This window comes from Lutibacter citreus, assembly GCF_003260195.1.
Classification (GTDB): domain Bacteria; phylum Bacteroidota; class Bacteroidia; order Flavobacteriales; family Flavobacteriaceae; genus Lutibacter; species Lutibacter citreus.
Map to the genome: position 1 here is coordinate 57,672 of NZ_QEIH01000004.1, position 115,343 is coordinate 173,014.

The following is a 115,343-nucleotide window of genomic DNA, read 5'->3' on the forward strand; positions in this document are numbered from 1 at the left end:
CCCCTTTTTGTTTAAACTTTAATGTATTTTTTTGACTTATTAAATATTCAGATAACGGCCAAAAAATAGTTGAAGCTCCAATTTTCCCTGTAGATTGTAATTGAAAATGCAGATGGGGATATGGTGATCGTCCAGAATTTCCACATTTTCCAATAACATGACCTTCCTCAATAGTTTCTCCAACTTTAACCGCTACAGACCCATTTTTTAGATGACATAATTTTGAATATAGATAATCATAATGTTTAATTACAACCGTATTCCCCCAATTATTTACTGTATTTGCAACTCCTATTTCATTATCTTGAATAGAATTTTCAATGGCTACAATTGTTCCCGATGCTGGAGCAATTACAGGTTTATTAAAACAATAATAATCTTCTTTTAAAAACCCTTCATTTATAAACTCCTTATTAGTATTTGGATCTTTTATAATAAAATCCCAAGCATATTTAAAAAAGTCTTTATGAGTATAAACTCCATCATGAGCTTGATTAACTATCCATTTTCCAATAAAAGGCAATCTAATAGGTAATAAAAACACTGAATATTTCTTTGAAGACTGGCTATTATAAATATACGCATTTGTCTCTGGGTTTTTCTGTTGAATAAAAGTTAAAATAGGCTCACGCGTTTGATTATATCTAATTTTAAAAGCGTAGAGCATTCCAATAATTACAATATTAAATGGTAATGAAAAAACAGATAATTCAAAATAAGAAAAAAGTCTGTCCGAACCAACTGTAACAATTACCAAAACAGGAATTAATATAACACTCCATATAAGTGATTTTCGTGAAGGAATTAAATAATAGCCTCCAATTGCAATGGCAGAAAGAATAAAATTAAATCCATAATATGTATAATTTAACGAGCCTGTGTAAACCCCTAAAAATGAATAAAACCAATAGGCTACAAAAAAACCTATTAAAGAAAATAAAAAATGAACTCTAGAATGAATTAATAAACCGATAGCTATAAGAATTCCCGCTACTATATTAAATTGAAAAAATATAGCTCCTAAAGACAAAAAGTATGTATATAATCCTGTGCCATCAAAAAATTTGGTTAAAGAATCAATAACTACAATTAAGCTAGATCCTCCTATTTTAAAAAACATATTTGAGGGATAGAGCGCTTCAGAATTTAGTGAAATGTTAGAAAATATTGGAAAAGACAAAAGCATTAACCACATTCCCAATAAAAATGGAAAACTTAAAAAAGGCAATCCATATTTTTCTAAAATCCCCTTTATAAAAATGGTACAAAAAAACGCTACAATACTTCCAATAATTATCAATAAAAGCACTTCAATACCTGGAGAAAAATAAGTTCCTATACCCAAGCCTACCAACAGAGAATTAAAACTAAAAAGCCCTTTTTGAATTGTAACTGGAGCATATTCTAATAATTCAGCAAATACTAAAGCTGTAACAACAGCAATAAAACCGCTCAAACCAATCCACCAATTTGTAAAACTAACTACAAAAAGAATTAAAGCCAATACTTTATTTTCAGTAAAAAAAATCTGAGAATAACTTGTTAAAATACTTTCACTAATAAATATTGCTTTCTTTTTAAGTTTGTTTTTCATTAATTTTATTTAAACCTTAATTAATCATTTTTTAGATGATCTGGAATTAATTCTTGTCTTCTAAAAACTTCTTTATCTTCTTCCTTTCTAATTAAATGTACTTCTTCGTTTTCATCAATTAATACAATATTTGGCCTGTAGGTAATAAATTGCATCCACTGGGTCATTGTGTAAGCTCCTACTCGCTTAATAACAAACCTATCCCCTTTATTTAATAAAGGAAAGTCAATTTTTTTTCTGATAACATCAATATTCATACATAAAGGCCCATAAATAGTTGTTGGTTCAGATTGAAAACTAGTTTCTTTAACCGGGTAAATTTCATGATCGTACCAAAAAGCTGTAAACATTAAATTAACTCCCGTATCAATTACCATCGCTCTATTTCCATCAGCTAATCGTTTATTTGCCAATACTGTTCCTGCTAACCATCCAGCATCATCAATTAATGCTCGCCCTGTTTCTAAAATTAATGTTGGCGCAATATTATTTGGGAATTTTTCAGCAATCATTGCTGTAGTTATAGCATGGGCATAATCATCAAAACTTGGTGTAGTATCCGTTGCTGGTAAATAAGCACCTTGCAAGGTGTTTTGAGATGCAAATCCACCTCCAATATCTATATATTCAATACTTGTTTGAAACCTTTCATAGGTTTTGTTTGCTAATTCTGCTAACTTTCGAATGGCTATTTCATACGCTTTTGATGTAGAAATATAAGTTCCTATATGGGTATGTAAACCTATTAATTCTATTTTCCCTGTAGATAAAATTCTATTAACGGCATTCCAAGCTTCTCCATTTTCATAATTAAAACCAAACCGATCCCATTGCGGAATAATACCAGTATCCATATTAATTCGAATGGCTACCTGTGGCGTTTCTTCTAATTCTTTTGAAAGTTCAATTATTGTATATAACTCATCAAAATGATCAATATGAATTAATGAATTATTCTTTATTGCTCTTATTAAATCCTTCTTACTTTTATCGGGTCCATTAAAAATAATTTTATTTCCAGATATACCATTATCCAATGCTTTTTCATATTCAAACCCCGAAACTACTTCAGCCCAAGAACCTTCTTGGTGAAATATTCTACAAACGGCATCTAAATAATTTGTTTTATAAGACCACGCAAATTGAACTTTAGGATACCGTGTAGAAAACGCACGATAAGCGCTTCTATATGTTTCTCTAATAGTTTTTTCAGAAAGAACAAAAACAGGTGACCCATATTTATCAATTAGAGAATTAATGGAAACATTATCAATAAACTCTATTGGTCTTAACCTTTTTAAACTCCCAAATTTATTTGGTATTCCCTCTACTACTTTTCGTAATACCGGACGTTCATATATTTTTTTATTCATCATATCAAATTTTACAATTCACCAAAAACTATTATTTTTTCAAAATCAGATATATCTCCAATTAAATCCCAAGAATATCTAATAAACATTTTTCCGCATTCATATGTTTCTTTAGGTTCTACTTTTTCACCAAGCGCTAATCGACAAAGCATTTCAGGAATATTTTGACCTGCACCAACGGCTAAATAAACCCAAGCAGGAATTCTAGGATTAATTTCAATTAAATAATAATCTCCTTCTTCGGTTTTTATCATTTCCAATTCCATTGCTCCTTTCCATTTGGTTTCTTTAATTATATGATGGGTAATTTCAAGTAGTCGCTCATCATTTATTGTTATTCCTCCCCAAGCTTTTCCTTTATCTGTAATATATTGCTTACGCATTGCAACAGCCGCCATAGTATTCCCTTCACCATCTCCAAGAGCAATTACATTAACTTCCGTTCCTTTTATTGATTGCTGAACTATAACGGGTAATCCCCATTTAGCAGATAATTTGTTAAAGTAAAATACACCTTGATTATAATTATTCACTTTAAAAGCTTCATAAAATTTCCCTTTAATATAATATGGATATGTTATGGGTTTTGGTAAGTCTGCTAAATCTTTACTATTAACAACTGCTTTATTTGCCGGAACCGTAATGTTGTATTTTTTAGCATACTCAGATAAATTATCTTTATGTCTCTCTTCAAATTGATAAAGTGAGGGTAAAAAAGTATGGATTCCCATATTTAGAAGCTGCTCACTATATTTTATAAATAAATACAATTCAGAATCAAAATTGGGAATAATAATATCAATGTTCTCTTTTTCATGAATATAAGCCAACCGCTCTAAAAATGCTTCACTTCCTGTAGAAGGAAATGGCATTAAATAGGTTTTATCCACTAAACCAGGCATATAAATTCCTGGCTCCAAATTTTCATATGCCAACCCTATAATTCTTGCATTTAAATCTGAATCTTTAATTCCTCGTATTACAGGAACTCCAGGACCTGGACTATCAATATTGTTTAATCCTGTTATTGCTATGGTATATTTTTTATCATTCATACTTAATCAATAAGGTTTTCTTTCTTTAAAAAATCTAAAAACTCGTATAAATCTCTACCTGCATTAATTTCATCAACATCAAATTCTTCCATAATTGAGTTAATAATCTCTTCATGAGTTTTTCCTTCTTTCAATAAATTTAAAATTATTAGCCCTATCTCATTTGTAGTAAAAGACTCTCCAGTTGAAGGCTTAAATAAAAATCCATTATCACTAATTGCTATTGAATTTAACTTGCTCATTCTTTAATTTTTATAAATTTTAAAATATGCTCTAGTATTTAAGTAGCACTCTAATAAAATTACTAAACAAGATATAGAGTTATGTAGCATACATTACAATTGAAAAGCTTAAAAAAAAGCTTATAATAATAAATTACAAAAGTTTAAAAACAAACAACAAAAACACATTACCCCCTATTAAACAACACGTTAACTAAAACATGTTGATGATTTAAAAATTTAGATAAAATTGAATTACTACTATAAAAAAAGTTAATTCTAACTTTCTAATGACGAATATCATTTTTTAAAGAATTGAAAATTTGCTAGTAATTCTGAATTACTCTTTACTTTCTAGTTTTATTTAAAATTTGTTCGTTTTAAAAATTAGTAAATCCTTAACTATTTATATTTAGTAACTTTGCATTCTCAAATAAGTATCTGTGGAAAAATCAAATGAAAACTCAATTAATTTAAACAAGTTTATTAGTAGTACTGGAATTTGTTCTAGAAGAGAAGCTGAGAAATTTATTGTTAATGGTTCTGTAACTATTAATGGGAAAAGAGCACAACTCGGTAATAGAGTGTTTGATGGGGATCAAGTAAAATTAAACGGGCAACTTTTAAATTCAAAACCTAAAACTTTATACATTGCTTACAATAAACCTGTAGGAATTGTTTGTACAACAGATTCAAAAGAGCGAAATAATATTGTAAAAGCAATTGGGCATCCTGAACGTCTTTTTCCTATTGGACGGTTAGATAAACCATCACAAGGCCTTATCTTTCTTACCAATGATGGAGATATTGTTAACAAAATATTACGAGCAGGAAACAATCATGAAAAAGAATATATTGTCTCTGTAGATAAACCGATTACTCCAGAATTTATTAAAAAAATGAGTAATGGAATTCCAATTTTGGGAACGGTTACCAAAAAATGTTCAGTTGAACAGGTAAATAAAAACACCTTTAAAATAATTCTCACTCAAGGTTTAAACCGTCAAATTAGACGTATGTGTGAATTCTTAAATTTTGAAGTTACCAAACTTAAACGAACTAGAATTATGAATGTTCATTTAGGTAAATTAATTGAAGATGGTTGGCGTGAATTAAGTGTTGATGAAATGAATGAAATTAATAATATGATTTCATCTAGTTCTAAAACTGAAGAAGCTTCAAAAGACATAAAGAAAAAGAAACCAGACAACTCAAATAAAAGAGCTAATTACTCAAAGAACAAAACTCGGTTTAAACCTAAAAGAAAAAGACGAAACTAATCGTTTTAACTTTCCAAAATTAACTTTCAACTTTCAAAGTTATATAACTATCTTTGCCAACTATGCAATTTGAATTAAAATCTAAAGATGCTCAAAGTAAAGCAAGAGCAGGTGTTATAACAACAGATCACGGTAAAATTGAAACTCCAATTTTTATGCCTGTTGGAACGGTTGGAACAGTAAAAGGTGTTCACCAAACCGAATTAAAAGATGAAATTAATCCTGATATAATTTTAGGAAATACATACCATCTATATCTACGTCCTAAAACACAAATTTTGGAAAAAGCCGGTGGCTTACACAAATTTATGAATTGGGACAGAAACATTTTAACGGATAGTGGTGGTTATCAGGTTTATTCTCTTTCTGGAAGAAGAAAAATTAAAGAAGAAGGTGTAAAATTTAAAAGTCATATAGATGGTTCATACCATACTTTTACTCCCGAAAATGTAATGGAAATACAGAGAACTATTGGGGCTGATATTATAATGGCTTTTGATGAATGTACTCCTTACCCATGTGAATATAACTACGCCAAAAGATCAATGCATATGACGCACCGTTGGTTAAAAAGATGTATTACACATTTGGATAAAACACCTCTTAAATATGATTATAATCAAACATTTTTTCCTATTGTTCAAGGATCTACATATAAAGATTTAAGAAAACAATCTGCAGAATTTATAGCATCCGTTGGTGCCGAAGGAAATGCCATTGGAGGTCTTTCTGTTGGTGAACCAGCAGAAGAAATGTATGAAATGACTGATATTGTTACTGCAATTTTACCAGAAGATAAACCACGTTATTTAATGGGGGTTGGTACTCCAATAAATATTTTAGAAAATATTGCGTTAGGTATTGATATGTTTGATTGTGTAATGCCAACAAGAAATGCTCGTAATGGAATGCTTTTCACAGCGTATGGAAGCATAAATATTAAAAACAAAAAATGGGAAGATGATTTTTCTGCTATTGATGATATGGCAATCACATTTGTAGATACTCAATACTCAAAAGCATATTTAAGACATCTTTTTGCTTCAAATGAATTGTTAGGTAAGCAAATTGCATCTATTCATAATTTAGGCTTCTATTTATGGTTGGTTCGTGAAGCTAGAAAGCATATATTAGCCGGAGATTTTACCGAATGGAAAAATATAATGGTAAATCAAATGAATAACAGATTATAATAAAACCCTATATTTTTCAGAAATTGAGAATTCTAGACAAATACATCCTAAAAAAGTTTTTATCATCTTTTGCCTTAGTTTTAATTTTATTATTACCTATTGCAATTGCAATTGATGTATCTGAAAAAATTGATCGTTTCTTAAGAAATGTAGATTTAACAGTTGGCGATATTATAAAAGATTATTACGTACATTTTGTAGTTATTTTTGGAAATACATTTATGCCTTTGGCTTTATTTATTGCCGTAATTTTCTTCACATCAAAAATAGCCGGTAATACTGAAATAATTGCTATTCACTCTGCAAAAATATCATTTACAAGGTTTTTAAAACCTTACTTTATAGGAGCTACAATAGTTACCGCTGTTGCTTTAGGTATGAATCACTTTGTTGTTCCAAAAAGTAATAAAACCTACAACAAATTTGTTAAAACCTATTTAAAAAAGAAAAATTACAGCGCAAATGTTAACACTAATATTAACTTACAATTAGGCCCTAACGAATATATTTATCTGAAAAGTTTTAATTCAAACACCAATGCTGGTTATAAATTTTCTTATGAAAAATATGATGGAATCACTTTGAAATACAAATTGATGGCTGAAAACATAAGATGGGTGGAGAAAGATTCTTTATTTAGATTAAATACTTACAAAAAAAGATTCTTACTTGAAGAAAGAGATTCTATTGAAACAGGAATTAAGCTTGATACCATATTTAATTTTAAAACAAGAGATTTAATTAATGTAGATGATTTAGCAAAAGAAATGACTTCTATTGAATTAAAAAGATATATCGGACAAGCCGAAGATAGAGGGATAAATAACCTAAACACCTATTTAGTTGAACTTTATAAAAGAACAAGTTTACCAATTTCCTCCTATATATTAACTTTTATTGCTGTTTGTTTAGCCGCAAAAAAACGTAGAGGTGGTATGGGAGTAAATTTAGCAATAGGAATTACATTAATGTTTGTTTATGTCTTTTTCTTAAAAATTGCTGAAGTATTAGGAGCAGGTGCAGAAACTAATGCTTTATTTATGGTTTGGCTTCCAAACATAATTTTTGGTATGTTGGCTATTTATTTATATTTACGAAATGCCAAAAATTAAACTAAATAATTACCTTCATCTTCATTTATTAGTATTTATTTGGGGCTTTACAGCTATTCTTGGAGCACTTATTAATTTAGATGCAATTCCATTAGTTTGGTACAGAATGCTTTTTGCAGTTATAATGGTTTTAATTTATTTTTTAATTGTAAAAAAACCTTTAAAAATAACACCAAAGGCATTTGTTAAATTTCTTATTAGTGGGATAATAATTGCTCTGCATTGGATTGCCTTTTTCTCAGCAATTAAAGTTTCTAATGTATCAATTGCATTAGTTTCAATGAGTACAGGAGCCTTATTTACCTCTTTAATTGAACCATTATTTTTTAAAAGAAAACTTATTTTTTTAGAATTAATCTTCGGTTTAATCGTAATTTCAGGGTTATATTTAATATTTAATGTTGAAAGTGAATATTCATTAGGAATTATTTATGCTTTAATAGCATCATTTTTATCCGCACTATTTACAGTTTTAAACGGTTTATTTATTAAGCAATATAACGCCGATACTATTTCATTTTATCAATTATTATTTGGAGTTCTTTTTATATCAGTTTACATATTTTTCTCATATGGTTTTAGTATTGAAAAATTTAGTTTAACAAGCTCCGATATTATATATTTACTCATATTAAGTAGCTTTTGTACCGCCTATGCATTTATAGCTTCGGTAAAAATCATGAAATATTTAACACCATTTACTGTTATGTTAACAATTAATTTAGAGCCAATTTATGGTATCATTTTAGCAGTTATTATATTTGGTGAAAAAGAAAAAATGAGTCCTCAGTTTTATCTAGGAGCACTTATTATTTTAATAACAGTAATTATTAATGGAATAATTAAAAATAAAAAAAGAACCTAACTTAACCTTCAAAATATAGAAGTTGTTATATTTGTAGTTACATCCAAACTTAAAAAACATGGAATATTTAGATTTTGAATTACCAATTAAGGAATTAGAAGAACAATTAGACAAGTGTGAACTAATTGGTAAAGAAAGTGATGTTGACATGACTGATAGTTGTAAAAACATTGAAAAAAAATTACTAAAAACTAAAAAAGATATATATAAAAATTTAACTGCTTGGCAAAGAGTTCAACTCTCAAGACACCCAAACAGACCATATACTTTAGACCACATCAACTTTCTAACTGGTGAAACCTTTATGGAATTACACGGTGATAGAACCGTAAAAGATGATAAAGCAATGATTGGTGGTTTAGGTAAAATTGGAGACCAATCTTTTATGTTTATAGGTCAACAAAAAGGATATAATACGAAAACACGTCAATACAGAAATTTTGGTATGTCTAACCCAGAAGGATATAGAAAGGCTCTTAGATTAATGAAAATGGCAGAGAAATTTGGCATTCCAGTTGTTACTCTATTAGATACGCCTGGTGCATACCCTGGTTTGGAAGCTGAAGAACGTGGTCAAGGAGAAGCTATAGCTCGTAATATTTTTGAAATGACTAAGTTAAAAACTCCAATTATTACAATTGTAATTGGTGAAGGTGCTTCAGGAGGTGCTGTTGGTATTGGTGTTGGTGATAGAGTTTATATGATGGAAAACACATGGTATTCCGTTATTTCTCCAGAATCTTGTTCTTCTATTCTTTGGAGAAGTTGGGAACATAAAGAAAAAGCTGCTGAAGCTTTAAAACTAACAGCAGTAGACATGAAAAAACAAAAATTAATTGATGGTATTATTAGTGAGCCCCTTGGTGGTGCACATTATGATAGAGAAGAAGCTTTTAAAGAAGTTCAAAAAACAATTCTTAGTGCTTTTGATGAATTAAAAGATTTAAGTACTAAAGTACTTGTTAAACAACGAATGACCAAATACCTAAATATGGGTGTATTTAAAGGATAATAAAATAAATAAAAACCTCTCAAATTGAGAGGTTTTTTTTATTAAATTTATTCTATGAACATTCTTTCTTCAAAACAGATAGCAGAAGCTGATAAAGCTACAATTGCTCTAAACAAAATATCTTCAACCGACTTAATGGAACACGCTGCAACTATGTGTTTTCAATGGTTGCATACTCGATTACAAGGTGAAAATGTAAAAATTCATATTTTTTGTGGAACAGGAAATAACGGTGGAGACGGTTTAGTTATCGCTAGACATTTACATCAACATGGATATCATGTACACTGTTTTGTAGTTAATTTTAGTGAAAAAAGATCAAAAGATTTTTTAGTAAACTATAATAGACTAAAAGAATTAGGTGAATGGCCAACCATTATAAATAGTAAAAATGACTTTCCTGAAATTAAACAAGAAGATATAGTTATTGATGCAATTTTCGGAAACGGTTTAACAAGAGCTCCAAAAGATTTCACTAAAGAATTAATACAACATATTAATAACGTAAAAGCTTTTACTCTTGCAATTGATTTACCCTCAGGTTTGTATAGTGATAAAACAGTAACAGATTATGATTCAGTTTTAAAAGCTGAACACACTTTAACTTTTCAAACCCCTAAACTAGCCTTTCTTTTACCTGATAATAAAGATTTTATTAATAGTTGGGAAGTTATAGATATAGGACTTGATTTAAATTTTATTGAAAGTTTAAAGCCTAAAATCCATTTTACAACTGAAAATATAGCAAAACAACTTTATATTCATAGAAATAAATGGGGACATAAAGGCACATATGGACATTCATTAATAATTGGAGGTAGTTTTGGTAAAATTGGCGCGGTAACTTTAGCAACAAAAGCCGCTTTAAAAATGGGAAGCGGTTTGGTTACAGCTTATTTACCTAAGTGTGGTTATAACATACTTCAAATTTCAGTTCCAGAAGCAATGGTTGAAGTTGATAATAACAATTATCTAGAATACTTCAATTTTAAAACAAATGCTACTGTTATTGGAATAGGACCTGGAATGGGTACTTCTGAAAAAACAGCCATTGGATTTAGTGAATTTTTAAAGAAAAATAAACTTCCGCTAGTAATTGATGCTGATGCTATTAATTTATTAGCTAAAGATACATCTCTATTAGATTTTGTACCTGAAAATTCAATTTTAACGCCACATCCAAAGGAATTGCAAAGGTTAATTGGTCCTTGGAAAAATGATTTTGATAAACTCAAAAAAATCACTCAATTTTCCATTAAAAATAAAGTAATTATAATTTTAAAAGGAACTTACACCGTTATAGTTAATGGTGAATATAATTACTTTAATTCCTCTGGTAACGTATCTCTAGCAACTGCAGGAAGCGGAGATGTACTTACAGGTATTATTACAGGTTTAGTGGCTCAAGGATATTCTCCTATAAATGCTTCAATCTTTGGAGTATTCTTGCACGGTTCAACAGCTAATATTGGAGTTTCAGAAACTGCATATGAATCATTTACAGCAACATCAATTATAAAATATTTACCAAATGCTTTATTAGATTTATTTAAGGAAGAAATTGTAGAAAGTGGAGAAGATTAAAAATAACAAAATGAATAAATTTTCTAAAAAAAAAGTCGCCAATAAATTAGCGACTTTTTTTTAGAACTATATACCTAATTCTGTAAACAAATCTATTAGTTTAGGATTTGAAGGTCTGTCAGCATCAGCATCAACAATATTCCCCTCAGGATCCAATAAAATAAATCTAGGAATACTATTTATTCCGTATTCTCTAATAAAATCAGATCTAAAATCATTATCCGCAAATAATTGAATTCCACCTAATTGTTCATTTGCAACCATTTTTTTCCAACTCTCATGGCTACCTCTTTTACCGTCAATATTATCAACAGAAATACTTACAAATGCAATGTTTTTTCCATGATAATCTTTTTCTAAATTTTTTAATGATGGTATTTCTCTTTTACAAGGTCCGCACCATGTAGCCCAAATATCAATATAAACATACTTTCCTTTTAAATCCTTTAACGAAGTTTTTCCTCCTTTAAAATTTTCATAATTATTAAATTCTGGTGAAACTTTACCTTTAGAAAAACGCACCATTTTGTCATGAGATTCTTGATAACTACTTTCTAAATAATCAAAGAAACGTTTATCATTTTTAGAATCCATATTATAAACAACAGAATCTAAAGAAGGAGATTTATCAATATTTTCTTGTAAAATTCCTTTTGCTTCTGAAATTCGTTTTTCAAAATCTTCTTTAGATAAAACAAAATATGTTTTTGGATTTGCCAAATCACTCATAAAAAACAAACGTTTATTCTCTATATAATTATTTGTTTCAGCTCCTTCTCCATCAAATTTAGCTCCATCAGATAAAGTATTACCTTTAAAATTAACAGTTAAATCATAACCGTTTTTTAAAAATAAGGTAATTCTATCATTACCATTTGTTAACGCATGAATCCCCTCCTTAACTCTTAAGGTATCTAAAAAACTTCCATTACTATCTATTGTAACATCTTTTGTAAATCCTTGGTTTCCAATTATAGTCAACTTATCAATACCTGAAGCTGGAAATTTCCCTTTTATAGTAACATAATCTACATTGCTTTTAGAACAGCTTGTAATTATACTCAATAACACTAAATAAAATATTTTTTTCATTTTTCTTAATTCTTATATATTATTCTCATTAAACAATTCAATTAATTTTTCACTTGAAGGTCTTGGAGCATTTGAATTTATAATTTTACCAGCTGGGTCAATTAAAATAAACCTAGGTATACCTTTAACTAAATACTCGCTAATAAAGTCTGATTTCCAATCATTATCTGCCAATAATTGAATCCCTTTTAATTCTTTGTCTTCAATCATTGTTTTCCATTTATCATGATCTTTTGCTAAATCTATAGAAATACTAACAAACTCAATATTTTTTCCATGATATTTTTTCTCCACTTTTTTCAAAAAAGGAATTTCAGTTTTACAAGGTCCACACCAAGTTGCCCAAACATCAATGTAAACATACTTTCCTTTTAAATCATCAAGTGAAGTTGTCCCTCCTAAAAAATTTTCATAATTAACAAACCTAGGAGAAGGCTGTCCTTTTGATACTTTTATTAATTTATTATAACTTTCTGTGATTTTTGTTTTATACTTTTCATTAGTACATCCTTTCATAAACTCTTTATAAAAATCTTCTAACTTTTTAGTGTATGTGATACCATAAACAGAATTAGCATATAATAATTTGTTTTTAATTGTTTCATTTTCAATTCCATTTACCACTTTTAAAAAAGCTATATCTTCATCTACACCATCCTTGTCAACTATTTCAGCCGCCTTTTTGTGATAGTACACATTTACTAAATTTTCATAGTCTGAAGAAAATAAAAAGTCTTTTTCATTAGAATAAGAAACAGCTTCTAACTCATTTAAATAACCTTCTGAGACTTTAAAATCTTCCTTTTTGGCATAATGCGCATGATATCTTTCATATTTGTTTAAAGACAACAAATATGAATAATAAATATTTCTTTTTTCTTTTAAAATAAATTCTTCTGAAATCCCTTTAATCTCATCTAACTCAGAAATTAAAGTAGACTTTAATTCAGTTATTTTTTCTTTATATTCTGATTCTCCTAATAAGTAAATACTTGTATCAGTACCTAAAATTTCATTTTTTTTATTTTTTTTAGATGCTAAATAAATACTAATTTCAGAACCTGTCCCAGACAATGAAAGTGAGTTTTCAACATCATTTTCATCAAAATTAATAACAATATTGTTTTTCGCTTTAAGGTATAATTGAATAATATTTTTTTTTACTTTTAATGTATAAAAGCCTTCCATAATATCAATTGTATCCCTAAAAGTTCCATCTTCAGCAACTTTTATAAACTCTTTAATTGAATTATCTTTACTTGATAAAAATAACTCACTTACATCTTTATTTGTAATTTTCCCTGAAACAATTGCATAGTTAATATTAGACTCTTGTTTACAAGAAATTATTACCAAAACAACAATAATAAGTAATTTTTTTTTCATTTTATTCATATTTTCAAAACCAATTTGCAAAGATAAAACTATTAACTTCAATAAACTTTGCTCCTATATTTTTTAACAAAACATTTGCAATAGTCTACAAGTCATCTTCAAAAATTATAAAATTAAGAGTACCTATTTTTATATAAAAAAAGAGGATTCTCATCCTCTTTCCTTTTTCTGTAAAATTATTTATCTATTCTTTAATATTTTCCAAGTCGAAAAGAAAAGCATAAGTAAGCGCTGTTCTCTTATAACGTTCAAAACGACCAGATGCACCTCCATGACCTGTTTCCATATTACAATCCATTAAAAGCTTATTGTCATCCGTTTTTAATTCTCTTAATTTGGCTATCCATTTGGCAGGTTCCCAATATTGAACTTGACTATCCCAATAACCTGTAGTTATTAAAATATTTGGATAATTTTTTGCTTCAACATTATCATATGGAGAATATGATTTCATATAATCATAATATTCTTTATTCTTTGGGTTTCCCCATTCATCAAACTCAAAAGTTGTTAATGGAATTGTTTCATCAAGCATTGTTGAAACAACATCTACAAAAGGTACGGCTGCAACTACACCATTCCATAATTCAGGTTTCATATTTAGAACAGCCCCCATTAATAAGCCTCCAGCACTTCCACCATACGCATATAAATGATCAGAACTTGTGAAACCTTCGTCTATTAAAAAATCACCAACATTGATAAAATCAGTGAAAGTATTTTTCTTTTTTAATAATTTTCCATCTTCATACCATTGCCTTCCCATTTCTTGTCCTCCTCTTATGTGTGCAATAGCATAAACAAAACCTCTATCTAATAAACTTAAACGAGTTGAGCTAAAAGTTGGCTCTATACTATTTCCATATGAACCATAAGCATATAATAACAATGGAGTTTTTGAATTTTTAGCTATCCCCTTTTTATAAACTAAAGAAATCGGAATTTTTGTACCATCATCTGCTGTTGCAAATAATCTTTCCGAAATATAATTAGCTGGTTCAAAATTATTATCTATGACTTCCTGTTGTTTTAATAAAACTTGTTCTTCAGTCTCCATATTATACTCATAAATACTTGAAGGAGTTGTTAAGGAAGAATATCTATATCGCAATACATTGGTGTTAAAATCCAAATTTGAAGTAGAACTTGCTAAATATGCAGGATCATTAAATTCAATATAATGTTCACCTCCTACCCATTTTTTTACTCTAAGTGCTGACAATCCATTTATTCTTTCTGAAATAACTAAATAATTTTTAAAAAGATCAAAACTTTCAAGTAAAACATCTTTTCTATGAGGAATTACATCAACCCAATTTTTCTTTCCTGTTTTTGATATTGGAGTTTTTACCAAGCGGAAATTTTTCGCTTTATAATTTGTTCTAATAAAAAAACTATTTTCAAAATGATCTACAGAATATAATAAATCTTTTTCTCTTGGTTGAATTACTTTCCAATCACCTACAGGATTATTTGCATCTAAGTATCTTATTTCTGAGGAAAGTGTTTGACTACTATAAATCATCAAATACTTTTTTGATTTTGTTTTATAAACACCGCAACTAAAAGTATCATCTTTTTCTTCAAAAACTAATTCATCTTCAGATTGATTCGTTCCTAAAACATGTTTGTAAATTCTGTATGTTCTAAGTGTAACAGAGTCTTTTGTTGTATAAAAAACAGTTTTATTATCATTAGCCCAAGTTGCTCCTCCACTTGTATTCTTTAATACATCTGGTAATAATTTATCTGTTTCCAAGTTTTTAAAATAGATTGAATACTTTCTTCTTGAAACAGTATCAACGCCATAAGCTAACAATTTATTATTTGGACTCACAGTTCGATTTCCAATTCCGAAATAAGAAATTCCTTTAGCCAATTTAGGACCATTCAGTATCACTTGCTCTTTGCCTTCATCCATAATTGATTTTCTACAATAAAGAGCATAGTCTTCACCTTTTTCATAACGTAAATAATACAAATATCCATTATCCTTAACTGGAACAGATTGATCATCTTTTTTTATTCTTCCAACAATCTCATCATACAATTTTTTTTGAAGGTCTTCGGTGTGAGCCATTTCATTTTTGAGATACTCATTTTCCTGATTTAAATATTGAAGAACATCTTTTGTTTGTGAATCTGAATTTTCAGCTTTTTTCTGCTCATCACTTAAACGCATCCAATAATAATTATCAATTCTAGTATCGTTATGAATAGTCAATTTTTCCGGAATCTTTTTTGCTCTCGGAGAAATGTTATTTAAATCTTTCACACTATCTTTTTTGTTACAACTTATGACTACTAAAACAAGTAAAAAAATATAATATATTGAATGTCTCATGTAATTTAGATTAATTTATAAATGAGTTAACTTATTAACTAAAGAACATCTAAAATACTAAATTATTATTTAAACATATCAGATAAATATCATTACATTTTATTAACTTTCGCTAAATATGTTATTGAAATTGAGACAAAAAAAAGAGGCATTAGCCTCTTTTTTTTCTATATTCTATTTTTCTTTTTATTAAAACACTCTATATACCAAACCAAGCATCATATTTCCTTTTGGCATTGGAACCAAATTGGTTTCAGTATATTCTGAATTAAATATATTATTTGCGGCTAAAGATAATTGCAATCCTGTTTTTAATGTTGCTAATAATTTAGCATCAAGAACATTATAACTCGTTCCATCAGTACGCTCAACGTATCTATAAGATATATTCTGACTAAATGTTTTACTATACTTTACATCAATACCTGAAGTAATTTGATGTTTAATACTGTTTAATGAATAACGAGTAAATTCAATATTTTCATCTTTTATCTCATCATCAATAAACGTATAACCTAAATTTAAAACCTGATTTAATTGTCCAATATTAAAATTATATTGAATAAGTGTTTCTATTCCTTGAGTAACAACCTCACTGAAATTTCTGGTCTCCCATTTATCAGCTTCATTTTCTTTAGTCCAATCAATAAGATCATCAGATTTTCTATTAAATAATGCAATATCTATATTGAACGCTTCTTTTCTAAATTTTAAACCTATTTCTTCTGATAAAGCAGATTCAGGTTCTAAATCAGGATTCCCAAGGGTTGTTGGTCCAACATAAAACAAGTCTGTAAAAGTAGGAACTCTATAAGTATAACCAATGTTACCATATAATTTAAAAGAATCTGAAAAACGATACCCTGCATCCAATCCCGGAAAAGCTTTTGAATCAAAATCTGAATAATAACTAATTGCCACACCTGGAGTAATATCTAATTTATTATCTAAAAACTCAAATCTATGTTCTAAAAACCCAGTAATTGCCGTTCTATTGTGGTTTCCTAAATTATTACTAACCAAGAAAACTCTTGAAACATCAAGTCCCACACCTGTTTTACCTAAGTCTGAGTTTAATACTACATTAGTTTCTGCACCAAATTTATTTGAAATATGCAAATTACGATATGCAGGAGGATTGTGTCTTAAAAATAAATACATATCCTGATTTCTTCTCCAGTATAACCTAGGTTTAATTATTAAACTTTCTGTTCTAAATTTAGTTCCTAATGAAACCAAACTCGTTTGAGTTTCTTCATATTGATCTTTATAATCAGGATTTGCATAAAATCCATTTGCCCCAAATTTTCTTTGAGTAAAAGATGATAATAAATTAAACTTATCAATATTAGCTTTAAAAAATGCCGAAACATTTTCAAAATCAGTATTAAATCTATATCCATCAGATTCTTGATATCCAACTGATGCTAATAAACCACCATTTGAAAATTTTTGACTTATAGAAGCTCCGGTTTTTATGTTTTCATAAGATCCATAATGAGCATTTAATTTTAAACTATTATCAACAACACTTTTTGTAACAATATTAATGGCTCCCGTAAATGCATTCTGACCATAAATTCTTGCCGCAGGACCTTTTATTATTTCAATTCTTTCAATATTTTCCAAAGAAATTATTGCATTCATATTATGATGTCCTGTTTGAACATCATCCATTTTAACACCGTCAATTAACACAAGAGTTTGATCAAAATTCCCTCCTCTAATATATAAATCGGATTGCATCCCATCAACTCCTCTCCTTCTAATATCAATTCCAGCAATATTTTGAAGTAAATCAGCAATATTACTTGCGGCACTTTTTATAATATCCTCATTTGTTATTAAGGTTATAGTTCTTGAAGTTTTTGAAAAAGGTAATGTTATCCTATTAGAAGTTATAGTAATTTCTTTTAACGTATCTCTTTTTATAGGATCCTCTTGTGCTTTTGCCTGAATAATACAAAATAATGTAAAAATTATTAAAGTAATTTTAATTTTCATAAATAGTGATTTAAAAACGCAGCAAAAGTAGTAACTTTCCGGACGATTAAGATAGTCCAGTTTTAAAATGATAGATAGTCCGGTTAATACACTTTTTAAACAACTAATTAGTTTAGATAAAACTATATCAAAACCTCTATATTTACAGGTATCGGGACAAATTATAAATGCTATTCAGCGTAGCTATTTAACTAAAGGTACAATTCTACCAGGAACCCGTGTATTAAGTCAATTATTAAAAATTCATAGAAATACCGCAGTTGCTATTTACGAAGAGTTAGCTTCACAAGGTTGGGTTGAAATTATACCAAATAAAGGCACATTTGTTTTAGAACCCGAGAAAAACACCGCAAAAATAAAAGCTACTTCTCAAAAAATAAATGAAGCTTATACATATGCTAAAACAACAGGTTTTCCGTTTCAAAAGTCATTTCATTTAGCTTCTACTGTTCAGTTTACAAATGCTAAGTATTCCATTAACGATGGTAAACCAGATTTACGCTTGCATCCTGTGCATCAATTTACAAGGTGGTACAGTGCTGCTATGAAACGAAAAACGTTAATAAAAAAGTGGAACAGAACACCTGAATTTTACAACTCTGTATTCCCAACTCATCTGTGTAATTACTTAAATGCAACTAGAGGTTTTCATATTAGTCCAAATAACCTACTAAATACGCGTAGTACAGAAATGAGTTTGTATGTTGTATCTCAACTCTTAATAAAACCAAACGACGTTGTATTAGTTGGGCATTTAAGTAATTATGAATCTAATATAATTTTTCAACAAACAGGAGCAAACATAAAAACAATTCCTGTAGATAATGATGGTTTAAATATTAATTACATAAAAAAACATTTTATAAAACATAGTATTAGATGTGTATATATATGCGCCCATAGAGATTATCCAACAACAGTAAAATTAAGTGCAGAACGTCGCTTAGAGCTACTAAAACTTGCAAAAGATTATGGATTTGCTATTATTGAAGATGATTTTGATTACGATTTTCAGTTTGAAAGTTCAGCAATGTTACCTATGGCAAGTGCAGATGCAAACGGTATGGTTATTTATTTAGGTAAATTTGGGAAGTCTTTATTTCCAAGTTTTCAAACAGGATTTGTGGTAGCTCCTGAAAATCTAATTTCGGAAGCTAAGAATTATTTAGAATTACTTGATAAACAAGGCGATTTAATACAAGAACAAATGCTATCAGAATTAATTTATGAAGGTGAAATATACCGTCTCATGAAAAAGAATATTGTAATCTATAAAAAAAGACTAGATTTTTTATGCAACCTTCTAACAAAATATTTTTCAGAAATCGCGCAATGGGAAATTCCTTCAGGAGGTTTAGCCATTTGGTTACAATTTCATCCTAAAATATCCTTATTAAAACTAGCTAAAGAAGCAGAAAAAAATGATTTATTTCTACCAAAAACAATTCTTTATCAGGATAAAAATACTTGTGCTATTCGTTTTGGTTTTGGACATTTAAATGAAGAAGAATTAAAACCTGTTATTAAAAAATTAAAAAGTGCATATGACAAGGTAATCCTAAAATAAAAAAAGCCGAACAAATGTTCGGCTTTTTTTATTTATGCTTCTCCAGTAGGACCAAAATTCATTGGTATAGGAGGCTGTTCATAATCTTTAATTTCTCCATGACTACTCTCAAACCTCGTAACATTATCTGCTAATGCTTTTACCAATCTTTTGGCATGTTGAGGAGTTAATATTATCCTCGATTTTACTTTTGCTTTAGGTTGCCCTGGCATAACACTAATAAAATCTACAATAAACTCGGATACTGAATGATTAATAATTGCTAAGTTAGAATAAGTTCCCTCAGCTGTTTTATCATCTAATTCAATGTTTAATTGTCCCTCTTTGTTTGATTTTTCGTCACTCATAATTAAATACTTGAATCCATTTCTTCTTTAGAACCTACAATAATATTATCATAAATTCTCATACCAGTACCTGCTGGAATTCTTTTACCAACAATTACGTTTTCTTTCAACCCTTCTAAGTTATCAACTTTACCGCTAACTGCAGCTTCATTTAATACTTTAGTAGTTTCTTGGAATGATGCAGCAGATATAAATGATTTCGTTTGTAACGATGCTCTAGTAATACCTTGTAAAATTTGCTCTGCCGTTGCTGGTTGAGCATCTCTTGCTTCTACTAACGCCTTATCATCTCTACGTAATACAGAATTTTCATCTCTTAATTGACGAGCTGAAACTATTTGCCCTTCTTTTAAATTAGATGAATCTCCCGCAATTTCCACAACTTTCATTCCGTAGATATTGTCATTTTGCTCAATAAAGTCATTTTTATGAATTAATTGATTCTCTAAGAATAAAGTATCTCCAGAATCAATAATTTTAACTTTACGCATCATTTGACGTACAACAACTTCAAAATGCTTATCGTTAATTTTCACCCCTTGTAATCTATACACCTCTTGAATTTCATTCACTAAATATTCTTGAACTTTTGAAGGTCCTTCAATATTTAATATATCATTTGGTGTAACAGCTCCTTCAGAAAGTGGCATACCTGCTTTAATAAAGTCATTCTCTTGAACTAAAATCTGATTAGAAAGTTTTACTAAATACTTTTTAACCTCACCTAGTTTAGATTCAACAATTATCTCACGATTACCACGTTTAATTTTCCCGAAAGATACAACTCCATCAATTGCAGATACAATAGCTGGATTAGAAGGATTACGTGCTTCAAATAATTCTGTTACACGTGGTAAACCTCCTGTAATATCCCCAGATCTACCTGATTTACGAGGAATTTTAACAATTGTCATACCTGAAGCAATTTTTTCACCATCTTCAATAATTAGATGTGCTCCTACTGGTAAATTATAAGATCTTATTACATTATCATTATCATCTTTTAATAATAATGTTGGTATAGTTTTCTTGTTTTTAGATTCAATAATTACTTTTTCTTGGAAACCGGTTTGTTCATCAATTTCAACCATGTAATTAATACCTCTTTCAATACTTTCAAATTGAATAGTACCAGCAAATTCAGAAACAATAACACCATTAAAAGGATCCCACTTACAAACTACATCACCTTTTTTAAGTTTTTGACCATCAGCAACATAAATATATGAACCATATGGAATGTTATTTACACTTAAGGTTAATCCAGATTTTTCATCAATCATTTTAATTTCAGATGTTCTTGAAATTACAATATCAACTTGTTCTCCGTCCGTATCTGTACCTTTTACAGTTCTTAAATCATCAATAACTGCTTTTCCAGTAAACTTAGTTGTTAATTTATTATTCTCTGAAATATTTCCTGCAACCCCACCAACGTGGAATGTTCTTAATGTTAACTGAGTACCCGGTTCACCAATAGATTGCGCAGCTACAACTCCAACGGCTTCACCAATTTGAACCATTTTATTTGTAGATAAGCTACGTCCATAACATTGTGAACAAATACCTTTTTTAGCTTCACAAGTTAATGCAGAACGAACTTCTACTGTATCAATAGCAGAACCTTCTATAAGTTTTGCTTTTTCTGTAGAAATTTCTTCTCCAGCTTTTACTAATAAATCTTGTGTTATTGGATCAACAACATCATGAAGCGATACACGTCCTGAAATTCTTTCACTTAAAGTTTCAACAATTTCGTCATTCTTTTTAAGTGCTTGAACATTTAACCCTCTCAAGGTTCCACAATCAAACTCATTAACTATAACATCTTGTGAAACATCAACTAAACGACGAGTTAAATATCCTGCATCAGCAGTTTTTAACGCCGTATCCGCTAAACCTTTACGTGCACCGTGAGTAGAAATAAAGTATTCTAAAATTGATAAACCTTCTTTAAAGTTAGATAAAATTGGATTCTCAATAATCTCTCCACCACCTGCTGTAGATTTTTTAGGCTTCGCCATTAATCCACGCATACCTGTTAACTGACGAATTTGTTCTTTAGAACCCCTTGCTCCAGAATCTAACATCATAAACACTGAGTTAAACCCTTGTTGGTCTTCACGTAAACGTTTCATTGAAAGCTCTGTTAAACGACTGTTTGTTGAACCCCAAATATCAACTACTTGGTTATAACGTTCTTTATTTGTTAACATACCCATATTATAGTTAGCCATAATATTATCAACTTGGGCATTCGCATCAGCAATCATTTTGTGCTTTTCTGGAGGAATAATAATATCCCCTAAACTAAATGATAATCCTCCACGGAATGCAAACATATATCCCATTCCTTTCATATCATCTAAGAATTTTCCTGTAGTAGGAACATCAGTAAGTTTTAATATATTACCAATAATATCTCTTAATGATTTCTTATTTAATACCTCATTTACATAACCCGCAGCTTCCGGTACAACTTCGTTAAATAAAACTCTACCAACAGTTGTTGCTATGATTTGATAAACTAATTCTCCTTCTTCATTAAAATCTTTAGTTCTAACTTTTATACTTGCATTTAAGTCAACAGCTTTTTCATTAAAAGCAATTGTTACTTCTTCTGGAGAATAAAAAGTTAATCCTTCACCCTTAATAGGATATTCAGGTGAATTTGTTCTTTCTTTAGTCATATAATATAAACCTAATACCATATCCTGAGAAGGTACTGTAATTGGAGCCCCATTTGCAGGGTTTAATATATTATGTGATGCTAACATTAATAACTGACACTCTAAAATAGCCTCAGGTCCTAATGGTAAGTGAACCGCCATTTGATCCCCATCAAAATCGGCATTAAATGCCGTACATACTAATGGATGTAATTGGATTGCTTTCCCTTCAATTAATTTTGGTTGAAAAGCTTGTATACCCAACCTGTGAAGCGTAGGCGCACGGTTTAACATTATTGGATGTCCTTTTAAAACATTCTCTAATATATCCCATACTACTGGTTCTCTTTTATCTATAATTTTCTTTGCCGATTTAACTGTTTTTACAATACCTCTTTCAATTAACTTTCTAATTACAAAAGGTTTGTATAATTCAGCAGCCATATCCTTAGGAATACCACATTCGTATAATTTCAATTCTGGTCCAACAACAATTACTGAACGAGCAGAATAATCAACACGTTTACCAAGTAAGTTTTGACGGAAACGTCCTTGCTTACCTTTTAATGAATCTGATAACGATTTTAATGGTCGGTTAGATTCTGTTTTTACTGCTGAAGATTTACGTGTGTTATCAAATAATGAATCAACTGATTCTTGTAACATACGTTTTTCATTACGTAAAATAACTTCTGGTGCTTTTATTTCAACCAATCTTTTTAAACGATTGTTACGTATAATTACTCTACGGTATAAATCATTTAAATCTGATGTTGCAAAACGACCACCATCTAAAGGAACTAATGGACGTAATTCTGGTGGAGTCACCGGAATCACTTTCATTATCATCCATTCTGGACGGTTTTCTCTATTTTTATTTGCATCTCTAAAAGATTCAACTACGTTTAATCTTTTTAATGCTTCAGTTTTACGTTGTTTAGATGTTTCTGTGTTTGCCTTATGACGTAATTGATAAGATAATTCATCTAAATCTATACGGTTAAATAAGTCAATTAAACAAGAAGCTCCCATTTTAGCAATAAACTTATCTGGGTCATTATCATCTAAATACTGATTCTCTATTGGGAATGTTTCAAGAATATCTAAATATTCTTCTTCTGTTAAGAAATCCATTTTTTGTAATGGTTCTCCTTCAGCATTCTTAGCCCCAGCAGGTTGTATTACTACATAACGTTCATAGTAAATAATCATATCTAACTTTTTAGATGGTAAACCTAAAAGGTATCCCATTTTGTTAGGTAATGATTTAAAATACCAAATATGAGCAACAGGAACAACTAAATTAATATGTCCTACTCTATCTCTACGAACTTTTTTCTCAGTTACTTCAACACCACAACGGTCACAAACTATCCCTTTGTAACGAATTCTTTTGTATTTTCCGCAGGCACATTCATAATCTTTAATAGGACCAAAAATACGTTCACAAAACAATCCATCTCTTTCAGGTTTATGTGTACGGTAATTTATAGTTTCTGGCTTTAATACTTCTCCGTTTGATTTCTCAAGAATTGCTTCTGGAGATGATAAACCTATCGAAATTTTATTAAATTTTTTTACAGTGTATTTATCGTTTTTTCTTGCCATAATAATATTGATGGATTCGAATTTTAAAAATGTAAAAATATATTAATAGTAAGGAGACAAACCTCCTTACTATCTTTTTAGTTGTTATTCTTCTAATCTAACGTCTAACCCAAGACCTCTAAGCTCGTGCATTAATACGTTGAATGATTCTGGTAAACCTGGTTCTGGCATTGGATCTCCTTTTACAATAGCCTCATAAGTTTTAGCTCTTCCTAAAACATCATCTGATTTTACTGTAAGAATTTCACGTAAAGTACTTGATGCTCCATAAGCCTCAAGTGCCCATACCTCCATCTCACCAAAACGCTGACCACCAAATTGTGCTTTACCACCTAATGGTTGTTGTGTAATTAATGAATATGGCCCAATAGAACGTGCGTGCATTTTATCATCAATCATATGACCTAGTTTAATCATATAAATAACACCCACTGTTGCTTTTTGATCAAAACGTTGCCCTGTTCCACCATCATATAAATATGTATGACCATATTGAGGTACACCAGCTTCTTCAGTAATTTTATCAATCTGCTCTATAGAAGCACCATCAAAAATTGGTGTTGCATATTTAGTTCCTAAATTTTGTCCAGCCCAACCTAATACTGTTTCATAAATCTGACCAATGTTCATACGAGATGGTACACCAAGTGGATTTAGTACAATATCAACAGGAGTTCCATCTTCTAAGAAAGGCATATCTTCTTGACGTACAATACGAGCAACAATACCTTTATTACCGTGACGACCCGCCATTTTATCACCAACTTTCAACTTACGTTTTTTAGCAATATAAATTTTAGCAAGTTTTAAAATTCCAGCTGGTAATTCATCCCCAACAGAAACTGTAAATTTCTCACGACGTAAAGATCCTTGTAAATCGTTTACTTTAATTTTATAATTATGAATTAACTCATTAACAAGCATATTAATATGCGAATCTGTAGTCCAAACACCTTTTGTTAAGTAAACAAAATCTGGTACAGCGTTTAACATTTTTAATGTAAACTTTTTACCTTTTTGTAGAATCTCTTCACTTAAATCGTTTAGAACTCCTTGAGACGTTTTTCCATTAATAAGATTAAATAACTTCTCAATTAGAACTGATCTTAAATCTTCTAATTTTGCAGTATATTTACTTTCTAGGTTAGAAATACTAACTTTATCCTGTGCTCGTTTAGATTTATCTTTAACAGCACGCTCAAAAAGTTTTTTATCAATAACAACACCTCTTAATGACGGTGATGCTTTTAATGACGCATCTTTTACATCTCCAGCTTTATCACCAAAAATAGCTCTTAATAACTTTTCTTCTGGTGTTGGATCTGATTCACCTTTAGGAGTAATTTTACCAATTAAAATATCACCAGGTTTAACTTCAGCTCCAATTCTAATCATTCCATTTTCATCTAAATCTTTAGTAGCTTCTTCTGAAACATTTGGAATATCATTAGTTAACTCTTCAGCTCCTAATTTTGTATCTCTCACATCCATTGAATATTCATCAATATGAATAGATGTAAATATATCTTCTTTTACAACTTTTTCTGAAATTACAATCGCATCCTCAAAGTTATACCCTTTCCAAGGCATAAAGGCTACTTTCATATTTCTACCCAAGGCTAATTCACCTTTTTGTGTTGCATATCCTTCACAAAGTACTTGTCCTTCTTCAACTCTATCTCCTTTTTGTACAATTGGTTTTAGGTTAATAGATGTACCTTGGTTTGTTTTTCTAAATTTAATTAAGTTATAAGTTTTATTATCTCCTTCAAAACTTACCATACGCTCTTCATCAGTCTTGTCGTACTTAATTTCAATAGTATTTGCATCAACATATTCAACAACTCCTGCTCCTTCAGCATTCATTAAAATACGTGAATCTTTTGCAACTCTTAACTCTAAACCTGTACCAACAATTGGTGATTCTGGTCTTAATAAAGGAACTGCTTGACGCATCATATTTGATCCCATCAAAGCACGGTTGGCATCATCATGTTCCAAGAATGGAATTAAAGATGCAGAAATTGATGCTATTTGATTAGGAGCAACATCCATAAAGTTAACCTTTGTAGGTTCAACAACAGGATAATCTGCTTCTTCACGTACAATTAATTTATCCGCAACAAACTTACCTTCTTCTGTTAAAGGAAGATTTGACTGAGCAAATTTCATTCCTTCTTCTTCTTCAGCACTTAAATATCTAGGCTCATCAGTAATATTAACATTACCTTCAATTACCTCTCTATATGGAGTTTCAATAAACCCTAAGTTATTCACTTTTGCAAATACAGCTAATGATGAGATTAAACCAATATTTGGTCCCTCTGGTGTTTCAATAGGACAAAGACGACCGTAATGAGTATAGTGAACATCACGAACCTCAAATCCTGCTCTCTCTCTAGATAAACCTCCAGGTCCTAATGCTGATAATCTTCTTTTATGAGTTATCTCTGCTAATGGATTTGTTTGATCCATAAATTGAGATAACTGGTTTGTTCCAAAGAACGAGTTAATTACTGATGACAATGTTTTAGCATTAATCAAATCAATAGGAGTAAAAACCTCATTATCACGAACATTCATACGTTCACGAATAGTACGTGCCATACGAGATAAACCAACACCAAACTGACTTGCTAATTGTTCTCCAACAGTTCTAACACGACGGTTAGATAAATGGTCAATATCATCAACTTCAGCTTTTGAATTAACCAATTTTATTAAATTCTTGATAATTGTAATAATATCAAGCTTAGTTAAAACTTTTTGGTTAATATCTTCGTTTAAGTTTAATTTTTTATTCATTCTATAACGACCAACTTCACCTAAGTTATAACGTTGTTCTGAGAAGAATAATTTATCAATAATACCTTTTGCCGTTTCAAAATCTGGCGGTTCAGCATTACGTAATTGTCTATATATATGTTCAACAGCCTCTTTTTCAGAGTTTGTTGGATCTTTTTGTAAAGTATTATGAATAATAGCATAATCAGCCATTTCATTATCTTCTTTATGAAGTAAAATGGTTTTAGCACCTGATTCAACAATTTCTTCTACTTGATCCTTGTCCAAAATTGTATCTCTATCTAATACAATTTCATTTCTTTCAATAGAAACTACCTCTCCAGTATCTTCATCAACAAAGTCTTCAAACCAAGTTTTTAATACACGAGCAGCTAATTTTCTACCTAAATATTTTTTAAGACCACTTTTTGAAACTTTTATTTCTTCTGCAAGGTCAAAAATTTCTAAAATATCTTTATCTCTTTCATAACCAATTGCTCTAAACAATGTAGTTACAGGTAATTTTTTCTTTCTATCAATATAAGCATACATTACTTGATTGATATCAGTAGCAAATTCAATCCAAGAACCTTTAAAAGGAATTACTCTTGCTGAATATAATTTAGTTCCATTTGCATGGAATGATTGACCAAAGAATACCCCAGGTGAACGGTGTAATTGAGAAACTACAACTCTTTCTGCTCCATTAATAACAAAAGTACCACTATTTGTCATGTAAGGAATTGTACCTAAATATACATCTTGAACAATTGTTTCAAAATCTTCATGTTCAGGATCTGTACAGTATAACTTTAAACGTGCTTTTAAGGGAACACAATAAGTTAAACCTCTTTCTATACACTCTTGAATTGAGTATCTAGGAGGGTCAACAAAATAGTCTATAAACTCTAACACAAATTGGTTACGAGTATCAGTAATTGGGAAGTTATCAAGGAAGGTTTTATATAATCCTTCGGTACTTCGTTCGTCAGCTTTAGTTTGTAATTGGAAAAAATCTTGAAACGATTTTACTTGAATATCTAGAAAATCTGGATATTCCATTACTAATTTAGCTGATGCAAAGTTTATTCTTTCGGTGAAATTTTTTGATGCCAATGGACAAAACTTTAAGTTAAAAAACTATTAAAATATAAGAACAAATATATACGCAAAAATGGTTTAGGTCAAAGGGAACTCCTAGACCTAAACCTTAATTTGTTTTAGCGGTAATAAGCTTACTTAAGCTCAACCTCAGCTCCAGCCTCTTCTAATGATGCTTTTAAAGCTTCAGCTTCATCTTTAGTAACACCTTCTTTTACTGGTGCTGGTGCGCTATCTACAACACCTTTAGCTTCTTTCAATCCCAATCCAGTTAATTCCTTAACAAGTTTTACAACTGCTAATTTAGAACCACCTGCTGCTTTTAAAATAACGTCGAATTCAGTTTGCTCTTCTGCAGCTGCTTCTCCTCCTGCTGCTGGTCCTGCTACTGCCACTGCTGCTGCAGCTGGCTCAATACCATATTCGTCTTTTAAAATAGTAGCTAACTCGCTTACTTCTTTTACTGTTAAGTTAACAAGTTGTTCTGCGAAATCTTTTAAATCTGCCATTTCTCTTTGTTTAATTTTTATTTATTAGTTTATTAGTGCGCTTATTCTTTCTCTGATAATGTTTTAATAATACCAGATAATGTATTACCACCTGATTGTAATGCTGAAATAACATTCTTCGCTGGTGATTGTAATAATGAAATTACTTCTCCAATAAGTTCTTCTTTAGACTTAATGTTAACTAGAGTATCTAATTGGTCATCTCCAACATAAATAGACTCTTCAACATAAGCTCCTTTTAATAAAGGCTTATTAGATTTTTTACGAAATTCTTTTATTAATTTTGCTGGAGCATTTCCAGTCTCTGAAACCATTAATGAAGTATTCCCTTTTAAAGTAGAAGGTAATTCTCCAAAATCTTTATCAGATTTTTCCATTGCTTTTTCAAGCAAAGTGTTTTTTACAACCGAAAGCTTAATATTTGCTTTAAAACATGCTCTACGTAAATTAGACGTATCTAATGCATTTAATCCAGATATATCTGCTAAATAAATTATGTTTCCTTCAGTTAACTTATCAGTTAAAACTTCTATTACTTGTGATTTTTCTTCTCTCGTCATAATTTCTAGATTTAACTATTAAGCGATTTAGTATCAATACTTATACTAGGACTCATAGTACTAGACATAAAAATACTCTTAACATAAGTTCCTTTAGCTGCTGTTGGTTTCATTTTAACTAAAGTTTGAATTAACTCACCAGCATTTTCAGCAATTTTCTCTGCTGAGAATGATGCTTTTCCAATTGCAGCATGTACAATCCCAGTTTTTTCAACTTTAAAGTCTATTTTACCAGCTTTAACTTCAGTTACTGCTTTTGAAACATCCATAGTTACTGTACCTGTCTTTGGGTTAGGCATTAAACCTCTTGGTCCTAAAATACGACCTAAAGGACCTAATTTCCCCATAACACTTGGCATAGTAATAATAACATCTACGTCTGTCCAACCATCTTTAATTTTTTGAAGATATTCATCTAAACCAACATAATCAGCTCCAGCTGCAGTTGCATCTGCTTCTTTATCTGGAGTAACTAATGCTAATACCTTAATATCTTTTCCTGTTCCGTGAGGTAATGTTACAACCCCTCTAACCATTTGATTAGCTTTACGAGGATCAACTCCCAATCTTACAGCTATATCTACGGAAGCATCAAAATTTACATTGGTAAGTTCTTTTACCAATGCAGAAGCATCTGATAAAGAATAAGATTGAGTTTTATCAACCTTAGCTTGTGCTTCTTTTTGTTTTCTAGCTAATTTTGCCATTTTCTAACTGTTTTATTGTTTTACAGGAGCATCTCCTTTTACTCTTATACCCATCGAACGTGCCGTACCTGCCATCATTAACATTGCTGACTCAATTGTAAATGCATTTAAATCTACCATTTTGTCTTCTGCAATAGTCTTTAATTGATCCCAAGTTACTGTTGCAACTTTACTACGATTAGGCTCAGATGAACCTTTTTTCACTTTTGCTGCTTCAAGAATTTGAACAGCTGCTGGTGGAGTTTTAACTACAAATTCAAAAGACTTGTCTTTATACACAGTAATTGCTACTGGTAAAACTTTCCCTTGTTTGTCTTGAGTTCTAGCATTAAATTGCTTACAGAACTCCATAATGTTAACTCCGGCAGCACCTAAAGCTGGTCCAACTGGTGGTGACGGGTTTGCCGCACCTCCACGAACTTGTAATTTTACTACTTTACTAACTTCTTTTGCCATTTTTTAATCTTAAATTAGATTTTACACTTTTGTGGAAGCTTGATGTAAAATCATATTATTTATGTAACAATTATGAAATTTTTTCAACTTGCATATAACTTAATTCTAATGGCGTTTTTCTTCCGAAAATTTTCACCATAACTTCAAGCTTTCTTTTCTCTTCATTAATATTTTCAATAGTTCCATCAAAACCATTAAAAGGTCCATCAATTACTTTTACTGTTTCACCCGTAATATATGGGATAGCTATATTTTCACTTTGAACAGATAATTCATCAACCTTACCTAACATTCTGTTAATTTCAGCTTTACGCATTGGTACAGGATCTCCTCCTTTAACCTCTCCTAAAAACCCTATAACACCTGTTATTGATTTTATAACATGTGGAAGCTCACCACTTAAGTTAGCTTCTATCATTACATAACCAGGGAAATAAACACGCTCTTTATGTATTTTCTTTCCATTACGTACTTGTATCACCTTTTCTGTTGGTACCAATACTCTATCAACATAATCAGTCATTCCTAGACGTGAAATTTCAGTTTCAATATAAGATTTAACCTTATTTTCTTGCCCACCAATAGCTCTAACTACGTACCATTTTTTTACAGAATCAGTCATACTAAATTTTACTAATTAAAATAATTTAAAATACTCAGTTAAACCTGTTTGGAAGAACTTATCTACTAAAAAAACAGCTACTGCGAATAATATTGTAAATATCGCAACAACCACTGTAGATTTTTGTGCTTCTGCCCAAGGAATCCATGTTACCTTATTACGTAACTCTTCAAATGAGTCTTTTATATATTTAACTAAATTCATTTCTTAATTTTTTGCACGGGCGGAGAGACTCGAACTCCCGACACCTGGTTTTGGAGACCAGTGCTCTACCAACTGAGCTACGCCCGTAAGAAAGGTGCTCCTTCTCAGAAGCACCCTATTTTATTTAGATGATTAGTCTAACATTTCTGTTACCTGACCTGCACCTACTGTTCTACCACCTTCACGGATTGCAAAACGTAAACCAACGTTTAATGCAATAGGTTGATGTAATTCAACAGTTATAGTTAAGTTATCACCTGGCATTACCATTTCAACTCCATCAGGCAACATAATTGTACCTGTTACATCAGTTGTACGAACGTAAAACTGTGGACGATAATTGTTATGGAATGGAGTATGACGTCCACCTTCTTCTTTTTTAAGAACATAAACCTCAGCTTTAAACTTAGCGTGAGGAGTTACAGAACCTGGTTTACAGATTACCATACCTCTTTTAATATCTTCTTTTGCAATACCTCTTAATAAGATACCTACGTTATCTCCAGCTTCACCTCTATCTAATATTTTACGGAACATTTCAACTCCAGTAACTGTAGAAGTTAATTTTTCAGCTCCCATACCGATAATATCAACAGCATCTCCTGTATTTGCTACACCAGTTTCAATACGACCAGTTGCAACAGTACCACGACCTGTAATTGAGAATACATCTTCAATAGGCATTAAGAAATCTTTATCAACATCACGCTTTGGCAACTCAATCCAAGTATCAACAGCGTCCATTAATTCCATGATCTTCTCCATCCATTTCTCATCTTTATTCAAACCACCTAAAGCAGAACCTTGAATAACAGGAGTGTTATCACCATCATAATCATAGAAAGATAATAAATCTCTGATTTCCATCTCTACTAATTCTAATAGTTCTTCATCATCAACCATATCCACTTTATTCATGAATACAACTAATCTAGGAATACCTACCTGACGACCTAATAAAATATGCTCTCTAGTTTGAGGCATTGGTCCATCAGTTGCAGCTACAACGATGATTGCACCGTCCATTTGAGCAGCACCAGTTACCATGTTCTTTACGTAATCCGCGTGACCTGGACAGTCAACGTGAGCGTAGTGACGATTAGCAGTTTGATACTCAACGTGAGCAGTATTAATTGTAATACCTCTCTCTTTTTCTTCAGGAGCATTATCGATTTGATCGAAATCTTTTACTTCAGAAAGTCCTTTCTCTGCTAATACAACAGTAATAGCAGCTGTTAAGGTTGTTTTACCGTGATCAACGTGTCCAATAGTACCAATGTTTAAATGTGGTTTTGAACGATCGAAGGTTTCTTTAGCCATAATTATTAATTTTTAAATCTTAGTTATATATAGTGTTTAATTCTATTCTTCATTTACTTTGAGCCAATGACGGGATTTGAACCCGTGACCTCTTCCTTACCAAGGAAACGCTCTACCCCTGAGCTACACCGGCCAAAAAAAAGAGCGAGAGACCGGGCTCGAACCGGCGACAGTCAGCTTGGAAGGCTGAAGCTCTACCAACTGAGCTACTCTCGCAATAATTTTTTCAAATCATCATTGTTACAATAATCTCTTATTGTATTCTTCTTTAGTGGTGAGAGAAGGATTCGAACCTTCGAAGCTTGCGCAGCAGATTTACAGTCTGCCCTCGTTGGCCACTTGAGTATCTCACCATTAATTATCTTCAAAGATCTTTTCCTTTTATTTTGAGCCGATGGAGGGACTCGAACCCACGACCTGCTGATTACAAATCAGCTGCTCTAGCCAGCTGAGCTACATCGGCTTTTCACTCCATAAAAGAAGCCCGTTATTTCTAACGGACTGCAAATGTATTAAAGTTTTAATCTTAAACAAAACTTTTTTTATTTTTTTTTAATAAATTATTTAGCTCTTACTTTTTCTTTCTTCTGTGTAAGCTTTCTTTTTAAGGTGTCAACAGCTAAACTAGCCCCTTCTTCAAAAGTTTTACATTGCTTTTTCACCACTAAATCTGCACCCGCAATATTTAATTTCACATCAACAGATTTATTCTCCTTATCGCTAGTTTGCTGCACTTTTAGGTACACTTCAGAGTCTACAATTTTATCATAATATTTCTCCAAACTACTTACCTTCTTTTCAATAAAATCAATTAAAGTTTTGTCTGCATTAAAATTTACTGATTGCACATATACTTTCATAAATTATGTTTTTTTAACGCTCCTTGGGTGAGCTTGGTTATATACTTCTTTCAATTTACCCAAACTATTATGGGTGTAAACTTGTGTTGATGCTAAACTTGAATGCCCAAGTAATTCTTTAACCGAGTTTAAATCAGCACCTTCATTTAATAAATGTGTTGCAAAAGAATGCCTTAATATATGAGGGCTCTTTTTTAATTTTGACGACACCGTACTAAAATAATTATTTATTATTCGATACACAAGAGTATCGTATATTTTTTTACCTTTTTTTGTTATAAAAAGATAAGTTTCATTCGTCTCTATTTTTACCCTGTACTCAATATATTTTTTTAATGAATCTTGCACTGGTTTTATTAACGGGATATAACGTTCTTTATTTCTTTTCCCAACAACTTTAACCAGCTCAGATCTTAAATCAACATCACTTTCTTCTATGTTTATTAATTCACTTCTTCTCATACCTGTTGAGTAAAACAACTCCACAATTAATTTGTTTCTAACACTTTCAAAATCTACAGTTTCTCCCATACTTAAAACCTGATTTATTTCTTTTTCAGAAAAAGGAACCTGAATATTTTTTGAGATTTTTAACGCTTTATGCTTTGCTAAAGGATTTAACTCAACTTGTTTTGTTTTTTGAAGAAATTTATAAAACGACTTTAATGAGGAAATTTTCCTGTTAATTGTTCTATTTCCAATACTGGAATTTACCAAACTAACAATCCAAGATCTTATTTGATTATAATTTACATCAATTAAATCATCAGAATTATATTCAATAACGCAAAACGAAGTAAAATCGTTTAAGTCTTTTTTATAAGCCGTTAAAGTATGTTTAGAATACTTTTTTTCAATCGACAAATAATCTAAAAAGGAATTTATTGGCATAAAAAAAACCGTTAATAAAAACAAACATACAAATTGTAATCTGTTTTTACTAACGGTTTAATTTTATTGGCTAAAATTTAACCTTGCTCTTCTGCCGTTCTTAATCTTTGAACATACTGAGCTTTTATATTTTGAGCACGTTTTGTTACAGAAGGCTTGTTGAATTGTTTACGGTTACGTAAATTTTTCATTGTCTTCGTACGATCGAATTTTCTTTTGTAACGTTTTAACGCTCTATCGATATTTTCACCGTCTTTTACTGGAATGATTAACATATTTTGGCACCTCCTCTCAAATCGTTTCTTTTAAATTTTGGATTGCAAAGGTACAATTTAATATAATACAAGCAATAAATAATTTTAAAATTATGTAGCAGTCTTATATTCTTTCTTATCAATAATCATTTTCGAGATAATTTCACGCAAAATTTCAGAAGTTCCTCCTCCAATAGTCCCTAATCTACTATCTCTTAGTAAACGAGCTAAAGGGTATTCTTCCATATAACCGTAACCTCCTAATAATTGAAGACAATTGTAAATTACTTCATCTGCAATTTTTGTTGCCATTAATTTAGACATACTCGCCTCTTTCACAACATAATCTCCCCTATCTAACCTATGAACAATTGAATAATTAAACTCTTTGCACATTTCAATTTCACTTGCCATATCTGCTACCTTATGTCTTAAAGCTTGATACTGATCAATTGTTTTTCCAAATGCCTGTCTTTCAGACATATAATTAATTGCGTAATCTAAGGCAAATTCTGCCCTTGCGTGAGCATTTACAGCCATAATAACTCTTTCAGATGCAAAATGCTGCATTATATATGAAAACCCTTTTCCTTCTTCACCTAACATATTACTTGCAGGAACTCTCACATTATTAAAACCTATTTCAGCAGTATCAGAAGCCTTCCACCCTAACTTTTTAAGGTCTGTAGCAGTAATCCCTTCCATTTCTCTATCTAGCACAAATAAACTCATCCCCTTGTGTTTTAAACTAGGATTAGTCTTTACAGCAACTACTAAATAATCTGAATAAACACCATTAGTTATAAAAATTTTAGAGCCATTTATAATATAATCATCTCCATCTTTTTTTGCTGAAGTTCTTATCCCTGCAACATCAGATCCTCCAAAAGGTTCTGAAACGCATAAACAACCTACTTTTTCACCATTTATACTAGGAACTAAATATTTTTGTTTTATTTCTTCACTACCTTCAGCATTAAGATGTGTCATTGCCAAATAAGTATGCGCCCACATAGCCGCCGCAGTTCCTCCTGAATTAATTTTTTGAAGCTCCTCTAAAAAGATTACACTATAAAATAAATCCAGTTCTAATCCATTATATTTTTCCGGATAATTTAATCCGAAATACCCCATTTCTCCAAACTTTTTGAAAATTTCTTTATCAATAAATCCGTTTTCCTCAAATTTATCTACAAATGGAATTACTTCTTTCTTTAAAAAATCTTTGAAACTTTGACGAAATGCCTCGTGCTCTTCAGTAAAATACATACTTTAAATAAACGCTAGTGGTTATTAAATTTGCTGCTATTCAGCCTTCAAATATAAGATTATTCTCTCATATTTATCCACCGGAAAACCATCTATTTTTTTCAATTCATCTATAGATTGAATTTCAGCTACTTCCGTTCTATAATTCAATATTTTCTTTGTTAGCTCATAATCTATATAAACTATAGACAAAATCTCTTTAAAACTAGCAGTATTCACATTTATTTTTTGAATTGTAGGCGGGTTCAAAACTTTAAAATATTTCAACACCCTATTTGCCACGTCCTCATCTAAATAATAAACCTCGTATAGTTGAGAATTGTTTAGAAATCCTTTTAATTTTGTACGATATTTTATAATTCTATTGGCTGTTTTATCACCAACACCTCTTATTTTAACCAAATCTTCCAATCCTACATCATTAAGATCTTTAGCTATAATAGACTCTTTATTTTTACTTTTGAAAGTCTTTTTGTTAAGTTTATTTTTGGAGTTTACCCAACTTGGGAATTTAAAAAATACACTAATTACAGTTAATAAACTATCATTTATTTGTGTTACTTTTTGGAAGTCTGAAACTGAATTTATGAATTTTCCAGTTTTTCTAAAATTTAATAGCCTATCAATTTCGTTAACATTCATACCTAATTGATATCCTTTAAAATCAGTTATATAATTGGGATTAAAAGGATATATTTTGAATTCTTTCTTTTTTAATTCAACTTGTTTTAAAGAATCCATTTCTTTATTAAAAGTAACTAAATTATTATGAGAAATATGAGGTGTTTTATTTGACGAAAAATCGACAAACCAAAAAACTAATTGAAGCGAAATAATTATAAATAACAAAAAGAAAATCCCATTTCGTTGACGTTTATTAAAACTGAAATAGGATTGAATATTTTTCATTTAATTAAATTGAAATTAATCTTTGTGTCCGATAGCTTTTAAATATTTAGCAACCTCTTCTTTTACTTTTGGAGCCAATATTAGCAATCCTATAATGTTTGGAAATACCATTGCAAAAATCATAGCATCCGAAAATTCAATAACAGAACCTAAACTAGATGATGCTCCAATAACAACAAAAATTAAAAATAATGCTTTATAAGAAATATCTGCTATTTTACTTTTTCCAAATAAATACTTCCATCCTTGAATTCCGTAGTACGACCAAGATAACATTGTTGAAAAAGCAAAAAGTATAACCGCAATTGTTAATAAAATAGAAAAATTTGGAATTGCAGAATCAAATGCTACCGAAGTTAAATCAACACCTCCTAAATGCTTTCCTGTACCATTCATAATTACATTATTACCTTCATCTAAATTTGAATATTTAAATAAATTACTTTTTAAATTAGTAACAACAATAACTAAAGCTGTCATAGTACAAATTACAACCGTATCTACAAAAGGTCCAATAGAAGCTACTATTCCTTCACTTGCAGGAAATTTTGTCTTTACCGCTGCATGTGCAATAGATGCAGACCCTATTCCTGCCTCATTAGAAAAGGCCGCTCTTTGAAAACCTACAATCATAACACCAATAACACCACCTACTAATGATGTTTGATTAAATGCTCCATCCCAAATTTGAAGAAATGCTGCAGGAACAATAGTAAAATTCATAATAATAATTATTAAAGCAGCACCAACAAACATAATCCCCATAAAAGGCACTATTTTTTCAGTTACTCTCCCTATTCTTTTAATTCCTCCTATTATTACAATTCCCACTAAAATAGCCATTAAAACACCAAAAAAGAAACCAGAATCTAAACCAAAAAGTAATTTAAATTGTGCAGCAGCTTGATTGGATTGGAACATATTTCCACCTCCAAAAGAACCTCCTATTACAAAAATGGCATATAATACAGCTAAAACTTTTCCAAAACCACCTAAATTCTTTTCTTTTAATCCTTTTCTCAGGTAATACATTGGTCCTCCATATATTTTCCCGTCTTCACCAACTTCACGATATTTAACACCTAATGTAGCTTCAACTAGTTTAGTTGACATTCCTAAAAAACCAGCTAAAACCATCCAAATAGTTGCTCCAGGACCACCAATAGCAATTGCCACTGCAACACCTGCTATATTTCCTAAGCCAACGGTTGCAGATAATGCAGCTGTTAAAGCCTGAAAGTGTGTCACTTCACCAATAACCCCTTCTACCTGAACAACTTCAAAAACATCTCCGCCAGGAGTTGGATCTCCCGCCACTTCTTCAACTGAGTGATGATCAACTTTATCATATTTTCCCTTTGCCGCTCTAATAGCAACGCCTAACAATCTAATATTTGCAAATTTAAAATAGAGTGTAAAAAACAAAGCCCCCAATAATAATATAATTATTACAATAGGAACATCTATACCTACAATTGAAATTGGATAAAAAACTACTGAACTTACAGCATTTGCAAAAGGTTTAAATTTTGCTTCTATTTTTTCATCTATTGTTAATTCTTGTGCAAAGGTAAATAATGGAGAAAGTACTAGTAGTAACGATACGATTTTACGTTTCATATAATTTTGAATCTTTTTTTAAAGTCCCTGCAATATGGTAAAAAAATGATGTTACTACAAGTTTTTAACAGTATATAAGAAAATCTATTACGATTCTAAATAAAACATTGAAAATAAAACACATTAAAAAACTTCTCTTAATTTTTTAATTTGTTCCTTATTTCCTAAAACAATAAGATGCGTATTTTCTTCAAGAATTGTTAATGCTTCAGGATTAATAATATACTCATTATCAGCAGTTTTAAAACCTATTACATTGCATCCTGTTTTTTTTCGCAAATCCAAATCTAAAATAGTTTTTGAAATAAATTTTTTAGGCAATTCATTTACTGAAATTTCTTCTAAATTAGCCTCAACCTCACCTGCAATTGTTAATCTATCCATAAATTCAACTAAATCTGGAGTTACAACCAATGAAGCCATATGTGCTCCTCCTAATTTATCAGGCATTATTACGTTTGTAGCTCCGGCAAATTTTAGTTTATTATAAGAAGACTCGTTAGACGCCCTGCTTATTATGGTACAATTCTTATTATATTGTCTCGCTGTTAGTACAACAAATAAATTATCTGCATCTGAAGGTAATGCTGTAATTAAGCTCCTTGCACTTTTAATACCTGCTGTAATTAAATCTTCATCATTAGTAGCATCTCCTTCAATATATAAAACTTCATCACGTTCCAAATCTGCTAATTCATCTTTTCTCTTTTCAATAATTACACAAGGCTGATTGAAATGTTTAAGCTTATTTACAGCTTGCTTTCCATTTCTACCATAACCACATACAATAGTATGATCTAATAATAAATTAATTTGCCCCTCCACTTTTTTTCTTTTTAGTTTTTCAAAAAAACGACCATTTGCTAAATATTCTGTTAAAATTGTAACCGTATAACCATAAACTGAAATACTTGTTAAAATAAGAAAAATTGTAAATAATTTTTCGGTATTGTTTAAAGGATGTAATTCACCGAAACCAACTGTAGTCATGGTAATTATTGTCATATATAACGCATTTATAAATGAGTCACCAGAAATAACAATATAACCAACCACACCAATACCTGTTACTAAAAAAAGTAATCCTATTGCTTTGTATAATTTTGTTGGTAATAATAAATTCATTTATAAATCAAAAACTGAACTTCGCTTAGTATAGATTAAATCTTTTAATCTTAGTAAAAAAGCCAATGTTAAATAAATTCCAAAAGAAAAACCAAAGGTTACGAACGAAATGTAAATAAAAAATAAACGAACATTAGAAACATTTATTCCTAATCTATCGGCAAATCGAGATGACACAGCAAAACCATGTTTTTCAAAAAAATGCCTTAAAGAATCAATCCAACTCAAACTTAATTTTTTTATTGCAATATACTAATTTTAGGTTTTAACAAAGGCTGTTTATATAACAATTTTCCAATTAGAATATTAATTTGAATTCTTAACAAAAACAATAATTTAAATACTTTACCTATATTGCTTCTCTATCCAAATTATTTCAAACATTTTTATGAAAAAAATCAATATCACATCTATAAAAACCAAAACATACTTTTTTATAATATTTCTAACATTCACTTTTTTAAAAACATTTTCACAAGATACAAATATTCCTATTGAAGGAGTTCTTATTGATAAAACCAAAATAACAATTCCGTATGCTGCTATAATCTTACAAAAAAAAGCAAAAGGAACTTCCAGTACTGAAGATGGAGATTTTCTATTAATGATTTCAAACAATGATTTAACCGATACGCTAGTTGTGAATAGTTTAGGTTTTAAACCTTTTAAAATTATGGCTCAAGATTTTCTTAACAAAACGGAAAAAACTATAATTTTAGAAGAAAGCACTATTTCACTTGACGAAGTGAGGCTTGTTAAACCCAACTTTTATGTAATTAACGCTTTAAAAAACCTAAAAACAACAACAGTTAGCAATCCACATCAACTAACATTATTATATAGACGCGCATCTAGTGAAGAAGAAAAAGCTCGCTTTTTTATTGAACAATACATGAAAATTCAAGATAGAGGTCCTTCCGCTTTAAGAATGGATAGAATTCAAATACTTGAAAGTAGAAAATCTGCAGATTATAGATTTTTCAAGAAAAAAGAGTTCCGCCACTCCGTAATACCAATGACTATTAGAAACCCTATTAGACAAGATATGCGTGTTAAAAAAATAAAATGGAAAAAAATAGGAGATTCTTCATACGAAAATGAAGACGTAGTTATTATTGAAGGAAAACCTATAGGGCAACCTTCTTTTAAATTATATATTGGTGTTGATACTTATGCTATTTATAAAGTGGAAAACAAAGCCAACAACTCTTTATACGTTTACAAAAAAAACAAAGAAGGAAAACTTTACCTAAGTTATCATAGTAGGCAATGGACCTCACAAGAAAAAATAACTAAAAACTTACAAAATAGATTAGGTAAAGGCACGGATAAAATACAAGCAACCTACAAACACGAGGTTTTTGTATTAGATATTGAAACAAACAAAAAGAAAATGAAAGTAAGACATAATTCTGAAACCGAAACTAAAGATATGTCTCTTTTAGAAATCCCTTATAATGCCAAATTTTGGAATACGTTTCAACTGCCACCTGAAACAAAATATTTTAAAAGAATTAAAGACGAATTAGAATCAAATTTCGGGGTATCTTTAGAAGCTCAATTTCAATATTCCAATAAATAAGTAACTATAAAGACTACTAAATTTTCATTGCATTTAATTATATTTGCTCCTTTCAATTTATCATATGTCAAACCAACAAGAATACATTGAAGTAATGGGCGCTCGTGTCCATAACTTAAAAAACATAGATGTTAAAATACCAAGAGAACAACTTGTTGTAATTACAGGTTTAAGTGGAAGTGGAAAATCTTCATTGGCATTTGACACAATTTACGCAGAAGGACAAAGACGTTATATTGAAACATTTTCAGCATATGCTCGTCAGTTTTTAGGAGGCTTAGAAAGACCCGACGTAGATAAAATTGATGGCTTATCACCTGTTATTTCAATTGAACAAAAAACTACAAATAAAAGTCCCAGATCTACAGTAGGAACCATTACAGAAATATATGATTTCTTAAGGTTACTATATGCTAGAGCTGCCGATGCTTACTCATACAACACCAATAAAAAAATGGTTAGTTATAGTGATGAGCAAATAAAAAATTTAATTTTAAAAGAATTTAAAGGAAAAAAAATTGTAGTTCTTGCACCAGTAATAAAATCTAGAAAGGGTCATTACAGGGAACTTTTTGAACAGATAGCAAAACAAGGATTTGTAAAAGTACGTGTTGATGGTGAAATTATAGATATTGAAAAAGGAATGCGATTAGATCGTTACAAAACTCATGATATTGAAATTGTAATTGATAGGTTAGCGATCACTCCTTCTTCAAAAAAAAGGTTGGAAGAAACTATAACTACGGCATTATATTCAGGAGAAAATATATTAATGGTTATTGAACATGAAAATAATGTTCCTCGCTATTTTAGTAGAGATTTAATGTGCCCAGAAACAGGAATCTCTTACCCAAACCCTGAACCAAATACATTTTCGTTTAACTCCCCAAAAGGTGCTTGTCCTACTTGTAACGGTTTAGGGAGAACAAATAAAGTTAATATTCAAAAAATAATTCCAAATAATTCAGTTTCCATTAAAAATGGAGGAATTGCTCCATTAGGTGAACAAAAAAGTAGTTGGATCTTTAAGCAATTACAATTAATTGCAGAGCGTTATAAATTTGAATTAAGTGATCCTATTTCAAAAATACCAGAAAAAGCACTTGATATTATTTTAAATGGTGGAAATGAAAAATTTAAAATAACTTCAAAAACTGTAGGTGTAACACGCAACTATGAAATAGATTTTGAAGGTATTATCAGTTTTATTGAAAACCAATATAAATCTAGTGATTCAACTTCTATAAAACGTTGGGCAAAAGATTTTATGGACGAAATTGACTGTGAAACTTGCAATGGAGATCGTTTAAAAAAAGAAGCCCTTTATTTTAAAGTTAACACTAAAAATATTTCTGAATTAGCAAAATTAGACATTTCAGAACTTGCCGAGTGGTTTTCAAATATAGAAGAAAAACTTTCTGAGAAACAACTTAAAATTGCATCTGAAATTTTAAAAGAAATTAGAACCAGAATTCAATTTTTATTAGATGTTGGATTGGATTATTTATCCCTAAACCGAAGCTCAAAATCGCTTTCGGGTGGTGAAGCGCAAAGAATCCGGTTAGCCACTCAAATTGGTTCTCAATTGGTTGGTGTACTTTATATTTTAGATGAACCAAGTATTGGATTACATCAAAGAGATAATGAAAAACTAATAAAATCATTAATAAATTTAAGAGATATTGGTAACTCTGTTATTGTGGTTGAACACGATAAGGATATGATTGAACACGCCGATTTTGTATTAGATATTGGTCCTGGCGCTGGAGTTCACGGAGGCGAAATTGTTAGCGAAGGTAGTTTTAAAGAACTTAAAACTCAAGATACCTTAACTGCTCATTATTTAAACGGAACTAAAGAAATTGCAGTTCCAAAAAAACGTAGAAAAGGAAACGGAAAAAAAATAACACTAAAAGGAGCCACTGGAAATAACTTAAAAAACATTTCTATTGATTTTCCTTTAGGTAAATTAATATGTGTTACCGGAGTTTCAGGAAGTGGAAAATCAACTTTAATAAATGAAACTTTATACCCTATTTTAAATAAACATATTTATAGAGGTGTTAAAAAACCAATGCCATATAAATCTATTTCGGGATTAGAAAATATTGATAAAGTTATAGATATAGACCAATCTCCAATTGGCAGAACACCTCGTTCAAACCCAGCAACTTACACTGGTGTTTTTAGTGAAATACGAAGTTTGTATGCTAAAACTAGTGAAGCTTCCATAAGAGGTTATAAACCAGGAAGATTTTCATTTAATGTAAAAGGAGGAAGATGCGAAACTTGCCAAGGTGGAGGAGTTAGAGTTATTGAAATGAATTTTTTACCAGATGTTCATGTAGAATGTGAATCTTGCCAAGGAAAAAGATTTAACAGAGAAACTCTTGAAATTAGATACAAAGGAAAATCAATCTCCGATGTGTTGAATATGACTATTGAAGAAGCTGTTATTTTCTTTGAAAATATACCTAAAATTTATAGAAAATTAAAAACTATAAATGATGTTGGCTTAGGATATATTACGCTAGGTCAACAATCAACAACACTCTCAGGTGGTGAAGCGCAAAGAATTAAATTAGCTGCAGAACTCTCCAAAAGAGATACCGGAAACACCTTTTATATATTAGATGAACCTACTACGGGACTTCATTTTGAAGATATTAGAGTACTTATGGACGTTTTAAATAAACTTGCCAATAAAGGAAATACTATTTTAGTTATAGAACACAACATGGATGTAATAAAATTAGCTGATTTTATTATTGATATTGGAATGGAAGGTGGTAAAAATGGCGGAGAGGTTATTTGCTCTGGTACTCCTGAAGAAGTATCAAAACATAAAAAAAGCTTTACTGCCAAATTCTTAAAAAAAGAATTACATTAGTCAGCAATTTAATTTGTAAATTATTGTTTAAATAAAAAAACATTGAATATATGTCTCCAAATGAAGATAGAAAAATACGAGAAAAATTTAACCAAAAAACTTGGAATGAAGTAAAAACAAATGACTCTTGGGCTATTTTTAAAATAATGGCTGAATTTGTTGAAGGCTACGAACGTTTAGGTAAAATGGGACCATGTGTTAGTATATTTGGTTCTGCAAGAACAAAAGAAGATCATAAATATTACAAATTAGCCGAAAATATAGCTTTTAAATTAACATCTCATGGTTATGGAATAATTACAGGTGGAGGCCCAGGAATAATGGAGGCAGGAAACAGAGGTGCTCATAGAGGTAAAGGAACCTCTGTTGGTTTAAATATTGAACTTCCTTTTGAACAACATGATAATCCATATATAGATTCTGATAAAAGCTTAGATTTTGATTATTTTTTCGTTAGAAAGGTTATGTTTGTTAAATATTCTCAAGGGTTTGTAGTAATGCCTGGAGGTTTTGGAACTATGGATGAATTATTTGAGGCAATTACTTTAATACAAACTAAAAAAATTGGTAAATTCCCAATAGTTTTAGTTGGTAGAAAATTTTGGTCTGGCCTAATGGATTGGATTAAAAACACTTTAATTACCGAAGGAAATATAAGCCCAAAAGATTTAGATTTAATATCAGTTGTTGATACAGAAGATGAAGTTGTTGCTGAAATTGATAAGTTCTATAAAAAATATAGTTTAAGCCCTAATTTCTAATATCACGTTGAAAAAGCATTTCATATTAATAAATACATTCCTTGTTTTTTGTTTAAATATTTCATTTTCTCAAAATAACAAAATAGATATTAATGCTTCTTTAAATTCAGATACAAATGAAATTAAAATTAAACAAGAAACTACTTTTTATAACAAATCAGACAGTATCTTAAATGAAGTTTATTTCCATAATTGGCCAAATGCCTATAGAGATAAAAATACACCTTTAGCAAATAGATTTATAGAAAATTATTCAAAAACTTTTCATTTTGCAAGCGAAAAATATAGAGGAAATACAGATATAATTGGAATTTCTGCTGATTACAATTCAACAACCTATGAAATAACTGAAGAAAATCCAGATATTTTAAAAGTTGATTTAATTGCCCCTATAAAGCCAGGAGATTCTGTGAAAATTTCTGCCACATATTTGGTAAAAATCCCCAGTGATAAATTCACTAAATATGGAGGTAATTTATTTGAATATAATTTAAGATACTGGTATTTAACACCTTCTGTTTTTGATAATAAGTGGCATTTACAAAACAATTTAGACTTAGATGATTTGTATATGGACTATACAGATTATAATATTAATCTATCCATACCAATTGAATTTGAATTAAACTCAGCCCTATCAAGTTCTTTTGAATTAAAAAACAACAACAAATTATATACATTAACTGGTAAGAATGAATTTGATATTGAATTAAACTTGTCTAAAATAAGTGGTTTTAAAGATTTTAAATTTGATGATCAAACTATTAGTACAAACATTATTTCAGCAGATTTAAGTGAAGAAGTACAACTAAGTATTTTAAAACGTGAATTCTATTTTATTAAAACAATATTAGGAAGTCCTATAAATGATAAAATACTTTTAAACCAAATTGAATATGATAAAAATCCCGTTTATGGATTTAATCAACTTCCTTCTTTTTTAGCAGCATACAATAATGCATTTGAATGGGATATTAAATTGTTTAAAGTACTATCTAAAAAATATATAGATCAATTATTCTTAATTAATAAAAGAGAAGATTACTGGTTATCCAATGGCTTGCAAACTTATTTAATGATTAAGTATGTTGAAAAATTTTATCCTGAAATTAAAGCTATTGGAAATATATCCAAACTTTGGGGTGTGAAAAATTTTAGTATTGCAAAAATTAATTTTAACGAAAAATATCATTTTGTATATCAATTTGCAGCACGTAAAAATTTAGATCAAGCGCTTACAACCAGAGCTGATTCTTTGTCTAATTTTAATCGTAAAATAGCAAATAATTATAAAGCTGGCCTTGGCCTTAAATATTTAGAAAACTATTTAGAAGATTGTTCAGTATCTTCTGAAATATTTAGATTTTGTTATTCTAACTCAGGTAAAAAAATTAACAGCAGCCAGTTTTTAGAAAGGCTCAAATCAAAAACAAATAAAGATTTAGAATGGTTTGAAAATGATTTCCTAAATTCAAACAAAAAAATTGACTATACTATTAAAAGAATTCATGAAAAAAATGATTCATTAGAAGTTAGTATTGTTAATAAAAGAAATTTCACTGCTCCTATTGAGTTATATGGATTAAAAGACAAAGAAATTAAATTTAAAAAATGGATAACTGGTGTTGATTCTATAACCAAAATTACAATTCCAAAAAACGGTTTCGATAAATTATCTTTAAATTACAAAGCCGAATTACCTGAAATTAATTTAAGAAACAACTGGAAAGATATTGATAAAACTCTTTTTAACAGGCCTCTTCAACTTAAGTTTTTTAAAGATATTGAAGATACTTATTACAATCAATTATTTTATACCCCTATTTATAAATATAACTATTATGATGGTTTAGTTTTAGGAATGTCATTTTCAAATAAAACAGTTTTAAATAAAAATATTAGTTATAAACTATCCCCTTCTTATAGTACTAAAAGTAATACATTATCTGGGGCAGCAGCATTTCAATATGAATATCGCCCAGAGAATAAAAAAATTGATCGCTTAGCTATAGGAATGGCTGCAAGTAATTATCACTACGCTCAAGGATTATCATATACAGCTATTAATCCATTTGCGCTGATTCAGTTTAAAAGAAAAAATTTAAGAGATGTTAGTAGTAAAATATTAATGGCAACCTTTACTTCCGTTAATAAAGATACTTCTCCTACTCAAATAGAAGATCCAGAAACTAACAAATACAATATTTTTAATCTTGGTTTTGGATATTCAAAACCTGCAATAATTGATGATGTTAGATTATCAACTGGTTTACAAATTTCAAAAAAATTCAGCAAACTGTCATTAACAGCTAGGTATAGAAAATTAACTGATACCAACAGACAGTTTGATTTTAGATTTTTTGCTGGTGTATTCTTAACAAATAAAACCAAAACCAATTATTTTAACTTTGCTCTAGATCGGCCAACAGACTATTTATTTCAATATGATTATTTAGGAAGGTCTGAAACTTCAGGATTTTTTAGTCAACAAGTTATTATAAATGAAGGAGGATTTAAATCAAAACTTCCAGTACCATTTGCAAATCAATGGCTAAGCACACTTAATACAAGTGTTGGAGTTTGGAGATGGCTTGAAGTTTATAATGATGTGGGATTTGTAAAAAACAGAAACCAAAAAGCTTATTTTGCACATGAAAACGGAATTAGGTTAAACTTTGTTCAAGATATTTTAGAAGTATATTTCCCTTTATATTCTAATCTTGGTTGGGAAGTAACAGCGCCTCAATACAGTTCTAAAATAAGGTTTGTATTAGTTATTAAACCCAAAAAAATCTATAATTTTATAAAAAGAGGTTTTTATTAAAATCCATTGATAATTTAATTTTTACAAAATAGATTGTTTTAACAAGCATACTAATTAAAGATTACATTATATATAATGCAATTTCTTGTGTACATTTCTAAATATCACTTAAAAATTGTAACTTTGAATTTCCAAAAATCATAATATTTATGCAGATAGAACATTCTTCTAAAAGCCCTCAACAAATTTCATTTCTTGAATTCAAAAAGGAAGTATTACAAGATTATAAGATTGCTGTAACAAGTAGGGAATGCAGCTTATTAGGAAGAAGAGAGGTTTTAACTGGTAAAGCCAAATTTGGGATATTTGGGGACGGAAAAGAAATACCTCAATTAGCTATGGCTAAAGCTTTTAAAAAAGGAGACTTTAGATCTGGTTATTATAGAGATCAAACTTTTATGATGGCAATTGGAGAATTAACACCTCAACAATTTTTTGCCGGTTTATATGCAAATCCAAATCTAAAAGCTGAACCAATGTCTGGAGGAAGACAAATGGGTGGTCACTTTTTAACTCATAGCTTAGATGAAAATGGAGAATTCAAAAATTTAACTGAACAATACAACTCTACTGGAGATATCTCTCCAACTGCAGCTCAAATGCCTAGAATGCTTGGTGTTGCATATGCTTCAAAATTATTTAGAGAAGTACCAGGAATTAAAAACCCTAAATTTTCTAATAATGGAAATGAGATTTCTTGGGGAACAATAGGAAATGCAAGTACCACTGAAGGTGTCTTTTTTGAAACATTTAATGCCGCTGGAGTTTTACAAGTTCCTATGATTATTAGTGTTTGGGATGATGCTTATGGAATTTCAGTTCCGGCTAAACTTCAAACAACCAAAGAAAATATTTCTAAAATTTTAGAAGGATTTAAACGGAACAATAAAGAAAAAGGATATGAAATATTTGTTGTTGAAGGATGGGATTATCCTAAATTAATTGATATTTACGGTAAAGCTGCTAAAATTGCAAGAGAAGAACATGTTCCTGTACTTATTCATGTTAAAGATTTAACACAACCACAAGGACATTCAACATCTGGTTCTCACGAACGTTACAAAAACAAAGAACGTTTGGTTTGGGAAAGACAATTTGATTGTATTTCAAAAATGAGAGATTGGATTTTTGAATTCGAATTAGAAGATGAGAATAAAAATAAATTAAAATTTGTTGATTCAGAATCTGAACTAATTCAAATTGAAAAAGAAGCTAAAAAAGTTGTTTCTAAAGCACGAAGAGAAGCTTGGAATGCCTTTTTAACACCAATTACTGATCAAAAATTTAGATTAAAAATACTGCTAGATAATCTTGCTAATAAAAGTTCAAACAAAGTTTTTATAAATAAACTTATTTCTCAATTAGATAAAATAATTGAACCTACAAGAAAGGATCTTTTATCAACAGCTAGAAAAGTTATAGTGTATGTTAGAAATGAGAATTTTGTTGAAAAAACTCATCTTCAAAATTGGATCAATAATTATATAAAAATTGAAGAGCCAAAATTTAGTTCTCATTTATATAGCGAAACTAATAAAAGTGTTTCCCATGTAAATGAAATTTTACCAACTTATAATAGTGATTCTGAATTAGTAGATGCCCGAATTGTTATAAAAGACAATTTTGATGCGCTATTTTCAAAATATAAAAACCTCTTTATTTTTGGTGAAGATGCAGGTAGAATTGGAGACGTTAACCAAGGTCTAGTTGGGCTTCAAGAAAAATACGGTAAACTTAGAGTTTCTGATACAGGAATTAGAGAAGCTACAATTATTGGACAAGGAATTGGAATGGCTTTAAGAGGTCTTAGACCAATTGCCGAAATTCAATATTTAGATTATGTATTATATGCCTTGCAAATTTTAAGTGACGATCTTGCATCATTACATTATAGAACTGTAGGTACCCAAAAAGCACCTCTAATAGTTAGAACCAGAGGACATAGATTAGAAGGTATTTGGCATTCTGGCTCACCAATGGGAGGAATTGTACATTTATTAAGAGGTATGAATATTTTGGTTCCCAGAAATATGACCAAAGCAGCAGGATTTTACAATACTCTTTTAGAAAGCGATGAACCGGCTTTAATAATAGAAAACCTTAATGGTTACAGATTAAAAGAAAAACTCCCAAATAATTTAGGTGAATTTAAAACACCAATTGGTGTAGTAGAAACAATTAAAGAAGGAAAAGACATTACAGTTGTTTCTTATGGCTCTACCTTAAAAATTGTTGAAGATGTTGTTAAAGATTTAAATCAAGTAGATATAGATATTGAAATAATTGATGTTCAAAGCCTACTTCCTTTTGATATTAAACAAGATATAGTTAAAAGTATTGAAAAAACAAACAGACTACTTATTATTGATGAAGATGTACCCGGAGGTGCTTCTGCCTATTTATTAAATAATATTATTGAAAACCAAAATGCATATCAATATTTAGATAGTAAACCTATTACTTTAACGGCAAAACCTCATAGACCTGCCTATGGAACTGATGGTGATTACTTCTCTAAACCTAATGCTGAAGATATTTTTGAAACAATCTATAATATTATGCAAGAAGTAAACCCTTCAAAATTTAAAAAACTTTATTAAAAGACCTTTTTTCATCATATTAATCTTTCACAAAAAACGCCTCTTTCGGCGTTTTTTTATGCCATTTTTTTAAAATAAAGTATGATAATTATCACGAATTGATAAATATCATATTTTATTTAATGAAAACACATTAACTTTATGAATAATAGAATTACAAGTTAATAATCATTATAAATATTATTAAAATGGCAAAAGTAAAAGGAGCTATCGTTGTAGATACTGAAATATGTAAAGGATGTGAAGTTTGCATTCCTGTATGCCCTGAAGATGTAATTGGAATGTCACAAGAGGTTAATAGAAAAGGCTATCATTATGCATATATGAAAAACCCAGAGGCTTGCACTGGCTGTACAAATTGTGGTATTGTTTGCCCTGATAGAGCAATATCTGTATATCGAGTAAAAGTTTCAGCTTAAAAAACTTATCAAATTATGTCTGAATTAAAATTAATGAAAGGTAATGAGGCTTTGGCTGAAGCAACAATTAGAGCTGGAGCCGACGCCTATTTTGGTTACCCTATCACACCACAAAGTGAAGTGATAGAGTATTTAATGAGTGAACGACCAGAGAAAAGAACTGGTATGGTTGTGCTGCAAGCAGAAAGTGAACTTGCCGCTATAAATATGGTATATGGTGCTGCTAGCACAGGAAAAAAGGTAATGACCTCCTCTTCTAGCCCTGGTATATCACTTAAACTTGAAGGTATTTCCTACTTGGCAGGTGCTGAATTACCAGCGGTAATTGTAAATGTTGTTCGTGGTGGACCAGGGTTAGGAACTATTCAACCTTCTCAAGCTGATTATTTTCAGTCTGTGAAAGGTGGAGGACACGGAGATTATCATTTATATGTATTGGCTCCTTCATCAGTTCAAGAAATGGCAGATTTTGTTGAAGATGCTTTTGATATCGCATTTAAATACAGAACTCCTGTTTTAATTCTCTCAGATGGATTAATTGGTCAAATGATGGAAAAAGTAGTTTTAAAAGATCAGCAAGAGCGCTTAACAGATGAAGAAGTTATAAAACGATATGACACTTGGGCAACAACAGGTAAAACAAATAGAGAACGTAATATAATTACTTCTTTAGATTTAGTACCTGAAAAAATGGAAGCTAGAGTTCATAAATTAATGGCCAAGTATAAAAAAATGGCTGAAGAAGATCTTCGTTATGAGAAAATTGAATGCGACGATGCTGAATATTTATTTGTTGCTTATGGTTCAAGTGCTCGTATAGCGCAAAAAGCAGTTGAATTAGGTAGAGCCAAAGGAATAAAAGTTGGCTTATTACGTCCAATTACTTTATTCCCTTATCCAAAACAACAATTATTTGAATTAGCAGACCAAGTTAAAGGTATTTTAAGTGTTGAATTAAGTGCTGGTCAAATGGTTGAAGATGTAAAACTAGCAGTAGAACATAAAGTGCCCGTAGAACATTTTGGAAGAACTGGAGGAATAATTCACACACCTGAAGAAGTATTAGAAGCTTTAGAACAAAAAATTATTAAAAATGGAAGTATTAGACATCATAAAACCCGAGAATCAAGTATTCTGTAAAACAAAATTATTGACAGATGCAACCCTATCTTATTGTCCGGGTTGTGGTCATGGTACAGCTCATAGTTTAACAATGGAAGTTGTAGAAGAAATGGGAATAGTTGAAGATACTATTGGAGTTGCTCCAGTAGGATGTTCAGTTTTAGCCTATGACTTTATGAATATTGATATGACCCAAGCTGCCCATGGTAGAGCTCCTGCAGTGGCAACTGCAATAGCACGTCTTTGGCCAGATAAATATGTATTTACCTATCAAGGAGATGGTGATTTAGCCGCAATTGGTACAGCAGAAACTATTCACGCTTGTAACAGAGGTGAAGATATTGTTATCATTTTTATAAATAATGGTATTTATGGCATGACTGGTGGCCAAATGGCTCCTACTACTCTAGAAGGAATGATGACTTCAACTTCTCCATTTGGTAGAGAGGCTAAAACTATGGGATTACCAATTAAAATGACTGAATTGATTGCTAATTTACCTGGTGTTTTTTATGCAACTCGCCAAGCTGTTCATACACATAAACATGCTAGAAAAGCAAAAAAAGCAATTAGAAAAGCATTTGAAAATACGCGATTAAAAAAAGGAATCTCTTTTATTGAAATAGTTTCCAATTGTAATTCAGGCTGGAAAATGACTCCAAATGAAGCAAATAAATGGATGGAAGAACATATGTTTCCATACTTCCCTCTTGGTGATATAAAAGTAAACGGAAAATTAAAATAACTAATTATGACAGAAGAAATTATTATAGCCGGTTTTGGTGGCCAAGGTGTGCTCTCCATGGGTAAAATATTAGCCTATTCTGGAATTATGAACAATCAAGAAGTTAGTTGGATGCCTTCTTATGGACCTGAAATGCGTGGTGGAACAGCAAATGTTACGGTTATTTTAAGTGATGAACGAATAAGTTCTCCTTATTTAAAAGTATTTGACACAGCCATTATTCTGAATCAGCAAAGTATGGATAAGTTTGAAGAAAGTGTAAAACCAGGAGGTATATTACTTTATGAACCTCAAGGTATTTACCAACACCCAACCAGGACAGATATTAATATTTACCAGATTGAAGCAAATAAACTAGCTACAGAAATGGGAAATAAAAAAATATTTAATATGGTTGTTTTGGGAGCTTATTTAAAGATTAAACCAATTGTTGAATTAGAAAATGTTCTTGATGGGTTAAAAAAATCTTTACCTGAACGTTATCATAATTTAATTCCTTTAAATGAAAAAGCAATTCATGTAGGAATGGACAATTTAAAAACCAAAATATTTCAAGAAAAAACCGTTACAATTTAATAATTAAACTTTAAAAAACGGTTTAAATGTAGTAACTTACATTTAAACTGTTTTTTTATGGAGAATGTTTTAATAACCGGAGGTACAGGTTTAATAGGTAAAATCTTAACACAAAAACTTATTACTAAAGGATATAGTGTTTCCATTTTAAGCAGAAATAAAACTAAAAACTCCAATACTTATAGCTGGAATATTTCTGAAGGATTTATAGAGAATAAAGCTATAGAAAAGGCAGATTACATAATACATCTTGCTGGCGCAGGCATTGCAGATAAACGCTGGACAAAGCAAAGAAAAAAAGTATTAATAAACAGTAGAGTTAATTCAACCAAACTATTATTTCTAAAAGTAAAGGAATTAAATCCCAAATTAAAAGCCTTTATTGCTGCTTCAGGTGTAGGGTATTATGGTGCTATCACTTCAGAAAAAATATTCCAAGAGAATGATGCTCCAAACACTGATTTTTTAAGTGTAATCTGTACTCTTTGGGAAAAAGAAGTAACTAAATTTAACTCCTTAAATATAAGAACCGTTATTTTAAGAACTGGCGTAGTATTTTCGAAAGAAGGTGGTGCATTAGAAAAAATTATAAAACCTATACAACTTGGTTTAGGAGCCCCCTTGGGCAGCGGAAAACAATATATGCCATGGATAGCCATGGAAGATTTATGCAATATGTATGTATCAGCAATTGAAAACCCAGAGCTTAAAGGTGCTTATAATGCAGCTGCACCAGAACATATTACTAATAAAGCATTAACTAAATCAATAGCTAAAACATTACAAAAACCTTTATGGCTTCCTAATGTTCCTGCCTTTATCCTGAGAATTATGTTAGGTGAGCTCTCAGTTATTCTTTTAGAAGGAAGCAGAGTTTCTTCTGAAAAAATCAAAAAAAATGCTGGCTTTAAGTTTAAATATCCAACAGTTGAAAAATACTTTTCAAAATAAGTAGGCGTTTTGCTTAAATGAATACTAAACGGCTTCCAATTAAGTTTTAAAAAGACTGCTTGTTTTTATTTTTAAAAGGTCTAATTATTAATCTAGTTTCTCTATCAAAACGAATGTAATTATACACCCAATTAAAAAATACCACCGCCCTATTTCTAAAACCTATTAAGGAAAACAAGTGTACAAACATCCAAACAAACCAAGCAAAAACACCTTGAAATTTCCATTTTGGTAAATCAACCACCGCTTTATTTCTTCCAATAGTTGCCATTGAACCTTTATCATTGTATTTAAAAGGTCTTATATCTTTATTTTCTAATTGTGCTATTAAATTTTTTGCTAAATGTTTACCTTGTTGAATTGCAGGTTGCGCCATCATAGGGTGCCCTTTAGGAAACTCTTTGGTATCCATACAAGCAATATCTCCAATAGCAAAAATATTTTTATAGCCAATTACTTTATTAAATTCATCTACTTTTATTCTTGCAGCTCTCTCAATTACACATTCTCCTTCCAATCCATTAATTAATTCCCCTGATACACCTGCCGCCCAAATGACTGTGCAAGATTTAAAAGCTAAATCTGTATCAGTTTCAACATTATAACCATCATAATTTGTTACGTGAACACTTTTATAAATATTAACTCCCAATTTAATTAAAAAATCTTCCGCTTTTTCAGATGCCTTTTCACTCATTGCCTTTAACAATCTTCCACCTTGAACAATGTTTATTTGCATCTGACGGATATCCAAATCTGGATAATCTTTAGGTAAAATACCTTTTTTCATCTCAGCCAAAGCTCCGGCCAATTCAACTCCTGTTGGACCACCACCAACTATAACAAAATTCATTAAAGCATTTCTTTCCTCTAAATTTGAAGTTAATAATGCATCCTCAAAATTTTCCAAGATTAAACTTCTTAAATTTAAAGATTGAGGAACATTTTTCATTGCCATACTAAACTTTTCAATATTAGTATTGCCAAAATAATTTGTTTTAGAACCTGTTGCAATAATTAAATAGTCATATTTTAACTTACCTATATTTGTATGAATTTTTCTTTTATTAGTATCAATATTTGAAACCTCTGCTAAACGAAAATAAAAATTAGGAATATCTTTTATAACTTTTCTTAAAGGATAAGCAATTGAGTCTGGCTCTAATCCTCCTGTAGCAACTTGATACAATAATGGTTGAAAGGTATGATAGTTATGTTTATCAATTAAAACAACTTGTACTTCTTGATCTTTTAAACCATTAATTGTTGCAAGTCCTGCAAACCCTCCGCCAATTATTACAACACGAGGTAAACTCGTTTTTGCGATATTCATATTTTTATTAATATCTAATTCCAAATTACTTTTATTTAGTTAAAATTAATTATTTACCTCCCGCTTTATTACCTGAATTGACTCTTCTGAATTTACTAGCTTATAGACCAATTTGGTTCTTAAAACATCAATATTTTCATTGTAATAAATTGCCCATTTGTAATCTTTATATAATTCTTTAATTTGTTTTATCCTTTTAATTGCAAATTCCAATGTCATTAAAAAATGTTTTGAACTTTCTGCTTTATCGCAAACAAACAATTGCGGATTGTTTTCAACAACATCTATATAAAACAATTTTTCATTCGTATTTATTGAATAAAAATCACCCCAATTAGCATAACCAACATAATAATTTTGGTTTTTATACTCTTTAACATCATTAATCTTCCACCTACAATTAGCTACTCTTCCCCAATGATTTGAGTAACGATAAACGCCTTCTTTTGTATAAAAATAAGAACTTCCTGATTTACTTTTAAAATGAACTGACTTTTGATTAAAAAAATCAATATCTACCATTTTAAATTCGCAATAGGTATGTTTAAAAAAATTCAAACTATTATAGGTCTTCAAAACTTGATAAAATTACAATTGAGCAAAAATATTAATTTATAAGCTTTGCTACTATATTTTTTACCGATAAAATTTTTGTGGTATGTTCAATACTGGGTCCGGCAACCCAAACGGTTTTATAAGTTGCTTTTGTGGCTGCGTTTTTAGTTGCATTCATTCCTATAGAAAAACGTATAAGCTTTACCCATTTTTTAAGTGTTTTATTTTTATTCAACACACTTTCTATCCAAGTTTGCTTTGTTCCTATCTTTTGTACATAAGGGGTATTAATAACTGTACAGGGAGTTCCAGAAATACGTTCAGTCATAACAATATCACTAGCTCCATATGTAACACAGGCATTCTTGTATTCATCTGTTATACTCGCCTCTTTAGACGCTATAAAAGGGCTTCCTACTGAAACACCAGCGGCTCCATAACTTAACATCTCATCAATATCTTTTTTACATCCTACACCACCCGCTGAAATAATAGGAATACTGCAATTTGCACTCAATTCTTTTATAAGTTCTTCTGGTGATTTATTTCCTCTATGACCTCCTGCTTCATTATTTACCGCTATAATAGCATCAGCTCCTAAATTTTCTACTTTTTTAGCAAATTTTAAATCTACTACATCACAAAATACCTTTATGTTATTTTTATGTGCTTGCTTTATTGTTTCTTCTGGGCTTCCTAATGAAGTAATTATAAAATCTACTCCTTCTTCACAAATTACAGTTAATTGATCCTTATATTTAAGGTTAGATTTATTAACAATTAAATTAAACCCAAAGGCTCCTCCTTCAACTTTTGCAGCTTTTAACTCTTTAATTGCTTCTCGTAATTCTTCTAGAGTTCTATAATTTAAAGCAGGAATACAGCCAGCTATACCACTTTTCATTGCCTCTACCACCATTAAAGTATTTGAGACCAAAAACATTGGAGCTTGAATTATTGGATATTTTATATTTAATAATTTAGTGAGATTTAAGGAATTCATGTATTTTATTTTATCAAATATAGTAAATAATTTACTATGCACGCATAACAACAAAGCCTTAAATAAAAAGTAAAATAACTATAAACTTTTAAGATACGCCTCGCTGTGATCTACTTTTATCTCAACCCACATTGGTAAATGATCTGAAATTTGAAAAGTCTTCCAGACTTTAAAATAATAGTCTCGTAATCTATCATCATCAACTAACATTTCTTTTAAATCTGTAATTGACTCTTTAAGTTTATTAATATTTTCAATTCTAGTCACTTTTCTATTCTGCTCATTAATCAAGGATTTCTCCTTATTTTTTAATTGTTTATTCAATGTTTTTAAAACTTCGTATTTATAATCTTCAAATTGATTTTCTCTAATTACATGATTATAAAAATTAAAAGTTCCAGCACTGTTATCTTCTTCCCCTAATTGGAAAAATCCAGATTTAGAACGAATCCCAATTTGATCATAATATTTAGTTTGAAAAGTATTAGTTCCTACCGGTTTATCTCGAATCTGAAAAGGGATTTCAAAACCATTGTCTAATAATGCTTCCATAGTTTCATGCTTATGATCAACTATATTAAAATCTCCTAAAACCATTAATGTTTCTTTGTCTCCATCTGCTTTCTTCTTTAAGAACTTTGCAATTCCTTCTATTTCTGCTTTTCTTCTTTCTAGCTTAACTCCAGAATCTGCTCCAAAATAAATATGTACAGTACATAAACTAAATTTTGTCCATCCAGATTGAAATGAAACAATAAAAGGAGTTCTAGCAAACTGAATATCACCTTTTATTAAGCTTGTTTTAGGCAACACAACCTCTCCTGCTACATTTTTAAAAGACACTCGTCTGGTATCATAAATAAAAGTCATTCTTTCTTGATTTCCACTTTTCCCTGTAGTAATATCTGTAGTAATATAATCCCATTTATTTCCAAGTAAATACATTAACTTATTTAACGCTCTTAAATTTTTGTTTACTTCTTGAACAGCAATTAAATCAAATTCTGAAACAATTTGGGCAATGTAAAAATAAGACTCATTTAATCTTGGACCATGTTTAAATTTATTGGAATCAAAATCTCGAATATTCCATGTTGCAATCAATAAATTTTTATCTAAACTCTTTTTGGGTACAGTTTTTTTTATTGCTTTTTTAAGTTCTAAAAGGTTAGCAACAACTAAATCTCTTCTATCTTTTTTTATTTCCTTTTTAAGTTGATAATATCTCATAACAATTATACTTAGTAGTTAACAATTTTGGATTTTAATTTACAAAATAATTTGTTTACAAGCAAGTTGTGTTTTTTTATACAACCCTGAAATTAAGACAAATACCATATTTTATCATAAAAATAAAAAAACATATCTTTTAATTATATAAAACAGCCTCTTAGCCAATATTTCAATAAATTTTAAAACAAAAAAAGACCCCCAATAGGGAGCCTTTTTTTCACATATTAAAAGAATACTACTCTTCTTTTACCTCTTCAAAGTCAACATCTTCTACATTGTCTCCTTCATTTTTAGGTTCAGCACCAGCACCTTCAGTTGGAGCACCTTGAGCTTGACCTTCTTGTTCAGCTTTGTACATTTCTTCACTTGCTACTTTCCAAGCTTCATTAATTTTTTCCATTGCAGCATCAATTTGTGCAAGATCTTTAGATTCATGAGCTTTTTTCAATTCAACTAAAGCAGCTTCAATTGGTCCTTTTTTATCTGCAGATAATTTATCTCCAAACTCTTTCAATTGTTTTTCCGTTTGGAAAATCATTGAATCGGCACCATTAATTTTTTCAGCAGATTCTTTAGCTGTTTTATCTGCTTCTGCATTTGCTTCTGCATCAGCTTTCATTTTTGCAATATCTGCATCAGATAAACCTGAAGATGCTTCAATTTTAATATTTTGAGATTTTCCAGTTGCTTTATCAGAAGCCGTTACATGAATAATACCATTTGCATCAATATCAAAAGTTACTTCAATTTGAGGAATTCCTCTTTGAGCTGGTGGAATATCTGTTAATTGGAAACGTCCTATAGTTTTATTATCTGCAGCCATTGCTCTTTCACCTTGTAATACGTGAATATCTACTGATGGTTGGTTATCTGCAGCTGTTGAGAATACTTGAGATTTCTTTGTAGGAATCGTTGTATTTGCATCAATCAACTTTGTCATAACGTTACCCATAGTTTCAATACCTAAAGAAAGTGGAGTAACATCTAATAACAATACATCTTTTACATCACCTGTTAAAACTCCTCCTTGAATAGCTGCTCCAATTGCAACAACCTCATCTGGATTTACACCTTTTGAAGGTGCTTTTCCGAAGAATTTTTCTACAGCTTCTACAACTGCAGGAATACGAGTTGACCCACCAACTAAAATAATTTCATCAATATCTCCTGTTGATAAACCAGCATTATTTAATGCAGTTTTACAAGGCTCAATAGTTCTTTTAACTAAATCGTCAATTAATTGTTCAAATTTAGCTCTTGATAAAGTACGCACTAAGTGTTTAGGTCCTGATGCAGTAGCTGTAACATATGGTAAATTAATTTCTGTTGAAGCAGAAGAAGATAATTCAATCTTAGCTTTTTCAGCAGCTTCTTTTAAACGTTGTAAAGCCATTGGGTCTTTACGTAAATCCATATTTTCATCAGCTTGAAACTCTGCTGCTAACCAATCAATAATTTTTTGGTCAACATCATCACCTCCTAAGTGTGTATCACCATCTGTAGCTAATACTTCAAATACTCCGTCTCCTAATTCTAAGATAGAAACATCATGTGTTCCTCCTCCAAAGTCAAAAACAACTATTTTTTGGTCTACACCTTTTTTATCCATTCCATAAGCTAATGCCGCAGCAGTAGGCTCATTTATAATACGGCTTACTTTTAAACCTGCAATTTCACCAGCTTCTTTAGTTGCCTGACGTTGAGCATCATTAAAATAAGCAGGAACTGTTACAACAGCTTCTGATACTTCAGTACCTAAATAATCTTCAGCTGTTTTCTTCATTTTTTGAAGAATCATTGCAGAAATTTCTTGTGGAGTATATAATCTTCCATCAATATCAACACGTGGTGTATCGTTATCTCCTTTTACCACTTTATAAGGTACACGTTCTGCTTCCATTTTAGATTCAGAATATTTGTTCCCCATAAAACGTTTAATTGAATAAATGGTTTTTAATGGATTTGTAACCGCTTGTCTTTTTGCAGGATCTCCAACTTTACGTTCTCCTCCTTCAATAAAAGCTACAATTGATGGTGTAGTTCTCTTTCCTTCTGCATTAGGAATCACAACTGGTTCGTTCCCTTCCATTACAGAAACACAAGAGTTGGTAGTTCCTAAATCAATTCCTATAATCTTACTCATAATATATAATTTAATTTTGTTTTTATTATTTTTTTCAATCTTACAATTACAATTAGTCAATGATTATGCCATTAGAAAATTTATGCCAAGTTGTCATAAACTTCTATTTAAAAAAGTTTAAATTGTCATTTATATCCTAAATTCAATACTAAATACGCTTTTAAATACTTATGTTATTTACATTATGATATATTTGAAGCATTCTAAAATTATATTATTTAATGGAGTGTATTTCTATATTTGACATGCTAAAAATTGGTGTTGGTCCCTCAAGTTCTCATACTTTAGGTCCCTGGAGAGCAGCCGAGCGATGGATTAATCATCTTCATAAAACAGAACTCTTTGCCAAAACCACAAAAATAAGTGTAGATTTATTTGGTTCTCTTTCTTTAACGGGTAAAGGCCATGCTACAGATTTAGCTGTAATTTTAGGTTTAGCAGGTTATGATCCCGAAACTATTGCTACAGAAGATATTTCAAGCATAATTAAAAACATTCAGAATAAAGGGAAACTTTTATTTGGAAATACTTTTGAAATAGATTTTAACTCTAAAAATGACATTACATTTAATTCTGAATTTTTACCTTTTCATGCCAACGGAATTACTTTTACCGCTTTTTCAGAAGAAAAAGAAATTTCAAGTGACACCTACTATTCAATTGGAGGTGGTTTTGTAGTGCGAGAAGAATTAATTCATGCCAAAGAAAATATTGAAATTCAAAAAACTTTTCCTTTTCCAATTCAAAAGGCCATTGAATTAGAAGTTTATTGCAGAAATGAAGGGAAACTAATTTCAGAAATTGTATTAGAAAATGAAAAATCACTAAGAACCGAAAAAGAAATAGACTTTGAAATTAACCGTATTTGGGATACAATGCTTGAATGTATGTACACGGGATGCCATACTGAAGGAGTCTTGCCTGGTGGTTTAAATGTAAGACGAAGAGCATTTGATATGCACCAAAAATTAAAAGGCGGAATGCCTTATAACAATCCTAAAGAATGGATTGAAAGTATTAGAAGTACCGGTGTTCATTTTCGTCAAATTTTAAAATGGGTAAGCTGTTTTGCTTTAAGTGTAAACGAAGTAAATGCTAATTTAGGAAGGGTTGTTACCGCCCCAACAAATGGAAGCGCTGGTGTTATTCCTGCCGTATTAATGTATTATATGGTAATTGAAAATCACGAGGCCAATTTTAAACACATTAAACAATTTTTATTGGTTGCCGGTGAAATTGGAAGTATCTTTAAAAAAGGTGCAACTATCTCAGCTGCAATGGGTGGCTGTCAGGCTGAAATTGGAGTTTCAAGCGCTATGGCCGCAGGAGCCTTAACAGAATTGCTTGGTGGAACTCCAGAACAAGTTTTAATGGCTAGTGAAATTGCAATGGAACATCATTTAGGCTTAACTTGTGATCCTATTGGTGGATTGGTTCAAATACCCTGTATTGAACGTAATGCAATGGGAGCTATTAAAGCTATTAGCGCAACTGAATTGGCTTTAGAATCTGATTTTAATAATGCTAGAGTTTCTTTAGACAAAGTAATTTCAACTATGTGGGCTACTGCTAAGGATATGAATTCTAAATATAAAGAAACTTCTGAAGGCGGATTAGCTGTTGGTGTGAATCTTTCAGATTGTTAAAATAATTACAGTATTACGAATTATATTTTTTATATTTGGTAAAAGGAATATTAATAAAAACAAAAAAATTCGTTACTCATGAGTAAATTCGATGAAAAATTAGCACTTTATAAAGGTGAAATGGACAAATTAGGTTTAAGTTTTGATGCTGACTTGCTAACAGCTGTTACAAAAGGTTTAGGACCGTCTATTTATAAAAAAGATGCTGAAACTGTTTCTGGATCAGATCCAAAAGAATTAGCTACAGTAAAAAACAACTTCTTAATTAAAAAATTAGGCCTTTCTGATGGACCAAAATTAGATGAAGCTATAGCAACTGTTATTGAAAAAGTTGGAAAATCTAATAGAAATAAATATAGAGCAATTGTATATTATTTATTAGTTAAGGAATTAGGTAAAGAATCTATATACTAATAAATCAAAACATATTATAAATAAAAAAAACCTGCAATTGCAGGTTTTTTTTATTTATTAATAGTCACCTGGATCATCATTGGCGATATCTTCAATATCATCTTCTTGATAAACATCGTCAAAATTATCTTCACCTGCATCATATTCATCCATCGTTTCTTCTAATTTTAAACTAATTTTCACCAAGTAAATAGTATCTTCTGTTTTTACCTCTACGGCTTTTACAGATTCTCCTTGAGCATTTTTAAATGTAAAAATATCTTTATATCCATAGCCTTCAGGAAATTTTTCAACTAACATATCTAAAATATCATTTGTTAACTTACTATAATCTACAATTACTCTTTTCATTAGAAATAATAATTACATTTTTAATAAATAAGCGAAAATTAATGGAGCAACAATTGTTGCATCAGACTCTATGATAAATTTTGGAGTATCAATATCTAGTTTTCCCCAAGTAATTTTTTCATTTGGAACAGCTCCCGAGTATGACCCATAACTTGTAGTTGAATCTGAAATTTGACAAAAATAGCTCCAAAAAGGTGTATCTGTTCTTTCCATATCTTGATACAACATTGGTACTACACAAATTGGAAAATCTCCAGCAATCCCACCTCCTATTTGAAAGAAACCAATACCATCTTTTGAATTCTGAGTATACCAATCTGCTAAAAATGTCATATACTCAATTCCAGACTTCATAGTACTTGCTTTTAATTCACCTTTTAATACATAAGACGCAAATATATTACCCATTGTACTGTCTTCCCAACCAGGAACTATTATAGGTAAATTAGCTTCTGCAGCTGCAAGCATCCAACTATTTTTTGGATCTATTTCATAATATTGCTCTAAAACTCCAGACAATACTAATTTATACATAAACTCATGAGGAAAGTAACGTTCTCCAGCATCTTCTGCATCCTTCCAAATTTTAAAAATATGCTCTTGTAAACGTCTAAATGCTTCCTCTTCTGGAATACAAGTATCCGTTACTCTATTTAAACCTTTCTCTAATAATCCCCATTCTTCTTTTGGTGTTAGATCTCTATAGTTTGGTACTCTTTTATAATGAGAATGTGCTACCAAATTCATAATATCTTCTTCTAGGTTTGCACCTGTGCATGAAATTATTTGAACTTTATCTTGTCTAATCACTTCTGCAAATATTTTTCCAATTTCAGCCGTACTCATTGCCCCTGCTAAAGAAACCAACATTTTAGATCCTTTTGCTAATTGTTCTTCATATGCTTTAGCTGCATCAACCACTGAAGCTGCATTAAAGTGTAAAAAATAATTTTCTATAAAATTTGTAATAGGTTTGTTAGTTGTCATAATCGTCGTCTTCTAATTTTGTGTTTTTATTAATTGGTTCTTTAAAACCCTTCATATCATCATAATCTTCATCTTCACTATTGTTAAACTTATAGCTTAACATTTTATAATATAATTTTGCCGCAAGAAAGTCTGATGATTTATCTTTCTCATTTGGACATAATTCAACAATATCAAAACCAACTACATTTTTTTCTTTAAATATTTTCTTTAAAAAATCTAATGTTTCATACCAAAGTAACCCTCCTGGCTCTGGTGTTCCTGTTGAAGGTAATATAGAAGGATCAAATGCGTCTAAATCTATAGTTAAAAACACATTTTTGGTCATTAAATCAATTGCATTTTCTCCCCAATAATCATCTGTTGCCATATCGTGTGCAAAAAACACTTTATCTGTGTCCATTACTGTCTTTTCAATAGCATCCATACTTCTAATTCCAACTTGAATTAAATTAGTTGTTTGACTTGCTTCATAAACAGCACAAGCGTGATTACAAGTAGAACCATCGTACTCTTTTCTTAAATCTGCATGTGCATCAATTTGAACAACTGTTAAATTATTAAAACATTCATTAAAAGCTCTTATTGTACCTATTGATATAGAGTGTTCACCCCCAAATAATGTTACAAATTTGTTCTTTTTAATATAAGATTTGGTTACTTTATGAACCTCATCTACCATACTTTCAGGTGAAGTATTTTCAGTAATTGCATCTGCTAGATAAATACCATTTTTATAAACTTCAGTATCTGTTTCAATATCATAAAGTTCCATATTTTCTGAAGCTTGTAAAAATGCTTCTGGCCCTTTATCTGCACCTTTTTGCCAAGTACTTGTTCCGTCATAAGGAACTGGAATCAATACAATTTTAGAAGTATCAATTCTGCTATTTTGTTCAGGAATCCCTGCGTAAGTTTTTTTATTCATAACCTAAGATTTTTAAAAAATCGCTTGCTGTTTGTTTTTCTTTAAAAACATTGTACTCTAACTCTCCTTTTTCGTTTTTTGAAATAATTAAATGTTTTGGTTGAGGAATTAAACAATGCTGTAATCCTCCGTAACCTCCTATTGATTCTTGATAAGCACCTATATTGAAAAAACCTAAATACAATGGTTTCTCTTCTTTATAAATTGGTAAATAAATGGCGTTCATATGCTGCTCAGAATTATAATAATCATCACTATCACAGGTTAAGCCACCTAATAAAACGCGTTCATAATTATCATTCCATCTATTTAATGGTAACATAATAAAACGCTTATTAATTGCCCAACTATCTGGTAAGGTTGTAATAAATGAAGAGTTTATCATATTCCAACGTTCTCTATCATTTTGCTTTTTTTGATATAAAACTTTATAAATAGCACCACCGCTTTCACCTACTGTATAACTTCCAAATTCTGTAAAAATATGAGGTGTTTGAACCTCAGCTTCTTCACATGCTTGTTTAATTTGAGAAATAATTTCATCAATCATATATTCATAGTCATAATCAAAACCTAATGAATTTTTAATTGGAAAACCTCCCCCAATATTTAAACTATCTAAACCTGGGCAAATACGCTTTAAATTAATGTAAACCTTTAAACATTTGTTTAATTCGTTCCAATAATAAGCGTTATCTTTTATACCTGTATTTATAAAAAAGTGTAACATTTTTAAGTTTACTTTTTTATTATCTTTAATATCTCTTCTATAAAAATCTACAATGTTTTTATAGCCAATTCCTAAACGAGACGTATAAAATTCAAACTTTGGTTCTTCTTCTGAAGCTATTCTAATTCCAATATTTATTTTTTTACGAATTCCGTTGGTAAGTAGATCAATTTCTTCATAGTTATCAATAATTGGAAAACAGTTTTTATGCCCTCCATTAATTAACCCTTGAATTTTTTTTATGTATTCATCTCTTTTAAAACCATTACATAAAATATAGGTTTTATCAGTAATTTTACCACTTCTTTTCAGGTTTTCTACAATATCAATATCTACTGCTGATGATGTTTCAATATGAATATCATTACTTAAAGCTTCATTAAGCACATGCTTAAAGTGCGAACTTTTTGTACAATAGCAATAATGGTATTTACCTTTATACTTATGCTTGCGAATAGATGTTTTAAACCAACCTTTAGCTTTTTGAATGTTTTCGCTAATTTTTGGTAAATAAGTGAATTTTAATGGAGTTCCATATTCTTCTGCAAGTTTCATAGTATCTATTCCGTGAAAATGCAAATTCTTTTTTGAATCAACTTTGAATTCTTCTTGTGGAAAATCAAAAGTTTGATTAATTAAATCAATATATTTAGTATTCATTTTTTGTTTTAAATAAAAAGTAACGTCTAATAATTTAGACCTATAAAAGTGTAAACTGAAATTAGCTGTTTATCTATACTTTAAATGACAAAAATATGTGTGTATTTAATACAACCAGAAATTGATTATATAAACCTAAAAAGAGATTTGTAGAAGTTGTCTTTTGCCTTAATTTCTCGTTGTATTTCCAAAATACATAGTAACCTAAAAACTTCTTATTAAAAAAGTTACGACCGAAAAAATTTAAATTTTTCAACGTTAATTAAAAATAACGGAGCAAACATATACAAAAAAACAATATGAATTATAAAAAATTTAAAAAAATGATATTATCTTGTAAACACTAGTTCTTTTTCTGTTGAAAGATTACTGTCAAAAGCATATCCCTCATAATTAAAACCTTTAAGATCTTGAGTATTTTCTATGTTATTATCAATAATATAACGTACCATTAAGCCTCTTGCTTTTTTAGCAAAAAATGAAATTATTTTTAGTTTTCCATTTTTATAATCTTTAAATACGGGTGTTATTACTTCAGCATTTAACAATTTTGTTTTTATTACTTTAAAATACTCATTACTTGCTAAGTTAACAAAAACCTCATTTTTGGTCAACTCTTTATTTAAAGCCTCTGTTACTGTAGAACCCCAGTATTGGTATAAATTGTCTTTTACCCCAACTTTTAATTTTGTTCCCATTTCTAAGCGATAAGGCTGCATTAAATCTAGTGGTTTTAACAAACCGTATTGACCTGAAAGTATTCTTAATTTTTGTTGTAATTGCTCTAGTTGAACTTCAGAAAGTGAATACGCATCCAACCCTATATATACATCTCCTTTAAAGGCAAAAATAGCCTGTTTGGCGTTTTCTTTTGTAAATGGTAATTGCCAATCTTGATTTCTTTGCCAATTCAATTCTCCTAAATTGGCTGAAATACTCATTAGTTTAGAAAGCACTTTTGGAGATTTCTTTTTTAAAACTTTATTTAACTTTTCTGCTTCTGGCAAGAAAATTCCTTCAGTATATACTGAAGTTGGTACTGTAGTTTCAAAATCTAATGATTTGGCTGGTGATATTACTATTTTCATTTTCTATTTTTATTATGAAACAAAATTACATTATTTCAATTATTTCTCCTTTTTTAAATTCAAAATTAAAATCTCCTTTTATAATAAAGTCAGACTGGGAAATTTCATCTCCATTTGGAAACCATTTTCTTAATTCATTATTAACAATTATAAATAGTCCATTTTCATCACCAACCGCACAAAACTGTTCAAAATCACCTTTGTATATAGCTACTTTATTTAATGTATTTAACTTATTAAATATAAACTCTATTTTATTTGAAGCCAATCCTATTTCACTTATATTAATAATTGATTTTGAAGAAAATTTCTCAGCTGAATTTTGATTTAAATTTTTACGAGCAATAAACTCAACAATATTATTATCCAAATCATAAAAATAAATAGCTTTAGCGTTCCAACTTGAAAAATCTATAATTTCATTAGTATCAAAAGATAAAATGTCAACACGTTCTTTTAACCAATACAAAGCTTCCTTTTCTTTATCTGAAGGAATATTAAAAGCAAAATGATAAGGTGTTGCATTTCTCTTAAACTTAAATGTAAGAATTGATTCTCCAATTTTAAAACTAGTAAATTCTGGTGTAGAAATTAAAATTGGCAATTCTAAAATTGTAGCATAAAAATCTATCTGATTATCTAGATTATTTGTAAATATTATGAATTCTTTTATTTTCATTACAGTGTAAATTTAATACAATAAAGCATTAAAAATCATCTATTTCAATACTTAATAATTATTTTAGAATAAATGAAACCTATGTGAATTTTTTACTTGTTTTATAAAAAATAAAAAATGATATTCGTATACCAATAAAAACCAATTGGTGTAGAATAAACAAATGATAGAAAACATAGAAAACATAGAACTTCAATTTTTAACTCTTAAAGATTATAAAGAATTAAAAGCTGCAATGATTGAGGCATATTCTAATATGCCAGATTCATATTGGAAAGAATCTCATATAAAATCATTAATTGATAAATTTCCAGAAGGTCAGGTTATAATTAAAATTAATAATGAATTAGCTGGCTGCGCATTATCCATAGTAGTGAATTATAATGAATTTGATGAACACCATACTTATAAAGAAATTACAGGAGATTATACCTTTGAAACGCACCATATAGATGGTGATGTACTTTATGGGATTGATGTATTTATAAAAAAAGAATATAGAGGATTGCGTCTTGGTAGAAGATTGTATGACTATAGAAAAGAACTGGCTGAAAAATTAAACTTAAGAGGAATTGCCTTTGGTGGAAGAATTCCAAATTACCACAAACACGCTCAAGAATTAACGCCAAAAGAATATATTGAAAAAGTAAAACGAAAAGAAATACATGATCCTGTTTTAAATTTTCAAATGTCTAACGACTTTCATCCTTCAAAAGTTTTAAAAGGATATTTAGAAGGTGATGCAAACTCTGGTGAATTTGCAGTATTACTTGAATGGGATAATATCTTATATGAAAAACCAACAAAAAAAGCGCATACAAAGAAAAAAATAGTACGTCTTGGATTAATACAATGGCAAATGCGATTGTATAAAGATTTAGAAGAGTTAATGCAACAAGCAGAGTATTTTATAGATGCTGTTGCAGCTTACCGTTCAGATTTTGCATTATTTCCTGAGTTTTTTAACGCTCCATTAATGGCAGATAATAATCACCTGCCCGAATCTGAAGCCATAAGAGAATTGGCAAAATATACTCCGCAAATTGTTCAAAAATTTTCTGAACTAGCCATTACTTACAATATTAATGTGATTACTGGGAGTATGCCAGAAATTAAAGATGAACTGCTGTATAACGCTGGTTATATATGTAAAAGAGATGGTACAACTGAAAGGTATGAAAAACTACATGTAACTCCAGATGAAGCAAAAGTTTGGGGATTGCAAGGAGGAAACGTATTAAAAACTTTTGATACCGATTGTGGTAAAATTGGAGTTCTTATTTGCTATGATTCTGAATTTCCAGAACTAAGTAGACTGTTAGCAGACGAAGGTATGGATATCTTATTTGTTCCTTTTTTAACAGATACCCAAAATGGTTATTCAAGAGTTAGGCATTGCTCTCAAGCCAGAGCTATAGAAAATGAATGTTATGTGGCAATTGCAGGTAGTGTAGGTAACTTACCTAAGGTGCATAATATGGATATCCAATTTGCACAATCTATGGTATTTACACCTTGCGACTTTTCATTTCCTGCAAACGGAATAAAAGCTGAAGCAACTACAAATACAGAAATGATATTAATTGCTGATGTTGATATTAGTTTACTAAGAGAATTAAATCAGTTTGGTAGTGTTAGAAATTTAAAAGATAGAAGAACAGATATTTTTAATTTGAAAAAAACTGATAAAGTTATTGATAAAGACTCTTAAAAAACTATTAATATATAAATCAAAAATGAAAAGCCCTTTAAAAAGGGCTTTTCATTTTGTTACTAATTTTTTAACTCAAATGAAGTTTTATAAATAGGATATGCTTTAATGTTTTTCACTTCTAAAACATTCTCTTCTTTATTTAAATTAGGCCAATATACCCCATTAAGATAAATTGGATCTTTTGGTTGCAGTGGAATAATTTTTAATTCTAATTTTGTTTCAGGATTGTAGTTTGGCAATAAATGTTTTGTTCCAATTTCCCAAGGCGTTCCATTATAATAATTATCATAAATAAATTTACCATTTTTATATAATCTTAATGCACTTGCTTCATAATCTACCAACACTCTAACATCATATAACCCCTTTGAAATACCCTTAGGAAAACTCAAAGAAATTTTAGTTCCTTTATCAAAAACACTTTCATTAGGAACTCCTACATTTCCATCCTCCTTATTTTTATAGGTAATATTTTTAAACTTAATATCTTTTCCATCCTGAGTTTCCTTAAAATCAAAAGCTACTGGCACTTCCTTAAAATTCACTTCAAATTTATCAAACAGTCCCTCTTTTATTGTTGAAACACCATCAACAGTATTTCTTGGATATACCCACACTAAATTTTCTGTATTTTTACTTATCAATTCAAACTTACCTTTATTAAACAAAACTACTTCTGCATCTGATAAGTATAATTTATCATCATTCTTATAAAGTTGTTTTGCCTGCTTTTGAGTGAGTATTATAAATTTAACGGTTAAATTATCTTTTAAATTCACATCTATATAACAGTCTAACCCAGCCTCTAAAACCTCAACTTTTGTCAAGTTTTTCAATTTAGACACCTTAGCTTTATTCGCTTTTATAGATTTTATATTTGTATTTTCAAAAAGAAATTTCGCTTCAATTCCTTCATTTTTAAAAAATACATATGTATTACTTTCTTTTAAATGAAGCACAGGCTGTGCTGTTGCATACTTAATTGTTGCATTTGATAAAGTAAGGTTAAATGGCCAATAAAAATATGAGTCCACAGGTATTTCAATAGCTTTTTCAGGAATTGTTAATGTTTCATCTTTTAGTTTTATATTAAATTGAACATTCTTAAAATTATAAACTGTATCATTTTTTACGTGATTATTTACAAAAATAAATCCTGTTTTCCCATCAGTTCTAATAGCTCTTTGTAACTCTAATGAATTATTTAAATCTTTCCCTCTAAGTTCATCAATTTCTGCTGGAATAAAAGTTCTACAAGGTGCTAAATATTTCCCAAAATCAGTCATGAAATTTAATTGAACAGGATATTCATGAAAGCTTTTACGTACTTGACCAAATTCACCTATTGCACCTTGAAAATCATTACTAATAATTGAGTTTTCAATTGGACCTTGGTTAAAATCCCTATTCATATATGATAATTTACCAATTGGATTGTTCCCTCCAATATTCATAAAATATCCCATTCCGTTACAACCACTTCCAAGTTCAACAAGTGAAACAGCTGCATTATCTAAATAATCAACATTTGGTCTTCTGTGGTAAGCGATATTCATTCCAATACCAGTTTCACATGTTAAATAAGGATTATTTATATATTTTTCAATATCTGTAGAACTTTTAGAGTCCACATTTGAAACTTCGGTATCAATACCATCAACTGCTCTTAATGTACTAAAACTTAAAGCAGGTGTACGAAAGATATCACTTGCAGCACCCCAAAAATAATCTGCATAAGAACCATGAACTTGTATGGTATGATCTTGAATAAATTCGGCTTTATTCCAACCCGTTGTGGTATATAATGCTACATCCATTCCATATTTTAATGCCATTTCTTTTTCTCTTTCAATCAATTCTGTTCCGCCAATTCCAGAATGCGCAGGAGTATATTCATTATCTAACTGAACGGCAAAAATTGGACCACCATCTTTCCAGTACAAACCTTCCATTTGTTCACCTAGTTTTTCATATAGTTTATCTACAGCTGCTAAATATTCTGGAGCTGTAGAACGTAATTTACCACCACTTCCCGAATGCCCAAAAGGGTCTTTTGGGTTTCCTAATTTTTTCACCAACCAATCTGGATGTCCTCCATTTCTATATTCTCCATTTACCCATGGCCCAATTCTGGCAAAAAACTTTAACCCATGTTTTTGGCATAATTTAATAAAACGTCTTATATCATTTCTTCCTGTAAAATCCCATTTCCCTTCTTCTTCCTCGTGACCTATCCAAAAAGTATAGGCTGCAACACCTGTAAAACCTTGTGATTTCATTTTTAACAACGCATCTTCCCAATATCCGGCAGGATAACGTTGATACTGAAATTCTCCATAAGATGGAATCCAAGGCGTATTATTAATTGAAATATAATTACTATTTACTTTCATTACATCTCCATTTGGTGCAATGCTAACCATTTTAGGAATATCTCTTGGTGTTCCACTTTTGTAGTTTGAAACATCAAAAATTATAGGTTTATTAATTGTTACTGAGTTAGTTTCTGATTGAATTCTTTCTGCCTTTTGTTTTGAACAAGCTACAGTGATTAAGAATACCACAAATAGAAAGTATAATTGCTTCATAAATTAGTCTTTTTATAAATCAAAAATACTGATTATATAATACTTTTGTCATCCATAAATAACCTTGTCAAGTTAATGTCTAGATATAATTCAACAAACTTAATAAATAGGCGCAATGTTTTTTTAAGTTTAGAATAAAATTAACTCTTAAAAAGCTACTTTTCAACTTTCTTAATTAAAAACTCAATTTTTTTCCCGTAAATTAGTGAGATTATTTTTTTCGAAAAAAGTTCCTAATATTTTAATAACAAAACAATGAAATTAAAAAATATCTTATTCCTATTTTTTGCAATAAACATGTGCCAATTATATAGTCAGGAAAAGCCAAATGTTTTGTTCATTGCTATTGATGACTTAAATGACTATGTAAATTGTATGAATGGTGCTATAAAAGTTCCTACACCAAATATTGATAAATTGGCCAAAAATGGAACTTTGTTTACCAATGCTCATTGCCAAGCTCCTATTTGTGGTCCTTCTAGAGCAAGTATTATGACAGGACTTTACCCTTCTACTAGTGGTAATTATTTACAATTAGAAGATATAAACATAAAAAAGGGAAATGAAGCTGTGAAAAAAGCCATTTTCATGCCTGATTATTTTGAGCAAAATGGCTACAAAACAATGGCTGTTGGAAAAATTTATCACAGCGGAGATGGTGCTAAAACTTTTGATGAATATGGCGGTAAGTTTGCCTGGATGGGGCCAAAACCAAAAGAAAGATTTAATTATGATCCTTCGAAAATAAAAAACAAAGTTGGACTTACGCAGACAGATTGGGGTGCCTACCCAGAACAAGACAGTTTAATGACCGACTTTAAAAGTGCTAAATGGGCTGTAAATAAACTTCAGAAAAACTATGATAATCCCTTTTTTCTAGCTGTAGGTTTTTTACGTCCTCATGTACCTTGGTATGCTCCACAAAAATGGTTTGATATGTTTCCTCTAGATAGTATTAAAACTCCACCATACAATAAAAATGACTTTAATGACATTCCTGAATTTGCGAAAAAAGTAGCAGATGCTCCAATGATGCCAACAACAGAAGAACTCATAAAATCTGGACAATGGAAAAATGCGATTCAAGCTTATATGGCTTGTATTGCTTTTGTTGATGCTCAGGTAGGAAAAGTACTAGATGCTTTAGAAAAATCAAAATACGCCAAAAATACTATAGTTGTTTTATGGGCTGACCATGGATATCATTTAGGAGAAAAAAATAGGTTTGCAAAACAAGCACTTTGGGAACGAGATACTAGAACTTTACTAATTTTTAAAGATTTAAATGTGAATAGTTTTAAAAAGTGTAGTGCTCCTGTTCAACTTATTGATATTTACCCTACTCTTATTGAACTATGTAAATTACCTCCATCCAAAACATTAGAAGGAAATTCATTAGTGAGTTTAATTAAAAACCCAAAATTGAACTGGAAACATAAATCTCTATCTTTTTATGGTGAAGGAAATATTGCTATAAGAGATCAACAATTTAGATTAACTAAATATGAAGATGGCTCGCTTGAATTATATGACATGAAAAATGACCCTAATGAATGGAATAATTTAGCCAAAGATAAAAAATACAAAAAGATTGTTAAACGTCTTTTAAAATCTTCACCTAAAAATTGGGCTCCATTATCAACATATTCTAAGTATAATTTTAATGAGTATTTTAAAAAGAATTCTAAAACCCCATAATCTTTTGTCATTCTAAAAGCATTTTAATGTAATAAAGAATCTATGCTTTAAAAGCTCTTGGGATTCTTAGTTTTAGCTCAGAAACACAACTAGTATGAGATGCTAAATTAAGTTCAATATGAAAAATACGTTTCAACCTTACCTTTAAATTAACACTTTTAAAACATAGTGTTACAGATATAATCTATCATTCTTAATTTAAGCATATTTTCATTTTACTTGAAACTATTTAAATCATATGGTTCTTATATTGAATCATATGAAGTTGCAATCATCTTATATTTATTTTTAGAATAGTTGTCTTTCTCTTATTTTTGTTTGAATCTAAATTCATAACAATGGTTAACTCTAAAGCTTTATTTCAAATTATTTTTATACTTTTTATAAGCGCTAAAACTTTAAACGCAACAACTATAAAAGTATCTTCTAAAAAAGGCACTTCGGTTGAAAAATTAAAGAAGGCTTATAGTGAAGCCAAAGACGGAGACATTATCTTAATTGATTTAGATATACTTTTTAAAAACGCAGACAAACAGTTTACGATAAAAAAAAACGGAATCACTTTTATAGGAAAAATAAAACCTAATGGCAATAGATATAGCTTATCTAAAGAAACTCAACAAAACAACTTAATTGTTGTTGAAGCTAGTTTTATAAAATTTGAAAATCTATCATTTAGTAATGCCGTAAACTTAATAAGGTTTGAAGCTAAAAAACAGCTAATTACTAATATTACTGTTAAAAACTGTGTATTTTCAAATGCTCATTATACGGGTATAGATTTTAGAGGTAATTTTAAAAACATACTTGTAGAAAACACAGAATTTAATGATTGTAAATTTAGTTTACAAACTATGGATTCTGTAATTCTTAAAGACTTTATGGTAACAAAATGTACTTTTAAAGGTGGTGACCATCAAATAAGTATTGACAATGCATTTGCAGATACAAATTTAATAGACCATTCTAATATTGTAATTGACAACTGTAAATTTTACGTAGCTAAACGTTTTAATATTGCGTTAGCAAATACTAGAAATGCAACTATTCAAAACAATTCTAGAATGGATGGTGGCTTACAAAAATACTCGCAAGCAATTCATATTGAACACGATACAAGAAATGTTCTAATAAAAAATAACACTATGAAAAATGATGTTGGTAATGCCATTATTATATTTTCAACAGGTTATACAGGTCACGGAAATGGACGTAAAATTCCTGATGAAGAAAAAATAGATTTTGGTTCTAGCAACATTACTTTAGATGGAAATACAATAACGCATAGCAAACAACATGCAATTGCAATTGGATACGGAAAAGGTTTTTTAACAATTAAAGGAAATAACAACATTAAATCTGATGAGAAAATTATTTCTGGTTTTGCAACAAAGAACACCATGACTCTTAATATTGATGAAAAAGCACTCTTTAATGGAAAACAATTTGGTGAAATTACCAAAGATGAGATTGGTGATTATATTAAAATTAAAAGTTAGTTCCTTTAGCTTTTATTTAACAACAGTATGGGTTCTTCGTAAATTAAATAATTTACACCCTAAAGCTTAATTGTTTAATTTATTTTTAAAGTAAAAAAAGTAAAATTCGCTTATCAAACGATAAGCTCAATTAAAACTAATTTTATTTAACTAATAAACACAATCTACCCCTTTAATCCTTCTGATTAATTGTATAGCTTCTCCATTTCTCCAAACAATCAACCATATCCTGTGGAATTTCAGAATTAAATCTTAAAAACTCACCTGTAGTTGGATGCTCAAAACCTAAGGTTTTGGCATGTAAAGCTTGTCTTGGCAACACTTTAAAACAATTATCTACAAATTGCTTGTATTTTGTAAACGTTGTACCTTTTAGCACGTCATTTCCTCCATAACGTTCATCATTAAATAATGTATGTCCAATATGCTTAAAATGTGCTCTAATTTGGTGAGTTCTCCCAGTTTCTAATTTACATTGCACCAAGGTAACATAACTAAAACGTTCAACAACTTTATAGTGAGTTACGGCATGTTTACCAAAATCACCTTCTGGAAAAACACTCATTTGTAACCTATTTTTTAAACTTCTACCAATATTACCTTCAATAGTTCCTTCTTCTTCGTCTATATTTCCCCAAACAATTGCGTAATACAAACGTTCTGTAGTTCTATCGTAAAATTGTTTCGATAAATGTGCCATTGCAAATTCTGTTTTTGCAACAACTAATAAACCACTTGTGTCCTTATCAATTCTATGCACCAAGCCAGGTCTTTCATTTGAATTGGCTGGTAAATTTTCTATATGATGAATAAGTCCATTTACTAAGGTTCCACTATAATTTCCATGTCCTGGATGCACAACCATTCCTACAGGTTTATTAACCACCATCACATCATCATCTTCAAAAACAATATCTAATGGAATATCTTCTGCAACCAATAAATTTTCGTGAGGAGGATGCGCTAAAACTATTCTAACAACATCATTTGGTTTTACCTTATAATTGGGTTTTACAGGTTTGTCGTTTACTAAAACATTTCCTGCTTTTGCCGCTTGTTGAATTTTATTACGCGTAGCGTTTTCAATAAAATTCATTAAAAATTTATCTACACGTAAAGGCGCTTGTCCTGATGGTGCTACATGATTAAAATGCTCGTAAAATTCTTCGTTTTCTGCTCCTATTTCCTCTAAACTCATATATAATTATTTATCAGAAGATGATTGTAAATATCTTCCTGAACCTTCACCATCTCCTAATTTAAGTGTAATAACAGATGTTTTAGGGATTTTATCTCCAGCTTTTAAATCCTTTCCATTAAAAAGTAACCCTCTAACAACATCTTTGGCAATATCCGAAACATATATAGGGTTAGAACTTATCTTAAATCCTATTGCGCTAAGATGTGATGTTACTTGTCTTTTTGTTTTCCCAAAAACATTAGGAATTTCAACATTTCTATAACCCGATGGATTTAATGTTAAATATATTTTTCTATTTTCTTTTACAAAATTACCTGGTTCTGGATCTTGGTCAATTACCGATTTTTTAGGGTAATCTGGATTAAAACTTGCAGAATCAATCACAAATAATTTTAAGTCTAATTCACTTAATGTATGTTCTACTTCACTTAAGCTCATTTTTTCCAAATTTGGAACCTCAATTTTCTGATCATGATTTGTTGATATGTTTACCCATTTCATAACAGCAAAAACAAAAACTATTAAACCTACAATTGCAAATAACAATTGTTTCATAAAACTCTTGGATTTAATAAATTGAACTAAACTCATTTTTCTTTTTTTTATTTTGGCAAAGATACTTTATAAATTTCAAATTACTTAATTGTTTATTTATTCAATTATTTGAAAACAAATCACCTTTTTTTAACTTTTCATTTTTTAACAACACAACATTCAACTTTAATTTATGTAATTTTGCAATCATTGTTAAAGCTATAAACTTAAAATGAAAAAAAATATTGCCATAATAATGGGCGGATACTCGTCTGAAGTTAATATTTCTCTTAAAAGTGGAAATGTTGTTTATGAAAATTTAGACACTGAAAAATACAATGCATATAGAGTTCATATTTTAACCGAAAAATGGGTAGCTTTAGATGAAAATAATAAAGAATACACCATTAACAAAGATGATTTTTCTTTTGTATTAAATGGTAATAATGTATCTTTTCATTGTGTTTTTAACGCTATTCATGGAACTCCTGGAGAAGACGGAAAAATATTAGCATATTTAGAGTTGTTGGGAATTAAGCACACCTCTGCACCTTTTTATCAAATGGCTTTAACATTTAATAAGCGAGATTGTTTAAGCGTTGTAAAAGAGTATGGTATTAAAACAGCGACTTCTTGCTTTTTAAACAAAGGAGATGCTATTATTACACCTGAAATAATTAAAAAAGTTGGATTACCTTGTTTTGTAAAACCAAACAATGCCGGATCTAGTTATGGGATTTCAAAAGTAAAAACTGAAAGTGAATTAATTCCTGCAATTGAAAAAGCATATAAAGAAGATTCTGAACTATTAATTGAATCTTTTTTAGATGGACGTGAAGTTACAATTGGAGTTATTACTTTTGAAGGAAAAATAAAGGTATTACCAATTACCGAAATAGTTACTGAAAACGATTTTTTTGATTACGAAGCTAAATACGAAGGAAAATCAGAAGAAATCACACCCGCTGACCTTCCTGAAAACATACAAATTAAATTAGAAAAAGTTGCCATAAAGACTTATAAAGCACTTAATATGAGTGGTTTTTCAAGAAGTGAATATATTATTGTAAATGGAGAACCTCACTTTTTAGAAATGAATACAGTACCTGGTTTAACAACTGAAAGTATTATTCCTCAACAAGCTAAAGAGTGCAATATTTCATTAGCAAAATTATTTAAAAACGCAATTGAAACAGCTTTAAAAACTAACTAAAATGAAAAGAGCAATATTTCCTGGATCATTTGATCCAATTACTTTAGGACACGTAGATATTATTAACAGAGGTTTGCCTTTGTTTAACGAAATTGTAATTGCAATTGGTCTTAATTCTGATAAAAACTATATGTTTTCATTAGAACAACGTAAACAATTTATTGAAAAATATTACAAAAACGTACCTAAAGTAAAAGTAACCACCTACACTGGTTTAACAACAGAATACTGTAAAGAAATTAATGCTGATTTTATTTTACGTGGTTTAAGAAATCCTGCCGATTTTGAGTTTGAAAAAGCAATTGCTCAAACTAACAGAAAACTTACCAAAATTGAAACCGTGTTTTTATTAACTTCTGCCGATACTGCATTTATAAGTTCAAGTATTGTTCGTGACGTTTATAGACATGGAGGAGATATTTCTGGTTTAGTACCACCAAGTGTTTTAGAAAAGTAAGTGCCGTTGCTTTCTTTTATGTTTAATTAACTCATAAAAAAGAACACTATAAACAATTAAATATTCAAAAGAAATAATCCAAAGGTTTTCTTTGTTCTCACTATTTGCATAGGCTAAATAGCTAATAATTATTATAAAACTCCAAACTAAAGGAAATTTATATTTAGTAAATACAGACAATAATAAAAGTGTTGCAATATACCAAGGATGCACTGTTGTTGATGTAAAATAGTAAAAAGACAATACAAAAAGCATTGCTGTTATTATCTCAACAATTGTTTTGTTTTTTCTAAAAAATGTAACAATCAAAATAAAAACTATTACAATTACAGGTAATATTTTTCCAATTATGGCAATTTCATTATAACCTCTAAATAAATAACCTATTTCGCGTGCTATATAATAAACACTCGCATTAAATTCAAAATTTTGAAACCAAAGACCTACTGTTTTTGTATAATTTATAATAAATTCTAAAGAAATAAACGGAGCAAATAATGCAATATTTACCAAACCTACAATTCCATAAAATAGCGCACTTTTTTTGAATCCCAACTTCTGAAAAAATAATGGTAAAAATATTAACGGTATTAATTTTACTGATATAGAAAGGGCAAAAACTACGGCAGCTAATTTCCACTTTTGTTTATGTAATAAATATAAACTCCAAATTACAAAGAATAACATTACAGCTTCAAAATGAAGATTTCCGGTAAGTTCAATAATTATAAACGGATTTAAAATATAAAAGAAAATAGAATAAACTGGTAACTTTAAATTCTTTAATAATTTAATTCCAAAGTAAAGAATACCAACATCTGCAAAAATAATTAGCAATCGCATGACCAAAGCTGATCCTAGAATACTTTTACCAGCAAACAAACCTGCAATGGCAAAACAAAGTTGATTTATTGGAGGGTAATTTGTAAAATGGCTTCCATTTAAACTTCCCATACCTGCATATAACTCTTTTGCTTGAGCAATAGGAAATTCACCTTTTATAATAAACGATTCTGGAGTAAATAAGTACGGATTAAATCCTTCTAATATCATTCTACCATCCCAAATAAAACGATAAAAATCTTGCGATAAATTTGGTATAGCAAACAGGAACAGAAATCTAAACACTATTGAAATTACTATTAAATAGCTTAAATTATTCTTATTTAATTTCAATAAATAAAATGAAACTAAAAACAGAACTGTGTATAAAACTATTAGCTCTGAATAATCTGTTCTAACAATTTTATAAGCAAATAACAAATATCCCAATATCCCAATTATGGTCAACACTATGGATAATTTTTGCTCTTTTAACCAATTTAACATGTATTTAGTTTTACACTTTTGAAGTTATTGATTTAAAAAAGACATAACCAAAACCTAGAAATAACATTAAATGAAATGGAAATAATCCAAAATCACCACCCTGATCTCCAACTACAAAAGCACTATACATACCAAACGCAAAATAAAGGGTTAAAACACCTTCAATTATTATATTTGGAGATAATTTCTTTGTAATATATATATTTCCTTTCCAACTATCCTTTATTGAATTTACATTAAACTTAGGTGTTCTTATAAAATCACTAGATTTGCCTAAATGCCCCTCCATTACTGCTATAGAATTATGTAATGAAAATCCCATTGCTATTGAGAAAAATGTAATAAACATAGCTATATACCTTACAAAACTTTTAAATCCTGTTCCATATCTTTTTTTGTACATAAACCAATAACAAATAAAAAATATCATGGTACTTACAATAAAAAAACTCATTACATAAAAATAATTTTTTAAATGAGCATATTCATTTTTTATATATAACATTGGAATACTTAATACCGCTACAATAAATATATTTAAGAACATTGTACTGTTTAATAAATGCAACAACCCATGAACTTTGGTTTTTACAGAAATATTTTTGCTTGACACCACTTTCCAAAACATTTTTCTAAAATTTTCGGCACCTCCTTTATTCCATCTAAATTGTTGTGATCTGGCAGCGCTTATTACTATAGGTAATTCTGCCGGAGTTTCAACATCTTCTAAATATTTAAATTTCCAGTTTTTTAATTGTGCTCTATAACTTAAATCTAAATCTTCCGTTAACGTATCCCCTTCCCAATTCCCTGCATCAAGAATACATTCCTTTCTCCAAACTCCGGCTGTTCCATTAAAATTAATAAAATGCCCTTTGCTATTTCTACCAACTTGTTCCAATGAAAAATGAGCATCCAATGCAAATGCTTGAATCCTTGTTAGAATTGAATAATTTCTATTAATATGGCCCCAACGAGTTTGAACAACACCAACTTTATCATCTTTAAAATATGGTATCGTCTTTTTTAACCAATCTTTTTTCGGTAAAAAATCGGCATCAAAAATAGCTATATACTCACCTTTTGCTATTTCTAAACCTTCTTTTAATGCACCTGCCTTAAAACCAACTCTATCAATTCTTTTTATCTGTTTAATATCTAACCCTGTTTGGGATAATTTATCAATAATTTTTTTGGTTAATTCAACAGACTGATCTGTGGAATCATCTAAAACCTGAATCTCTAATTTATCTTTTGGATACTCTATTTTAGCAATATTTTCTAATAAACGCTCTATAACATACAACTCATTATAAACCGGTAATTGTATGGTTACATAAGGAATTTCACTAGAATTTGAGAAATCAAATTTAGGACTGTCATTTTCTTTTTTTTGCGCAGCTAGGTAATTAAACAGTAAGTTTAATTGTGCCAACGCATATAAAAATATGAGTATTAGCGCTGTTGAATAAACAACTATTATTATTGTTTCTAAAATCATTATTTAAAACTGTATTTGAAAATCCATCCTAATATTTTAACTCCTGCCATAATTGAACCTTTTACTGTTCCTGATACTTTTGAAACCCCTATTCTTTTTTTATAATTTACAGGAACCTCTATATATGATAATTGCTGTTTTAATGCTTTTAATTGCATTTCTACCGTCCAACCATAAGTTTTATCTTCCATATTTAGGCTTAACAACTTATCATATTTTATAGCTCTAAACGGACCTAAATCTGTGAATTTTGCTTTAAAAAATAGGTTCATTAAAAAAGTTGCTAACCAATTTCCGAAAATCTGCTGCGGAGTCATTGATCCTTTTTCTCTTAAATCTTCAACACGTGCACCAATAACAAAATCAATATTATCGTTAACAATAGGTTTTATAATTTTTGTTAGCTCTTCTGGAAAATCACTATAATCTCCATCTAAAAAAACAATAATATCTGGTTTAATTTCTTGTTTAGAAATATAATCCATTCCTTTTAAACAAGCGTAACCATAGCCTTTATTTAATTCAGTTAAAACAGTTGCCCCAGCATTTATAGCTGCCTCTTCTGTATTATCTGTTGAATTGTTATTTACTACTATTATTTCATTAACTAAAGAAGGAATTTCGTTTATTACATTTCCTATAGAATCTGCTTCATTAAAAGCGGGGATAATAACTTTTACAATCATTAAAATTTATTTTCTTTTTTGAATTTTTTTAAGTCGGTCCACTCACCTTCTTTTAAATCATTTTTATATCGTACTACTTTAAATATTTTACCTTTTGCATAACACAAACAATAGCCATTTTTTTTATTAAAATCATATTGAATTTTATGAGCTATTTTATTCTTTTCATATAAAATCCACCATTTAAATTTAAATCCTTTTATAAAATGACCTTCCTCTAATTTTGATTTATCTTCATTATAAAAATACCAATATTTAGTTGGTTTTCCATTTTTATAACGACCTTCTTTTTTTATATTTCCATTGTCATAATAATACTTCCAATAGTTACTTTTCTCTGTACCTTTTATCCAACCTTCACTTTTAATTTGATTATCCTCATAATATGATTTTACATATTCAGCTTTTTGACCAAACATTGAGGTTAACGATAATTGCAAAAAAAGAATGAAAGCTATTCTCATAACTAATCTTGTTTTTTATTAACAAAATTCATTAAATCAACATCATTTCCAAGTAAAACATCTGTTGGATTTATACGGCCTTCTTCTGGTCCGTTTTCTAATTTTAAAACACCTCTAGGACACACAGCCGAACAAATTCCACAACCAACACAACTAGCTCTTACAATATTCTCTCCTTTTTGCGCATAGGCTCTAACATCAATTCCTTGCTCGCAATACGTTGAACAATTTCCACAAGAAATACATTGCCCACCATTTGTTGTAATTCTAAAACGAGATTTAAAACGTTGAAATAACCCCATATAACCTGCCAACGGACAACCAAACCTACACCAAACTCGGCTACCTAAAACAGGATAAAAACCAACTCCAACAACACCAGAAAACATTGCTCCAATTAAAAACCCGTAAGGTTTACTAAAATAACTGTAAATGCTAATTCCAAAAAACTCACCTGTATTTGTAAAATACCCATAAAGTACAACTGCTGTAACTATAAAGATTAAAACCATTACTGTATGAATCATCCAACGTTCAATTTTCCAAGATGAAACTGTTTTTGAAGATAATTGGCGAAACGAATCTCCTGCTGTTTCTGCCAAACCACCACAACCACAAACCCAAGAACAATACCAACGTTTACCAACATAATAAGTTATTATAGGTGTAAATACCAAAAACATAAATATACCCATAACCAAATAAAGCATACCCAATGTACCTCCATTTCGCATATTATCTAAATGCCAAGGTTCAAAAAAGTAATAATTTAAAGGCCACATATTTTTAATATCCTTTGCAAAATATGGTAGGTCAGAATTTAAGCCTTCTAAAATTTCAGGAATTAAATAAGCTAATAATAATTGTGAGATTATAACAACCGTTGTTCTTATTAATTGGTATCTATTATGTCTATATTTATACATGAACTTTACTCCTAATGAAGTAATTAATAAGGTGTACAAAGTTCCATACACAAACCACTGGCTAGCTATTTTGTCTTTAAAAAACAAACTTAACGGATCAAATAAAGCAACCAAACCTGTGTTAGCAACTCCATTGGCGTCATAACCTAAATAAGACGGGAACCAATATAACAATACATAAAACAAGGTTAAAACCATCCCTAGAAGCCAGCCTAAAACACCTCTATTAGACAACGAATTAAACCAAACGTAATTATTCTTAATTCCTGCTGGTTGATTTATATAAGTTTGTCTTGCATAAATAACCGTACCTCCAAAAATGAATAAAATTGAAATACTTAAAAAAGCTGTTGGATAAGGAAAAGTGATTCCAAACCAAGCTAAAAATATAATTGAAAGCCCTAACAAGGCTAAAACCAATCCTAATTTTTGAACAGTATCTAACTTTAATTTATCTGGATTCGAAATTGAAAAACTTGAATTCTTACTCATAATTATTCTTTATGCTGTTATTAGTTGATTTTTAAATGCTGCTGAAATTTCTTGCTCATACTTTTTGAAAAACTCAGGATCAAAATTTGCTTCCTTTAAATTTTCTAGCACAAAATCTATCGTTTTTTCTTCTGTTAACCATTTATCAAAAACTTCATGACGCATTCTTATTCCAAAAGTATTTATCCCTATAAACTGTTTTGTAGTTTTATTATAATTTATATTTATACAAATTTTATGGTTTGAATATTCCCAATAAAAATGAGCTTCATTTTCTCTTGGCTTTGCAAAAACCCAACCGTAAGTTTGATATTCAATATCTAAAAACTTCGCAGAATTAAACCAATGTCCAGGCTTGTATTCAATTTTATTTCCACAAATTGTTTGCGCCACAGTTTCTCCCATCATTCTTCCGGTATACCAAACTGCTTCTATTGCCCTTCTTTCTCCAATGGCTTCTCTTTGCTCTGCACAATCTCCAATAGCAAAAACATCTTTAATATTTGTCTCTAAAAATCTATTTACTAAAACACCTCTATTTATTTCAATTTCCGAAGATTTAATAAAATTAATATTTGGTGAAACACCCGCTGTTAAACCTACAAAATCACACGAAATTACTTCTCCAGTCTCTTCAATAACAATAGCTTTTACTTTACCGCTTTCATCTGAAATTATTTCTTTTAAATTAGAACTTAACCGTAAATCTATATGATGTTCTATCATATGTTTGTTAATTAATTCGCTTTCTCCTTTTGGTAAAACTCCATTCCAAAAACTAGATTCACGCACCAAGAAAGTAACTGGAATACCTCTACTTCTTAACATTTCAGCTAATTCAATCCCAATTAAACCTCCACCAACAATTACAGCTTGCTTACATACTTTATTATTTGGAGCATTTAAAGAAACATTTTCAAGATCTTGTTTACTATACAAACCTTGTACTCCTTTTAAATCTTGTCCAGGCCAACCAAACTTATTAGGCTTACTTCCTGTGGCAATAATTAATTTATCATATTGAAGTTCTTCTCCATTTTTAAAAATTAACCTTTTTAAAGTTGTTTCAACTTGCTGAACAAAACCTTGTTTTAAATTAATTTTATTCTTTTTCCAAAACCAATTTTCGTAAGGTTGCGTATGCTCAAATTTCATATGCCCCATATACACGTACATTAAAGCTGTACGGGAAAAAAAGTATTCAGACTCCTCCGAAATAATAGTTATTTTTTTATCTGATTTTTTACGAATATGGCGAGCCGCAGTTACCCCTGCAATTCCATTCCCAATAATTACAATGTGCTCCATAGTTAGTTTGATATAAACTTTAGGTCGAAATTAAATCCTAATACTTAATAATAAAACGTAATTTAGAATAATTCTAAATTACGTTTTATTGTAAGGATGACCTAAAATGTTTGACAATTAAAACAATAAAGGCCAAATTTTTGAACAAATTTTAAAAAAAATGAAAAATATTTACATACCTATATTTATTATATTAATCTCTGCTCAAGTGCAAAGCCAAACTCTTGATGTTTTTTTTCAAAAGGCAGATACTTTTTTCAAAAAAAATGTGAGTAATGGAAAAGTAGCTTACAACAACATTCATGAAAATCAATCTGAATTAAATGATTTATTCAATTTAGCAAAAACGATTAAAGTAAATAAAAAAAACAAAAATGAATATCAAGCTTTTTGGATAAATACCTATAACTTAACTGTTATTAAAGGAATTATTGATAATTACCCAACCAAATCACCATTAAGTATTGCAGGTTTTTTTGATAAAAAGGAATACGATTTAGGAGGAACAAAAACAACACTAAATAATATTGAACACGAGTTTTTAAGAGCAAATTTTAAAGACCCAAGATTTCATTTTGTATTGGTTTGTGGTGCAATTGGATGCCCTCCTTTAATCCAAGAAGCATACCTACCTATTTCTGTAAATCATCAGCTAGAAAAACAAACAACACTTGCTTTAAATGGTAATTACTTTATTACTGTTAACAAAAAGAAAAAACGTATTGAAGGTTCTGAAATTTTAAAATGGTATAAAGAAGATTTTACAATGAATAAAACCACCGAAATTGACTTTATAAATAAATACAGAAACGAAAAAATACCATCAAACTATAAACTTTCATATTCCACTTATAATTGGAATTTAAACAAACAATAAAACTGTTAAACAATTACAAAAAAATGAGAAAATTTTTATTTGCAATATTAATAATAGCTGTTAGTTTTAACTCTAATGCGCAAGAGAAAGACAAAAAGAGTAATATTCAAGAATATACACCTTCTAAATTATTAGATAAAGGTCAGGTTGATATTAAATGGTTTAACAATTTATACACACAAACTGAAAGTACATTTTCAAACGCTAAAGAACCTAGACAAACATTTTTCACTTCGAGCTTAGATATTTTTACAGGAGTTTCAGAAAACAGTAAACTGAATGTAGGTTTATTGTTAGAATTTAGATCTAATGTTATTGGAGATAGAGATGCTTTTGATGTTTTTAAATTTGATGGTGAAAGAAGTTCTGCACGTTCTGGTTTAACTTCATTTGCACCAGCAATTAAATTTAATCCTTTAAAAAATGTTGGTAATTTCACAATACAATCTGCTTTTCACATTCCTTTAGTTGATAATGAAACTGAGCATGGTGTATTTTTAGATCAAAAAGGTTTTATTTTTCAAAACAGGTTTTTCTTCGATCATACATTTCCTGGAAATAAATGGCAAATTTTCACAGAATTAAACACTGAATTTAACTTCGGAAAAAGTGAAGATAGCTTTGCTAATAATAGTTTAGGTTTAACTCCTGGTGTATTTTTAAGTTACTTTCCAAGTAATAAATTTACTTTATTAGTGTTAGCTCAACACAATCAACGATTGGATTTAGGAAACGATTTTTCGCAAAATTATACAGCTTTAGGTGGTGGTGCTAAATACCAACTAAGTGATATTTTAAATATTGAAGCGCTTTACACAAACTTTGTTGATGGAAGCAATACTGGTTTAGGACAAACATATAACATAGGATTAAGATGGTTATTTAATTAAAAAATATGAAACACTTTTGGATATTTATACTAATATTAATAAATATTAAAGCTTCATTAGGATGTGAAAATTCTAATGAAGCTTTAGCATTTACAAACCCTACTATTAAATATAATGGACTCAGTTTAACTTCAACCAAAAACCCATTAGAAAAAAACCACGTAGAACATATTACAACAGTAAATTCCAACGCTATTACATTAATGCCTTTTGCTTTTTTACAAAGTTTAAACTCTCCAAATGTTCGTTTTAATGAAGACTGGCAATGGTTTGGAGAAACTTCAAAAGGGATTGAACAATATATTGATCAATTAAAAAAGCATCATTTAAAAATTATGTTGAAACCACAATTATGGGTTAAACGTGGTGATTATACTGGTTTAATAATAATGAATTCAGAAGAAGATTGGATTACACTTGAAACTAGTTATAAAGCATATATTCTTGAATTTGCAAGAATCGCAGAAAAACACAATATTGAAATTTTATGTATAGGAACTGAGTTAGAAAAATTTGTATCCGACAGAACTGAATTCTGGTCTCAACTAATTAGTGAGATCAAGAAAATTTATAACGGAAAACTAACCTACGCTGCTAACTGGGATGAATACAATAAAATCCCAATTTGGGAGCATTTAGATTATATTGGAATTGATGCTTATTTCCCTCTAAACAATGTTAAAACACCTAATAAAACAGATTTAAAAACAGCTTGGCAACCACATAAAAATGAAATTATAAAAGTAAATTCATTATATAATAAACCTATTTTGTTTACTGAATTTGGTTACAGAAGTATAGATTACACAACCCATAAACCTTGGGACTCTTCTCATATTGAAGGAATGTTTAATTCAGAAGCACAAGCTATTGCTCTAGTAGCTATTTATAATGAATTTTGGGTTGAAACTTGGTTTGCAGGTGGTTTTTTATGGAAATGGCATCCAAACCATTCAAACTCTGGAGGAAATGAAAATAATAGATTTACACTTCAAAATAAACCTGCAGAAGAACTTTTAAAGCAACTATATGCAAACTAAAAATTATGCCTTTCTGAGTTTAATTATATCCCTGTTTTTTTCCTGCGGAAATTCAGATGAAGATTTTTTAACTGATTGTGATACTGATCATTTTAACATTGAAAACAAAATTAAAGGAGGATCTGTTTTAGAAACTTGGAAATTATCTTTGGATGGATTGAATTCCATTAAAATGGCAGAAAAAACAAATGCAAATTGGATTGCTCTTTCACCCCAAGTAAACTTTATTTATTTGTGCGAAAACTTTCATCCATGTAGACCTTATGAATATCAAATAGAACGTGAAATAGATCAATTAAACCGTGTAATACCAAAGGTAATTAATAGCGGATTTCAAAATATATTGCTAAAACCTTTAACTTCATTTTGGGAAGTAAATGGTTCCAATTTTTGGGGAGATTTTTATGTTACTAATGAAACCGAATGGAAAGAAATTGAAGCAACATATTCAGATTTATTGTATGAATTTGCTAAAATTGCCAATAAATTCCCAGAAGTAAAAATGCTTTCTATTGGCAACGAATTAAGAGAATTTGTAAAACGAAGACCTGAATTTTTTAAATCCCTAATTAGAAAAATAAAAACAGATTTTCCTAATTTAAAATTAACCTATGCTGCTAATTGGGATGAATATAAACATGTTAATTTTTGGGATGATTTAGATTATATTGGTATTAACTCTTATTTTCCTTTGGTAAATAAAAGAACACCAACTTATAGCCAACTAATTAACGCTTTTGAACCTGTAAAAAACAAATTACATAATTTATCTTGTAAGTATAATAAACCAATATTATTTACTGAATATGGTTATAGAAGCATGGATTTTGGAGCGTGGAAAGGTTGGGAATTAGGTGAAATAAATTCAAAAAACATAAATTACAAAACACAATCTAACACTTACGAATCTTTTTATGACACTTTTTGGGATGAAAATTGGGTTGCTGGTGGTTTCTTTTGGGAATGGAAATTAATTTTTGAAAATGAAACAAATAATTCAAATGAAAATGGATGGTATGTTAATGACAAACCTGCTCAAGAAATTATTAAAAGTAGATATACAGACTAAAATAAAGAATCATGAATTATAAAATATCCATATTTTTAATCATCACAACAATGCTACTGAACTCATGTTCTGATGATGGCATTGAATTTAAAATAAACAATGATTTAGCTTCTTATTTAGAATTCAATTCAAATTTAGAATTGGATGAAGTTATTGCTTGTGCAGCCAGTGACAAAAGCAATAATAACATTTCATATATTTTTTATTATCCAATTTTAACAGCAACCGAAATACAATATTTTGAAACTTCAAGTTTAGAAATTGATAAAAATAATTTTTCTCTATATAAATTAACAGAATATCCACAAGAGCCTGTTTTTAATGGTTATTTAGAACGATTTGTAAGAAACAACAACAAAGAAGTTTGGTGTATTGTTACTTATAAAACAAATGGAAAATTGCATAAATCAAATCCTATCCGATTAAAACATCAAACAAAACTAACTGAGTGGACCAACAATGTTTCAATTGAATATCCTGAAACAAAAATGCCTAAATTTTCTTGGGAAGATGGCAATATAAAAGAAAATGCAATTTATTTTGAAGTAATTTCAAACGCTGAAAACAACTTACTCTCGGGAACCTACACTTACCAAAAATGGTTCCAATATTATAATTTAACAAACACTGTACTAAATGTAACTAGAGAAACACCACCAGACCTTATAATTAATAATGAATATAATTTTACATTAATGGCTGTTAGTGAAGATAATTGGGTTAATTTAGTAATTCAAAAATCTTTTATTGCTGAATAATGAGGTTAAAACTGCTATTTGTTTATTTATATTTATCCATATCTTTCAATTCTTTTTCGCAAGAAAAAACAATCAACGCTATTGTTATTAATGGAGCTAAAAAAACAAATACAACTTACTTAAAAAGAATAATTGAATCAAAAGTTAATCAAACTCTTGATAGCACTAGATTAAATAGTGATACAAATACGCTTATAAAATTAGCCGCTATTTCTCACGCTACTTATAAAGTTGAAAAAACTTTTGCTAAAAATAAATTCAATTTAATATTTAATATTGAAGAAAACTTCACCATTATCCCAGATGTAAACTTCTGGACTAATAACAAAAGTGACATCGCTTATAAAATTGGTATTTACGACTATAATTTCTTGGGTAAAAATATTGGTTTTGGAGGCTTTTATCAAAATAATGGATATAATACATATGCCATTAATTTTAGAGCTCCTCACCTATTTTCAAATAAATTTGGCCTTGCAATTAATCATCAAAATTGGAAAAGTGAAGAACCTCTTTACTTTAACGAAGGTTCTGCAAACTACCTCTACAACAATATTTCATACGAAGTTTTAGGATTGTATCAGTTAAATTCAAAAAACAATTTTGAACTTGGTATAAATTCATTTAACGAAAAATACAACTACTTAGATGGGATTACGAGTAATGAAATTCCTCAAAAATTAAACCTAAACAAGTTCCTTTTTAAATTTGTCTACAACTATTCAAACCTAAAATATCATTATCAATTTTTAGACGGATTTAAAAGTCAGTTCTATGGACAGTTGGTAAAATCTGATGGTAACCAAAAAGACTTTTTAATTGCTTGGAACGATTTCTTTTACTTTAAACGCGTTGGCGAAAGAGGTAATTGGTCTAATAGAATACGAATGGGTTTGTCTACGAACAATAAAACCCCATTTGCACCCTTTTCATTAGATAACAATGTAAATATTAGAGGTGTTGGAATTATAGTAGATAGAGGAACCGGAAGTATTGTTTTAAACAGTGAATACCGCTATGCTTTACTTGAAAAAAATTGGTTTTGCTTACAAGGAAATGCCTTTATTGATGGTGGTTCTTGGAGAAATCCTGGAGGGAAATTAGCTGACTTCACCAACCATAAAAACATAAAATTATTTTCGGGAGTTGGACTACGTTTTATCCATAAAAGAATATACAACGCCGTACTTAGAATTGACTACGGTCATAGTTTAATGGGAGATGGCACCAATGGAATTGTATTTGGTGTTGGTCAGTATTTTTAATCTTTTTCTTTTTGAACAAACAACTCTTGCCCTATAAAAGTTGTTGGGAAATTTTCATCTCCTTTAAAACCTAATTCTATATTTTTACCATTAGTAGGAATATAATTCGTTTTAAAAATGTAATCCCAAATACTTAAAGATATTCCAAAGTTTACACCGTATTTATTTGGTAAGGCTTTGCTATGATGCCAAATATGCATTTTCGGATTGTTAAAAAAGTATTTTAAAAAACCATAATCCCAACCTAAATTTGCATGATTTAAATGCCCAATAGTTAAGGCAGAGAAATGAACAATAGCAACATCTTCAACATTAAAACCTCCAATAATTGCCAACGGAATATATACTAATGATTTATAAACAATAGGCTCCATCCAATGGTAACGTAAATGCCCTGCAAATCCCATTTCTTTTATTGAATGATGTACTTTATGAAAATTCCATAAAAAATTAACCTTGTGCAATAGTTTATGAATATTCCATTGTACAAAATCTGTTATTATAAAAAACACCAACAAACTAATTGGTTTTGGTAAGGTGTTCACTTCAAATAATTGAAAACTATTTAGCGTTAACCCAAATACTGAAAGTGTATCGTTAAAAAATTGAGCTGCTGTATTAGACAATGCTATTAGCACTATTAAATTCAGCAAAAAGAAATTGAAAAACATATAAAAAACATCTAGCCAAAAACCTTTTCTAAAAATAGATTGATTCTTACGCCACGGAAAAATAATTTCCAAAATCCATACAATCAAAGAGATTAGAATTAAACCATAGAAATAGTTTACCCAATTAGTTTGAAGTAGTATTTCTTGCTGAATATAATTCCAATACCCATTGTATGAGTTTTTAATTATGTCTATATATTTTTCAATATCCATTTATATTTAATTGTTAATTAACAACAACCTCCACCATCATAATGATATGTAGATTCTGAAATAAAAATATCATCTCTTTCTAAATTTTTCAACGCTTCTGCAGTTTTATCACAAATAGCTAAAGGCTGATTATTTAATAAAACGTGACCTAATTTATCATCAAAATAATCTTCATCACCAAAATATATGGCTGCTTTACCAGTAAAAATACAAGGTCCATCTTCTGGCATTGGATCTTTAATCGCTGCTACTTCAATAGATTCAATATAAATCAATTTGTCTGTAGCATAATTTTTAGGATCCAGAATTCTATAAGGCTTTCTAGCTCTAATTTCTATAGTTCCAAAACCAGCATCTGTTAACATTTTTACATATTCATCAATTGGTAAACTACCACTTAAACATAAGGCACGCAAACGATCATCATTTCTTAAAGTTTCATTCATTGGTTGTTCACAAGTAGGATCGCTCATTACCAATTTACCGTGTGGTTTTAAAACTCTGTACATTTCAGCAATTGCCTTTTTTAAATCTTCGGCCTTAAATATATTGAATAGACAATTTTGAGCTGCCACATCAATTGAATTATCTTCAACAGGTAAATTTAAAGCATCTCCTTTTTTAAGGTCTACAAACTCACTTTTAAACCAAGAGTTTTGTTCTTCTGCAACTTCAAAATTTTTGCGAGAAGCTTCTAACATTTCATCTACAACATCAATACCAACAACGCCATTTTTTTGACGATTGAAATATGAAAACTGTAAAAGCTCCATACCTCCACCAACACCAACATATAGCATTTTAGGATTGTTAGATAAATCACGAGCATGTACGGTACTTCCACAGCCGTAATTCATTTCTTGCATAATTTTAGGAATCTTTAAACCTGGTAATTCCCAAATTGGATTGGTTGTACAGCACAAACCAACATCAGGCGTTAGTGCAGCCTCTTTATATACGTTATGTGTAGTTTCTAAGTAGCTCATTATAATTCTAGTATTAATTCTTTAAAAAGTGTAATCATATTTGGTTCTGCCTTCCCTGCCAAAGCAATAATTTCTGGAATATTTATTGGTTTTAAATTATCCGGATCACATTCATCGGTTAAAACAGTAACTGCAATTGCTTTTAATTTTAGTTGATTGGCAACAATAATTTCGGGCACAGTACTCATTCCAACAGCATCTGCTCCCAATATTTTTATCATTCTATATTCCGAACGTGTTTCCAATTGAGGTCCAACAACACTTGCATAAACACCTTTATGTAATTTTATATTATTTTTTGAAGCAATTTTTTCTAGCTTATTGTTTATTTCAACATCATAAGGCTGATACATATCTACAAAACGCTCGCCTAATTGCTCCACACCTTTAAATGCTAATGGCGAACCACCTTGTAAATTAATATGGTCGTCTATCAACATTAATTCTCCTTTTTTGAAGTTTAAATTAACAGCTCCTGCCGCGTTAGACATTAGCAATGTTTTAATTCCTAATTTTTCTAACACACGTATTGGGTAAGTAATTTCTTGCAAATTATAACCTTCATACAAATGAAAACGCCCTTGCATTACCACTACTTTTTTTTCTCCAAAATTTCCGTAAACAAGTTTACCTTTATGAAACTCTACAGTAGCTTCTGGAAAGTGTGGAATATTGCTATATTCAACTTCATGAATAATTTCAATTTCATTAATTAATTTTCCTAAACCAGTACCTAATACAATTCCAATTTCTGGAGTTTCAAATCCTTTTTGAATTAAATAATCTGCAGTTTCTTTTATTTTCTTAATCATTAATTAACTGTTTAAGTTTTGTATTCTTTTCCAAATCTTCATAGGTATCAATATCATTTAGCACATCTAAAAATGATATTGAATGCTTTTTTAAATCTTGTAATGTATCATTTAAAACTGTTGAAGTTCCCCAATTTTTATATTGAAAAATAGCTTTATTTTCTTTTTTCAATCCTAATAAATAATAACCTCCATCTTGTGCTGGGCCAATTACTACATCATTATTTGTTAGCTTTTCAAAAGCACTATTTATATGTTTTACTTCTAAATCAAATAAATCGCTACCCACAATAACAACATTTTTATAACCGCTTTCAAAGCCATTTTTAAAAGCATTGTACATTCTAATTCCTAAATCTTCTCCTTCTTGCTGGTACTTTTGATAAGCTTCACTCCAACCATCATTATTTCTAATTTTTACTGAATAATAAATAGCCTTATCACAATCTACATTCTCAATAACATTTGCCGTATGTTCTAATAATATTTTATAGGTTTTTAAAGCCGCTTTATCTCCAATAGTTTTTGCTAAACGAGTTTTTACTTTTCCTAATTCAGGATTTCGTGTAAAAACAAGTAGTAAATTATTCTTCATAAATCTTCTCTCCTTTTAACAACCATTGACTCCAATCTTTATTAAACGTGTGTACTTTTTTTGTTTCTTTTCCTTTTGAATTTACCAAAGGTTTTTCATTATTACTCCATTCAAAAATACCGCCGTATAAATTATAAACATTGGTATAACCAGCATCTTTAATTTTTTTGGCAATAGTTTCGGACCTAATTCCTAATGAACAATACACTACAATTTTTTGGTTCTTATCTTCAATATTTTTAGTTATATCTTTTATGTTGAAGTGATCATAACCCACCAAAACAGCATTGTTTAAATGACTTGTTTTAAATTCTTTTGGCTCACGAGAATCTAACAACACGACACTTGTATCTTTTGACAATTCTTCAACATTTATATACGGAATACTATGATCGTTATGTTTGTCTAACACTTTTTGTAACGTTTCTTGTGCATTTCCAAATTGAAAAACTAAAACAACTACAGCCATAAAAGTTATAACTTTCTTCATACTAAAATTTTAAATTAAACTACTGCTCCTTGACAACTACTACCTGTACCTGCTGTACAACCATAGCAATGTTGCGATGTGATAATGGTTCTTTTACTTAACAAATCTTCATTAAAAGTACTTATGTGTTTAGATTCGCTTGCAACTTTTAAATTCAACATTTGATTAAAATCACAATCGTATAACCAACCGTCCCAACTTACCGAAATTGTATTGGTACACATTACATTTTTTACGGCTTCAGGATTGTACGCATCAACCAACTCTGTCATATAATCTTCATAATTCTCTGAAGCAATTAAATAATCTAAAAATCGGCTGATTGGTAAATTAGTAATGGCAAATAAACTGTGAAACTGAATATTAAAATCTTCCTTTAAAGCCTTTTTAAATTTATTTTCTAATCCCATCTGATCACCTGGTAAAAATGCACCTGAAGGATTGTAAACTAAATCTAACTTCAATTTAGAATTTGGCATTCCGTAACCAACAACATTCAACATTTCTAATGCTTCAATAGACTTACTAAAAACTCCATTTCCACGTTGTTTATCCGTTTTACCTTGTGTCCAATGAGGCATTGATGATACAACATGAACATTGTGTTTTTTAAAAAACTCAGGTAAATGATGATATTTTTTGTTAGATGTTATAATTGTTAGGTTAGAACGTACAATAAAATCTTTAATTCCAACCTTTGATGCCTCTTCTACAAACCATTCAAAATTAGGGTTCATTTCTGGTGCTCCACCAGTTAAATCAAGAGTATGAGCACTTGTAGTTTTTATAACTTCTAAACATTGCTGCATAGTTTCTTTTGTCATAATTTCCTGTCTATCTGGACCGGCATCTACATGACAATGTGCACAAACTTGGTTACACATATACCCCAAATTTATTTGTAAAATTTCGAGTTGTTTCGACTTTATAGGAAACTGATTTGTTAAGGCTACAGACTCTTTAAATGTTAGTAACTCACCACTTTTAAAAATCCCGTTTGAAAGAATTTCTAATTGCCTTTTACTATCTGCTAAACTATTAGCTCTTTTTTTAAGCGATTTTAATGCCATACTACATATCTAATTTATTCACTTTATTCATCATTTGAACACCGTGAACTAAAGTTGCTCCACTTTTTATAGCTGCTCCAACGTGAATTGCTTCCATCATTTCTTCTTTAGTAACGCCACGCTGTAAGCCATCTTTTGTATACGCATCAATACAATATGGGCATTGCTCTGTATGCGCAACAGCTAAAGCTATTAAAGATTTTTCACGAGCTGTTAAAGCTCCTTCTTCAAACACTTTTCCGTAGTATTCAAAAAATTTTTCTCCTAAATCTTTACTCCAGTCTGTTATTTTTCCAAATTTTCGCAAATCTGCTGGATCATAATAAGTCTTCGACATATTTTTATTTTTGTGGTTCTATACTATTATTAGTACGTGAATTTTTGATAAGTTTACAACTAAACTAAATAAATTTAAAGTTATAACTTAATTAATTAAAATTTGTTTAAGATGACGTCCAAAATCTGTCATTATAAATGTCTGAAAGGAAATAAAGAATCCCAACTCAATAAAGCGTAAGATTCATTGCTTTGCCTCAAAATGACAACCGAAATCTAATTCATCTGATTTCAATAACAAAAAATAGAAAATCTATAAAATGAATTCAAAAAACATCCAGTTACAATATGAAGGATATTTTAATACCCCACTATTATGGAAATCAATTAATATTTTTGGAATTGAACAATTACAATTACCCGAAATTCCTTTAAATATTTTTAATTATAAACAAATCCCAAACACACGTTTGGGTAAAAGAGTAGAGCAATTTGTTTTTAATCATTTAGAACAGATTCCTTATATAGAAATTCTAAAAACAAATATTCAAATTCAAAACAAAACAATAACTGTTGGTGAAATTGATTGTCTCTTGCTTAAAAACAATGCTCCTATTCATTTAGAAATTGTATATAAGTTTTATTTATATGATCCCAAAGTTGGAAATAATGAATTAGATCATTGGATTGGTCCAAATAGAAAGGATAGTTTGGTTACCAAATTAACAAAACTTAAGGACAAACAGTTACCAATTTTATTTAAAAAACATACAAACGAATTACTCAATAATTTAAATTATGAAGCTCAAGATTTCACTCAAAAAGTAATTTTTAAAGCGCAATTATTTGTTCCATTAAAACTTAAGAATAATTCTTTCAAAGAAATAAATAACGATTGCATTTATGGGTTTTATATTAATATAAATCAACTTAAACAATTTGAAAAATGTAAATTTTACATTCCGTCTAAATTAAATTGGCTACTTGAAGTTCAAACCCAAACAAATTGGATTAATTATGAATCTTTTAAATTGCAAATTATTAAATACCTTGAGCAAAAAACAGCTCCATTATGTTGGTTGAAACACCCTAACGGAACTTTACAAAAGTTTTTTACTGTTTGGTGGTAATTACTTTCCTCTTAAATACAGGGCTTTTAGCACGAAAAACAACCTTTTTATTTAATTTATTTAAAATCCTCTATAAAACATAGGTAACAAAAAACTGCTCTTGTTTATATAATTGTATAAAACAAATGATACTATAAAATATCATTCAATAATTAAACCAATTTTAAAATATACAATTATGAAAACTATTACTAAAAATTTCAGAAAAGCAATTTCAAAATCAGTAATTCTATTTGCTATTATTGCAACTTTTACATCTTGCGAAAAAGATGAAACTTTGGAGCAATTAGATCATTCAAGTGCAAAAGAAAAAGAAACTAGTTTCAACTTTGACCAGTTTGGTATTACCCATAACAATTACTTAAATTATGTTTGGAATATTAAGAATAATAAAAACCATGAAGCAAGGTTTAAACAAGGCTTATCATTTTATGATAAAACTTTTGGAAGCTTCAATATTGGTTTGCGTTTTGAAGACGTAAAAAACAACATCCCATTTCATACAAAAAGAGTCTCAAGCATTTTAGAAGGAAACTATAGAGCAAAAACAGAACAATTAAGTCCTGCAATGACAACTTTCTTAGATAAATTAGCTCAAATTTCAAAAGAGTCATTAGATAACAAATTAACAGTACAAGAATTTGAAAAAATAATCTCAAATTATGAAAATGAAATTCGTAAAAACAATATTATAAATATAAATCTAGAAAAAGGTATTTCAAATGATGGAGCTAGTATGTTAGCTATTTGTTCTATCTTAAAATACAGTACAAAATACTGGTCTGCTTTTGGAAATGATGGTAACGAAGGTGATGACCAACCACTTGCAAGAGGAAAAATAAAGAGAGCTTTAGCCGATGCTTGGGGCTATGTTTCTGCTTGGACTAATAATGGAGACGGAAGTTATTCTTGGGATCACGGTTCTGCTCTTGTAAATGCAGATTGTGTTTCAGATAGTGTTAGATAACAATCAAAATCATTAAACTATAACATCCTATAAAAAAAGGTTTTGAGATTTATTCAAAACCTTTTTTTATTTTAATTACTTTTGCTATTCATCTAAAAATCAAATTTTAAGTATTTAAATGCTAAACTATACAGAGTATAAACATAAAACTTCGAAAGAATGGGTAACATTTGTTCATGGAGCTGGAGGTAGTTCTTCCATTTGGTTTAAACAAATTAGAAGTTTTAGCAAAAATTTTAATGTATTAGTTTTAGATTTAAGAGGTCATGGAAATAGTAAACCTGCCTTAAAAGACACATTTAAAGATGAATATACTTTTGATGCAATAACAAATGATATTGTAGATGTTTTAAATCATTTAAACATAAAAAAATCTCACTTTTCAGGAATTTCTTTAGGAACAATTTTAATTAGAAATTTAGCCGAAAAACACCCAAAACGTGTTTTAAGTATGATTATGGGAGGTGCAATAATGCAATTAAACCTTAAATCTCAAATATTAATGAAAGTTGGGGTTTTATGTAAATCTATTGTACCATATTTGGTATTATATAAACTATTTGCTTTTATAATAATGCCTCGGAAAAATCATAAAAAATCACGTTTAATTTTTGTAAATGAAGCTAAAAAACTATACCAAAAAGAATTTATTAGGTGGTTTAAACTAACTTCAGAAATTAATCCTCTACTCAGCTTTTTTAGAGCAAAAGACACTGAAATCCCTACATTTTATATAATGGGTGAAGAAGATCACTTATTTTTACCAGCAGTAAAAAAGGTAGTTTCTCTACATTTAAAATCCTCTTTATTGGTAATAAAAAATTGTGGTCATGTTGTAAATATAGAACAAGCTCAAATTTTTAATAATGAGTCTATAAACTTTATTAAAAAACTTGAACTTGTTGCAGTAAAATCTTAATTCTTTATTTGGGCCACTTTATAGTGTCTTCATCAATAAAAATTGGTGACCATTGAATTTCATCTAATTGGCCATTTGAAATCCAAAAATTTAAAGATTTTTCTTCAATTTCAATTACTTTTTGATCTTCATTATCATTTTCTGAACAATCTTCGAGATAAATTTTACCAAAATCAAACTCATCTAATTGATTTACTAATTTTAACTCTTTAAATCCAATTAAGGAAACTTCTTCCAATTCATAAAAATCTGAAGAAACAGAAAGCATCATTAATTTCCAATCTTCAGCTTCATCAAAACTAATAGATAAAAATAATTCATCATATTCCCAAGATTCTGTTGAATCATTATCAGATTCTGAATGAGAGTATTTATCAATAAAAGAAGGTTCTCCAATTAATTCTTTAACTTCCTCTCTTGTCATTCCAAATTTCAAAAAACCAAGTCCATAACCTGGCTTAATTTCTTTTAATTCTTTAAGCATATCATTTATTTAATTTATTCATTTTCAGCAAATATAAATTAATTTCTGAAACTTATATGTTCAATTATTTATTGAAATTAAAAAATAATTTTCTGTTCATTTTTAATTTACATTGAATAATAATAAAATGGTTTTTAAGCTTTTCCTAACTTTTTTAAAGCAACCCATTGTCTAAACATATCACGAGCATCAGTTGCTGGATAACCAACCACAGTCTTTCCTGCTGGAACGTCGTTCATAACACCGGATCCTCCTCCTACAACAGCACCTGAATGAATAGTTAAATGATCTTTTATGGATGAACTCCCTCCAATCATAACGCCATCTCCTAAAGTTACAGAACCCGCTAAACCACTGCTTCCAGCCATAATACAAGAACGACCTAATACACAATTATGAGCTATTTGAACTAAATTATCTATTTTACAACCATCTCCTATTATTGTTGAACTAAATTTAGCTCGGTCTACTGTAGAATTTGCACCAATTTCAACTCCATTCCCAATTACTACATTTCCTATATGCGGTATTTTCACCAATCCTCTTCCATCTTCACTTGGACGGTATCCAAAACCATCTGCACCAATACTTACATTGGCATGAAAAATACAATAACTTCCTATTTCACTTCTTTCACGTATAACCGTTCCAGACCAAATTATTGTACCGTCCCCTATTTTAGTTTCATCAAAAATGGTAACATTTGGATATATAACAACATTATTTCCTAAAACAACATCTTTACCTATAAAGCAATTTGCCCCAATTTTACAGCCTTCACCAATTTTTGCCGATTTATCTATTACAGCACTTGAATGTATTTCAACTTCAAACTGAGGAGGAGCTGGATTAAACGCTTCTAATAAAACCGCCATAGCTAAATCTGCATTTTTTACTTTTATAAATGCTCTATCCTTTCCTGGTTCAATTTTTATAGTATCATTAACTATTGCAATTCTAGATTTTGAATCCTCCCATAAACCAACAAATTTATTACTTCCAATGAAACTAATTTGCTCACTAGTTGCTTTTTTTAATTCTTCTGGACCGCTAATTATCGCATCCGAAGATCCAACTATTTCACCTTTTAATAAGGCATTAATTTCTTGTAGTGTAAATTTTATCATTTATGTTTATTATTGGAATATTTATTTTATTATTAAATTGAGTATTTTTTAAATATAGAGGAATAAATTAAATAACAGATTATTTATTTTATAAATATTTAAAATATCTGCTTTCACTATTATAATTTGCTTATAAACCTTGTAAATATCTTCAACAAATAATATTGAGTAAATAAAATTATTGCCTTAAATTTTCCATAAAAATTAGTACTTTGCATTCTTTAAAAATAAATTATAAATGAAGGTTTGTATTGCTGAAAAGCCAAGTGTTGCCCGAGAAATTGCTACCGTATTAAGAGCCAACACAAAACGCGATGGTTATTTTGAAGGCAATGGTTATGCTGTAACTTATACTTTCGGACATTTATGTACACTCTTTGAACCAAATGATTATAAACCACATTGGAAAAGTTGGGATTTAAACAACCTTCCAATGCTCCCTGAAAAATTTGAGACCAAAGTTGTTAACAATGCTGGAATTATAAAACAATTTAATATTGTAAAAAGTTTATTTGATAAAGCAGATGTAATTATAAATTGTGGTGATGCGGGGCAAGAAGGAGAATTAATACAACGTTGGGTAATTAATCAAGCTAATTATAAAGGGAAAATTGAACGCTTATGGATTTCTTCATTAACTACAGAAGCCATAAAAGAAGGTTTTCAAAACTTAAAGCCTTCAGAAAATTATGATAATTTATATTATGCTGGATTTTCAAGAGCTATTGGAGATTGGCTTTTAGGAATGAATGCAACACGCTTATACACTGTTAAGCATGGCGGTTACAAACAAGTACTTTCAGTTGGTAGAGTTCAAACACCAACATTAGCAATGGTTGTTAATAGATTTAAGGAAATTGAAAATTTTAACCCTCAACCTTATTGGGAGCTACAAACTCTTTATAGAGATATACTTTTTAATTGTGAAGAAGGTCGTTTCTTAAAAAAAGAAGAAGGTGAATCATTTGCTAATAAAGTTAAAGAAAGTGATTTTGAAATTATTTCTATTACAAAAAAGAAAGGTAAAGAATATGCTCCAAAGCTATTTGATTTAACTGGTTTACAAGTTTATTGCAATAATAAATTTGGATTTTCAGCTGATGAAACTTTAAAAATAGTTCAGAAATTATATGAGCAAAAAGTAGTTACGTATCCTAGAGTTGATACCACATTTTTACCAAATGATGTGTATCCTAAAGTGGAAGGAATTTTAAAAAACTTAACAAAATACAGTACTTTAACACAACCCTTATTAGGTAAAAAGATAAAAAAATCAAGTAAAGTTTTTAATGATAAAAAAGTAACCGATCACCACGCAATTATTCCTACAGGAGTTCAAATAAATCTGCAATACAACCAACAACAAGTTTACGATATAATTACAAAACGGTTTATCGCTGTTTTTTATGACGATTGTTCTGTTGCAAATACTGCAGTTATAGGAAAGGCAGATGATGTTACATTTAGAACTACCGGAAAAGAGATATTAGCTAAAGGCTGGAGAGCTGTATTTGAAACTCCTGGAGTAGAAAAAAAAGAAACCGGAATTTTACCAACTTTTAATAAAGGTGAAAAAGGTTCTCATATTCCATCATTTTTAGAAAAACAAACCAAACCTCCAAATATTTTTACTGAAGCTACACTTTTAAGAGCTATGGAAACAGCTGGTAAACAAGTAGATGATGAGGATTTACGTGAAGTAATGAAAGAAAATGGAATTGGTAGACCTTCAACTAGAGCAAACATTATAGAAACGCTGTTTAAGAGAAAATATATTTATAGAAATAAAAAACAAATTTTACCTACCGAAACGGGTATTCAACTTATAGATATCATTCAAAATGAATTATTAAAATCTGCTGAACTTACTGGTAGATGGGAAAAAAGATTAAAAGAAATTGAGAAAGGAAAATTCAACGCTGGAACTTTCATTAAAAACATGAAAAAAATGGTTGACGATTTGGTATACGAGGTTCGTTCAGAAACTAAAAGAGCTAATATTTCTTCTCAAAAAACAAAAAGCACTTCTATAAAAAAAACTGTAAAAAAAGGAATTTCAGCAGAGAAATGCCCTAAATGTAAAAAAGGAACTATTTTAAAAGGTAAAAATGCTTATGGATGTAGTAACTATAATAATGGATGCCATTTTCTATTACCTTTTTCATTTTTAGATAAAAAAATATCAGAAAACCAATATATTAGGCTTCTTAAAAAAGGATGTACCGTTAACTTAAAAGGTTTTAAATCTGAAACAGGAAATCTAGAAGGATTGCTTCGTTTTGATGAAAATTTTAAACTAAAAATAGAACCAAAACAATCTAAAACAACTTCAGAAAAAATACCGGATAAAATTATCTGCCCAAAATGTAAAAAAGGCACTGTGTTAAAAGGTAAATCAGCTTACGGATGCAGCAACTATAAAAATGGTTGCGATTTTGTATTTAGCTTTGATGATATAAAAAGAAAAGCAGCAGATAAACCTCTAACAAAAGAACTTGTCTTCCAAATTTTAAATGGAAACCTATAATATTTTGCACAAACATTTTATAATATTTAAACCTTTTGGTTATTTAAGTCAGTTTGTTAATAATGAACAACGAAAAAATAGAAAAAAACTATTAGGTGAGTTATATAATTTTCCTGAAGGAATAATGGCTATTGGAAGACTTGATGAACCATCTGAAGGTATATTACTACTTACTACTGATGGAAAAATGAGTGAAACCATTAGAAGTTCTAAAATTGAAAAAGAATATTATGCCCAAGTTGATGGTATTATTTCTGAAGAAGAAGTTTTTAAGCTTCAAAACGGTGTGGAAATTGGACTTGAAGGAAAAAAATATATGACTAAACCATGTAATGCCTTCAAACTAGATTCTATTCCCAATTTACCAGTAAGAGGGAAAAAAATTAGAGATGAACGTCACGGACCAACAAGTTGGGTTTCTATAACTTTAAAAGAAGGTAAATTTAGACAAGTTCGTAAAATGACTTCAGCTGTTGGTTTCCCTACACTCCGCTTAGTTAGAGTTAGAATTGGCGCACTAAAAATAAACAATATGCAACCTGGAGAGGTAATTGAGACTGATGATTTATTAAATTCAGAAAATTAATAAATTTTAATTACTTCTAATTTATAGTTTTCAATTAATAATCTTTAAAAACAGGCTTCTTAAGAAAAGTAGGTTTCGTAAAAATTACCTACATTGCTATTTTAAGATTAACTACTAATTAAATTATAATGATTACACTTAGCATTAATGGGGAAAAACATATAATTGATGTTTCTCCCGAAATGCCACTTTTGTGGGCTATAAGAGATATTATTGGATTAACCGGAACAAAATATGGTTGTGGAAAAGGTTTATGCGGCTCGTGTAAAGTTTTACTAGATAATTCTCCTGTTCAATCTTGTATAATTCCTATTTCTGCAGCTCAAGGAAAAGAAATATTAACTATTGAAGGCGAATCTAAAAACCTACAATTATTGCAAGAGTCTTGGGTAGAACTAAATGTTCCCCAATGTGGTTTTTGCCAGCCAGGGCAACTTATAGCGGCTACAGCTCTTTTAGATAAAAATGAAAATCCATCCGATACAGAAATTGACGACGCTATGATTGGTAATATTTGCCGTTGTGGAACTTATCAACGCATAAAAAAAGCAATTAATAGAACTGTTCAACTAAAAAAACAATCCTAATTATGAATACTATAAAAAATATTAGTCGTAGAGGTTTTGTTAAAAGTATAGGTTTGGCTTCTGGAGGTTTAATATTAGCTTGTAATACTTCCATTTTTTCTGACAAAGAAATAAAACCAGAAAATTTAATAAATTTTAATCCAAATTTATTTGTTCAATTAAACTCAGATGGTAGTTTAACATTAGTAGCATCTCGGTCCGAAATGGGAAATGGAGTTAGAACATCTTTACCTTCAATAATTGCAGATGAAATGGATGCAGACTGGACAAGAGTTTCAGTAAAACAAGGTACAGGAGATTCAAAATATGGTGATCAAAATACAGATGGTTCTAGAAGTATTAGATACTTATTTGATCCTATGCGAAAAATGGGAGCTATGGCAAAATCTATGTTAATTACTGCTGCGTCTCAAAAATGGCAAGTTCCAACAAATGAATGTAGCGCTGAAAATCATTTTATTTTACATTCTAGTGGTAAAAAAATAGGTTTTGGAGATTTAGTTGAAATCGCAAAAACACTTAAAACACCAGATGAAAATAGTTTAACATTTAAAGATCCTAAAGATTATAAATATATAGGAAAACATCTTAGAAGTGTAGATGCTGAAGATTATGTTTTAGGAAAAGCAACTTTTGGAATTGATAAAAAAATTCCGAATATGAAATACGTAGCAATTGAAAGATGCCCAGTAACCTTTGGAACCGTTAAATCATTTGATAAAACCGAAGCTTTAAAAATCCCCGGTGTTGAGAAAATTATTGAAATTCCTAGAATTGAAAGACCATTTGGTGCATTGGGAGGTGTTGCTGTAATTGCTTCAAATACTTGGGCTGCGTTTAAAGGGAAAGAAGCTTTAAAAATTGAATGGAATTTAAAAGATAATCAAAATTATAATTCAGATAAGTACATGAATGAGATTACTAAAAACGTTCATAAAAACGGTAAAGTAATCAAGGATAAAGGAAATATTAATAAGGCTTTTAAAGATGCTTCAAAAATTATAGAAAGTACATTTCAACTACCTCATTTAATACATGCCCCAATGGAAGTCCCTACCGCTACTGCGTGGGTACAAGGCGATAAATGCGAGGTATGGGCATCAACTCAAACTCCACAGAGCGCGAGAAAAGAAGTAGTTGAATATTTAAAAACTACAGAAGATAAGGTTACTATAAATGTTACACTTCTTGGTGGAGGTTTTGGAAGAAAATCAAAACCTGATTATGTTATTGAAGCTGTTATTGCTTCAAAATTAATTGGTGCTCCCGCTCAAGTAGTTTGGACTAGAGAAGATGAAATTAAACATGGTTATTATCATACGGTCAGTGCGCAGTACTTAAAAGCTTCATTAAACAAAAAAGGAAAAGTAACAGGTTGGCTTCATCGGTTTGCTTTACCTTCAATTTCCTCTACTTTTGTATCAGGTGTTGAATACGCTTCTAGTGGTGAAAGTGGTGCCGCTACCAATTTACCTTTTAATATTGAAAATCACAAAGTAGAAATTGGTAAAGCTCCTGCACATGTTCGCATTGGTTGGCTTCGTTCAGTAATAAATATTCCTCACGGATTTGCTATAAATGTTTTTGCTGATGAATTAGCATATGAAGCTAAAAAAGATCCATTAGAATTTAGATTAAACTTAATAGGAGAAGATAGAATATTAATGCCTAAAGCTAAAATTAAATTTAATACTGCCAGACTAAAAAATGTATTAAAAATTGCAGCAAAAAATGCTGAATGGGATAAAGAACTACCAAACGGACATGCATTTGGTTTGGCTGTTCATTATAGTTTCTTCTCTTATGTAGCATCCATTGTTGAAGTTTCTTTGATTAACGGTAAAGTTAAAGTTCATAATATTTTCACTGTAATTGATTGTGGAATTGTTGTTAATAGAGATACTGTTATAGCACAAATGGAGGGGGCAGCAATGTTTGGATTATCTTTGACATATTATGGTAAAATTACAGCTAAAGATGGTGCTATTGAGCAAGGTAATTTCCATGATTATAAAATACTTCGTATTAATGAAGCTCCAAAAATACATGTTGAAATTGTAGAAAGTACTGAAAACCCAAGTGGTGTTGGCGAACCAGGCGTTCCTGTAATTGCTCCAGCAATTGTAAATGCAATATTTAAACTTAACGGTAAAAGATATTATAATTTGCCACTAACAGATCATGATTTGGTTTAAAAACAACATATAATTTAATAAATATTAAAATTATCACCTACACAAAAAGCCTGTCAAAATATCTATAATAAAATTTTGACAGGCTTTTGTGTACAATATGAAAATCTTTTTTATATAGAATTTTCAAATTTTTAAGAATATTTAAAATTAATCTTCAAATAATCCTTTAGTAAATTTTTCTGGATTTGCGGCTAAATGATAACGAGGATCATCAATATCTTCAATAATAACCTCACTAAATTTAGGGCTCGACTTATATAATAACATTTTACACTCTTCACTTAAATGCTTTAAATGAATTTTTTTTCCAGCAGTTTCATATTTTTCAACCAAATTAAAAATTGCTTCAACGGCTGAATGATCAGAAACACGAGATTCAACAAAATCTATTTCTACAGATTCTGGATCATCTTTAACATCAAATTTATCTAAAAAGGCAGTTATTGATCCAAAAAACAAAGGTCCCCAAATTTCATAAATCTTAGTACCGTCATCTCTCATTCTTTTTCTGGCTCTAATTCTTCTTGCATTTTCCCAAGAAAATACTAAAGCACTAAATATTACACCCGCAATTACCGCAATGGCTAAATCAAATATTACTGTTAATGCAGATACTAGTATTAAAACAAATAAATCCGCTTTTGGAATTTTGTTTAGTATTCTAAAACTACTCCAAGCAAACGTACCTATTACTACCATAAACATTACACCTACAAGCGCAGCGATTGGAACTTGTTCAATATATTCAGCTCCAAACAGAATAAATATCAATAATAAAACAGCGGCTACAACACCTGATAATCTTCCTCTTCCTCCACCTTTAATATTGATAATAGATTGACCAATCATTGCACAACCACCCATACCGCCAAATAAACCAGTAATAATATTTGCACCTCCTTGAGCCATACATTCTCTATTTCCATTACCTCGAGTTTCAGTTAAATCATCAATTAAATTTAATGTCATTAAAGATTCAATCAATCCAATGGCTGCTAATATTAATGAATAAGGCAAAATAAATTTAATAGATTCCCAAGTCATAGGAACTTTTGCAAAAGTTTCTAACGTTAATTTTGGTAATCCACCTTTAAGACCTTCTCCTCCACCATCTCTAATAAATGATCCTACTGTTGCAACATCAAAATTCATAAAAATAGCCATTAAACTAACAACTAATATTGCTATTAAAGCTTCTGGTAGTTTTTTTGCTTGCTTTATTTGTGGTAATCCCCACATTATAAGCATCGTTAAAGCTACTAAACCAATCATTAAATACAATTGTTCACCTTGTAACCAACTCTTTTCACCGTTTACACTTTTTTTAAACATTCCTAATTGAGATAGGAAAATTACAATTGCCAAACCATTTACAAATCCCATCATTACAGGATGAGGAATTAAACGTACAAACTTACCTAGCTTTAAAATACCAGCCAACATTTGAAAAATCCCCATTAAAATAACAGTAGCAAATAAATAATACAATCCTAAATTTTCTTCTGGAGCCCCCATAGCGTTCCCTTCAGAAACTAAACTAACCATAACAACGGCCAAAGCCCCTGTAGCTCCAGATATCATACCAGGTCTACCTCCAAAAATTGAAGTTATTAACCCAACCATGAAGGCAGCATATAAACCAACTAAAGGATCTACACCCGCCACAAAAGCAAAAGCAACTGCTTCTGGTACCAAAGCCAAAGCAACGGTAATTCCAGAAAATACATCATCTCTTACATTAGACACTCTCTTTCTAATAAATTCAGTCATAAGTAGTTATTTTACAAAAGCTGCAAATATAAGTCTTTTTTGTAGTAGATTGTAATTAAACTTTGTGAGTTACGAAATCGTTACAAATTAGAAAAGTAACTTTATATTTTCGTAGGTATTTACTAAAGCTTCTTTTGTTTTAGCTTCATCAAAAAAAGTAACATCTTCAATTCCCTCTTCTAATTGAGGAACTAATTTTCCACTGTAGTTAGTAGTCATTAAATACCAATGCGTTATTTTCAAAATAGTTTTATGTTTTCTTTTAAAAATGTGATAGGTGGTTTCTAACTCTTTTTTAATTTCTAAGTTTGAAACTCCACATTCTTCTTCAACTTCTCTTTTGGCACATTGAGAAATTGATTCTCCTTTTTCTAATTTACCTTTTGGAAGATCCCATTTTTTAAATCTATAAATAAATAAAATTTCATTTTTATCATTTAAAACTTTTCCTCCTGCAGCTTTTTGAATTTTAAAATATTTTATAAAAGTACTCCAACACATTTGCAAGTCATCACATATTAAACAAATACCACTATTTTTTAACTGAAATAACTCTTCAATTAAATCAATAATTTGTACTTCTTTAAAATTGTTAATTTTCAAATTTGTTGAAATCTTATTATTTTCTGTCAAAATAATAGGATTATCATTCACAAAAACTTTATACATTTGCATTATGATTATGAACAAAGATACAGCAAAAAAAACTGCAGAACTATTATTACAAATAAAAGCAATTAAATTGCAACCGAATGATCCTTTTACTTGGGCTTCTGGTTGGAAATCGCCTATTTATTGTGATAATAGAACAACGCTTTCTTTCCCTAAAATAAGAAATTATTTAAGAGAAAACTTAGCAAACATAATTGAATGTGAATACGGAAAACCAGACGTAATTGCTGGAGTAGCTACAGGAGCTATTGCAATTGGGGTTTTAGTTGCGCAACACTTAAATATACCTTTTATTTACGTTCGCCCTGAACCTAAATCTCATGGAAGAAAAAATCAAATAGAAGGTCTTTTAGAAAAAAACAAGAATGTTGTTGTTGTTGAAGATCTTATTAGCACTGGAAAAAGCAGTCTTAACGCTGTAAAAGCATTAAGAGAAGAAGGAGCCAATGTTAAAGGTATGGTTGCCATTTTTAATTATGGGTTTGATGTTGCTGATGAAAATTTTGCTGAAGCAAATGTAAATTTAACCACATTAAGTGATTATAATCATTTACTTGAACAATCTTTAGATAGTAGTTATATAACTAAAGATGAAATGAATACCTTAAAAGAATGGAGAGAAAACCCAAGTAAATGGAATCAATAAATTAATTATGAATTTAGAAACTAAAAAATCTGTAATAAATAAATCTCAAAAAGAATTTTTTGAGTTTTTATTAGACCTGAAAAATTTTAAGGAATTAATGCCTGAAAACACACAAAAATTTGAAGTAGATGGAGATTCTTTTCTATTTAGTTTAAAAGGTATGCCCGAAATTAGATTAGTTATAAAGGAAAAACAAGAATTTGATAAAATAATATTAGGAGCTGCCAGCAGTAAACTAAATTTTTCATTAACTGTTTTAATAAAAGAAGTTTCTGAAAACTCTTGTGAAAGTCAATTACTTTTTAACGGAGATTTTAACCCAATGATGGCAATGATGGTAAAAAGCCCACTTCAAAAATTTATAAATACATTAACTGAAAACGCAAGTAATTTATAAGTTAACACTACTTATTTAACGATTCGCAAATTTAATTTCTTTTAAATTAAACTTGCGAATTTTTTCATTTTCTAATTCAACCATTAACATTCCAGCCTCAGAAACGTTAACAATTTTACCTAAGAAAATACGGCCTTTAATATCTTCAAACATTGCAGGTTTGTTAATCATAAATAATTGTTCTAAATACATTTTTTTAAGATTAGAAAATTCTTTCTTTTCAATAAAACTTACAAAATATTGTACTGAGTTAATTATTTTTAATAGGAGTTCATCTAAATTATAATCTTTTAATCCAATTCTTTTTAAAGAAGAAACATTTGTAATTTCATTTGGAAAATTTTCCTGATTTACATTTAAACCAATTCCAACAATAGAGTGTTTAATATATGCCCCTCCTATTATATTTTCTATTAAAACCCCAGCTACTTTGTCTTTTACTGCCAATATGTCGTTTGGCCATTTTATATAAAATTTAGTATCACATTCTTCCATTAAAACAGAATAAATACCTAAAGAAACCGACATACTCAAATAAAACTGATCTCTAATCTCAAAAGACTTCAAATCAATTAAAACACTAAACGTAAGGTTTTTACCTTTCTCAGAAATCCAATTTGTCCCCATTTGACCTCTACCTGCTGTTTGGTTCTCAGTAACCACAGTTGTAAAATTTTTAAGTTTACTTTTCATCAACAACTGTTTTAAGTATAAGTTCGTCGAATCAATGGCACTAATTTTGATTATATTCATTTTGATTTTAAAATAGTTAACAAAGTTATTGAAATGACAATTTATGATAAAAAAACAATAACTTTGCACACAAATAAAAAAAGTTAATGACAAAAAAAAATGTAAGTGCTGACGATTTAATTGCAGTCATTTTAAAAGCGATAGACGAAATCAAGGGAGTTGATGTACAAATATTAGATTTAAGAGATATTGAAAATACAGTTTGTGATTATTTTATAGTTGCTACTGGAACTTCTAACACACATGTAAATGCCATTTCTGGTATAATTCAAAAACAAGTTGGTAAAATTGGGCAAGAAAAACCTTGGCATGTTGAAGGAGAAGGTAATGCTGAATGGATACTAATTGATTATGTTAATGTTGTAGTGCATGTTTTCCAAAAACATATTCGTGAATTTTACGATATTGAAAGTTTATGGGGAGATGCTAAAATAACAACAATTCCTTCTTCAAATTAATAATTATTTCAACTTATTGAAAAAATAAATAAATGAGCCAAGAAAAGAAAAACACACCTAAGAATAAAAACATAAAAACTCCTAAATTCAATTTTTACTGGATTTACGGAATTCTTTTAGTCCTTTTTATAGGCTATCAAGTTTTAAATAGTGATAATTTATCTACTAAAAATTTAAGTCAAAATGAATTTAAGACAATCTTAAAAGACAATGACATTGATAAAATTGTTATTGTAAATAAAGATATAGCGAACATTTATATAAAAAGTGACGCTTCTGAAAAAGAAAAACACAAAAAAAATAAAGGGTCGTTATATTCAGCAAATACACCAATGTATTATTATGATTTTGGAGACCTTCAAAATTTTGAGAAAGAATTAACTGAACAAAAACAAGCTGAAAATTTAGATTTTGACACTTCAAATGTTGAGAAAACTAATTTAGTAGATACATTATTTGTTTACTTACCTTTTATATTTTTAATTGGTTTATGGATTTATTTCATGAAAAGAATGTCTGGCGGTGGTTCAGGTGGTGGTGGACAAATTTTTAGCATTGGAAAATCTAAAGCAAAACTATTTGATGAAAATCAAAAAGTAAAAACTTCATTTAAAGATGTTGCTGGTTTAGAAGGTGCAAAAGAAGAAGTACAAGAAATTGTTGACTTTCTTAAAACTCCAGATAAATACACTTCTTTAGGAGGAAAAATACCAAAAGGAGCTTTATTAGTTGGCCCTCCTGGTACAGGAAAAACTTTATTAGCAAAAGCTGTTGCAGGAGAAGCTGGTGTTCCTTTCTTTTCTTTATCCGGTTCGGATTTTGTTGAAATGTTTGTAGGTGTAGGTGCATCTAGAGTTAGAGATTTATTTAAACAAGCACAGCAAAAATCTCCATCAATTATTTTTATTGATGAAATTGATGCTATTGGACGTGCTCGTGGTAAAAATAATATGACAGGTGGGAATGATGAAAGAGAAAATACATTAAACCAGTTATTAACTGAAATGGATGGTTTCGGTACAGATACTAATGTTATCGTATTGGCTGCAACAAACCGAGCAGATGTATTGGATAAAGCCTTAATGAGAGCTGGTCGTTTTGATAGACAAATTTATGTTGATTTACCAGATATTAATGAAAGAGCACAAATATTTAAGGTTCATATTAAACCTTTAAAACTTCATAAAGATGTTGATATAGAATTTTTATCTCAGCAAACTCCAGGATTTTCTGGTGCTGATATTGCTAACTTATGTAACGAAGCTGCTTTAATTGCTGCAAGACAAAGTAAAAAAGCAGTTCATCATCAAGATTTTTTAGATGCCGTTGATAGAATTGTTGGAGGTCTTGAAAAGAAAAATAAAATTATTTCTCCAAAAGAGAAAAAAACTATTGCTTTTCATGAAGCTGGACATGCTACCGCAAGTTGGATGTTAGAACATGCCGCACCTTTAGTAAAAGTAACAATTGTGCCTAGAGGGCAATCTTTAGGAGCAGCTTGGTATTTACCTGAAGAAAGACAAATTGTTCAATCTGAACAAATGTTAGATGAAATGTGTGCAACATTAGCAGGAAGAGCTGCTGAGAAAATAATGTTCAATAAGATTTCTACCGGGGCATTAAATGATCTTGAAAAAGTTACAAGACAAGCAAGAGCAATGGTTACTATCTATGGATTAAATGAAAATATTGGAAATATTACTTATTACGATTCTACAGGACAAGCAGACTATAATTTCACAAAACCATATAGTGAGCAAACTGCCGAAACAATTGATAAGGAAATATCTAAAATAATAGAAAGTCAGTATTTAAGAGCTATAGATATTTTAACTGAAAACAAAGATAAACTTACTACTTTGGCCGAAGTTCTGCTAGAAAAAGAAGTTATCTTTAAAAAAGATTTAGAGCTTATCTTTGGAAAAAGAGAATTTGAAAACGATATTATTAAGAGAGAAGAAGAAACTTCAAAAGCACAAGATTCTTTTAAAAATGAAAATTCATTAAAAACAGAGGATTAAATTAATTAATTTTCCTAATTTTGAATTTATTCAAAGTAACAATGGGTATATTCAAAAACATATTTAGATCTTCGAAACCAAAAGTTTCGGATACACCTTCTTCTACGGAATCAAAAAACTTACCTCTTGATCAAATTTTCGTTGAAAATTTCATCAAAAATCAAGGTAAGTTTTTGTATTGCACGTCATTAGAAGATGTAATATTAAATTTAGACAATATTATAAAGGAAAACAATTGGGAAACTATTATTTGTAATGATATTGATTTACTAAAATTAATAAAAACCCTTAACCTTAAGATAAAAAATAAAATATCAAACTATCATCCTATTTTTCTTAGTTGTGAACATTTAATTGCTGAAAATGGAAGTATTTTATTTTCTTCAAATCAATTAAAAGAAAACAAAATATCTGAATTATCTGAAAACTTTATAGTTTATGCTACCACAAGTCAATTAGTAAAGACCAAAGGTGAAAGTTTAACAGGTATTAAAACAAGATACAAAGGGAATATACCAAGTAATATTAGTGCTATTAAAAACTATAACCCTAACTCTTCAGATGATCATTTTATGAGTTATGGTAATACAAATTCTAAAAACTTATATTTATTACTTTTTGAAGATTTATAATTTATGGGGCAACTTTTAAAACGTTCACTTTCAGGGATTGTATTTGTTGGTGTTTTAATTTTTTCGATATTATATAGCAAAATCACATTCATAAGTCTCTTTTTTGTGTTAATGTTATTCTGTTTATATGAATTTTTAAAAATGATAAGTCTTAAAAGTATCTTTCCATATATTATAGGGATTTTACTATTTATTTTTGGAAATATTTTAAATGTAGAAGATATTCCCTCAAAAATTATTTATGAATATGTTGGTTTATTTCTATCCTTAACTATTTTTATTACATTCGCTTCCATTTTGTTTGCAAAAAAAGAAGAAGTAATTAGCCACTTAGGTAAAATTTTTCTTTCAATAATTTACATTGTAGTTCCTTTTACATTAATAGTCCAAATTCCTTTTTTAAATTCTTCATTTAATTATATAAATACAACCATTTTAGGCGTTTTTATTTTAATATGGACAAATGATACTTTTGCTTTTTTAATTGGTAAAAATTTTGGTAAACGAAAGCTATTAGAACGTATTTCTCCAAACAAAACTATTGAAGGTTTTATTGGTGGAATGATATTCACATTTATAGTTAGTTTTATTCTTTCAAATAAATTTTTAGGTATATCACAAACCCAGTGGATTGTAATTGCAGGAATTGTTAGTATCTTTGGAGTATTGGGAGATTTAATTGAATCTATGTTTAAAAGACAAGCTGGAGTTAAAGACAGTAGTAATTTTATTCCTGGTCATGGAGGATTTCTTGATAGATTTGATAGTGTAATTTTTGCTGCACCGTTTATTTTTATTTATTTACAATTTGTTCAATAATTATGTTTCATAAAGAAGGTTATAAAATAATTTTAATTTCAACATTAATAGTTGGTGTTGGAATAATTCTCATCGAAAATTTCATAGAAATTAATTGGCTTAATAAAGCGTTATCAGCTGTTTTATTAATAATGTTTCTTCTTATTTTGCAATTTTTTCGCAATCCAAAAAGAAATACAATAATTGATGATAACTCAATAATTGCTCCTGCAGATGGAAAAGTTGTTGTAATTGAAGAGGTTTTTGAAAAAGAATATTTTAAAGATAAAAGAATCCAAATTTCAATTTTCATGTCTCCTCTTAAT

General features: G+C 29.6%; 102 protein-coding genes and 5 tRNA genes (2 of these 107 cut by a window edge). 44 read left to right on the top strand and 63 right to left on the bottom strand.

Translation table 11 applies throughout. The features are described from left to right. The 4 genes in view from DAD81_RS09240 to DAD81_RS09255 are tightly spaced (at most 20 nt apart) and all read right to left on the bottom strand, a layout consistent with a single transcriptional unit that may run on beyond the window. Positions 1 to 1,594, bottom strand: the 5' portion of a protein-coding gene (locus tag DAD81_RS09240; protein ID WP_111707982.1) for an urea transporter. 614 nt of this gene lie to the left of the window's left edge; only the first 1,594 of its 2,208 coding nucleotides appear in the window; its start codon is at positions 1,592 to 1,594; its stop codon lies beyond the left edge, outside the window. A 20-nt stretch (positions 1,595 to 1,614) separates the two neighbouring features. Next, a complete protein-coding gene (locus tag DAD81_RS09245; protein ID WP_111707983.1) occupies positions 1,615 to 2,967 on the bottom strand; it encodes a type III PLP-dependent enzyme domain-containing protein in 1,353 nt (450 codons plus the stop codon). Positions 2,968 to 2,978: 11 nt separating this feature from the next. Next, positions 2,979 to 4,022 (bottom strand): ATP-grasp domain-containing protein, encoded by a 1,044-nt coding sequence (locus tag DAD81_RS09250; RefSeq protein WP_111707984.1) that lies wholly within the window; start codon positions 4,020 to 4,022, stop codon positions 2,979 to 2,981. 2 nt (positions 4,023 to 4,024) lie between these two features. Further along, positions 4,025 to 4,264, bottom strand: coding sequence for a PqqD family protein (locus DAD81_RS09255; RefSeq protein ID WP_111707985.1), 240 nt, complete (start codon positions 4,262 to 4,264; stop codon positions 4,025 to 4,027). Positions 4,265 to 4,686: 422 nt separating this feature from the next. Between DAD81_RS09255 and rluF the strand changes: the two genes are divergently transcribed. From rluF to DAD81_RS09285, 6 genes are all read left to right on the top strand, one after another. After that, positions 4,687 to 5,523 carry a 23S rRNA pseudouridine(2604) synthase RluF gene (gene rluF, locus DAD81_RS09260; RefSeq protein ID WP_111707986.1) on the top strand — a complete coding sequence of 279 codons (837 nt, stop codon included), beginning with the start codon at positions 4,687 to 4,689 and terminating at the stop codon, positions 5,521 to 5,523. A gap of 62 nt (positions 5,524 to 5,585) precedes the next feature. Then, positions 5,586 to 6,716, top strand: coding sequence for a tRNA guanosine(34) transglycosylase Tgt (gene tgt / locus DAD81_RS09265; RefSeq protein ID WP_111707987.1), 1,131 nt, complete (start codon positions 5,586 to 5,588; stop codon positions 6,714 to 6,716). Positions 6,717 to 6,739: 23 nt separating this feature from the next. Next, the gene (locus DAD81_RS09270) at positions 6,740 to 7,828 is read left to right on the top strand and encodes an LptF/LptG family permease (RefSeq protein WP_111707988.1); all 1,089 of its coding nucleotides are present in this window, start codon (positions 6,740 to 6,742) and stop codon (positions 7,826 to 7,828) included. Next, positions 7,815 to 8,693 carry a DMT family transporter gene (locus DAD81_RS09275; RefSeq protein ID WP_111707989.1) on the top strand — a complete coding sequence of 293 codons (879 nt, stop codon included), beginning with the start codon at positions 7,815 to 7,817 and terminating at the stop codon, positions 8,691 to 8,693. Before DAD81_RS09270 ends, DAD81_RS09275 begins: the two co-directional genes overlap by 14 nt. A gap of 58 nt (positions 8,694 to 8,751) precedes the next feature. Then, positions 8,752 to 9,705 (top strand): acetyl-CoA carboxylase carboxyltransferase subunit alpha, encoded by a 954-nt coding sequence (locus DAD81_RS09280; RefSeq protein WP_111707990.1) that lies wholly within the window; start codon positions 8,752 to 8,754, stop codon positions 9,703 to 9,705. A 54-nt stretch (positions 9,706 to 9,759) separates the two neighbouring features. Next, positions 9,760 to 11,289: an NAD(P)H-hydrate dehydratase gene (locus DAD81_RS09285; RefSeq protein WP_111707991.1), complete on the top strand. Its 1,530-nt coding sequence runs from the start codon at positions 9,760 to 9,762 to the stop codon at positions 11,287 to 11,289. Between the two features lie 66 nt (positions 11,290 to 11,355). Here the strand turns inward: DAD81_RS09285 and DAD81_RS09290 are convergent, their stop codons facing one another. From DAD81_RS09290 to DAD81_RS09305, 4 genes are all read right to left on the bottom strand, one after another. Continuing rightward, complete coding sequence (locus tag DAD81_RS09290) at positions 11,356 to 12,381, bottom strand: TlpA family protein disulfide reductase (RefSeq protein ID WP_111707992.1); 1,026 nt, start codon at positions 12,379 to 12,381, stop codon at positions 11,356 to 11,358. Between the two features lie 12 nt (positions 12,382 to 12,393). Then, complete coding sequence (locus DAD81_RS09295) at positions 12,394 to 13,767, bottom strand: TlpA family protein disulfide reductase (RefSeq protein WP_157961109.1); 1,374 nt, start codon at positions 13,765 to 13,767, stop codon at positions 12,394 to 12,396. Between the two features lie 193 nt (positions 13,768 to 13,960). Further along, positions 13,961 to 16,120: a S9 family peptidase gene (locus DAD81_RS09300; protein WP_111707994.1), complete on the bottom strand. Its 2,160-nt coding sequence runs from the start codon at positions 16,118 to 16,120 to the stop codon at positions 13,961 to 13,963. Positions 16,121 to 16,309: 189 nt separating this feature from the next. After that, entirely contained in the window at positions 16,310 to 18,124 is a 1,815-nt protein-coding gene (locus tag DAD81_RS09305) for a TonB-dependent receptor plug domain-containing protein (RefSeq protein ID WP_111707995.1), read from the bottom strand. 67 nt (positions 18,125 to 18,191) lie between these two features. On the opposite strand from DAD81_RS09305, the gene DAD81_RS09310 reads away from it, so the two are divergent. After that, positions 18,192 to 19,691, top strand: a complete 1,500-nt coding sequence (locus DAD81_RS09310; RefSeq protein ID WP_111707996.1) for an aminotransferase-like domain-containing protein — start codon at positions 18,192 to 18,194, stop codon at positions 19,689 to 19,691. A gap of 32 nt (positions 19,692 to 19,723) precedes the next feature. Here the strand turns inward: DAD81_RS09310 and DAD81_RS09315 are convergent, their stop codons facing one another. The 23 genes from DAD81_RS09315 to DAD81_RS09425 form a co-directional block, all read right to left on the bottom strand. Then, a complete protein-coding gene (locus tag DAD81_RS09315; protein ID WP_111707997.1) occupies positions 19,724 to 20,038 on the bottom strand; it encodes a DUF3467 domain-containing protein in 315 nt (104 codons plus the stop codon). A 2-nt stretch (positions 20,039 to 20,040) separates the two neighbouring features. Further along, on the bottom strand, positions 20,041 to 24,315 hold the full coding sequence (gene rpoC / locus DAD81_RS09320) for a DNA-directed RNA polymerase subunit beta' (protein WP_111707998.1): 4,275 nt from the start codon (positions 24,313 to 24,315) through the stop codon (positions 20,041 to 20,043). Between the two features lie 84 nt (positions 24,316 to 24,399). Then, positions 24,400 to 28,215, bottom strand: a complete 3,816-nt coding sequence (gene rpoB / locus DAD81_RS09325) for a DNA-directed RNA polymerase subunit beta (protein WP_111707999.1) — start codon at positions 28,213 to 28,215, stop codon at positions 24,400 to 24,402. A gap of 119 nt (positions 28,216 to 28,334) precedes the next feature. Beyond that, a complete protein-coding gene (gene rplL / locus DAD81_RS09330) occupies positions 28,335 to 28,709 on the bottom strand; it encodes a 50S ribosomal protein L7/L12 (protein ID WP_111708000.1) in 375 nt (124 codons plus the stop codon). Between the two features lie 41 nt (positions 28,710 to 28,750). Then, positions 28,751 to 29,269, bottom strand: coding sequence for a 50S ribosomal protein L10 (rplJ, locus tag DAD81_RS09335; protein WP_111708001.1), 519 nt, complete (start codon positions 29,267 to 29,269; stop codon positions 28,751 to 28,753). Between the two features lie 11 nt (positions 29,270 to 29,280). Continuing rightward, the gene (gene rplA, locus DAD81_RS09340; protein WP_111708002.1) at positions 29,281 to 29,976 is read right to left on the bottom strand and encodes a 50S ribosomal protein L1; all 696 of its coding nucleotides are present in this window, start codon (positions 29,974 to 29,976) and stop codon (positions 29,281 to 29,283) included. 12 nt (positions 29,977 to 29,988) lie between these two features. Continuing rightward, complete coding sequence (gene rplK, locus DAD81_RS09345; RefSeq protein ID WP_111708003.1) at positions 29,989 to 30,432, bottom strand: 50S ribosomal protein L11; 444 nt, start codon at positions 30,430 to 30,432, stop codon at positions 29,989 to 29,991. 70 nt (positions 30,433 to 30,502) lie between these two features. Beyond that, the gene (nusG, locus tag DAD81_RS09350; protein WP_111708004.1) at positions 30,503 to 31,054 is read right to left on the bottom strand and encodes a transcription termination/antitermination protein NusG; all 552 of its coding nucleotides are present in this window, start codon (positions 31,052 to 31,054) and stop codon (positions 30,503 to 30,505) included. Between the two features lie 15 nt (positions 31,055 to 31,069). Further along, on the bottom strand, positions 31,070 to 31,258 hold the full coding sequence (gene secE, locus DAD81_RS09355; RefSeq protein WP_111708005.1) for a preprotein translocase subunit SecE: 189 nt from the start codon (positions 31,256 to 31,258) through the stop codon (positions 31,070 to 31,072). Positions 31,259 to 31,272: 14 nt separating this feature from the next. Next, positions 31,273 to 31,345: transfer RNA gene (locus DAD81_RS09360), tRNA-Trp, on the bottom strand. Positions 31,346 to 31,390: 45 nt separating this feature from the next. Then, entirely contained in the window at positions 31,391 to 32,578 is a 1,188-nt protein-coding gene (gene tuf, locus DAD81_RS09365) for an elongation factor Tu (RefSeq protein ID WP_111708006.1), read from the bottom strand. A gap of 61 nt (positions 32,579 to 32,639) precedes the next feature. Next, positions 32,640 to 32,711: transfer RNA gene (locus DAD81_RS09370), tRNA-Thr, on the bottom strand. A 10-nt stretch (positions 32,712 to 32,721) separates the two neighbouring features. Further along, a tRNA-Gly gene (locus tag DAD81_RS09375) sits at positions 32,722 to 32,794 on the bottom strand. A gap of 56 nt (positions 32,795 to 32,850) precedes the next feature. Beyond that, positions 32,851 to 32,931, bottom strand: a tRNA-Tyr gene (locus DAD81_RS09380). Positions 32,932 to 32,967: 36 nt separating this feature from the next. Beyond that, positions 32,968 to 33,041, bottom strand: a tRNA-Thr gene (locus DAD81_RS09385). Between the two features lie 97 nt (positions 33,042 to 33,138). Next, positions 33,139 to 33,438: a ribosome hibernation-promoting factor, HPF/YfiA family gene (gene hpf, locus DAD81_RS09390; protein WP_111708007.1), complete on the bottom strand. Its 300-nt coding sequence runs from the start codon at positions 33,436 to 33,438 to the stop codon at positions 33,139 to 33,141. A 3-nt stretch (positions 33,439 to 33,441) separates the two neighbouring features. Continuing rightward, positions 33,442 to 34,329 (bottom strand): tyrosine-type recombinase/integrase, encoded by an 888-nt coding sequence (locus tag DAD81_RS09395; protein WP_111708008.1) that lies wholly within the window; start codon positions 34,327 to 34,329, stop codon positions 33,442 to 33,444. A gap of 77 nt (positions 34,330 to 34,406) precedes the next feature. Beyond that, complete coding sequence (rpsU, locus tag DAD81_RS09400; protein WP_111708009.1) at positions 34,407 to 34,604, bottom strand: 30S ribosomal protein S21; 198 nt, start codon at positions 34,602 to 34,604, stop codon at positions 34,407 to 34,409. Positions 34,605 to 34,694: 90 nt separating this feature from the next. Beyond that, a complete protein-coding gene (locus DAD81_RS09405) occupies positions 34,695 to 35,852 on the bottom strand; it encodes an acyl-CoA dehydrogenase family protein (RefSeq protein ID WP_111708010.1) in 1,158 nt (385 codons plus the stop codon). A gap of 36 nt (positions 35,853 to 35,888) precedes the next feature. Further along, positions 35,889 to 36,761: a ComEA family DNA-binding protein gene (locus tag DAD81_RS09410; RefSeq protein ID WP_111708011.1), complete on the bottom strand. Its 873-nt coding sequence runs from the start codon at positions 36,759 to 36,761 to the stop codon at positions 35,889 to 35,891. Positions 36,762 to 36,776: 15 nt separating this feature from the next. Beyond that, the gene (locus DAD81_RS09415; RefSeq protein ID WP_111708012.1) at positions 36,777 to 38,381 is read right to left on the bottom strand and encodes an alanine/glycine:cation symporter family protein; all 1,605 of its coding nucleotides are present in this window, start codon (positions 38,379 to 38,381) and stop codon (positions 36,777 to 36,779) included. Between the two features lie 123 nt (positions 38,382 to 38,504). Next, entirely contained in the window at positions 38,505 to 39,506 is a 1,002-nt protein-coding gene (locus DAD81_RS09420; protein WP_111708013.1) for a potassium channel family protein, read from the bottom strand. After that, on the bottom strand, positions 39,507 to 39,734 hold the full coding sequence (locus DAD81_RS09425) for a PspC domain-containing protein (RefSeq protein WP_111708014.1): 228 nt from the start codon (positions 39,732 to 39,734) through the stop codon (positions 39,507 to 39,509). Between the two features lie 160 nt (positions 39,735 to 39,894). On the opposite strand from DAD81_RS09425, the gene DAD81_RS09430 reads away from it, so the two are divergent. From DAD81_RS09430 to DAD81_RS09475, 10 genes are all read left to right on the top strand, one after another. Continuing rightward, a complete protein-coding gene (locus DAD81_RS09430; RefSeq protein ID WP_111708015.1) occupies positions 39,895 to 41,088 on the top strand; it encodes a carboxypeptidase-like regulatory domain-containing protein in 1,194 nt (397 codons plus the stop codon). 64 nt (positions 41,089 to 41,152) lie between these two features. Further along, on the top strand, positions 41,153 to 43,978 hold the full coding sequence (gene uvrA / locus DAD81_RS09435) for an excinuclease ABC subunit UvrA (protein ID WP_111708016.1): 2,826 nt from the start codon (positions 41,153 to 41,155) through the stop codon (positions 43,976 to 43,978). Between the two features lie 50 nt (positions 43,979 to 44,028). Next, positions 44,029 to 44,739, top strand: a complete 711-nt coding sequence (locus DAD81_RS09440; RefSeq protein ID WP_111708017.1) for an LOG family protein — start codon at positions 44,029 to 44,031, stop codon at positions 44,737 to 44,739. A gap of 7 nt (positions 44,740 to 44,746) precedes the next feature. Then, positions 44,747 to 47,563, top strand: a complete 2,817-nt coding sequence (locus DAD81_RS09445; RefSeq protein ID WP_111708018.1) for a gluzincin family metallopeptidase — start codon at positions 44,747 to 44,749, stop codon at positions 47,561 to 47,563. Positions 47,564 to 47,712: 149 nt separating this feature from the next. Then, positions 47,713 to 50,163, top strand: a complete 2,451-nt coding sequence (locus tag DAD81_RS09450; protein ID WP_111708019.1) for an alpha-ketoacid dehydrogenase subunit alpha/beta — start codon at positions 47,713 to 47,715, stop codon at positions 50,161 to 50,163. A 188-nt stretch (positions 50,164 to 50,351) separates the two neighbouring features. Next, the gene (locus DAD81_RS09455) at positions 50,352 to 50,582 is read left to right on the top strand and encodes a 4Fe-4S dicluster domain-containing protein (RefSeq protein ID WP_111708020.1); all 231 of its coding nucleotides are present in this window, start codon (positions 50,352 to 50,354) and stop codon (positions 50,580 to 50,582) included. Between the two features lie 15 nt (positions 50,583 to 50,597). Beyond that, on the top strand, positions 50,598 to 51,722 hold the full coding sequence (locus DAD81_RS09460; protein ID WP_218939691.1) for a 3-methyl-2-oxobutanoate dehydrogenase subunit VorB: 1,125 nt from the start codon (positions 50,598 to 50,600) through the stop codon (positions 51,720 to 51,722). Next, a complete protein-coding gene (locus tag DAD81_RS09465; protein WP_111708022.1) occupies positions 51,676 to 52,449 on the top strand; it encodes a thiamine pyrophosphate-dependent enzyme in 774 nt (257 codons plus the stop codon). Before DAD81_RS09460 ends, DAD81_RS09465 begins: the two co-directional genes overlap by 47 nt. A gap of 6 nt (positions 52,450 to 52,455) precedes the next feature. Continuing rightward, a complete protein-coding gene (locus tag DAD81_RS09470) occupies positions 52,456 to 53,025 on the top strand; it encodes a 2-oxoacid:acceptor oxidoreductase family protein (RefSeq protein ID WP_111708023.1) in 570 nt (189 codons plus the stop codon). 57 nt (positions 53,026 to 53,082) lie between these two features. After that, entirely contained in the window at positions 53,083 to 53,976 is an 894-nt protein-coding gene (locus DAD81_RS09475; RefSeq protein ID WP_111708024.1) for a TIGR01777 family oxidoreductase, read from the top strand. A gap of 46 nt (positions 53,977 to 54,022) precedes the next feature. Here the strand turns inward: DAD81_RS09475 and DAD81_RS09480 are convergent, their stop codons facing one another. The 5 genes from DAD81_RS09480 to dnaK all read right to left on the bottom strand — a co-directional run bounded on the left by DAD81_RS09480 (position 54,023) and on the right by dnaK (position 60,243). Then, positions 54,023 to 55,309 carry an NAD(P)/FAD-dependent oxidoreductase gene (locus tag DAD81_RS09480; RefSeq protein ID WP_111708025.1) on the bottom strand — a complete coding sequence of 429 codons (1,287 nt, stop codon included), beginning with the start codon at positions 55,307 to 55,309 and terminating at the stop codon, positions 54,023 to 54,025. A 45-nt stretch (positions 55,310 to 55,354) separates the two neighbouring features. Further along, positions 55,355 to 55,831 carry a hypothetical protein gene (locus tag DAD81_RS09485; RefSeq protein WP_245949206.1) on the bottom strand — a complete coding sequence of 159 codons (477 nt, stop codon included), beginning with the start codon at positions 55,829 to 55,831 and terminating at the stop codon, positions 55,355 to 55,357. Positions 55,832 to 55,916: 85 nt separating this feature from the next. Next, on the bottom strand, positions 55,917 to 56,867 hold the full coding sequence (locus DAD81_RS09490) for an NAD(P)H-dependent flavin oxidoreductase (protein WP_111708027.1): 951 nt from the start codon (positions 56,865 to 56,867) through the stop codon (positions 55,917 to 55,919). Between the two features lie 78 nt (positions 56,868 to 56,945). After that, complete coding sequence (locus DAD81_RS09495) at positions 56,946 to 58,097, bottom strand: endonuclease/exonuclease/phosphatase family protein (RefSeq protein WP_111708028.1); 1,152 nt, start codon at positions 58,095 to 58,097, stop codon at positions 56,946 to 56,948. 238 nt (positions 58,098 to 58,335) lie between these two features. Continuing rightward, entirely contained in the window at positions 58,336 to 60,243 is a 1,908-nt protein-coding gene (gene dnaK / locus DAD81_RS09500) for a molecular chaperone DnaK (protein ID WP_111708029.1), read from the bottom strand. Between the two features lie 221 nt (positions 60,244 to 60,464). On the opposite strand from dnaK, the gene DAD81_RS09505 reads away from it, so the two are divergent. Then, the gene (locus tag DAD81_RS09505; protein ID WP_111708030.1) at positions 60,465 to 61,889 is read left to right on the top strand and encodes an L-serine ammonia-lyase; all 1,425 of its coding nucleotides are present in this window, start codon (positions 60,465 to 60,467) and stop codon (positions 61,887 to 61,889) included. Positions 61,890 to 61,967: 78 nt separating this feature from the next. Then, positions 61,968 to 62,303: a DUF2853 family protein gene (locus DAD81_RS09510; protein WP_111708031.1), complete on the top strand. Its 336-nt coding sequence runs from the start codon at positions 61,968 to 61,970 to the stop codon at positions 62,301 to 62,303. 57 nt (positions 62,304 to 62,360) lie between these two features. Here DAD81_RS09510 and DAD81_RS09515 read toward each other — a convergent pair whose 3' ends face one another. The 6 genes from DAD81_RS09515 to DAD81_RS09540 all read right to left on the bottom strand — a co-directional run bounded on the left by DAD81_RS09515 (position 62,361) and on the right by DAD81_RS09540 (position 67,726). Then, complete coding sequence (locus DAD81_RS09515; protein ID WP_111708032.1) at positions 62,361 to 62,654, bottom strand: hypothetical protein; 294 nt, start codon at positions 62,652 to 62,654, stop codon at positions 62,361 to 62,363. Positions 62,655 to 62,666: 12 nt separating this feature from the next. Further along, the gene (locus DAD81_RS09520) at positions 62,667 to 63,641 is read right to left on the bottom strand and encodes a deoxyhypusine synthase family protein (protein WP_111708033.1); all 975 of its coding nucleotides are present in this window, start codon (positions 63,639 to 63,641) and stop codon (positions 62,667 to 62,669) included. Further along, positions 63,631 to 64,569: an agmatinase gene (speB, locus tag DAD81_RS09525; protein ID WP_111708034.1), complete on the bottom strand. Its 939-nt coding sequence runs from the start codon at positions 64,567 to 64,569 to the stop codon at positions 63,631 to 63,633. Before speB ends, DAD81_RS09520 begins: the two co-directional genes overlap by 11 nt. Next, a complete protein-coding gene (locus DAD81_RS09530; protein WP_111708035.1) occupies positions 64,562 to 65,959 on the bottom strand; it encodes a type III PLP-dependent enzyme domain-containing protein in 1,398 nt (465 codons plus the stop codon). Before DAD81_RS09530 ends, speB begins: the two co-directional genes overlap by 8 nt. Before the next feature lie 329 nt (positions 65,960 to 66,288). After that, a complete protein-coding gene (yaaA, locus tag DAD81_RS09535) occupies positions 66,289 to 67,047 on the bottom strand; it encodes a peroxide stress protein YaaA (protein WP_111708036.1) in 759 nt (252 codons plus the stop codon). Positions 67,048 to 67,072: 25 nt separating this feature from the next. Continuing rightward, a complete protein-coding gene (locus tag DAD81_RS09540; protein WP_111708037.1) occupies positions 67,073 to 67,726 on the bottom strand; it encodes a VOC family protein in 654 nt (217 codons plus the stop codon). Positions 67,727 to 67,889: 163 nt separating this feature from the next. Between DAD81_RS09540 and DAD81_RS09545 the strand changes: the two genes are divergently transcribed. After that, the gene (locus DAD81_RS09545) at positions 67,890 to 69,437 is read left to right on the top strand and encodes a carbon-nitrogen hydrolase family protein (RefSeq protein WP_111708038.1); all 1,548 of its coding nucleotides are present in this window, start codon (positions 67,890 to 67,892) and stop codon (positions 69,435 to 69,437) included. 62 nt (positions 69,438 to 69,499) lie between these two features. On the opposite strand, the gene DAD81_RS09550 is transcribed toward DAD81_RS09545, so the two are convergent. Further along, positions 69,500 to 72,028 (bottom strand): beta-galactosidase, encoded by a 2,529-nt coding sequence (locus DAD81_RS09550; protein ID WP_111708039.1) that lies wholly within the window; start codon positions 72,026 to 72,028, stop codon positions 69,500 to 69,502. Between the two features lie 255 nt (positions 72,029 to 72,283). Between DAD81_RS09550 and DAD81_RS09555 the strand changes: the two genes are divergently transcribed. Next, positions 72,284 to 73,726, top strand: a complete 1,443-nt coding sequence (locus DAD81_RS09555; protein WP_179950044.1) for a sulfatase — start codon at positions 72,284 to 72,286, stop codon at positions 73,724 to 73,726. 338 nt (positions 73,727 to 74,064) lie between these two features. Then, positions 74,065 to 75,225: a right-handed parallel beta-helix repeat-containing protein gene (locus DAD81_RS09560; RefSeq protein WP_111708041.1), complete on the top strand. Its 1,161-nt coding sequence runs from the start codon at positions 74,065 to 74,067 to the stop codon at positions 75,223 to 75,225. Positions 75,226 to 75,397: 172 nt separating this feature from the next. Here DAD81_RS09560 and DAD81_RS09565 read toward each other — a convergent pair whose 3' ends face one another. Both DAD81_RS09565 and DAD81_RS09570 read right to left on the bottom strand, forming a co-directional pair. Further along, complete coding sequence (locus DAD81_RS09565; RefSeq protein ID WP_111708042.1) at positions 75,398 to 76,423, bottom strand: RluA family pseudouridine synthase; 1,026 nt, start codon at positions 76,421 to 76,423, stop codon at positions 75,398 to 75,400. Between the two features lie 6 nt (positions 76,424 to 76,429). Next, positions 76,430 to 76,981 carry a PASTA domain-containing protein gene (locus DAD81_RS09570; protein ID WP_245949208.1) on the bottom strand — a complete coding sequence of 184 codons (552 nt, stop codon included), beginning with the start codon at positions 76,979 to 76,981 and terminating at the stop codon, positions 76,430 to 76,432. Positions 76,982 to 77,192: 211 nt separating this feature from the next. Here DAD81_RS09570 and DAD81_RS09575 point away from each other — a divergent pair, with 211 nt between their 5' ends. Next, positions 77,193 to 78,173 carry a D-alanine--D-alanine ligase gene (locus DAD81_RS09575; RefSeq protein ID WP_111708044.1) on the top strand — a complete coding sequence of 327 codons (981 nt, stop codon included), beginning with the start codon at positions 77,193 to 77,195 and terminating at the stop codon, positions 78,171 to 78,173. A gap of 1 nt (position 78,174) precedes the next feature. Then, positions 78,175 to 78,630, top strand: a complete 456-nt coding sequence (gene coaD / locus DAD81_RS09580; RefSeq protein ID WP_111708045.1) for a pantetheine-phosphate adenylyltransferase — start codon at positions 78,175 to 78,177, stop codon at positions 78,628 to 78,630. On the opposite strand, the gene DAD81_RS09585 is transcribed toward coaD, so the two are convergent. From DAD81_RS09585 to DAD81_RS09610, 6 genes are read right to left on the bottom strand one after another with little or no spacing between them, the layout of a single operon-like run. Further along, positions 78,619 to 79,959, bottom strand: a complete 1,341-nt coding sequence (locus tag DAD81_RS09585) for a glycosyltransferase family 58 protein (protein WP_111708046.1) — start codon at positions 79,957 to 79,959, stop codon at positions 78,619 to 78,621. The genes coaD and DAD81_RS09585 overlap by 12 nt on opposite strands. Positions 79,960 to 79,969: 10 nt before the next feature. After that, entirely contained in the window at positions 79,970 to 81,460 is a 1,491-nt protein-coding gene (locus DAD81_RS09590) for a cellulose synthase family protein (RefSeq protein ID WP_111708047.1), read from the bottom strand. Next, positions 81,460 to 82,146 carry a glycosyltransferase family 2 protein gene (locus DAD81_RS09595; RefSeq protein ID WP_111708048.1) on the bottom strand — a complete coding sequence of 229 codons (687 nt, stop codon included), beginning with the start codon at positions 82,144 to 82,146 and terminating at the stop codon, positions 81,460 to 81,462. Before DAD81_RS09595 ends, DAD81_RS09590 begins: the two co-directional genes overlap by 1 nt. Beyond that, positions 82,146 to 82,610 carry a toxin-antitoxin system YwqK family antitoxin gene (locus tag DAD81_RS09600; RefSeq protein ID WP_157961110.1) on the bottom strand — a complete coding sequence of 155 codons (465 nt, stop codon included), beginning with the start codon at positions 82,608 to 82,610 and terminating at the stop codon, positions 82,146 to 82,148. The genes DAD81_RS09595 and DAD81_RS09600 overlap by 1 nt, the downstream gene beginning before the upstream one ends. A 2-nt stretch (positions 82,611 to 82,612) precedes the next feature. Further along, positions 82,613 to 84,028 carry a 4Fe-4S binding protein gene (locus DAD81_RS09605; protein ID WP_111708050.1) on the bottom strand — a complete coding sequence of 472 codons (1,416 nt, stop codon included), beginning with the start codon at positions 84,026 to 84,028 and terminating at the stop codon, positions 82,613 to 82,615. 9 nt (positions 84,029 to 84,037) lie between these two features. Beyond that, a complete protein-coding gene (locus tag DAD81_RS09610; RefSeq protein ID WP_111708051.1) occupies positions 84,038 to 85,336 on the bottom strand; it encodes an NAD(P)/FAD-dependent oxidoreductase in 1,299 nt (432 codons plus the stop codon). A 160-nt stretch (positions 85,337 to 85,496) separates the two neighbouring features. Here DAD81_RS09610 and DAD81_RS09615 point away from each other — a divergent pair, with 160 nt between their 5' ends. From DAD81_RS09615 to DAD81_RS09640, 6 genes are read left to right on the top strand one after another with little or no spacing between them, the layout of a single operon-like run. Then, complete coding sequence (locus DAD81_RS09615; RefSeq protein ID WP_111708052.1) at positions 85,497 to 86,213, top strand: DUF547 domain-containing protein; 717 nt, start codon at positions 85,497 to 85,499, stop codon at positions 86,211 to 86,213. Positions 86,214 to 86,236: 23 nt separating this feature from the next. Further along, positions 86,237 to 87,103, top strand: a complete 867-nt coding sequence (locus tag DAD81_RS09620; RefSeq protein WP_111708053.1) for a hypothetical protein — start codon at positions 86,237 to 86,239, stop codon at positions 87,101 to 87,103. A 5-nt stretch (positions 87,104 to 87,108) separates the two neighbouring features. After that, complete coding sequence (locus DAD81_RS09625) at positions 87,109 to 88,143, top strand: glycoside hydrolase family 113 (RefSeq protein WP_245949210.1); 1,035 nt, start codon at positions 87,109 to 87,111, stop codon at positions 88,141 to 88,143. Next, a complete protein-coding gene (locus tag DAD81_RS09630) occupies positions 88,133 to 89,212 on the top strand; it encodes a glycoside hydrolase family 113 (protein ID WP_111708054.1) in 1,080 nt (359 codons plus the stop codon). Before DAD81_RS09625 ends, DAD81_RS09630 begins: the two co-directional genes overlap by 11 nt. An 11-nt stretch (positions 89,213 to 89,223) precedes the next feature. Beyond that, the gene (locus DAD81_RS09635) at positions 89,224 to 89,970 is read left to right on the top strand and encodes a hypothetical protein (protein WP_157961111.1); all 747 of its coding nucleotides are present in this window, start codon (positions 89,224 to 89,226) and stop codon (positions 89,968 to 89,970) included. Continuing rightward, on the top strand, positions 89,970 to 91,235 hold the full coding sequence (locus DAD81_RS09640; protein WP_111708056.1) for a POTRA domain-containing protein: 1,266 nt from the start codon (positions 89,970 to 89,972) through the stop codon (positions 91,233 to 91,235). The genes DAD81_RS09635 and DAD81_RS09640 overlap by 1 nt, the downstream gene beginning before the upstream one ends. Here the strand turns inward: DAD81_RS09640 and DAD81_RS09645 are convergent. Genes DAD81_RS09645 through DAD81_RS09675 form a run of 7 tightly spaced genes read right to left on the bottom strand, consistent with a single transcriptional unit; the run spans position 91,232 to position 96,409 of the window. Further along, positions 91,232 to 92,113, bottom strand: a complete 882-nt coding sequence (locus DAD81_RS09645) for a sterol desaturase family protein (protein ID WP_111708319.1) — start codon at positions 92,111 to 92,113, stop codon at positions 91,232 to 91,234. The genes DAD81_RS09640 and DAD81_RS09645 overlap by 4 nt on opposite strands. 23 nt (positions 92,114 to 92,136) lie before the next feature. Continuing rightward, positions 92,137 to 93,105: an arsenosugar biosynthesis arsenite methyltransferase ArsM gene (gene arsM, locus DAD81_RS09650; RefSeq protein ID WP_111708057.1), complete on the bottom strand. Its 969-nt coding sequence runs from the start codon at positions 93,103 to 93,105 to the stop codon at positions 92,137 to 92,139. Continuing rightward, on the bottom strand, positions 93,105 to 93,917 hold the full coding sequence (locus DAD81_RS09655) for a purine-nucleoside phosphorylase (protein ID WP_111708058.1): 813 nt from the start codon (positions 93,915 to 93,917) through the stop codon (positions 93,105 to 93,107). Before DAD81_RS09655 ends, arsM begins: the two co-directional genes overlap by 1 nt. Further along, entirely contained in the window at positions 93,910 to 94,512 is a 603-nt protein-coding gene (locus DAD81_RS09660) for a TIGR04282 family arsenosugar biosynthesis glycosyltransferase (RefSeq protein ID WP_111708059.1), read from the bottom strand. The genes DAD81_RS09655 and DAD81_RS09660 overlap by 8 nt, the downstream gene beginning before the upstream one ends. Further along, entirely contained in the window at positions 94,502 to 95,002 is a 501-nt protein-coding gene (locus tag DAD81_RS09665) for a rhodanese-like domain-containing protein (RefSeq protein WP_111708060.1), read from the bottom strand. The genes DAD81_RS09660 and DAD81_RS09665 overlap by 11 nt, the downstream gene beginning before the upstream one ends. Before the next feature lie 14 nt (positions 95,003 to 95,016). Next, positions 95,017 to 96,072: an arsenosugar biosynthesis radical SAM (seleno)protein ArsS gene (arsS, locus tag DAD81_RS09670; RefSeq protein ID WP_111708061.1), complete on the bottom strand. Its 1,056-nt coding sequence runs from the start codon at positions 96,070 to 96,072 to the stop codon at positions 95,017 to 95,019. Between the two features lies 1 nt (position 96,073). Continuing rightward, complete coding sequence (locus DAD81_RS09675) at positions 96,074 to 96,409, bottom strand: arsenosugar biosynthesis-associated peroxidase-like protein (protein ID WP_111708062.1); 336 nt, start codon at positions 96,407 to 96,409, stop codon at positions 96,074 to 96,076. Positions 96,410 to 96,668: 259 nt separating this feature from the next. Between DAD81_RS09675 and DAD81_RS09680 the strand changes: the two genes are divergently transcribed. The 3 genes from DAD81_RS09680 to DAD81_RS09690 all read left to right on the top strand — a co-directional run bounded on the left by DAD81_RS09680 (position 96,669) and on the right by DAD81_RS09690 (position 99,364). Beyond that, the gene (locus DAD81_RS09680) at positions 96,669 to 97,478 is read left to right on the top strand and encodes a DUF1853 family protein (RefSeq protein ID WP_111708063.1); all 810 of its coding nucleotides are present in this window, start codon (positions 96,669 to 96,671) and stop codon (positions 97,476 to 97,478) included. Positions 97,479 to 97,656: 178 nt separating this feature from the next. Continuing rightward, positions 97,657 to 98,445, top strand: coding sequence for a hypothetical protein (locus DAD81_RS09685; RefSeq protein WP_157961112.1), 789 nt, complete (start codon positions 97,657 to 97,659; stop codon positions 98,443 to 98,445). Positions 98,446 to 98,563: 118 nt separating this feature from the next. Beyond that, positions 98,564 to 99,364, top strand: coding sequence for an alpha/beta fold hydrolase (locus DAD81_RS09690; RefSeq protein WP_111708065.1), 801 nt, complete (start codon positions 98,564 to 98,566; stop codon positions 99,362 to 99,364). Positions 99,365 to 99,368: 4 nt separating this feature from the next. On the opposite strand, the gene DAD81_RS09695 is transcribed toward DAD81_RS09690, so the two are convergent. Together DAD81_RS09695 and lpxD are read right to left on the bottom strand one after the other, a co-directional pair. Next, a complete protein-coding gene (locus tag DAD81_RS09695) occupies positions 99,369 to 99,848 on the bottom strand; it encodes a hypothetical protein (protein ID WP_111708066.1) in 480 nt (159 codons plus the stop codon). A 134-nt stretch (positions 99,849 to 99,982) separates the two neighbouring features. Then, positions 99,983 to 100,975 (bottom strand): UDP-3-O-(3-hydroxymyristoyl)glucosamine N-acyltransferase, encoded by a 993-nt coding sequence (lpxD, locus tag DAD81_RS09700; RefSeq protein ID WP_111708067.1) that lies wholly within the window; start codon positions 100,973 to 100,975, stop codon positions 99,983 to 99,985. 238 nt (positions 100,976 to 101,213) lie between these two features. Here lpxD and DAD81_RS09705 point away from each other — a divergent pair, with 238 nt between their 5' ends. From DAD81_RS09705 to DAD81_RS09720, 4 genes are all read left to right on the top strand, one after another. Beyond that, positions 101,214 to 103,502, top strand: a complete 2,289-nt coding sequence (locus tag DAD81_RS09705) for a type IA DNA topoisomerase (RefSeq protein WP_111708068.1) — start codon at positions 101,214 to 101,216, stop codon at positions 103,500 to 103,502. Further along, entirely contained in the window at positions 103,489 to 104,088 is a 600-nt protein-coding gene (locus DAD81_RS09710) for a pseudouridine synthase (RefSeq protein ID WP_111708069.1), read from the top strand. Before DAD81_RS09705 ends, DAD81_RS09710 begins: the two co-directional genes overlap by 14 nt. A 128-nt stretch (positions 104,089 to 104,216) precedes the next feature. Beyond that, positions 104,217 to 104,675, top strand: a complete 459-nt coding sequence (locus DAD81_RS09715; protein WP_179950045.1) for a (2Fe-2S)-binding protein — start codon at positions 104,217 to 104,219, stop codon at positions 104,673 to 104,675. A 2-nt stretch (positions 104,676 to 104,677) separates the two neighbouring features. Further along, complete coding sequence (locus DAD81_RS09720; protein ID WP_111708071.1) at positions 104,678 to 106,870, top strand: xanthine dehydrogenase family protein molybdopterin-binding subunit; 2,193 nt, start codon at positions 104,678 to 104,680, stop codon at positions 106,868 to 106,870. Between the two features lie 147 nt (positions 106,871 to 107,017). Here the strand turns inward: DAD81_RS09720 and DAD81_RS09725 are convergent, their stop codons facing one another. Both DAD81_RS09725 and DAD81_RS09730 read right to left on the bottom strand, forming a co-directional pair. Then, positions 107,018 to 108,640 (bottom strand): SulP family inorganic anion transporter, encoded by a 1,623-nt coding sequence (locus DAD81_RS09725; RefSeq protein ID WP_111708072.1) that lies wholly within the window; start codon positions 108,638 to 108,640, stop codon positions 107,018 to 107,020. Positions 108,641 to 108,727: 87 nt separating this feature from the next. Next, the gene (locus DAD81_RS09730) at positions 108,728 to 109,309 is read right to left on the bottom strand and encodes an NUDIX hydrolase (protein ID WP_111708320.1); all 582 of its coding nucleotides are present in this window, start codon (positions 109,307 to 109,309) and stop codon (positions 108,728 to 108,730) included. A gap of 7 nt (positions 109,310 to 109,316) precedes the next feature. On the opposite strand from DAD81_RS09730, the gene pyrE reads away from it, so the two are divergent. Both pyrE and DAD81_RS09740 read left to right on the top strand, forming a co-directional pair. Continuing rightward, positions 109,317 to 109,958 carry an orotate phosphoribosyltransferase gene (gene pyrE, locus DAD81_RS09735; RefSeq protein WP_111708073.1) on the top strand — a complete coding sequence of 214 codons (642 nt, stop codon included), beginning with the start codon at positions 109,317 to 109,319 and terminating at the stop codon, positions 109,956 to 109,958. Positions 109,959 to 109,965: 7 nt separating this feature from the next. Then, entirely contained in the window at positions 109,966 to 110,355 is a 390-nt protein-coding gene (locus tag DAD81_RS09740) for an SRPBCC family protein (RefSeq protein WP_111708074.1), read from the top strand. Between the two features lie 15 nt (positions 110,356 to 110,370). Here the strand turns inward: DAD81_RS09740 and DAD81_RS09745 are convergent, their stop codons facing one another. Then, a complete protein-coding gene (locus DAD81_RS09745; protein WP_111708075.1) occupies positions 110,371 to 111,108 on the bottom strand; it encodes a biotin--[acetyl-CoA-carboxylase] ligase in 738 nt (245 codons plus the stop codon). A gap of 86 nt (positions 111,109 to 111,194) precedes the next feature. On the opposite strand from DAD81_RS09745, the gene rsfS reads away from it, so the two are divergent. The 5 genes in view from rsfS to DAD81_RS09770 are tightly spaced (at most 41 nt apart) and all read left to right on the top strand, a layout consistent with a single transcriptional unit that may run on beyond the window. After that, on the top strand, positions 111,195 to 111,566 hold the full coding sequence (rsfS, locus tag DAD81_RS09750) for a ribosome silencing factor (RefSeq protein ID WP_111708076.1): 372 nt from the start codon (positions 111,195 to 111,197) through the stop codon (positions 111,564 to 111,566). Between the two features lie 32 nt (positions 111,567 to 111,598). Next, the gene (gene ftsH / locus DAD81_RS09755; protein ID WP_111708077.1) at positions 111,599 to 113,587 is read left to right on the top strand and encodes an ATP-dependent zinc metalloprotease FtsH; all 1,989 of its coding nucleotides are present in this window, start codon (positions 111,599 to 111,601) and stop codon (positions 113,585 to 113,587) included. Between the two features lie 41 nt (positions 113,588 to 113,628). Further along, positions 113,629 to 114,219, top strand: a complete 591-nt coding sequence (locus DAD81_RS09760; RefSeq protein WP_111708078.1) for an LUD domain-containing protein — start codon at positions 113,629 to 113,631, stop codon at positions 114,217 to 114,219. Positions 114,220 to 114,222: 3 nt separating this feature from the next. Beyond that, the gene (locus DAD81_RS09765; RefSeq protein ID WP_111708079.1) at positions 114,223 to 115,038 is read left to right on the top strand and encodes a phosphatidate cytidylyltransferase; all 816 of its coding nucleotides are present in this window, start codon (positions 114,223 to 114,225) and stop codon (positions 115,036 to 115,038) included. A 2-nt stretch (positions 115,039 to 115,040) separates the two neighbouring features. Then, positions 115,041 to 115,343, top strand: the 5' end (the start) of a protein-coding gene (locus DAD81_RS09770; RefSeq protein ID WP_111708080.1) for a phosphatidylserine decarboxylase family protein. It continues 348 nt past the right edge of the window; the window shows 303 of its 651 coding nt (coding positions 1-303); it begins with the start codon at positions 115,041 to 115,043; the stop codon falls past the right edge of the window.

Excerpts from the sequence above, each read along its gene's own strand:
- DAD81_RS09520 (WP_111708033.1), bottom strand. The coding sequence starts at position 63,641 with ATGACAACTAACAAACCTATTACAAATTTTATAGAAAATTATTTTTTA.
- pyrE (WP_111708073.1), top strand. The coding sequence starts at position 109,317 with ATGATTATGAACAAAGATACAGCAAAAAAAACTGCAGAACTATTATTA.
- rpoC (WP_111707998.1), bottom strand. The coding sequence starts at position 24,315 with ATGGCAAGAAAAAACGATAAATACACTGTAAAAAAATTTAATAAAATT.
- DAD81_RS09740 (WP_111708074.1), top strand. The coding sequence starts at position 109,966 with ATGAATTTAGAAACTAAAAAATCTGTAATAAATAAATCTCAAAAAGAA.
- DAD81_RS09460 (WP_218939691.1), top strand. The coding sequence starts at position 50,598 with ATGTCTGAATTAAAATTAATGAAAGGTAATGAGGCTTTGGCTGAAGCA.
- DAD81_RS09515 (WP_111708032.1), bottom strand. The coding sequence starts at position 62,654 with ATGAAAAGAGTAATTGTAGATTATAGTAAGTTAACAAATGATATTTTA.
- DAD81_RS09410 (WP_111708011.1), bottom strand. The coding sequence starts at position 36,761 with ATGAAAAATATTCAATCCTATTTCAGTTTTAATAAACGTCAACGAAAT.
- DAD81_RS09245 (WP_111707983.1), bottom strand. The coding sequence starts at position 2,967 with ATGAATAAAAAAATATATGAACGTCCGGTATTACGAAAAGTAGTAGAG.
- secE (WP_111708005.1), bottom strand. The coding sequence starts at position 31,258 with ATGAATTTAGTTAAATATATAAAAGACTCATTTGAAGAGTTACGTAAT.
- DAD81_RS09630 (WP_111708054.1), top strand. The coding sequence starts at position 88,133 with ATGCAAACTAAAAATTATGCCTTTCTGAGTTTAATTATATCCCTGTTT.
- DAD81_RS09745 (WP_111708075.1), bottom strand. The coding sequence starts at position 111,108 with ATGAATATAATCAAAATTAGTGCCATTGATTCGACGAACTTATACTTA.
- DAD81_RS09595 (WP_111708048.1), bottom strand. The coding sequence starts at position 82,146 with ATGATTGTAAAAGTTATTATCCCCGCTTTTAATGAAGCAGATTCTATA.
- rplJ (WP_111708001.1), bottom strand. The coding sequence starts at position 29,269 with ATGACGAGAGAAGAAAAATCACAAGTAATAGAAGTTTTAACTGATAAG.
- DAD81_RS09730 (WP_111708320.1), bottom strand. The coding sequence starts at position 109,309 with ATGTATAAAGTTTTTGTGAATGATAATCCTATTATTTTGACAGAAAAT.
- DAD81_RS09680 (WP_111708063.1), top strand. The coding sequence starts at position 96,669 with ATGAATTCAAAAAACATCCAGTTACAATATGAAGGATATTTTAATACC.
- DAD81_RS09710 (WP_111708069.1), top strand. The coding sequence starts at position 103,489 with ATGGAAACCTATAATATTTTGCACAAACATTTTATAATATTTAAACCT.
- DAD81_RS09675 (WP_111708062.1), bottom strand. The coding sequence starts at position 96,409 with ATGTCGAAGACTTATTATGATCCAGCAGATTTGCGAAAATTTGGAAAA.
- DAD81_RS09280 (WP_111707990.1), top strand. The coding sequence starts at position 8,752 with ATGGAATATTTAGATTTTGAATTACCAATTAAGGAATTAGAAGAACAA.
- DAD81_RS09720 (WP_111708071.1), top strand. The coding sequence starts at position 104,678 with ATGAATACTATAAAAAATATTAGTCGTAGAGGTTTTGTTAAAAGTATA.
- DAD81_RS09665 (WP_111708060.1), bottom strand. The coding sequence starts at position 95,002 with ATGAAGAAAGTTATAACTTTTATGGCTGTAGTTGTTTTAGTTTTTCAA.
- DAD81_RS09475 (WP_111708024.1), top strand. The coding sequence starts at position 53,083 with ATGGAGAATGTTTTAATAACCGGAGGTACAGGTTTAATAGGTAAAATC.
- DAD81_RS09725 (WP_111708072.1), bottom strand. The coding sequence starts at position 108,640 with ATGACTGAATTTATTAGAAAGAGAGTGTCTAATGTAAGAGATGATGTA.
- DAD81_RS09430 (WP_111708015.1), top strand. The coding sequence starts at position 39,895 with ATGAAAAAAATCAATATCACATCTATAAAAACCAAAACATACTTTTTT.
- DAD81_RS09255 (WP_111707985.1), bottom strand. The coding sequence starts at position 4,264 with ATGAGCAAGTTAAATTCAATAGCAATTAGTGATAATGGATTTTTATTT.
- rplL (WP_111708000.1), bottom strand. The coding sequence starts at position 28,709 with ATGGCAGATTTAAAAGATTTCGCAGAACAACTTGTTAACTTAACAGTA.
- DAD81_RS09415 (WP_111708012.1), bottom strand. The coding sequence starts at position 38,381 with ATGAAACGTAAAATCGTATCGTTACTACTAGTACTTTCTCCATTATTT.
- DAD81_RS09560 (WP_111708041.1), top strand. The coding sequence starts at position 74,065 with ATGGTTAACTCTAAAGCTTTATTTCAAATTATTTTTATACTTTTTATA.
- DAD81_RS09295 (WP_157961109.1), bottom strand. The coding sequence starts at position 13,767 with ATGAAAAAAAAATTACTTATTATTGTTGTTTTGGTAATAATTTCTTGT.
- tuf (WP_111708006.1), bottom strand. The coding sequence starts at position 32,578 with ATGGCTAAAGAAACCTTCGATCGTTCAAAACCACATTTAAACATTGGT.
- dnaK (WP_111708029.1), bottom strand. The coding sequence starts at position 60,243 with ATGAGTAAGATTATAGGAATTGATTTAGGAACTACCAACTCTTGTGTT.
- rsfS (WP_111708076.1), top strand. The coding sequence starts at position 111,195 with ATGACAAAAAAAAATGTAAGTGCTGACGATTTAATTGCAGTCATTTTA.
- DAD81_RS09290 (WP_111707992.1), bottom strand. The coding sequence starts at position 12,381 with ATGAAAAAAATATTTTATTTAGTGTTATTGAGTATAATTACAAGCTGT.
- DAD81_RS09660 (WP_111708059.1), bottom strand. The coding sequence starts at position 94,512 with ATGAAGAATAATTTACTACTTGTTTTTACACGAAATCCTGAATTAGGA.
- DAD81_RS09530 (WP_111708035.1), bottom strand. The coding sequence starts at position 65,959 with ATGAATACTAAATATATTGATTTAATTAATCAAACTTTTGATTTTCCA.
- DAD81_RS09705 (WP_111708068.1), top strand. The coding sequence starts at position 101,214 with ATGAAGGTTTGTATTGCTGAAAAGCCAAGTGTTGCCCGAGAAATTGCT.
- tgt (WP_111707987.1), top strand. The coding sequence starts at position 5,586 with ATGCAATTTGAATTAAAATCTAAAGATGCTCAAAGTAAAGCAAGAGCA.
- hpf (WP_111708007.1), bottom strand. The coding sequence starts at position 33,438 with ATGAAAGTATATGTGCAATCAGTAAATTTTAATGCAGACAAAACTTTA.
- DAD81_RS09540 (WP_111708037.1), bottom strand. The coding sequence starts at position 67,726 with ATGAAAATAAAAGAATTCATAATATTTACAAATAATCTAGATAATCAG.
- DAD81_RS09395 (WP_111708008.1), bottom strand. The coding sequence starts at position 34,329 with ATGCCAATAAATTCCTTTTTAGATTATTTGTCGATTGAAAAAAAGTAT.
- DAD81_RS09485 (WP_245949206.1), bottom strand. The coding sequence starts at position 55,831 with ATGGTAGATATTGATTTTTTTAATCAAAAGTCAGTTCATTTTAAAAGT.
- ftsH (WP_111708077.1), top strand. The coding sequence starts at position 111,599 with ATGAGCCAAGAAAAGAAAAACACACCTAAGAATAAAAACATAAAAACT.
- DAD81_RS09275 (WP_111707989.1), top strand. The coding sequence starts at position 7,815 with ATGCCAAAAATTAAACTAAATAATTACCTTCATCTTCATTTATTAGTA.
- arsS (WP_111708061.1), bottom strand. The coding sequence starts at position 96,072 with ATGGCATTAAAATCGCTTAAAAAAAGAGCTAATAGTTTAGCAGATAGT.
- DAD81_RS09615 (WP_111708052.1), top strand. The coding sequence starts at position 85,497 with ATGAAAAATATTTACATACCTATATTTATTATATTAATCTCTGCTCAA.
- DAD81_RS09695 (WP_111708066.1), bottom strand. The coding sequence starts at position 99,848 with ATGCTTAAAGAATTAAAAGAAATTAAGCCAGGTTATGGACTTGGTTTT.
- lpxD (WP_111708067.1), bottom strand. The coding sequence starts at position 100,975 with ATGATAAAATTTACACTACAAGAAATTAATGCCTTATTAAAAGGTGAA.
- DAD81_RS09570 (WP_245949208.1), bottom strand. The coding sequence starts at position 76,981 with ATGAAACAATTGTTATTTGCAATTGTAGGTTTAATAGTTTTTGTTTTT.
- DAD81_RS09590 (WP_111708047.1), bottom strand. The coding sequence starts at position 81,460 with ATGATTTTAGAAACAATAATAATAGTTGTTTATTCAACAGCGCTAATA.
- rpsU (WP_111708009.1), bottom strand. The coding sequence starts at position 34,604 with ATGTTAATCATTCCAGTAAAAGACGGTGAAAATATCGATAGAGCGTTA.
- DAD81_RS09495 (WP_111708028.1), bottom strand. The coding sequence starts at position 58,097 with ATGAGATATTATCAACTTAAAAAGGAAATAAAAAAAGATAGAAGAGAT.
- DAD81_RS09490 (WP_111708027.1), bottom strand. The coding sequence starts at position 56,867 with ATGAATTCCTTAAATCTCACTAAATTATTAAATATAAAATATCCAATA.
- DAD81_RS09565 (WP_111708042.1), bottom strand. The coding sequence starts at position 76,423 with ATGAGTTTAGAGGAAATAGGAGCAGAAAACGAAGAATTTTACGAGCAT.
- DAD81_RS09555 (WP_179950044.1), top strand. The coding sequence starts at position 72,284 with ATGAAATTAAAAAATATCTTATTCCTATTTTTTGCAATAAACATGTGC.
- DAD81_RS09685 (WP_157961112.1), top strand. The coding sequence starts at position 97,657 with ATGAAAACTATTACTAAAAATTTCAGAAAAGCAATTTCAAAATCAGTA.
- DAD81_RS09440 (WP_111708017.1), top strand. The coding sequence starts at position 44,029 with ATGTCTCCAAATGAAGATAGAAAAATACGAGAAAAATTTAACCAAAAA.
- DAD81_RS09585 (WP_111708046.1), bottom strand. The coding sequence starts at position 79,959 with ATGTTAAATTGGTTAAAAGAGCAAAAATTATCCATAGTGTTGACCATA.
- DAD81_RS09690 (WP_111708065.1), top strand. The coding sequence starts at position 98,564 with ATGCTAAACTATACAGAGTATAAACATAAAACTTCGAAAGAATGGGTA.
- DAD81_RS09305 (WP_111707995.1), bottom strand. The coding sequence starts at position 18,124 with ATGAAAATTAAAATTACTTTAATAATTTTTACATTATTTTGTATTATT.
- arsM (WP_111708057.1), bottom strand. The coding sequence starts at position 93,105 with ATGAGCTACTTAGAAACTACACATAACGTATATAAAGAGGCTGCACTA.
- DAD81_RS09470 (WP_111708023.1), top strand. The coding sequence starts at position 52,456 with ATGACAGAAGAAATTATTATAGCCGGTTTTGGTGGCCAAGGTGTGCTC.
- DAD81_RS09310 (WP_111707996.1), top strand. The coding sequence starts at position 18,192 with ATGATAGATAGTCCGGTTAATACACTTTTTAAACAACTAATTAGTTTA.
- DAD81_RS09510 (WP_111708031.1), top strand. The coding sequence starts at position 61,968 with ATGAGTAAATTCGATGAAAAATTAGCACTTTATAAAGGTGAAATGGAC.
- speB (WP_111708034.1), bottom strand. The coding sequence starts at position 64,569 with ATGAATAAAAAAACTTACGCAGGGATTCCTGAACAAAATAGCAGAATT.
- DAD81_RS09455 (WP_111708020.1), top strand. The coding sequence starts at position 50,352 with ATGGCAAAAGTAAAAGGAGCTATCGTTGTAGATACTGAAATATGTAAA.
- DAD81_RS09450 (WP_111708019.1), top strand. The coding sequence starts at position 47,713 with ATGCAGATAGAACATTCTTCTAAAAGCCCTCAACAAATTTCATTTCTT.
- DAD81_RS09465 (WP_111708022.1), top strand. The coding sequence starts at position 51,676 with ATGGAAGTATTAGACATCATAAAACCCGAGAATCAAGTATTCTGTAAA.
- DAD81_RS09250 (WP_111707984.1), bottom strand. The coding sequence starts at position 4,022 with ATGAATGATAAAAAATATACCATAGCAATAACAGGATTAAACAATATT.
- yaaA (WP_111708036.1), bottom strand. The coding sequence starts at position 67,047 with ATGAAAATAGTAATATCACCAGCCAAATCATTAGATTTTGAAACTACA.
- DAD81_RS09480 (WP_111708025.1), bottom strand. The coding sequence starts at position 55,309 with ATGAATATCGCAAAAACGAGTTTACCTCGTGTTGTAATAATTGGCGGA.
- DAD81_RS09620 (WP_111708053.1), top strand. The coding sequence starts at position 86,237 with ATGAGAAAATTTTTATTTGCAATATTAATAATAGCTGTTAGTTTTAAC.
- DAD81_RS09655 (WP_111708058.1), bottom strand. The coding sequence starts at position 93,917 with ATGATTAAGAAAATAAAAGAAACTGCAGATTATTTAATTCAAAAAGGA.
- DAD81_RS09760 (WP_111708078.1), top strand. The coding sequence starts at position 113,629 with ATGGGTATATTCAAAAACATATTTAGATCTTCGAAACCAAAAGTTTCG.
- DAD81_RS09550 (WP_111708039.1), bottom strand. The coding sequence starts at position 72,028 with ATGAAGCAATTATACTTTCTATTTGTGGTATTCTTAATCACTGTAGCT.
- DAD81_RS09765 (WP_111708079.1), top strand. The coding sequence starts at position 114,223 with ATGGGGCAACTTTTAAAACGTTCACTTTCAGGGATTGTATTTGTTGGT.
- uvrA (WP_111708016.1), top strand. The coding sequence starts at position 41,153 with ATGTCAAACCAACAAGAATACATTGAAGTAATGGGCGCTCGTGTCCAT.
- DAD81_RS09640 (WP_111708056.1), top strand. The coding sequence starts at position 89,970 with ATGAGGTTAAAACTGCTATTTGTTTATTTATATTTATCCATATCTTTC.
- DAD81_RS09315 (WP_111707997.1), bottom strand. The coding sequence starts at position 20,038 with ATGAGTGACGAAAAATCAAACAAAGAGGGACAATTAAACATTGAATTA.
- nusG (WP_111708004.1), bottom strand. The coding sequence starts at position 31,054 with ATGACTGATTCTGTAAAAAAATGGTACGTAGTTAGAGCTATTGGTGGG.
- DAD81_RS09715 (WP_179950045.1), top strand. The coding sequence starts at position 104,217 with ATGATTACACTTAGCATTAATGGGGAAAAACATATAATTGATGTTTCT.
- DAD81_RS09600 (WP_157961110.1), bottom strand. The coding sequence starts at position 82,610 with ATGAGAATAGCTTTCATTCTTTTTTTGCAATTATCGTTAACCTCAATG.
- DAD81_RS09625 (WP_245949210.1), top strand. The coding sequence starts at position 87,109 with ATGAAACACTTTTGGATATTTATACTAATATTAATAAATATTAAAGCT.
- DAD81_RS09285 (WP_111707991.1), top strand. The coding sequence starts at position 9,760 with ATGAACATTCTTTCTTCAAAACAGATAGCAGAAGCTGATAAAGCTACA.
- DAD81_RS09300 (WP_111707994.1), bottom strand. The coding sequence starts at position 16,120 with ATGAGACATTCAATATATTATATTTTTTTACTTGTTTTAGTAGTCATA.
- rplK (WP_111708003.1), bottom strand. The coding sequence starts at position 30,432 with ATGGCAAAAGAAGTTAGTAAAGTAGTAAAATTACAAGTTCGTGGAGGT.
- DAD81_RS09575 (WP_111708044.1), top strand. The coding sequence starts at position 77,193 with ATGAAAAAAAATATTGCCATAATAATGGGCGGATACTCGTCTGAAGTT.
- DAD81_RS09405 (WP_111708010.1), bottom strand. The coding sequence starts at position 35,852 with ATGTATTTTACTGAAGAGCACGAGGCATTTCGTCAAAGTTTCAAAGAT.
- DAD81_RS09605 (WP_111708050.1), bottom strand. The coding sequence starts at position 84,028 with ATGAGTAAGAATTCAAGTTTTTCAATTTCGAATCCAGATAAATTAAAG.
- DAD81_RS09635 (WP_157961111.1), top strand. The coding sequence starts at position 89,224 with ATGAATTATAAAATATCCATATTTTTAATCATCACAACAATGCTACTG.
- DAD81_RS09610 (WP_111708051.1), bottom strand. The coding sequence starts at position 85,336 with ATGGAGCACATTGTAATTATTGGGAATGGAATTGCAGGGGTAACTGCG.
- DAD81_RS09505 (WP_111708030.1), top strand. The coding sequence starts at position 60,465 with ATGGAGTGTATTTCTATATTTGACATGCTAAAAATTGGTGTTGGTCCC.
- coaD (WP_111708045.1), top strand. The coding sequence starts at position 78,175 with ATGAAAAGAGCAATATTTCCTGGATCATTTGATCCAATTACTTTAGGA.
- DAD81_RS09420 (WP_111708013.1), bottom strand. The coding sequence starts at position 39,506 with ATGAATTTATTATTACCAACAAAATTATACAAAGCAATAGGATTACTT.
- DAD81_RS09545 (WP_111708038.1), top strand. The coding sequence starts at position 67,890 with ATGATAGAAAACATAGAAAACATAGAACTTCAATTTTTAACTCTTAAA.
- rplA (WP_111708002.1), bottom strand. The coding sequence starts at position 29,976 with ATGGCAAAATTAGCTAGAAAACAAAAAGAAGCACAAGCTAAGGTTGAT.